General features: G+C 72.6%; 114 protein-coding genes and 1 tRNA gene (1 of these 115 running past the window's edge). 66 read left to right on the forward strand and 49 right to left on the reverse strand.

Annotation, left to right across the window (positions count from 1 at the left end; all coding sequences use genetic code 11):
• Nucleotides 1-1,038: hypothetical protein (locus Q9S36_RS34425; RefSeq protein ID WP_311289298.1), on the forward strand; the 1,038-nt coding region annotated here is incomplete at its 5' end.
• Nucleotides 1,039-1,371: 333 nt separating this feature from the next.
• On the opposite strand, the gene Q9S36_RS34430 is transcribed toward Q9S36_RS34425, so the two are convergent.
• The gene (locus tag Q9S36_RS34430) at nt 1,372-4,179 is read right to left on the reverse strand and encodes a DEAD/DEAH box helicase family protein (RefSeq protein WP_311289299.1); all 2,808 of its coding nucleotides are present in this window, start codon (nt 4,177-4,179) and stop codon (nt 1,372-1,374) included.
• Nucleotides 4,180-4,385: 206 nt separating this feature from the next.
• Here Q9S36_RS34430 and Q9S36_RS34435 point away from each other — a divergent pair, with 206 nt between their 5' ends.
• The 3 genes from Q9S36_RS34435 to Q9S36_RS34445 are packed head-to-tail and all read left to right on the forward strand — an operon-like array spanning nt 4,386 to nt 6,258.
• A complete protein-coding gene (locus tag Q9S36_RS34435) occupies nt 4,386-5,630 on the forward strand; it encodes a hypothetical protein (RefSeq protein WP_311289300.1) in 1,245 nt (414 codons plus the stop codon).
• 17 nt (nt 5,631-5,647) lie between these two features.
• Entirely contained in the window at nt 5,648-5,884 is a 237-nt protein-coding gene (locus tag Q9S36_RS34440; protein WP_311289301.1) for a hypothetical protein, read from the forward strand.
• Nucleotides 5,881-6,258: a PIN domain-containing protein gene (locus Q9S36_RS34445; RefSeq protein ID WP_311289302.1), complete on the forward strand. Its 378-nt coding sequence runs from the start codon at nt 5,881-5,883 to the stop codon at nt 6,256-6,258. Before Q9S36_RS34440 ends, Q9S36_RS34445 begins: the two co-directional genes overlap by 4 nt.
• Before the next feature lie 7 nt (nt 6,259-6,265).
• Here the strand turns inward: Q9S36_RS34445 and Q9S36_RS34450 are convergent, their stop codons facing one another.
• Genes Q9S36_RS34450 through Q9S36_RS34465 form a run of 4 tightly spaced genes read right to left on the reverse strand, consistent with a single transcriptional unit; the run spans nt 6,266 to nt 9,215 of the window.
• A complete protein-coding gene (locus Q9S36_RS34450) occupies nt 6,266-7,639 on the reverse strand; it encodes a plasmid pRiA4b ORF-3 family protein (RefSeq protein WP_311289303.1) in 1,374 nt (457 codons plus the stop codon).
• A gap of 3 nt (nt 7,640-7,642) precedes the next feature.
• A complete protein-coding gene (locus Q9S36_RS34455; protein WP_311289304.1) occupies nt 7,643-8,143 on the reverse strand; it encodes a hypothetical protein in 501 nt (166 codons plus the stop codon).
• Between the two features lie 39 nt (nt 8,144-8,182).
• Nucleotides 8,183-8,722 (reverse strand): Uma2 family endonuclease, encoded by a 540-nt coding sequence (locus Q9S36_RS34460; protein ID WP_311289305.1) that lies wholly within the window; start codon nt 8,720-8,722, stop codon nt 8,183-8,185.
• Between the two features lie 25 nt (nt 8,723-8,747).
• Nucleotides 8,748-9,215 (reverse strand): hypothetical protein, encoded by a 468-nt coding sequence (locus Q9S36_RS34465; RefSeq protein ID WP_311289306.1) that lies wholly within the window; start codon nt 9,213-9,215, stop codon nt 8,748-8,750.
• Between the two features lie 128 nt (nt 9,216-9,343).
• On the opposite strand from Q9S36_RS34465, the gene Q9S36_RS34470 reads away from it, so the two are divergent.
• From Q9S36_RS34470 to Q9S36_RS34490, 5 genes are all read left to right on the forward strand, one after another.
• Entirely contained in the window at nt 9,344-9,934 is a 591-nt protein-coding gene (locus tag Q9S36_RS34470) for a hypothetical protein (RefSeq protein ID WP_311289307.1), read from the forward strand.
• 274 nt (nt 9,935-10,208) lie between these two features.
• Complete coding sequence (locus Q9S36_RS34475; RefSeq protein WP_311289308.1) at nt 10,209-10,484, forward strand: hypothetical protein; 276 nt, start codon at nt 10,209-10,211, stop codon at nt 10,482-10,484.
• Between the two features lie 11 nt (nt 10,485-10,495).
• Nucleotides 10,496-11,221 (forward strand): DUF2786 domain-containing protein, encoded by a 726-nt coding sequence (locus Q9S36_RS34480; protein WP_311289309.1) that lies wholly within the window; start codon nt 10,496-10,498, stop codon nt 11,219-11,221.
• Between the two features lie 45 nt (nt 11,222-11,266).
• Entirely contained in the window at nt 11,267-11,857 is a 591-nt protein-coding gene (locus tag Q9S36_RS34485; RefSeq protein ID WP_311289310.1) for a TetR/AcrR family transcriptional regulator, read from the forward strand.
• Nucleotides 11,854-12,483 (forward strand): VC0807 family protein, encoded by a 630-nt coding sequence (locus Q9S36_RS34490; protein WP_311289311.1) that lies wholly within the window; start codon nt 11,854-11,856, stop codon nt 12,481-12,483. Before Q9S36_RS34485 ends, Q9S36_RS34490 begins: the two co-directional genes overlap by 4 nt.
• A 4-nt stretch (nt 12,484-12,487) precedes the next feature.
• On the opposite strand, the gene Q9S36_RS34495 is transcribed toward Q9S36_RS34490, so the two are convergent.
• On the reverse strand, nt 12,488-12,916 hold the full coding sequence (locus Q9S36_RS34495; protein WP_311289312.1) for a hypothetical protein: 429 nt from the start codon (nt 12,914-12,916) through the stop codon (nt 12,488-12,490).
• A gap of 118 nt (nt 12,917-13,034) precedes the next feature.
• Between Q9S36_RS34495 and Q9S36_RS34500 the strand changes: the two genes are divergently transcribed.
• A complete protein-coding gene (locus tag Q9S36_RS34500) occupies nt 13,035-14,573 on the forward strand; it encodes a PQQ-binding-like beta-propeller repeat protein (protein ID WP_311289313.1) in 1,539 nt (512 codons plus the stop codon).
• Nucleotides 14,574-14,583: 10 nt separating this feature from the next.
• Here Q9S36_RS34500 and Q9S36_RS34505 read toward each other — a convergent pair whose 3' ends face one another.
• On the reverse strand, nt 14,584-14,766 hold the full coding sequence (locus tag Q9S36_RS34505; protein WP_311289314.1) for a hypothetical protein: 183 nt from the start codon (nt 14,764-14,766) through the stop codon (nt 14,584-14,586).
• A gap of 203 nt (nt 14,767-14,969) precedes the next feature.
• On the opposite strand from Q9S36_RS34505, the gene Q9S36_RS34510 reads away from it, so the two are divergent.
• Both Q9S36_RS34510 and Q9S36_RS34515 read left to right on the forward strand, forming a co-directional pair.
• The gene (locus tag Q9S36_RS34510) at nt 14,970-15,947 is read left to right on the forward strand and encodes an SPFH domain-containing protein (RefSeq protein ID WP_311289315.1); all 978 of its coding nucleotides are present in this window, start codon (nt 14,970-14,972) and stop codon (nt 15,945-15,947) included.
• Between the two features lie 2 nt (nt 15,948-15,949).
• Nucleotides 15,950-16,186, forward strand: coding sequence for a hypothetical protein (locus Q9S36_RS34515; protein WP_311289316.1), 237 nt, complete (start codon nt 15,950-15,952; stop codon nt 16,184-16,186).
• An 82-nt stretch (nt 16,187-16,268) separates the two neighbouring features.
• Here the strand turns inward: Q9S36_RS34515 and Q9S36_RS34520 are convergent, their stop codons facing one another.
• Nucleotides 16,269-16,907 (reverse strand): nucleoside/nucleotide kinase family protein, encoded by a 639-nt coding sequence (locus tag Q9S36_RS34520; RefSeq protein WP_311289317.1) that lies wholly within the window; start codon nt 16,905-16,907, stop codon nt 16,269-16,271.
• Nucleotides 16,908-16,998: 91 nt separating this feature from the next.
• Here Q9S36_RS34520 and Q9S36_RS34525 point away from each other — a divergent pair, with 91 nt between their 5' ends.
• The 4 genes from Q9S36_RS34525 (at nt 16,999) to Q9S36_RS34540 (ending at nt 19,571) form a co-directional block, all read left to right on the forward strand.
• Entirely contained in the window at nt 16,999-17,187 is a 189-nt protein-coding gene (locus Q9S36_RS34525) for a DUF1918 domain-containing protein (RefSeq protein WP_311289318.1), read from the forward strand.
• A 219-nt stretch (nt 17,188-17,406) separates the two neighbouring features.
• Nucleotides 17,407-18,684, forward strand: a complete 1,278-nt coding sequence (locus Q9S36_RS34530; protein WP_311289319.1) for a DUF222 domain-containing protein — start codon at nt 17,407-17,409, stop codon at nt 18,682-18,684.
• Between the two features lie 63 nt (nt 18,685-18,747).
• Complete coding sequence (locus tag Q9S36_RS34535; protein ID WP_311289320.1) at nt 18,748-19,284, forward strand: DUF488 domain-containing protein; 537 nt, start codon at nt 18,748-18,750, stop codon at nt 19,282-19,284.
• A 5-nt stretch (nt 19,285-19,289) separates the two neighbouring features.
• The gene (locus Q9S36_RS34540; protein ID WP_311289410.1) at nt 19,290-19,571 is read left to right on the forward strand and encodes an MGMT family protein; all 282 of its coding nucleotides are present in this window, start codon (nt 19,290-19,292) and stop codon (nt 19,569-19,571) included.
• A 51-nt stretch (nt 19,572-19,622) separates the two neighbouring features.
• On the opposite strand, the gene Q9S36_RS34545 is transcribed toward Q9S36_RS34540, so the two are convergent.
• A complete protein-coding gene (locus Q9S36_RS34545) occupies nt 19,623-20,810 on the reverse strand; it encodes a zinc-dependent alcohol dehydrogenase (protein ID WP_311289321.1) in 1,188 nt (395 codons plus the stop codon).
• A 128-nt stretch (nt 20,811-20,938) separates the two neighbouring features.
• Here Q9S36_RS34545 and Q9S36_RS34550 point away from each other — a divergent pair, with 128 nt between their 5' ends.
• The 4 genes from Q9S36_RS34550 to Q9S36_RS34565 are packed head-to-tail and all read left to right on the forward strand — an operon-like array spanning nt 20,939 to nt 24,507.
• Nucleotides 20,939-21,880 carry an ABC transporter ATP-binding protein gene (locus tag Q9S36_RS34550; protein WP_311289322.1) on the forward strand — a complete coding sequence of 314 codons (942 nt, stop codon included), beginning with the start codon at nt 20,939-20,941 and terminating at the stop codon, nt 21,878-21,880.
• A gap of 8 nt (nt 21,881-21,888) precedes the next feature.
• Nucleotides 21,889-23,061: an ABC transporter permease gene (locus tag Q9S36_RS34555; RefSeq protein ID WP_311289323.1), complete on the forward strand. Its 1,173-nt coding sequence runs from the start codon at nt 21,889-21,891 to the stop codon at nt 23,059-23,061.
• Nucleotides 23,058-24,215 carry an ABC transporter permease gene (locus Q9S36_RS34560; protein WP_311289324.1) on the forward strand — a complete coding sequence of 386 codons (1,158 nt, stop codon included), beginning with the start codon at nt 23,058-23,060 and terminating at the stop codon, nt 24,213-24,215. The genes Q9S36_RS34555 and Q9S36_RS34560 overlap by 4 nt, the downstream gene beginning before the upstream one ends.
• Nucleotides 24,216-24,267: 52 nt before the next feature.
• Complete coding sequence (locus tag Q9S36_RS34565) at nt 24,268-24,507, forward strand: hypothetical protein (protein ID WP_311289325.1); 240 nt, start codon at nt 24,268-24,270, stop codon at nt 24,505-24,507.
• Nucleotides 24,508-24,513: 6 nt separating this feature from the next.
• Here the strand turns inward: Q9S36_RS34565 and Q9S36_RS34570 are convergent, their stop codons facing one another.
• Nucleotides 24,514-25,368: a matrixin family metalloprotease gene (locus tag Q9S36_RS34570; protein ID WP_311289326.1), complete on the reverse strand. Its 855-nt coding sequence runs from the start codon at nt 25,366-25,368 to the stop codon at nt 24,514-24,516.
• 114 nt (nt 25,369-25,482) lie between these two features.
• Here Q9S36_RS34570 and Q9S36_RS34575 point away from each other — a divergent pair, with 114 nt between their 5' ends.
• The 4 genes from Q9S36_RS34575 to Q9S36_RS34590 all read left to right on the forward strand — a co-directional run bounded on the left by Q9S36_RS34575 (nt 25,483) and on the right by Q9S36_RS34590 (nt 27,705).
• Nucleotides 25,483-25,980 (forward strand): mycothiol transferase, encoded by a 498-nt coding sequence (locus Q9S36_RS34575; RefSeq protein WP_311289327.1) that lies wholly within the window; start codon nt 25,483-25,485, stop codon nt 25,978-25,980.
• Nucleotides 25,981-26,086: 106 nt separating this feature from the next.
• Nucleotides 26,087-26,659 (forward strand): PepSY domain-containing protein, encoded by a 573-nt coding sequence (locus tag Q9S36_RS34580; protein WP_311289328.1) that lies wholly within the window; start codon nt 26,087-26,089, stop codon nt 26,657-26,659.
• Between the two features lie 50 nt (nt 26,660-26,709).
• On the forward strand, nt 26,710-27,465 hold the full coding sequence (locus Q9S36_RS34585; protein ID WP_311289329.1) for an MOSC domain-containing protein: 756 nt from the start codon (nt 26,710-26,712) through the stop codon (nt 27,463-27,465).
• Between the two features lie 18 nt (nt 27,466-27,483).
• A complete protein-coding gene (locus tag Q9S36_RS34590) occupies nt 27,484-27,705 on the forward strand; it encodes a hypothetical protein (protein WP_311289330.1) in 222 nt (73 codons plus the stop codon).
• Nucleotides 27,706-27,738: 33 nt separating this feature from the next.
• On the opposite strand, the gene Q9S36_RS34595 is transcribed toward Q9S36_RS34590, so the two are convergent.
• Complete coding sequence (locus Q9S36_RS34595; protein ID WP_311289331.1) at nt 27,739-28,128, reverse strand: DUF2237 domain-containing protein; 390 nt, start codon at nt 28,126-28,128, stop codon at nt 27,739-27,741.
• Nucleotides 28,129-28,348: 220 nt separating this feature from the next.
• On the opposite strand from Q9S36_RS34595, the gene Q9S36_RS34600 reads away from it, so the two are divergent.
• The 4 genes from Q9S36_RS34600 (at nt 28,349) to Q9S36_RS34615 (ending at nt 32,280) form a co-directional block, all read left to right on the forward strand.
• A complete protein-coding gene (locus Q9S36_RS34600) occupies nt 28,349-29,950 on the forward strand; it encodes a beta-1,3-glucanase family protein (RefSeq protein ID WP_311289332.1) in 1,602 nt (533 codons plus the stop codon).
• A gap of 65 nt (nt 29,951-30,015) precedes the next feature.
• Nucleotides 30,016-31,152, forward strand: a complete 1,137-nt coding sequence (locus tag Q9S36_RS34605) for a serine hydrolase domain-containing protein (protein WP_311289333.1) — start codon at nt 30,016-30,018, stop codon at nt 31,150-31,152.
• A gap of 40 nt (nt 31,153-31,192) precedes the next feature.
• A complete protein-coding gene (locus Q9S36_RS34610) occupies nt 31,193-31,666 on the forward strand; it encodes a hypothetical protein (RefSeq protein WP_311289334.1) in 474 nt (157 codons plus the stop codon).
• Between the two features lie 89 nt (nt 31,667-31,755).
• Nucleotides 31,756-32,280, forward strand: a complete 525-nt coding sequence (locus Q9S36_RS34615; protein ID WP_311289335.1) for a DNA starvation/stationary phase protection protein — start codon at nt 31,756-31,758, stop codon at nt 32,278-32,280.
• Between the two features lie 6 nt (nt 32,281-32,286).
• Here Q9S36_RS34615 and Q9S36_RS34620 read toward each other — a convergent pair whose 3' ends face one another.
• From Q9S36_RS34620 to Q9S36_RS34655, 8 genes are all read right to left on the reverse strand, one after another.
• Nucleotides 32,287-32,424: a hypothetical protein gene (locus Q9S36_RS34620; protein ID WP_311289336.1), complete on the reverse strand. Its 138-nt coding sequence runs from the start codon at nt 32,422-32,424 to the stop codon at nt 32,287-32,289.
• Nucleotides 32,421-32,771 (reverse strand): hypothetical protein, encoded by a 351-nt coding sequence (locus tag Q9S36_RS34625; RefSeq protein ID WP_311289337.1) that lies wholly within the window; start codon nt 32,769-32,771, stop codon nt 32,421-32,423. Before Q9S36_RS34625 ends, Q9S36_RS34620 begins: the two co-directional genes overlap by 4 nt.
• The gene (locus tag Q9S36_RS34630) at nt 32,768-34,066 is read right to left on the reverse strand and encodes a hypothetical protein (RefSeq protein ID WP_311289338.1); all 1,299 of its coding nucleotides are present in this window, start codon (nt 34,064-34,066) and stop codon (nt 32,768-32,770) included. Before Q9S36_RS34630 ends, Q9S36_RS34625 begins: the two co-directional genes overlap by 4 nt.
• Nucleotides 34,063-34,362 carry a WXG100 family type VII secretion target gene (locus Q9S36_RS34635; RefSeq protein ID WP_311289339.1) on the reverse strand — a complete coding sequence of 100 codons (300 nt, stop codon included), beginning with the start codon at nt 34,360-34,362 and terminating at the stop codon, nt 34,063-34,065. The genes Q9S36_RS34630 and Q9S36_RS34635 overlap by 4 nt, the downstream gene beginning before the upstream one ends.
• Nucleotides 34,359-34,676: a WXG100 family type VII secretion target gene (locus Q9S36_RS34640; protein ID WP_311289340.1), complete on the reverse strand. Its 318-nt coding sequence runs from the start codon at nt 34,674-34,676 to the stop codon at nt 34,359-34,361. Before Q9S36_RS34640 ends, Q9S36_RS34635 begins: the two co-directional genes overlap by 4 nt.
• Nucleotides 34,677-34,747: 71 nt before the next feature.
• Complete coding sequence (locus tag Q9S36_RS34645) at nt 34,748-35,401, reverse strand: TetR/AcrR family transcriptional regulator (protein ID WP_311289341.1); 654 nt, start codon at nt 35,399-35,401, stop codon at nt 34,748-34,750.
• Between the two features lie 104 nt (nt 35,402-35,505).
• Nucleotides 35,506-35,994 carry a TspO/MBR family protein gene (locus Q9S36_RS34650; protein WP_311289342.1) on the reverse strand — a complete coding sequence of 163 codons (489 nt, stop codon included), beginning with the start codon at nt 35,992-35,994 and terminating at the stop codon, nt 35,506-35,508.
• 31 nt (nt 35,995-36,025) lie between these two features.
• Entirely contained in the window at nt 36,026-37,594 is a 1,569-nt protein-coding gene (locus Q9S36_RS34655; RefSeq protein ID WP_311289343.1) for a bifunctional NAD(P)/FAD-dependent oxidoreductase/class I SAM-dependent methyltransferase, read from the reverse strand.
• Nucleotides 37,595-37,660: 66 nt separating this feature from the next.
• Between Q9S36_RS34655 and Q9S36_RS34660 the strand changes: the two genes are divergently transcribed.
• The 3 genes from Q9S36_RS34660 to Q9S36_RS34670 are packed head-to-tail and all read left to right on the forward strand — an operon-like array spanning nt 37,661 to nt 39,949.
• Entirely contained in the window at nt 37,661-38,218 is a 558-nt protein-coding gene (locus Q9S36_RS34660; protein ID WP_311289344.1) for an XRE family transcriptional regulator, read from the forward strand.
• Between the two features lie 41 nt (nt 38,219-38,259).
• Entirely contained in the window at nt 38,260-38,472 is a 213-nt protein-coding gene (locus Q9S36_RS34665; protein WP_311289345.1) for a DUF2945 domain-containing protein, read from the forward strand.
• Nucleotides 38,473-38,476: 4 nt separating this feature from the next.
• Complete coding sequence (locus Q9S36_RS34670) at nt 38,477-39,949, forward strand: cryptochrome/photolyase family protein (protein ID WP_311289346.1); 1,473 nt, start codon at nt 38,477-38,479, stop codon at nt 39,947-39,949.
• Between the two features lie 200 nt (nt 39,950-40,149).
• Here the strand turns inward: Q9S36_RS34670 and Q9S36_RS34675 are convergent, their stop codons facing one another.
• Complete coding sequence (locus tag Q9S36_RS34675; RefSeq protein WP_311289347.1) at nt 40,150-41,331, reverse strand: endonuclease; 1,182 nt, start codon at nt 41,329-41,331, stop codon at nt 40,150-40,152.
• 362 nt (nt 41,332-41,693) lie between these two features.
• Here Q9S36_RS34675 and Q9S36_RS34680 point away from each other — a divergent pair, with 362 nt between their 5' ends.
• The 5 genes from Q9S36_RS34680 to Q9S36_RS34700 are packed head-to-tail and all read left to right on the forward strand — an operon-like array spanning nt 41,694 to nt 47,227.
• Nucleotides 41,694-45,014, forward strand: a complete 3,321-nt coding sequence (locus Q9S36_RS34680; protein WP_311289348.1) for an ATP-binding protein — start codon at nt 41,694-41,696, stop codon at nt 45,012-45,014.
• On the forward strand, nt 45,011-45,448 hold the full coding sequence (locus Q9S36_RS34685) for a roadblock/LC7 domain-containing protein (protein WP_311289349.1): 438 nt from the start codon (nt 45,011-45,013) through the stop codon (nt 45,446-45,448). The genes Q9S36_RS34680 and Q9S36_RS34685 overlap by 4 nt, the downstream gene beginning before the upstream one ends.
• 14 nt (nt 45,449-45,462) lie before the next feature.
• Nucleotides 45,463-45,831: a DUF742 domain-containing protein gene (locus Q9S36_RS34690; RefSeq protein WP_235563501.1), complete on the forward strand. Its 369-nt coding sequence runs from the start codon at nt 45,463-45,465 to the stop codon at nt 45,829-45,831.
• A complete protein-coding gene (locus Q9S36_RS34695; protein ID WP_056906137.1) occupies nt 45,812-46,408 on the forward strand; it encodes an ATP/GTP-binding protein in 597 nt (198 codons plus the stop codon). Before Q9S36_RS34690 ends, Q9S36_RS34695 begins: the two co-directional genes overlap by 20 nt.
• Before the next feature lie 3 nt (nt 46,409-46,411).
• Nucleotides 46,412-47,227, forward strand: coding sequence for an ABC transporter substrate-binding protein (locus tag Q9S36_RS34700; protein WP_311289350.1), 816 nt, complete (start codon nt 46,412-46,414; stop codon nt 47,225-47,227).
• Nucleotides 47,228-47,283: 56 nt separating this feature from the next.
• On the opposite strand, the gene Q9S36_RS34705 is transcribed toward Q9S36_RS34700, so the two are convergent.
• Nucleotides 47,284-48,441, reverse strand: coding sequence for an ionic transporter y4hA (locus tag Q9S36_RS34705; protein ID WP_311289351.1), 1,158 nt, complete (start codon nt 48,439-48,441; stop codon nt 47,284-47,286).
• A 35-nt stretch (nt 48,442-48,476) separates the two neighbouring features.
• Nucleotides 48,477-49,487 carry a GTP pyrophosphokinase gene (locus tag Q9S36_RS34710; RefSeq protein WP_311289352.1) on the reverse strand — a complete coding sequence of 337 codons (1,011 nt, stop codon included), beginning with the start codon at nt 49,485-49,487 and terminating at the stop codon, nt 48,477-48,479.
• A 94-nt stretch (nt 49,488-49,581) separates the two neighbouring features.
• Between Q9S36_RS34710 and Q9S36_RS34715 the strand changes: the two genes are divergently transcribed.
• A complete protein-coding gene (locus Q9S36_RS34715; RefSeq protein WP_311289353.1) occupies nt 49,582-50,202 on the forward strand; it encodes a hypothetical protein in 621 nt (206 codons plus the stop codon).
• A 22-nt stretch (nt 50,203-50,224) separates the two neighbouring features.
• On the opposite strand, the gene Q9S36_RS34720 is transcribed toward Q9S36_RS34715, so the two are convergent.
• Nucleotides 50,225-51,637, reverse strand: a complete 1,413-nt coding sequence (locus Q9S36_RS34720) for a phosphodiester glycosidase family protein (protein WP_311289354.1) — start codon at nt 51,635-51,637, stop codon at nt 50,225-50,227.
• 80 nt (nt 51,638-51,717) lie between these two features.
• Between Q9S36_RS34720 and Q9S36_RS34725 the strand changes: the two genes are divergently transcribed.
• Together Q9S36_RS34725 and Q9S36_RS34730 are read left to right on the forward strand one after the other, a co-directional pair.
• Nucleotides 51,718-52,944: a site-specific DNA-methyltransferase gene (locus Q9S36_RS34725; RefSeq protein WP_311289355.1), complete on the forward strand. Its 1,227-nt coding sequence runs from the start codon at nt 51,718-51,720 to the stop codon at nt 52,942-52,944.
• Nucleotides 52,945-53,072: 128 nt separating this feature from the next.
• Nucleotides 53,073-53,375 carry a GIY-YIG nuclease family protein gene (locus tag Q9S36_RS34730; RefSeq protein WP_311289356.1) on the forward strand — a complete coding sequence of 101 codons (303 nt, stop codon included), beginning with the start codon at nt 53,073-53,075 and terminating at the stop codon, nt 53,373-53,375.
• A 126-nt stretch (nt 53,376-53,501) separates the two neighbouring features.
• Here Q9S36_RS34730 and Q9S36_RS34735 read toward each other — a convergent pair whose 3' ends face one another.
• Both Q9S36_RS34735 and Q9S36_RS34740 read right to left on the reverse strand, forming a co-directional pair.
• Nucleotides 53,502-54,914: a wax ester/triacylglycerol synthase family O-acyltransferase gene (locus tag Q9S36_RS34735; RefSeq protein WP_311289357.1), complete on the reverse strand. Its 1,413-nt coding sequence runs from the start codon at nt 54,912-54,914 to the stop codon at nt 53,502-53,504.
• Nucleotides 54,915-55,010: 96 nt separating this feature from the next.
• Nucleotides 55,011-56,144, reverse strand: coding sequence for a glutamate--cysteine ligase (locus Q9S36_RS34740; RefSeq protein ID WP_311289358.1), 1,134 nt, complete (start codon nt 56,142-56,144; stop codon nt 55,011-55,013).
• 76 nt (nt 56,145-56,220) lie between these two features.
• Here Q9S36_RS34740 and Q9S36_RS34745 point away from each other — a divergent pair, with 76 nt between their 5' ends.
• Nucleotides 56,221-57,681 (forward strand): threonine/serine exporter family protein, encoded by a 1,461-nt coding sequence (locus tag Q9S36_RS34745; RefSeq protein WP_311289359.1) that lies wholly within the window; start codon nt 56,221-56,223, stop codon nt 57,679-57,681.
• On the opposite strand, the gene Q9S36_RS34750 is transcribed toward Q9S36_RS34745, so the two are convergent.
• From Q9S36_RS34750 to Q9S36_RS34775, 6 genes are all read right to left on the reverse strand, one after another.
• A complete protein-coding gene (locus tag Q9S36_RS34750; RefSeq protein ID WP_311289360.1) occupies nt 57,659-58,225 on the reverse strand; it encodes a DUF402 domain-containing protein in 567 nt (188 codons plus the stop codon). The genes Q9S36_RS34745 and Q9S36_RS34750 overlap by 23 nt on opposite strands.
• A 22-nt stretch (nt 58,226-58,247) precedes the next feature.
• Nucleotides 58,248-59,081, reverse strand: a complete 834-nt coding sequence (locus Q9S36_RS34755; protein WP_311289361.1) for an SDR family NAD(P)-dependent oxidoreductase — start codon at nt 59,079-59,081, stop codon at nt 58,248-58,250.
• A 21-nt stretch (nt 59,082-59,102) separates the two neighbouring features.
• The gene (locus Q9S36_RS34760) at nt 59,103-60,479 is read right to left on the reverse strand and encodes a HAMP domain-containing sensor histidine kinase (protein ID WP_311289362.1); all 1,377 of its coding nucleotides are present in this window, start codon (nt 60,477-60,479) and stop codon (nt 59,103-59,105) included.
• A complete protein-coding gene (locus Q9S36_RS34765) occupies nt 60,476-61,189 on the reverse strand; it encodes a response regulator transcription factor (RefSeq protein WP_311289363.1) in 714 nt (237 codons plus the stop codon). Before Q9S36_RS34765 ends, Q9S36_RS34760 begins: the two co-directional genes overlap by 4 nt.
• Nucleotides 61,190-61,256: 67 nt before the next feature.
• Nucleotides 61,257-62,402 carry a DUF6596 domain-containing protein gene (locus Q9S36_RS34770; RefSeq protein ID WP_311289364.1) on the reverse strand — a complete coding sequence of 382 codons (1,146 nt, stop codon included), beginning with the start codon at nt 62,400-62,402 and terminating at the stop codon, nt 61,257-61,259.
• Between the two features lie 8 nt (nt 62,403-62,410).
• Complete coding sequence (locus Q9S36_RS34775; RefSeq protein ID WP_311289365.1) at nt 62,411-62,818, reverse strand: YciI family protein; 408 nt, start codon at nt 62,816-62,818, stop codon at nt 62,411-62,413.
• A 178-nt stretch (nt 62,819-62,996) separates the two neighbouring features.
• Here Q9S36_RS34775 and Q9S36_RS34780 point away from each other — a divergent pair, with 178 nt between their 5' ends.
• The 7 genes from Q9S36_RS34780 to Q9S36_RS34810 all read left to right on the forward strand — a co-directional run bounded on the left by Q9S36_RS34780 (nt 62,997) and on the right by Q9S36_RS34810 (nt 71,648).
• Nucleotides 62,997-63,455 carry a hypothetical protein gene (locus Q9S36_RS34780; protein WP_311289366.1) on the forward strand — a complete coding sequence of 153 codons (459 nt, stop codon included), beginning with the start codon at nt 62,997-62,999 and terminating at the stop codon, nt 63,453-63,455.
• Nucleotides 63,456-63,574: 119 nt separating this feature from the next.
• Nucleotides 63,575-67,537 carry an ATP-dependent RNA helicase HrpA gene (gene hrpA, locus Q9S36_RS34785; protein WP_311289367.1) on the forward strand — a complete coding sequence of 1,321 codons (3,963 nt, stop codon included), beginning with the start codon at nt 63,575-63,577 and terminating at the stop codon, nt 67,535-67,537.
• A gap of 67 nt (nt 67,538-67,604) precedes the next feature.
• A complete protein-coding gene (locus Q9S36_RS34790; RefSeq protein WP_311289368.1) occupies nt 67,605-68,594 on the forward strand; it encodes an RNA polymerase subunit sigma-70 in 990 nt (329 codons plus the stop codon).
• Entirely contained in the window at nt 68,587-69,039 is a 453-nt protein-coding gene (locus Q9S36_RS34795) for a DUF6069 family protein (RefSeq protein WP_311289369.1), read from the forward strand. The genes Q9S36_RS34790 and Q9S36_RS34795 overlap by 8 nt, the downstream gene beginning before the upstream one ends.
• Nucleotides 69,040-69,048: 9 nt before the next feature.
• The gene (locus Q9S36_RS34800) at nt 69,049-69,645 is read left to right on the forward strand and encodes a hypothetical protein (protein WP_311289370.1); all 597 of its coding nucleotides are present in this window, start codon (nt 69,049-69,051) and stop codon (nt 69,643-69,645) included.
• Nucleotides 69,646-69,789: 144 nt separating this feature from the next.
• Complete coding sequence (locus tag Q9S36_RS34805) at nt 69,790-70,164, forward strand: type II toxin-antitoxin system PemK/MazF family toxin (protein ID WP_311289371.1); 375 nt, start codon at nt 69,790-69,792, stop codon at nt 70,162-70,164.
• Between the two features lie 74 nt (nt 70,165-70,238).
• Complete coding sequence (locus Q9S36_RS34810; RefSeq protein WP_311289373.1) at nt 70,239-71,648, forward strand: extracellular solute-binding protein; 1,410 nt, start codon at nt 70,239-70,241, stop codon at nt 71,646-71,648.
• Between the two features lie 16 nt (nt 71,649-71,664).
• Here the strand turns inward: Q9S36_RS34810 and Q9S36_RS34815 are convergent, their stop codons facing one another.
• Complete coding sequence (locus tag Q9S36_RS34815) at nt 71,665-72,930, reverse strand: HRDC domain-containing protein (protein ID WP_311289374.1); 1,266 nt, start codon at nt 72,928-72,930, stop codon at nt 71,665-71,667.
• A gap of 3 nt (nt 72,931-72,933) precedes the next feature.
• The gene (locus tag Q9S36_RS34820) at nt 72,934-73,554 is read right to left on the reverse strand and encodes a DUF3000 domain-containing protein (RefSeq protein ID WP_311289375.1); all 621 of its coding nucleotides are present in this window, start codon (nt 73,552-73,554) and stop codon (nt 72,934-72,936) included.
• Nucleotides 73,555-73,625: 71 nt separating this feature from the next.
• On the opposite strand from Q9S36_RS34820, the gene hemE reads away from it, so the two are divergent.
• The gene (gene hemE, locus Q9S36_RS34825) at nt 73,626-74,672 is read left to right on the forward strand and encodes a uroporphyrinogen decarboxylase (protein WP_396653901.1); all 1,047 of its coding nucleotides are present in this window, start codon (nt 73,626-73,628) and stop codon (nt 74,670-74,672) included.
• On the opposite strand, the gene Q9S36_RS34830 is transcribed toward hemE, so the two are convergent.
• On the reverse strand, nt 74,638-75,633 hold the full coding sequence (locus tag Q9S36_RS34830; protein ID WP_311289376.1) for a LysR family transcriptional regulator: 996 nt from the start codon (nt 75,631-75,633) through the stop codon (nt 74,638-74,640). The two genes, hemE and Q9S36_RS34830, sit on opposite strands and share 35 nt — an antisense overlap.
• Before the next feature lie 204 nt (nt 75,634-75,837).
• Here Q9S36_RS34830 and Q9S36_RS34835 point away from each other — a divergent pair, with 204 nt between their 5' ends.
• From Q9S36_RS34835 to Q9S36_RS34855, 5 genes are read left to right on the forward strand one after another with little or no spacing between them, the layout of a single operon-like run.
• A complete protein-coding gene (locus Q9S36_RS34835) occupies nt 75,838-76,980 on the forward strand; it encodes an LLM class flavin-dependent oxidoreductase (protein WP_311289377.1) in 1,143 nt (380 codons plus the stop codon).
• Nucleotides 76,977-77,504, forward strand: a complete 528-nt coding sequence (locus Q9S36_RS34840) for an NAD(P)H-dependent oxidoreductase (RefSeq protein ID WP_311289378.1) — start codon at nt 76,977-76,979, stop codon at nt 77,502-77,504. The genes Q9S36_RS34835 and Q9S36_RS34840 overlap by 4 nt, the downstream gene beginning before the upstream one ends.
• A complete protein-coding gene (locus Q9S36_RS34845; protein WP_311289379.1) occupies nt 77,501-78,109 on the forward strand; it encodes a flavin reductase family protein in 609 nt (202 codons plus the stop codon). The genes Q9S36_RS34840 and Q9S36_RS34845 overlap by 4 nt, the downstream gene beginning before the upstream one ends.
• Entirely contained in the window at nt 78,106-79,227 is a 1,122-nt protein-coding gene (locus Q9S36_RS34850; protein ID WP_311289380.1) for an MFS transporter, read from the forward strand. The genes Q9S36_RS34845 and Q9S36_RS34850 overlap by 4 nt, the downstream gene beginning before the upstream one ends.
• 15 nt (nt 79,228-79,242) lie before the next feature.
• Complete coding sequence (locus tag Q9S36_RS34855) at nt 79,243-79,446, forward strand: hypothetical protein (RefSeq protein ID WP_311289381.1); 204 nt, start codon at nt 79,243-79,245, stop codon at nt 79,444-79,446.
• A 141-nt stretch (nt 79,447-79,587) separates the two neighbouring features.
• Here Q9S36_RS34855 and Q9S36_RS34860 read toward each other — a convergent pair whose 3' ends face one another.
• Both Q9S36_RS34860 and Q9S36_RS34865 read right to left on the reverse strand, forming a co-directional pair.
• On the reverse strand, nt 79,588-80,547 hold the full coding sequence (locus Q9S36_RS34860; protein ID WP_311289382.1) for a DUF4349 domain-containing protein: 960 nt from the start codon (nt 80,545-80,547) through the stop codon (nt 79,588-79,590).
• Between the two features lie 68 nt (nt 80,548-80,615).
• Nucleotides 80,616-81,560 carry an NYN domain-containing protein gene (locus Q9S36_RS34865; RefSeq protein WP_311289383.1) on the reverse strand — a complete coding sequence of 315 codons (945 nt, stop codon included), beginning with the start codon at nt 81,558-81,560 and terminating at the stop codon, nt 80,616-80,618.
• Between the two features lie 23 nt (nt 81,561-81,583).
• Between Q9S36_RS34865 and hemG the strand changes: the two genes are divergently transcribed.
• The 5 genes from hemG to Q9S36_RS34890 all read left to right on the forward strand — a co-directional run bounded on the left by hemG (nt 81,584) and on the right by Q9S36_RS34890 (nt 85,553).
• Nucleotides 81,584-82,939, forward strand: coding sequence for a protoporphyrinogen oxidase (gene hemG, locus Q9S36_RS34870; RefSeq protein ID WP_311289384.1), 1,356 nt, complete (start codon nt 81,584-81,586; stop codon nt 82,937-82,939).
• 5 nt (nt 82,940-82,944) lie between these two features.
• Nucleotides 82,945-83,664 (forward strand): hydrogen peroxide-dependent heme synthase, encoded by a 720-nt coding sequence (gene hemQ, locus Q9S36_RS34875; protein ID WP_311289385.1) that lies wholly within the window; start codon nt 82,945-82,947, stop codon nt 83,662-83,664.
• 91 nt (nt 83,665-83,755) lie between these two features.
• The gene (locus Q9S36_RS34880) at nt 83,756-84,253 is read left to right on the forward strand and encodes a cysteine dioxygenase family protein (RefSeq protein ID WP_311289386.1); all 498 of its coding nucleotides are present in this window, start codon (nt 83,756-83,758) and stop codon (nt 84,251-84,253) included.
• Entirely contained in the window at nt 84,250-84,663 is a 414-nt protein-coding gene (locus Q9S36_RS34885) for a rhodanese-like domain-containing protein (RefSeq protein ID WP_396653902.1), read from the forward strand. The genes Q9S36_RS34880 and Q9S36_RS34885 overlap by 4 nt, the downstream gene beginning before the upstream one ends.
• 38 nt (nt 84,664-84,701) lie before the next feature.
• Nucleotides 84,702-85,553: a hypothetical protein gene (locus Q9S36_RS34890; RefSeq protein WP_311289388.1), complete on the forward strand. Its 852-nt coding sequence runs from the start codon at nt 84,702-84,704 to the stop codon at nt 85,551-85,553.
• Between the two features lie 34 nt (nt 85,554-85,587).
• Here the strand turns inward: Q9S36_RS34890 and Q9S36_RS34895 are convergent, their stop codons facing one another.
• Nucleotides 85,588-86,973: an FAD-binding oxidoreductase gene (locus Q9S36_RS34895; protein ID WP_311289389.1), complete on the reverse strand. Its 1,386-nt coding sequence runs from the start codon at nt 86,971-86,973 to the stop codon at nt 85,588-85,590.
• A 168-nt stretch (nt 86,974-87,141) separates the two neighbouring features.
• On the opposite strand from Q9S36_RS34895, the gene Q9S36_RS34900 reads away from it, so the two are divergent.
• Entirely contained in the window at nt 87,142-88,314 is a 1,173-nt protein-coding gene (locus tag Q9S36_RS34900; protein WP_311289390.1) for a LuxR C-terminal-related transcriptional regulator, read from the forward strand.
• Here Q9S36_RS34900 and msrB read toward each other — a convergent pair.
• Entirely contained in the window at nt 88,298-88,696 is a 399-nt protein-coding gene (gene msrB / locus Q9S36_RS34905) for a peptide-methionine (R)-S-oxide reductase MsrB (RefSeq protein ID WP_311289391.1), read from the reverse strand. The genes Q9S36_RS34900 and msrB overlap by 17 nt on opposite strands.
• Before the next feature lie 51 nt (nt 88,697-88,747).
• Here msrB and Q9S36_RS34910 point away from each other — a divergent pair, with 51 nt between their 5' ends.
• A complete protein-coding gene (locus tag Q9S36_RS34910) occupies nt 88,748-89,830 on the forward strand; it encodes a DNA polymerase domain-containing protein (protein ID WP_311289392.1) in 1,083 nt (360 codons plus the stop codon).
• Between the two features lie 219 nt (nt 89,831-90,049).
• Here the strand turns inward: Q9S36_RS34910 and Q9S36_RS34915 are convergent, their stop codons facing one another.
• Nucleotides 90,050-92,803, reverse strand: coding sequence for a stealth conserved region 3 domain-containing protein (locus Q9S36_RS34915; RefSeq protein ID WP_311289393.1), 2,754 nt, complete (start codon nt 92,801-92,803; stop codon nt 90,050-90,052).
• 78 nt (nt 92,804-92,881) lie between these two features.
• Between Q9S36_RS34915 and Q9S36_RS34920 the strand changes: the two genes are divergently transcribed.
• Entirely contained in the window at nt 92,882-93,961 is a 1,080-nt protein-coding gene (locus Q9S36_RS34920; protein WP_311289394.1) for a hypothetical protein, read from the forward strand.
• A 110-nt stretch (nt 93,962-94,071) separates the two neighbouring features.
• Here Q9S36_RS34920 and Q9S36_RS34925 read toward each other — a convergent pair whose 3' ends face one another.
• Genes Q9S36_RS34925 through Q9S36_RS34950 form a run of 6 tightly spaced genes read right to left on the reverse strand, consistent with a single transcriptional unit; the run spans nt 94,072 to nt 99,300 of the window.
• Nucleotides 94,072-94,701: a hypothetical protein gene (locus tag Q9S36_RS34925; protein WP_311289395.1), complete on the reverse strand. Its 630-nt coding sequence runs from the start codon at nt 94,699-94,701 to the stop codon at nt 94,072-94,074.
• Nucleotides 94,698-95,819, reverse strand: coding sequence for an ATP-dependent DNA ligase (locus Q9S36_RS34930; protein WP_311289396.1), 1,122 nt, complete (start codon nt 95,817-95,819; stop codon nt 94,698-94,700). The genes Q9S36_RS34925 and Q9S36_RS34930 overlap by 4 nt, the downstream gene beginning before the upstream one ends.
• Before the next feature lie 35 nt (nt 95,820-95,854).
• Nucleotides 95,855-96,556 (reverse strand): ABC transporter permease subunit, encoded by a 702-nt coding sequence (locus Q9S36_RS34935; protein ID WP_311289397.1) that lies wholly within the window; start codon nt 96,554-96,556, stop codon nt 95,855-95,857.
• Nucleotides 96,553-97,464 carry an ABC transporter ATP-binding protein gene (locus tag Q9S36_RS34940; RefSeq protein ID WP_311289398.1) on the reverse strand — a complete coding sequence of 304 codons (912 nt, stop codon included), beginning with the start codon at nt 97,462-97,464 and terminating at the stop codon, nt 96,553-96,555. Before Q9S36_RS34940 ends, Q9S36_RS34935 begins: the two co-directional genes overlap by 4 nt.
• Complete coding sequence (locus Q9S36_RS34945) at nt 97,461-98,336, reverse strand: hypothetical protein (protein ID WP_311289399.1); 876 nt, start codon at nt 98,334-98,336, stop codon at nt 97,461-97,463. Before Q9S36_RS34945 ends, Q9S36_RS34940 begins: the two co-directional genes overlap by 4 nt.
• The gene (locus Q9S36_RS34950; RefSeq protein WP_311289400.1) at nt 98,329-99,300 is read right to left on the reverse strand and encodes an ABC transporter ATP-binding protein; all 972 of its coding nucleotides are present in this window, start codon (nt 99,298-99,300) and stop codon (nt 98,329-98,331) included. The genes Q9S36_RS34945 and Q9S36_RS34950 overlap by 8 nt, the downstream gene beginning before the upstream one ends.
• A 246-nt stretch (nt 99,301-99,546) precedes the next feature.
• Between Q9S36_RS34950 and Q9S36_RS34955 the strand changes: the two genes are divergently transcribed.
• A tRNA-Gln gene (locus Q9S36_RS34955) sits at nt 99,547-99,625 on the forward strand.
• On the opposite strand, the gene Q9S36_RS34960 is transcribed toward Q9S36_RS34955, so the two are convergent.
• Complete coding sequence (locus tag Q9S36_RS34960; protein WP_311289401.1) at nt 99,626-100,633, reverse strand: zinc-dependent alcohol dehydrogenase; 1,008 nt, start codon at nt 100,631-100,633, stop codon at nt 99,626-99,628.
• Nucleotides 100,630-102,063: a DUF4389 domain-containing protein gene (locus tag Q9S36_RS51690; protein WP_396653903.1), complete on the reverse strand. Its 1,434-nt coding sequence runs from the start codon at nt 102,061-102,063 to the stop codon at nt 100,630-100,632. The genes Q9S36_RS34960 and Q9S36_RS51690 overlap by 4 nt, the downstream gene beginning before the upstream one ends.
• A 221-nt stretch (nt 102,064-102,284) precedes the next feature.
• On the opposite strand from Q9S36_RS51690, the gene Q9S36_RS34970 reads away from it, so the two are divergent.
• Nucleotides 102,285-102,569 (forward strand): hypothetical protein, encoded by a 285-nt coding sequence (locus tag Q9S36_RS34970; RefSeq protein WP_311289402.1) that lies wholly within the window; start codon nt 102,285-102,287, stop codon nt 102,567-102,569.
• A complete protein-coding gene (locus tag Q9S36_RS34975) occupies nt 102,566-103,918 on the forward strand; it encodes a glycosyltransferase (protein WP_311289403.1) in 1,353 nt (450 codons plus the stop codon). Before Q9S36_RS34970 ends, Q9S36_RS34975 begins: the two co-directional genes overlap by 4 nt.
• A 4-nt stretch (nt 103,919-103,922) precedes the next feature.
• Here Q9S36_RS34975 and Q9S36_RS34980 read toward each other — a convergent pair whose 3' ends face one another.
• A complete protein-coding gene (locus Q9S36_RS34980; RefSeq protein ID WP_311289404.1) occupies nt 103,923-105,584 on the reverse strand; it encodes a SulP family inorganic anion transporter in 1,662 nt (553 codons plus the stop codon).
• Nucleotides 105,585-105,686: 102 nt separating this feature from the next.
• Between Q9S36_RS34980 and glmU the strand changes: the two genes are divergently transcribed.
• Nucleotides 105,687-107,147, forward strand: coding sequence for a bifunctional UDP-N-acetylglucosamine diphosphorylase/glucosamine-1-phosphate N-acetyltransferase GlmU (gene glmU / locus Q9S36_RS34985; RefSeq protein ID WP_311289405.1), 1,461 nt, complete (start codon nt 105,687-105,689; stop codon nt 107,145-107,147).
• Nucleotides 107,148-107,256: 109 nt separating this feature from the next.
• Entirely contained in the window at nt 107,257-108,228 is a 972-nt protein-coding gene (locus tag Q9S36_RS34990; RefSeq protein ID WP_396653904.1) for a ribose-phosphate diphosphokinase, read from the forward strand.
• A 110-nt stretch (nt 108,229-108,338) separates the two neighbouring features.
• Here the strand turns inward: Q9S36_RS34990 and pepN are convergent, their stop codons facing one another.
• Nucleotides 108,339-109,697 carry the 3' portion of an aminopeptidase N gene (gene pepN, locus Q9S36_RS34995; protein WP_311289407.1) on the reverse strand. The gene runs 1,065 nt beyond the window's last position, so only the last 1,359 of its 2,424 coding nucleotides appear in the window; its start codon lies off the right edge, out of view; the stop codon is at nt 108,339-108,341.

Consider the following 109,697-nt stretch of genomic DNA (forward strand, 5'->3'; position numbering starts at 1 on the left):
CTCCACGGATTGAGTCAGGTCCTAGGGGAGGAGTTTCCCAGACTGTTCTCCAAGAAGGGCGCCGCGCGAGGGGCGCTCTCCAGCGCCTTTCCGTTGGCGACCCTGATGTTTGGCAAGTCCTTGGACCAGATGCCTCAGCTCGACGAACTCTTCCCGGTGCTGCCGGACGGATCACTCGATGTGCAGGAATTCGAAAAGGCCCTGTTCGCGTCGACCAAGTTCGTCGACGACTGCCTCTCGCGTTATCTCGCATTTGAATTCGTGAGTGACGGCGATTCGCTAGCCCATGGCGAACTGCAAATCGTTTCAATGATCGCGGCTGCTGCAGCTCACGCCTATGATTTCCGAAGCAACTTCTCATTGCGCGGAACATCTGCGAGCAGAAAGAAGGCGCAGGGCCTTCTGAAGGTTGCGCTTCCTCAGCATTACATCTACGACATCTTGCGGAGCCACTGGCGCGGCTCGCTCTACACTTATGCGTTCCAGCGTGTTTGGGACGGGGTCAAGCCGTCTAAGGCGTATTTGGAAGCCATCGACGCCGGTTCATTCGACAGCGCCCTTAAGACGTTGTTTAGCGAGCAGATGACCGATGTTAGCCACAAGCGAAAGAACATAACGGCCGCCGATCGTGCCTTTCTCAAGTTCCTATATTCTTCGAAAGTCAAGGTGGCAGACCAGAAGTCGAACAAGTTCGACGTCGAGCACCTGATTCCAGTCGCACGCATTCAGAAAATGACTTCGGGCAAGGAGCCTTGGGCACTGGGCGCTCTTGGCAACTTGGCAGTATTGCCGGCAGGACCAAACCGTATCAAGCGTGACGAGACTGTTGCACAGTATCTCGCTCGTTCAGGAAAGAGCGCGCCGACGCGTGAGGTCGCCACGCTTGTCAAGAGTCTCCTGTTCGTCCCGGTGTCTGACGTCGCCATTCCGCAGCGTGGAAAAGTGGATATTATGACACAAGCGCAGTACGACGCATTCGTGCGTAAGAACTGGAACGCGATGCGCGCTCAGCTGAAGAAATCGGTGGGCATCAAGTAGGCGATCGGGTCGGGGGGCCAAGTTTCTGCAACGGCGCAGGTCGTAGGAGACGCGGCCCGCTTCATCGTGTTTGCGGGGTTGAGCGGCCATCACATGGCTCTCCGATGTGACCGGGCAGCGCGCCCTATCGGGTCATAAGTCCGTCACAGCACCAGCCGATCGCTCCCCGATGTCTCGAGTGGGGAGGGCCTCTGCTGACCGCCCGGCGGGTCCTACCTGGTACGTCCGCGTTCCCGTTCGGGGCTGCTCCGATCCCGGACCGGTCTGGCCCCGCATGCCGGCGTGTTTCTGCGGAGACAAGTCGGTGGCGCGACAGCGCGCGCCGGTTCCGGCTCAGGACCAGGTGCGCCGCATGACGGTGGTGGCTGCGAAAGGACTGTCACCTGAGACCGCCGCCACGATCCCAGCACCCTCGGGCTTCGCGGCTGCCAACAGCCGGCCCTCGCCGACCCAGGTGCACCAGGCGGCGAGGTAGTGACCGGCGAGGGTGGCGTTGCGGCCGAGGACGGTGGGGACCGGGTGCCAGACCTCGCCCGTCGCACGAGCCGCACGTAGCGCAGCACGCGCGCCACGTCGCGTACGGATCGGACCGTCGGGCAGCGACGCGTCTGTGTAGCGGGAGACGACGTAGCGCGAGGCGCCGACCGGCCCGATCGCCTCGTCGAACGCGCTCGCGTAGACCTCGGCGTCGGCTTCGGTGCCCACGAGTCGGAAGCGGTACTCGCCGCCCGGGTGCACGTCGACCGCCAGCGCGGACGCACCGACCGAGGTCAGCCCGCCGGCCAGGAGCCCGTCAGCGACAGCGGCGGCCACCGCCTCCAACGCCGGGGTGCCGGAGGTGAGGGCGACCTGCGAACGGACCCACGAAGTGAGGACGGACGTGTGGTCGCTACCGGTGACCACCGCCTGGCCGAGGGTCGCCAGCACGCCGAGGCCCCCGGCGGCCAGGAGCGCCCACGGCCCCGCCACGGTTGCCGCCGCGGAGGCGCCGGCCGTGCCTGCGGCCAGCGCCATCGGCGTACGCCAGCTCGTGTCCGGCACCGGGACAGACGTGGTCAGGCCGTCCGTTTCCAGCCGCCACGTCGGCGCGACGGGAGCGATCGTCACGACCTCCTCGGCCGGCACGAGTGCGGGAGACGCAGGTCGGACGCGCAGCGACGCGAGCGTGACGTCGTCGTACGGCTCACCAACGCGCCAGGCGTCGCGGATCGCGTCGCGGTCGGCGGCGGTGACGAGCATCCGGGCGTTGAGCGCGTCGAACGACGCGACCGGGGGAGGGGCGAAGGGGGAGAAGGAGGCGTCGATGTGCGCGACGCCGTCGACGATGTCGCCGTCGGCGTCGATGCCGTGGAAGCCCTGGTGCTTGCGCACCAACCGCATCCAGTCGTTGTCGCCCTTGGGGTGCGCCTCGGAGACGCACACGACCGTCCAGTTGGTGGCGACCTTGTCGGGCCACGTCGGGTCGGTCCGCAGCGCCCGCCCGCGCGTCTGGACGACGGCGGTCAGCGTGGTCGCGGTGGTGAGGTCGATCAGCGTGGAGACGCCGCGGGCGTTCCAGCCCTCGCCGAGCAGGCTGCGGGTGCCGACGAGGACCTGGGTGCGGCCGGCCTCGAGGTACGCCGTGACATGGGCGACCCAGGTCCGCGAGGTCCAGCCCGAGGAGCAGGTGGCGACCGGTGAGCCGGCCTCGACGCGCAACCGCGCGGCCAGCTCGGGATCCCGGGCGGCGACGAAGGCGATCAGGTCCTGCAGCGTCTCCTTTGACCCCGCGACGACGGAACCCGTGACCAGCATCGGGTTGAGGACGGCGGTGCTCGGGTCGGACAGCAGCACCTCGAGCGCCGCGAGTGCCGAGCCCGCCTCCGCGTCCTGCACCCCGTCAAGCGTCACCGGCACGGTCGCCGACGCCCGCTCGTGGTCGCACAGCACCAGCACCCGCGCGCGGTCGCCGAGGACGGCGTGCTCGGCGGCGATGATCTGTGCGGCGGCGCCGGGCTTGGCGTACGACCGGGCGAGCACGCGATCGACGGTGGAGCGCCCACGGCGTACGCCGCGCCGCGTCCACTGGTAGCCGACCGACGGCAGCGCCGCCCTGACCGTGGCGAGGACCTCGGCGTCGGCCGGGTCGTCGGACTCGGCCACGTGGCGGAGCAGCCAGTCGCCGAGCAGCCGCACCCAGTCGTCGGCTGACGGGGCGTGGCGGTGCTCCTCACGCAGCCGGGCGCCGGCGGGCAGGGCGAGCAGACCTGCGTGGTGCATGCGCAGCGCGGCGTCGCACAGCTCGGGCTCGCGCTCGGCGAGCGACGCCCAGGTGGTGGTCGCGGGGACGGGCTCGACGAAGCGCGCGGTGAGCCAGGCGTAGAAGCCGACGGTGCCGAAGCCCGGCGTGGTGAGCAGCGTGGTGAGCTCGGTGAACCGGACGGCCTCGGTGGTGAGCCAGTCCTCCTCGGTCGGCGTCGGCGTGGTCAGCCAGACGAGCTCGTCGAACGGCGCGAGGTGCCCCTCCTTGACGACCGCCGGCACCGAGACGCGGTAGCGGATGGTCCCGAAGAGTCGGTCCACGAGCGCTCGCTGCTCGCCGACGAGGCTCTCGGGCGGGGTCGCGGTGAGCGCCAGGACGTGGGCACGGTCGACGGCCTCGAGCAGCTCGGCGAGCAGCTGCCCCCACACCTCGAGCAGGTGGTGGCACTCGTCGAGGACCAGCACCAGCCGCGGCTGCGACCGGATCCGCTCGAACAGCTCGACGCCGTTGGGGTGCAGCCGGTCGACGACCGACTGCACCGAGTCGTCGTCGTCCGCGGCCTCGGAGTCGAAGACGGCGAGGGACTGGTACGTCAGGCAGGTGAGGTCGCTCGTCAGCGCCTTGTCGTCGCTCGCGTCCAGGCCCATCGCCCGCGCCTCGGCGATCCACTGCGACTGGATGGCGGTGTTGGGCGCGAGCACCACGGCGCGGGTGTCGGGGTGCTCTCGGATCTCGGCGGCGACGGCCTCAATGCCGACACGGGTCTTGCCCGCGCCGGGCGGCAGCACCACCCACGCGCGTGGCTGGTGATCATCCCGCCACGCGTCCGCAAGGGCCTCGAGTGCCTCGCGCTGGTGGACCCGCAGAGGCGGTACGACGGACGCGTCCGGGTCGGGCACCGTCGTACGCCTCCTGGTCGGCTCGGGGGGACCCACCTGGCGAGCCGCGGTGGGCCGCAGGTGGGTCGGTGCATGGTGTCACGGCCCGGGCACGCCGACGACGTACGCGGTGCACGAGGACCGGGTGGCGCGGAGGACGGTGGGTTCTCCACAGATCGTCTTGACGGTCTGGTGGCGCCGCCCAGCCGTGGCGTTGAGTGGCGTACATGCCTCGATCACGCCACCGCCGCAAGGGACGCACCCGACGGACGCCGCGGGCTCCGCAGCCGGCCGCCGGGATGGGAAGCCGGAGCCGACGAGACGTCGTCCTCGACGCCAACCGGCCGTGGTTGAGGCGGATGCTGGCGGTCGACGCGGCGGAGACCCAGGGCGACGCCGAGGGCGCACTGGCCCTCATCGAAGACATGCCCTTGGGCCCCGACGGGCGTCCGTGGTGGCGACCCGAGCGTGTCCGACGCCTGCGCCAGCTCGCCATCCTCGGCGGCGACGCACCGGAGTGGGTGATCCGGCGCTGGGTGGTGGCGCAGGCTGCACAGGCGACACCGGGGCGGCCGCTGGAAGCGGTGGACGTCGCCGTCCACACCCGGGGCGGTGGCAGCACCCTCTGGGGAGTCGACCACGACGATGCGAGGTCGAAGGTCATCGACCATGACTGGGTCTTCCGCCAGCTCGTCCTGCACGAGCACGGCGGGCTGGCCGCGTTCGTCGACCGGGTCGCAACACCCGCGCTGCTCGGCCGCGCGGGCGACATGAGGTCGTGGATCGGCGTACCGATGGGTGGGTTCGAGCTCCTGGCAGAGACGAGTGACCGCATCGTGTGGCGCGACCTCGCGAGCACGCAGACCGTCGAGACGGTCAACCTCGGAGGGGCCGCCATGATGGCGATCGGTGAGGCGGCGCTCGGGCGGGTGGTCAGTGCGGGCGACGTGCACCTGTTCGAGAGCGCACCGCTGTGCGTCCCGATCGACGTGGCGCGTGAGGTCGCGGCGAGACCGTCCGGGTGGGTGGACGCGCTGGGCCGGGCCAGCCGCGGCGTGCACGGGGAGGCCCTGTCCGCCCTGGTCGCGAGGATGCACCACTTCGACCTGCTCTTCGACATTCCCGCCACGCTGCGTCGGCATCTCATCGAGCCGCCGGATCCGGAGCTGCGCTCCGACCAGGTCGGGAGCGGGGGCAACGGCGTCGAGTACGACGTCGCGCTCGTGCTCGCGGCGATGTCCGGGGAGCTGCAGCCGGACGACGTCGAGTGCACGTGTGGTGAATGCGACGACCCTCGTCCGGTCGGGTCGCTCGTCGCGGCTGCGTTGCTGGAGCCGGGGACGCTCGACGCCCTCACGTCGCTTCTCGTGTCGTCCGATGCCGCGGTTCTGCGGGCCCTCGAGCAGACGCTGGTGGCGCCGGCCGACGTGGTGTGCCGTCGGATCCGCGCGAGGCTCGATGTCGCCGCGTGACTCGGTATGATCGTGGTATGACCACGAAGATCGCCGTGAGCCTGCCCGACCACCTGGTCGACGAAGCTCGCACGGCTGTCGCGGAGGGAAGGGCTGCGTCCGTGTCCGCCTACGTGGCCGAAGCGATGTCGGAGAAGTCGAGACGTCGCACCCTCACCGAGGTCCTCGACGAGATGGACGCCGAGCTCGGCGCACCGGGACCAGAGGCTCGGGCCCGAGCCTCCCGAGTGCTCGACGCCCTCGCTCACGGATGAGCGGGATCAGCCTCGACGCAAGTGCGCTCATCGCCCTCGAGCGCGGCAATGTCGACGTACGTGTCCTGCTGCGCGAGGCGGTCGAGCGAGGTCTGGAGGTGCACGTCGTGCCCGAGGTCGTCGCCCAGGTGTGGCGCGGCGGACCGCGACAGGCGCGGCTCGCCGCGGTGCTCTCGGCGCGGGGGGTCGACACACCCGACTACGACCTGCACGCCGCTCGCGAGGTGGGGCGTCTGTGTAGTGCCACCGGTGGATCGGACGTCGTCGACGCACACGTGGTGTGGCACGCCAGGAGCCGCGGTCATCTGGTGGTGACGTCGGACCCCGACGGCCTGGCTGCCCTCGATCCCACGCTCCCGCTCGTACGTGTCTGAGGGTCGGCTACTCGACCACTTGGAGACGGGAGCGTCGAAGCGCGGCGCGGGCGAGCTGGCGGAGCTCTTCGGGCACGCGCTTCCGGCTCAGCGGGTCATCGTCGCTGACGACGCGCAGAGCGTTCCAGGTGGGGCGCGCGTACTCGAGCACGGCCCCGTGCGACGGCGGCAGGTGATCGGCCCTCGTCGCCCAGCCGGCCGACCACAGAAGGTCACTCCCCCATCGGCGGATGAGGTCCGGAGGGTCCTCTCCGGACGCCACGGCGAGCAGGGCGAGGGCTCCGGCGTGCGTCTCGACCGGCGTACGCCCGAGCGGGAGGGACGCCACCACGTGGTGCCACATGCCCTCGGGATCACCGGCGAGACGTCGTCCGACCGCCGACGGCAACAGCTCGCCCTTCCGCTTGCGCAGCAGACCGAGGTCCATCGCCGTCAAGCGCAGCAGCTTGACCGGCGGGAAGTTCTGCTCCCGATTGCCCTTGCCCATCCAGGGTTCGTGCAGGTCGAGGTCGGTCGCCAGCCGGCTGACGACGGCGGGTGGTAGCCACCCAGCCGAGGTCAGCGCGATCCCGTCACCCACGACGTCCAGCAGGTGCAGCCACGGGTGCATCAGTCGCTGTCGGGTGGCGGGATCAGGGACGTCGAGCAGGTCGAGCTCAGCGGCGGCGACCAGCTTCGCCAGGAGCTGGGGCGCGCGGCGGCTCTGGTCGACGAGGTCGGTCAGCACGTCGGAGAACCCGGTGCCGACCGCACGCAGGGAGGCGGCCACGCCAGCGCTGCCTCCCATGCTCGTCAAGGTGAGTCGGAGCAGCTCGTCGGTCTCCTCGACCGAGAACGCCTCCGGGTCCCAGTCGCCCGCCCATGCCAGCAGGTCGCGCTCGTCCGCCGTGCGGGGTCCGGGGGCCACGGCGTCGACGAGGTCGGCATAGCCGCCCGGACCGCCGCAGTCCTCGGGCGGACACGCCCGCGCGCCGGCAAGGAGACGCGCCCGCGGCAGCGAGTCGTCGTACGCCAGCACCTCCTCGAGGCGGATCGCGTGCTCCCAGCCGTCGCCGAAGTCGTAGGCGTAGTAGAACTCGTCACCGACCTCCTGCAGCACCTGGTCGAGCCGGACGTCACGTTCGTTGATGCCCTGGTCTCCCTCCTCCTCGTCGAAGTCGGTCAGGATCGGGGGCACGCGGCGGTCGCGGGTGGCGAAGAAGTTGTGGAGATGCGAGTCGGTCCAGCCCATCGCGGTCTGGAGGACCTCGTGGAGCTCGGCGAGGTCGAGGTCGCCAGCCACGTCCAGGCGACGCCAGACCGGCGGCTCGACCTCGTTGAGCGCGATGCGCACCCGAAGCCGGTGGACGGTGGGTGGGGGTGGCGGAAGCGTGAGCGACACGGGTCAGCGGCTCCAGCTCCGGTGGAGTGCGCGCGGGAGGCCCCACACGCCGCGCTCGGTGAAGCGCTCATCCTCGTCGAGCACGCCGAGCTCCTGCCACGCAGGGGTCAGGACTATGAAGGCCGTCGACAGCACCTGTCGGGTGCCCTCGGGGTCCTCGATCTCGCCCTCCACGTCGTCCAGGCCGTTGATGTCGTCGAGCACGCGCGAGGCGTCCAGCGTCGAGCCGGCACCGCGGGCGAGGGTGCCGAGGGCGAGCCCCGACCAGTCGGCGTGCTGGAGCGCCATCACCGATGAGAAGAGCTCGGGGTCGGTGTCGGGCTCGTCGGTCGGGTCAATGGTCTCCACGAGGGCGTCGAGCCACCGCGACTCGTCGTCGCTGACCGGATCGGTCAGCCCCGGCACCCGCTCCTCGAGGTAGTCGGCAGCCGCGCGGTCGACTGCCCGCCACTCCGCGAGCAGGGCTTCGTCCTCCTCGTCGGAGAAGGCCCAGTCATCGTCCATGGAACGACTGTAGAAGACGGCGAGCGGCCGGCTGGCCGATCAGTCGACGAGGTCGCGGGGCGCGAAGGTGACCGGGAACGGACGTGCAGCGGCGAAGGGCTCGCCGCCCGCCACGGAGGCCACCTCGGCGTAGACCCCGTCGCGCAGCTCCCACGCAGTGATCGTGGGTGCCTCCGGGTCGACGACCCAGTAGGACGGGCATCCTGCCGCTTCGTAGCGGGCGCGCTTGAGGTTGAGGTCGACGAGGCGCGTGGACGGGGAGAGCACTTCGACAGCGAGGAGCGGCGCCGCGGGCAGGTTGCGCTGCGTCAGGTCGGTCACGCGACAGACGAGCACGTCGGGCTGGAGGACCGTGTCGTCGGCCAGGCGTACGTCGAAGGGCGCGGCCAACACCTCGAGATCGTCAGCAGCTGCATCCATCAGTGCCCTCAGGAGCCTGGACACCGCCCGCTGGTGCCGCCAGGACGGGGCGGGCGTCACGATGAGCGTGCCGTCGATGAGCTCGTAGCGGTGCCCGTCATCGGGGATGGCGGCGAGGTCGTCCGCGGTCAGCGGCCGGCTCTGCGGCAGGACGGTCACGCTCACAAGGGTGCCCCATCCGTGCTCACCCGGCCACCATCGCGGGCTCGTGCCCGCCTTCGTGGGACCAGAGCGAGCACCAGCCGTGCTCGGTGACCACCATCAGGTCGCGGTCGAAGGCGTCGGAGTTGTGGTTGCTGTAGCGCCATCCGTGCGCCCAGCGCTTCTCCTCCTGCCCCCACCCGTTGATCCCGGAGCGCACGATCACAGTCACGAGGATCGAGGCCGAGTCGTCCGCGCGAGTCGGGATAGCGAGCTTCCAGACCCGGTCGTAGAGCAGGTCCGACCGGCCGCGGTGCACCTCGTCGATGTCGACTGGCAGGGGCGTGAGCTCCTCGAGCGCGAGGAGCTCCTGCGTCGTGGCGGGTTGATGCACGAGCGCGAGGTACACCCGTCCCTCGATGAGGGGGACTGCCGCGGCGATCTCGTCGAGCAGCCGCTGAGGGTCGCGCAGCTCGTAGCGGGCGAGGACGTCATGGATGTCTGTGGTCATGGGTTGAGCGTCGCGTGCCGCCCTGTTGGGGGCACCTGGTCCTCCCCAGGAGTCCTCAGGAGGCCGTTCTCCACAGGCTGGGTCAGTCGCCGTGGTGCCTGATCACACGCTCGGCCTTTGCTGTGGGCATGGGATACACGACGGACTTCCTCGGGCACATCGACATCACCCCGAGCCTCAACGAGGCGGAGCAGGCCTACCTGTCGGCCTTCAGCCTGACGAGGCGCTACGACAGGAAGGAGGGGCCGTACTACGTCCCTCCCAACCCCTACGCCGACCAGGTCTCGGACGACATCGAGCGCACCAACCGTCCAGCGCCCGGGCAGCCGCAGCTCTGGTGCCGATGGGTGCCGTGCTGGGACGGCTGCTGCCTCGCGCTCGACGGCGAGGAGAAGATCTACCAACCCACACGCTGGCTCGACTACCTCATCCAGCACTTCCTGGCACCCGGCGCGGAGGCGTCGGGGTCAGGACTCGAGGTCTTCGAGGCCTTCAGCTTCGATCACCACCTCGACGGCCTGGTGGTCGGTTGCCGACGCGACAACAAGGAGATCTTCGCGATCAGGGTCGAGGACAACGTCATCACCGAGGAGGTCCTGAAGAAGGCGGACCCCCGCTACCTCGACTACCCGCCGCTGCCGTACGAGGAGGTCATCGACCGCGACCGCCGGCGGTCGCCAAGACGACGATCGTCCAGCCGCTCGCTCCGGGTCGTGTGAGTCGAGCAGGGAGCCGACGGGGATGGGAGCGGACAGCCGGAGACGCAAGGCCGCGAGGCAGAGGAAGCGGCCTCACGACCATGCGGGTGACGAGACGTCCGCGAGGGCCAACGCAGGTGACAGATCGGCGTGGGACGCCACGCATGCCTTTGAGCTCGTCGAGGCCAAGGTCCACGGTGCCGTACGCCGACTCGGCGCGGGCACCATCAACGAGCATGACCTCACGATTGCCGCTGGGCACCTCGTGCGCTCGGTCTCTCCGTACCCCGCGCACGTGGTCGACGTGGTGGTGCTCGACCTGCTGGTCCGCGTGGTCCACCACGTGACCGAGGCGGGCTGGCCGCCTGCAGACCTGGCCGAGCTCGTCCGGCGGCAGCTCGACGAGCGGCACCTGGTGACGCTGTGCGCCGCACTGCACGACGAGGGGCGCGAGCACCGTCGGCGGGACCACGCCTGGGTGGAGGCAGTCAACACCATCGGCGCGGAGCGGCCCCTCGTCGTGGGCACCGCGGACGATCTCGCATCCGCCCTCGGCTGGCCGCACTGCTGACCCATGCGCCGGTGCTCGCAGAGGGTGCCGTCACCGGCAGCCGTGGCGCGCCGGGAGCCGAGCACCCCAAGCTCGCACAGGTCCGCGCGCTGCTGGCCAAGGCCGAGTCCACCGACTTCGAGTACGAGGCGGAGGCGCTCTACGCCAAGGCTCAGGAGCTGATCACCCGATACGCACTGGGACGACTGCTGGGTGGTCAGGACGTGCCGACGGACGCCCGTTCGCCGCGCGTCCGCCGGATCTGGCTGGACGCTCCGTACGTCGCCGCGAAGGCGAGCCTCGTGGCTGCCGTGGCGTCCGCCAACCGCTGCCGCACGGCCTTCGCCCAGCGGCACGCCTTCATCGTCGTGGTGGGGGCGAGCGGCGACCTCGACGCAGTCGAGCTGCTGGCCACATCGCTCCTGGTCCAGGCCGACATCGCGATGGCACGACACGGCAGCCGCAACACAACGGGCGGAGTGTCCCGGACCAGGTCCTTCCGGCAGTCCTTCCTCACCTCCTACGCGTCCCGCATCGGTGAGCGATTGCGCGAGGCCAGCGAGTCGGCAGCCCGCGCCGACGGACACCTGCCCGTGCTGCGCTCGCAGGAGGAGCGGGTGGCGGAGGAGTTCGACCGGCTCGTGCCCCACACCCGGGGGAGGGCAAGGAGCGTGAGCAATCGCGGGGGCTGGCGTGCCGGACGAGCTGCCGCAGATCTCGCACGGCTCGACGTCCACCGAGGACTAAGCAGAGGATGACGCGGACGCGCTGCGCTACTTACTCAGCCGACGTACTCTTTACTCATGCAGGTAACAACGCGATCGGTCGCGTCGACAGTACGACGCGCACAGATCCTCGACGCGACGATCGAGGTGGTCGCGTCCGAAGGCTTCGCCAGCGCGTCGTTCAAGCGGATCGCCGAGCGTGCGGGCCTCTCGAGCACGCGCCTCATCAGCTATCACTTCGCCGGCAAGGACGAGTTGGTGTCGGCGCTCGTGGAGCACGTCGTCGAGGGCATCGGCGAGCACGTCGGAGCGCTGGTCATGGCGGAGAAGAGCCCGCAAGGACGGCTCAAGGCGTACATCGAGGGAGTCGTCGAGTACGCCGACACCCACCGCGCGCCGATGGCGGCGCTGCTGCAGGTCGTGATGTCCGGAGCCTGGAGCGAGGGCAAGCCAGCGTCGAGCGACGTGAGCCACCTCGAGCGGATCCTGAAGGACGGCCAGGAGCGGGGCGAGATGCGTGCCTTCGACCTGCGCGTCATGGCGGCCACGATCCAACGAGCCGTGGAGACCGTGCCGTTCCAGCTGCAGACCGATCCCGATCTCGACTGCGCGGCGTACGCGCGAGAGCTGGTCGAGCTGTTCGACCGCGCGACGAGGGTCGACCTGTGACCCTGCTGCGGCCGCTCCTCGGGATCGTCGGTTCGACCGCGCTCTACTACCTGATGCGCCACTTCGGCGTCAGCGTCTACGCCGCCCTCGTGGTCGGCGCCGTGGTCTCTCTCGTGCCGGCGTGCGTCTCGCTGCTGCGCGGCAGCCGGCCGAGTGGGCTGGAGGCGTTCTTCACCGTGCTGCTGTTCGCGAGCTTCGCGATCGCGCTGCTGCCCGGCGACGAGCGGTTCCTGCTGGCCAAGGACTCGCTGGTCACAGGCGGCATCGGCTTCTGGTTCCTCGCCAGCCTCTGGTGGGCCGACCGGCCGCTGGCCTACCAGTTCGCCAAGCCGATGGTCGAGGGCCGCCTCGGCTGGGTGGGCGACTGGGAGCGTCGCTGGCGGGAGGACGAGACGTTCCGCCGGATGTGGCGTACGTCGAGCACGCTCTGGGCAGCCGGCACGTTGCTCGACGCGGTCGCGCGGGTGGTGATGGCATACACGCTGCCGGCCGACGTGGTGCCGGGGCTCAACCTGGCGATGTACGTCGCCACGGCGGTCGTGCTCAACGTCGTGACGACCGTCGTCTACGTACGCGCCGGCGCGATCCGCGGTCGACGCCGGGCGCGGGTGACGAGTAGGGCGTAGCGGCTCACGCCGTGGGTGCCAGGACCTCCAGCTCGTCCGGCGGGATCGGACGGATCACGCCCTTGGTGGCGAGGTGCACCACCTCGCAGGGCACGGCGGCCGCGCGCGCCGCGTCGTACAGCGCCGACGCCCACCGCCGGTCGAGCGCGGTGACGAACCCCGAGCCGGGACGGGAGAGCAGGAACGCGAAGCGCGCTCCGGGCGCGACGTCGTCCTGGAGCATCCGCAGGAGGGTCGCCAGGTTCGCGGTGACCCGGACGTCGGGCTCGTCGGCCTCGGTGATCTCGGTCAGCTGGAGCAGCGGGACGTCGTCGACGATGAGCATCATCCAGACGGACCGCCCGCCGAAGGACGACGGTCCGATGAGGCGACGCCACGCGTCCTCGAGGTCGGCCTGGGATCGGATGGTGGGTTCGAAGCGTTCTCTGGTCATGCCCCGACCTTGATCCCAGATGGGCGCTCTGGCGAACGGCCTTCCACAGGCGTGGCGGTCATCCACAGATTGCTCGTCGGGGGCTGTGCGGAGCGGCTCGCATCCCTAGCGTCGAAGCGTGAGAGCTCTCGGGATTCTGGTCGTGCTCGTCCTGCTGTCCGGCTGCTCTGGTGCCGCCACCGATCGCGGTGACGGCGCGCCTACGCCGGCGGATGGCACGTCCGCCACCGCGCCCGCCACCGTGCTCGACGCGGCGCCGACCACCGCGACCCCAGCCTGGTCGACGCGCCTCGACGTCCTGCAGGCGCCCGTCGCCGCGGGTGACGTCCTGGTCGTCGCCGTCGCGGCGCGGGGCGACGAGATCGATGTCGTCGCGCTCGACCGCGAGGACGGCGCGATCCTGTGGCGCCGGCCGCTCATGGTGGTGGGGGCCAGCATCGGGGCGTACCTCGGCGACCTCGTCCACGAGTCCGCGGACGGCGAGACCTACGTCGTCATGCAGCAGGCTCGGACGGGTCGCGCGCTGCGACCCGAGGCAGCGCTGCCGTACCTCGCCCTCGACCCGAGGACGGGCAAGGTGCTCGCCCGCACCCGCCCGGTGGTCGCCCAGTTCGGCGCGCCGGCCTGCGACGACGGGCTCGACGTGTGCCTGCGGATCTCCCAGGACGACCGGTTCGAGGAGACGCGGTGGGTCCTGGGGTCGTGGAGGCTGCGGCCCGAGAAGGAGCGCCTCCCGGCCGGCACCAACGCCCTTGTCGCGGGGTCCGACGTCTACACGGTCGATGGCCCGGTGCGGCAGTACGCCGTGGCGAAGGCGGTCGGCCGGGTCGGAAGGTCGTCCTGGCGGGTGCCGCACGGCCGCATCACGGGGAGCCGCCGGTGGCTGGTCGACGACCAGACGGGCTTCGTGGACGACGAGGCAGGTGTTGCGGTCGTCCAGCTCCTCCCGACCACCGAGGACGCCGTCGTGCGCCGCTACCAACGCGGTGCCGTGGTCCGCTTCGACCTCGCCCAGCGGCGTACCGCCGGGCTCGACCTCGAGACCGGCAAGGTCCTGTGGCGCCACCGCGGCGCCGACATCCGCTGCCTCGAGCTGACTCGCACTGAGCTGCCTGTGCGCTGCGCGTTCTCCGGCCAGCGCTCCTACCAGCAGGATCGCGACCCGCGGCTGGTGTCGGCGCGCGGGTGGCTCGAGGGCTACGACCCGCGCACCGGCGAGACCACGTGGCGCCAGGAGCTGGGCGTCCACGCCGTGCGCACGCTCGTGCTCGACATCCTCCGCATGGACGCCCGGGGCGACCGTGTGGTCGACGCCGACGACGTCGCCGTGATCCCGACAGCTGACGGCCCGAAGCTGCTGTCGCTCGTCGACGGTTCGGCCCTACCTCTCGCGGCCCGTGAGCCTGTGGTCTGCTCGGTGACTGTGCCCTTCCGCCACCGGTTCGACACCGACGGCACCGGGGTCGTCCTCGGTTTCCGCGAGACGCGCGAGCGGCGCTTCGTTGAGCCGTGCCCCGCCACCGGGAAGGCGCTGGACCGATCCGCGATGGACCGGCTCGGTGCGGCCGCGCTGCTCACCGGTGCTGTCGACGCCAGGGACGGCATGCGGGTCCTGGCGAGCCGGCACGCGGTCCACGCGTACCGGCTCGCGTCGTGACCCCGCGGCGTCAGGCGCCGAGCGCGTCGAGGCCGTGGTAGACGGCGAACGCCGGCCACACGATGCCCTCGAGGATCGCGAGGACGTGCTGCCAGAAGCCGTCGGCCTGCATCCAGAAGTAGACCCAGGCGCCGAAGATGCCGAGCCCGTAGATGGCGTTGCCGGCCTGGTTGGTGCTGGTCCCAGTGCTCATGGTGGTGCTCCCTTCGTCTCCACGCTAGGACCGCGAGCGGTGCGAGGGCAGGGTCGTTCGGGCACGTCTGGTGGGAGGTTCGGCGGGGTCTCGGCTGAGTGGTTTCAAGGCTCGCTGCGCTCGCACCTCAACCACCGGGGAGCGGATCGACCGGAGAATGTGATATCTATTTGTCATCACATTCTGACGAGGGGTTGGGGAACATGGACGGGGAGCGGGACGTGCAGCACGGGGAGATCGGCGAGTCGGAGGGCGGCGCGCCGGCGGGACATCCGGTCGGGCACGAGGGCACGCGCGTGGACGTCACTGAGCGGGTGGCGTGGTCGGTCGACGGCTTCGCCGGGCTGGCCGTGGCGCTGCTGCTGCTCGGCCTCGGCGGCTGGCTGACGGTCCTCGGGATCATCGCCGCGGACGCCGGTGAGGGCGGCATCGGCCGCATCGTCGGTGGCCTGGCCATCGGGGTGCTGGGCCTGCTGCTCTCCGCGTCGCTGGCGGTCGTGGCGCCGGGGCAGACGCGCGTCGTCCAGTTCTTCGGCCGCTACGTCGGCACCGTCCGCAAGCAGGGGCTGCGGATGGTCGTCCCGCTCTCGACCCGCAGCAACGTCTCCGTGCGCGTGCACAACTTCGAGACCAACGAGCTCAAGGTCAACGACGCCGACGGCAACCCGGTCAACATCGCGGCGATCGTCGTCTGGCAGGTCGCCGACACCGCCCGGGCGAAGTTCGCCGTCGAGGACTACGAGGACTTCGTCGCCGTCCAGGCCGAGTCCGCCCTGCGGCACGTCGCGATGAGCCACCCCTACGACAACGCCGTCACCGAGGTCACCCTGCGCGGCGACACCGAGGTGATCTCGGGCGAGCTTGCCGCGGAGGTCGCCGAGCGGATCGCGCTTGCCGGCCTCGAGGTCATCGAGGTGCGGATCTCGGCGCTGGCGTACGCCCCCGAGATCGCCCAGGCGATGCTGCAGCGCCAGCAGGCCTCGGCCGTCGTCGCCGCGCGCGAGACGATCGTCGAGGGTGCCGTCGGCATGGTCGAGAGCGCGCTCGCGCAGCTCGAGCAGAAGGACATCGTCGAGCTCGACGCCGAGCGCAAGGCGGCGATGGTGTCCAACCTGCTCACCGTGCTCTGCTCCGAACGGGGTACGACGCCCGTCGTCAACACCGGCTCGCTCTACACCTGATCGTGGGCGAGCAGGCGGGGGACCCGGCCCCCAGGCGAGGCACGGAGCGCAAGTCCGTGCTCCTGCGCCTCGACCCTGCCGTCCACTCCGCCCTCCAGCGCTGGGCCGCCGACGACCTGCGCAGCGTCAACGCCCAGATCGAGCTGCTGCTGCGCGACGCGCTCCGGGCAGCCGGACGCGCGCCGCGCGATGCGGGTCCGGTGCCGAAGCGGGGGCGGCCGCCGAAGGGTGACGACTGATCGTCGGAGCTGGGGTCTCGATACGCCCGCCCGTTCCTCGCGGGCTACTCGACCACCTGCGAAGGGCGAGCTGCTCGACGATTCAGGACAGGCGTACGACGAGGTCGGCGCGGTCGCGGGTGGCGCTGACCAGTACGGCGTTGGGCTCGTCGACCGCCTCGACCCACGAGCGGGCGACGGCGGGCGGCTTGCCGAACTGCTCGTGGCGACGCACGAGGCGCTCGCGGCGTACGTCGTCGTCGACCTCGACGAACCAGGACTCGGTCAGGAGAGGCCGGATGCGCTCCCAGCCTCCGTCGGGAAGCAGGAGGTAGTTGCCCTCTGTGACGACGAGCCGCGCGGAGGGCAGGATCTCGATCGCGGCGGCGATCGGCTGCTCGAGGTCGCGCTCGAAGCAGGGGACGTAGAGCGTGCGGTCGGGCTCGTCGTGGAGCCGCGCGAGGGCGGCGACGTACCCGGCGACGTCGAACGTCTCGGGTGCGCCCTTGCGGTCGTGCAACCCCAGGCGGTCGAGCTGGACGTCGGCGAGGTGGAAGCCGTCCATCGGCAGGTGGCCGACGGCGTCGTCACCGAGGCTGTCGCGCAGCGCCGCGATCAGCGTCTCGGCAAGCGTGGACTTGCCGGCGCCGGGCGCGCCGGTGATGCCGAGCACGACGCGCTCCTGCCCGGCGAGCATCGACTCGGCCCGCTCGACGAGCGTGGGCAGCGACGGGACGCGCATGCCGCGAGCGTACGGCCCGTGGTCCCTTGCTGCCGGGCGGCCTGAGGCGCATCGTGGGAGGACGAGCCACGATGGAGGAAGGTGAGCGGCCATGCAGGCGCACGTCGGCGATCGGCTGGTGACGGAGAGCAACAAGGTCGACACGCCCAGGCGGGAGGGCGAGATCGTCGAGGTACGCGGTGCGGACGGTGGCCCGCCGTACGTCGTGCGCTGGGCCGACGGCCACGAGGGTCTCGTCTACCCCGGGGACGACGCGCACGTGGTGGCTGCGGACAACTAGGTCGAACACACTTGCGAATAGAGTCCAAGGTTGGGGTAGGGTGGTACCCACGTTCCGCCAGATCAGGGCCACCAGGACAAGACACCAGTGCGCCAAACCTTGGCTCGTGGAGCGAGTTGCGAGGGTGAGTAATAGCCCCCCTCTGGGGGCCTCCAGGAGCGACGACCGTTGATCAGCCGCGCGTGCGCGGCGGACCCGTCGTCGAGGGGAGGCCCGATCGTGACCCACCCGATCATCGCCGTTGCCTCCGACGTCCGATCCGCTCTGAAGGTCGTCGCCGACACGAACCCCACCTTCATGTCGACTGACGAGAAGGCGGTCGCGTTGCGCGAACTCGCCGCGGCGGAGGGGCAGCTCGCCGAGCTCCGGCTGCGCATCCTCGCCGACGCGGGTGACCTCGCCGCCGCGACGGCCGCCAAGGACGCAGCGGGTTGGCTGGCGCACCACACCCGCACCCGGTACGCCGATGCGCGAGCGGACCTGCGGCTCGCCGAGGCCCTCGACAGGAAGCGACCGGTGCTGGCCGTCGCGATGCGTGAGGGAGGTGCGACCCTGGCGCAGGCTCGGGTGATCGACCGTGCGTTGTCCGCGCTCCCCGCGGAGGTCGACGCCGAGACGGTCGGCCGAGCCGAGGCACACCTCGTCGACCGGACCGGCGAGTTCGGACCAGCGGAGCTCGGGCGGATCGGGCGCCGCATCCTCGAGGTCGTCGCCCCTGAGATCGCCGAGGCGGCTGAGGGCGCTCGGCTCGCCGAGCTCGAGGCGCACGCGGCCCAGCGGACGCGCCTGACCATGCGACGGCTCGGCGATGGCACGACCCGCATCTCCTCGATCGTCCCCGACGCGTCCGCGACCCGGTTCGCCACTTACCTCGAGGCCTACGCCAACCCGCGCCGTACGCCCGCCGGCACCGACCCGGGGGCCGACGCGACGGCACACGACCCCGTCGCGCGGCTGGCGTACCCGAGACGAATGGGTGAGGCGTTCGTCGCCTTCCTGGAGGCCGTCGACCCCGCGCGGCTGCCGCTCCACGGCGGCGACGCGACGAGCGTCGTCGTCACGGTCCCGCTCGCCGCGCTGCGGGCCGAGCTGGCCGCGGCCGGGGTCATCGGCGCCGGTCTCGTTCCCGGTGACGATTTCGCCGGTGACCGGATCTCCGCGGCGGAGGCCCGCAGGCTCGCGTGCGCCGCGAAGATCATCCCGGCCGTCCTGGGCGCCGACGGCCGCCCGCTCGACCTCGGACGTTCACGCCGGTTGTTCAGCTCCGCCCAGCGCAAGGCGATGGCCGTCCGCGACCGGACGTGCCGCGCCGAGGGCTGTGACATCCCGGCCACTTGGTGCGAGGCGCACCACCTCGATCCGTGGGCGACGGGTGGCCGCACCGACCTCGACGCCGGGGTCCTGCTCTGCAGCCACCACCACCATCGGATCCACGACGTGAGCTACCGCGCCGAACGCATGCCCAGCGGCGACGTCCGCTTCCATCGACGCAGATAGACGCCAAGGATCGACCGCCCCAGGGGCTGTACTCCTGCCGGGAGCACCGGGTTGGCTGGGGACATGGGACGGCTGCTCACCGTCGGGCACGGGACGCTCGACCGAGAGGCCCTGGCCGCGCTGCTGACGACGGCCGGGACAGGCCTGCTCATCGACGTCCGGCGGTTCCCGGGCAGCAGACACAACCCGGACGTGGGCAGGGACGCGCTCGAGCAGTGGCTGCCCGCAGCGGGCATCGGCTACCACTGGGAGGAGCGGCTCGGTGGCCGCCGGCGACGCGACAAGGACGCCGACCCCGAGGCCGACGGCTGGTGGCGGGTCGAGGCGTTCCGCGCGTACGCCGCCCACACCCGAACTCCTGACTTCCTCGCGGCGCTGCACGACCTGGGCGAGCAGGTGGCGACGAACGACACCGCCGTCGTGATGTGCAGCGAGGCGGTCTGGTGGCGCTGTCACCGCCGCCTGGTCGCCGACGCCGCGGTGCTGCTGCGTGACCTCGACGTCGCCCACCTGGCGCACAGCGGCCGGACGACACTGCACGAGCCGTCCGCCGGCGCGCGGGTGGTCGACGGCCTGCTGCGCTACGACGTCGCGGAGTGAGCAGGATGGACGAGGAGTACGTCGAGGCGGTGCTGGCGCTCGTCGAGCAGGTGCCGGCGGGACGGGTGACGACGTACGGCGCACTGGCCCGGGCGGTCGGCACGGGTGGCCCGCGGCAGGTCGGGCGGGTGATGGCGCTGCACGGTGACGCCGTGCCGTGGTGGCGCGTCGTGCACGCCGACGGCCGCCCCGCCACGTGTCATGGCGGGACGGCCGTCGAGCGGCTGCGGGAGGACGGGGTGCCGCTCACGCCGCGGGGGTGGGTGGAGAGGTCGGCGGTGGGGTAGTGGTTTCGAGGCTCGTCGCTGGCGCTCCTCGCACCTCAACCACCAGATGAGCTACGGCTGGAAGACCACCTTGACCATGCCCTCCTCCTTCTTCTGGAAGTGCTCGTAGGCGTCGGGGGCCTCGGCGAGGGGGAGGTGGTGGGTGGCGAAGGCGTCGACGCCGAACGGGTCGTCCTCGACCAGCATGGCCAGCAGCTCGTCGGTCCAGCGGCGGACGTTGGCCTGGCCCATCCGGATCTGCACCTGCTTGTCGAACAGCTGCATCATCGGCATCGGGTCGGCCATGCCGCCGTACACGCCGGAGATCGAGATGGTGCCGCCGCGGCGCACCGCGTCGATGGCGGTGTGCAGGGCGGCGAGGCGGTCGAGGCCGGCCTTCTTCATCATCGGCTCGGAGACCGCGTCGGGCAGCAGGCCGGTCATCTTCTGCACGACCTGCGCACCGGTGGAGCCGTGGGCCTCCATGCCGACGGCGTCGATGACGGCGTCCGGGCCGCGCCCGCCGGTGGCCTCGCGGATGATGTCGCCGACGCTGCCGACCTCGTTGGCGTCGTCGAGGTCCAACGGCTCCGCCCCGAAGGCCTTCACGCGCTCGAGCCGCTCGGGCACCCGGTCGACGGAGAAGACGCGGTGGCCGGCGCGGACGCCCATCCGCGCGGCCATGTCACCGATCGGGCCGGCGCCGAGGACGAGGAGCGTGCCGCCCTCGGGGACGTCGGCGTACTGCAGCGCCTGCCACGCGGTGGGCAGCACGTCGGAGAGGAAGAGGAAGCGGTCGTCGGCGTGCTCGTGCGGCACCTTGACGGGCAGGAAGTTCGCGAAGGGGACGCGGAGGTACTCCGCCTGTCCGCCGGGGACCTGGCCGTAGAGCTTGCTGTAGCCGAAGAAGCTGGCGCCGGTGCCGTGCTCGTGGTTCTGGGTCGTCTCACACTGGCTGTAGAGACCCTGCCCGCACATCCAGCACGAGCCGCAGCAGACGTTGAACGGGACGACGACGCGGTCGCCGACCGCCAGGTTGGTGACCGCCGAGCCGACCTCCTCGACGATGCCCATCGGCTCGTGGCCGACGACGTCGCCGGGCTCCATGAACGGGGCGAGGGTCTCGTAGAGGTGCAGGTCGGAGCCGCACAGGCCGGTGGAGGTGATCTTGATGATCGCGTCCGTCGGCTCCTCGATCCGCGGGTCGGGTACGTCGGTGACCTGCATGTCGTGGACGCCTTGCCAGGTGACTGCCTTCATCGGACTGTTCCGCCTTCGGGGTCGAGGTCGTCGAGCGACCTCCGTACCCGGCGCGGCCGAAGTCATGACTTTCGTCCCTCCCGCACCCCACGGCGCTCTGGGAGCGTGGAGGTGACGGGAGGGGTGGCATGACAGGCGACGTGCTGGTGGTGGACTCGCTGGTCCGGAGGTTCGGGGACCTGACGGCGGTGGACGGGGTGTCGTTCCGCATCGCGGAGGGCGAGACGTACGGCCTGCTGGGACCCAACGGGGCGGGGAAGACGACCACCATCTCGATGGTCGCCGGGCTGATCGCCGCCGACGCGGGGTCGGTGACGATCGCGGGGCAGCCGATGACGCCGCGCACCACCGAGCCGAAGCGCCACGTCGGGCTGGTGCCGCAGGAGCTGGCGATCTACCCCGACCTCAGCGGCCGCGAGAACCTCGCCCTCTTCGGTCGGCTCCAGGGCCTCCGGGGCGACCGGCTCAGGGGCCGGGTCGAGGAGGTGCTGGAGCTGATCGGGCTCGCCGATCGCGCGAAGGACCGCAGCAAGGAGTACTCCGGCGGCATGAAGCGCCGGCTCAACATCGGCATCGGGCTGCTCAACCGGCCGACCCTGCTGATCCTCGACGAGCCGACCGTCGGGGTCGACCCGCAGTCGCGCCACGCCATCCTCGAGTCGGTCGAGGCGCTGTCGGGGGAGGGCATGGCGGTGCTCTACACGACGCACTACATGGAGGAGGCCGAGCGGCTCTGCGACCGCATCGCCATCATCGACTCGGGCCGGTTGCAGGCCGAGGGCACCCGCGACGAGCTGGTCCGGCTGACCGGCGGGGTCGACACGATCCGGCTCGGCGGCACCGGTGACCTCGCCGGCGCGGCGGAGGAGCTGCGGCAGGTCCCGGGCGTGGTCCGCGTCGACACCGAGCGCCGGTCCGTGACGCTGACCGTCAAGGACGCGCCCGCCCTCGTCGCGCAGGTGGTGGGCACGGCGACGGCGCACGGCGTCACGCTGGCCGATGTCGAGATCGCGCGGCCCGACCTCGAGTCGGTCTTCCTGCACCTCACCGGCAAGGGACTCAGGGACTAGGCACCCCGATGCGCCAGCTCCTCGCCCTCACCGCCGCCGACCTGCTCCAGCGGGTCCGCGACAAGTCGGTCATCATCTTCGCGCTCGTCGTGCCGATGGCGCTGATGACGGTGTTCAACCTGGTCTTCAGCGCCACCGAGGATCTCGAGATCGAGCCGGTGACCGTTGCGGTCAGCGCCCCCGCCGGCGACGACATGGCCCAGGTGCTCACCTCGGTCGTGCGCGACCTCGACGGCACGGACGAGCTCGACGTCACGGTGCACGAGGTCGGCGCCGCCGCCGGACGCGCGGAGGTCGAGGACGGCGACGCGGCGATCGCGCTTCTGGTGCCGGACGGGTTCGGCCGGTCCGCGCAGATGGGCGAGCCGGTGACCGTCGAGGCGGTCCGCGGCGACGAGGCGGGCATCGGCGCCGACATCGTGCTGTCGGTCGTCGACGGCCTGCTCGGCCAGATCGGCTCCGGCGCCCTCACCGCTCGGGCTGCACTGGCCGAGGGCGTCGCGCCGGACGAGCTCGAGGCGCTCGTCGAGGAGGCGACCTCCGGTCCGGCGTACGACCTCGTCCAGGGACGCGCGGCGGACGAGCAGCTCGACTCGGGTGCGGCGCTGGTCGCCGGACAGGCGGGGCTGTTCCTGCTGTTCACGGTCAGCTTCGGCGTCACCGGCCTGCTCGTCGACCGGGAGTCCGGCACGCTCGCCCGGCTGCGCTCGATGCCGATCCCGGGGTGGGTGGTCGTCGCGTCCAAGGCGCTGGTGAGCTTCGTGCTTGGGGTGGTGGCGACGGGGGTGCTGCTCACGCTGGGCGGCTACCTCTTCGACGCCGACTTCGGCTCGCTCCCCGCCGTCGCCGCGTTGGTGGTGTGCGCGGCGGCGGCCGGGACGTCGGTGATGTTCCTCATCGTCCGGGTCGCCCGGACCAGCGAGCAGGCCGGCATCGCGACCTCGATCGTCGCGCTCGTGCTCGGCATCGGCGGCGGCGCGTTCTTCCCGGTGAGTGCCACCGGTCCGCTGTCGGGCGTGCTCGACCTCAACCCGGTCGCGGCGCTGCTGCGCGGACTGGGTACGACGTCCGGCGGTGGCGGGCTGGGCGACATCGGCGTCCCCGTCGCGATCATGCTGGGCTTCGGCGCGGTGATGCTGGCGGTCTCGCGCCTGGTCCCGGACCGGGGGGTGCTGTCATGAGGAACGTCCTCGCCGTCGCCGGGGTGGAGCTCCGCCTCTTCGTCCGTGACCGCTCGAACCTCTTCTTCGTCTTCGTCTTCCCACTGCTGCTGGTGCTGATGATCGGACTCCAGTTCGGCGAGGGGGCCCGCGCCGGGCGGGTCGCGGTGAGCGGCTCTGGCTCCGCGCTCCAGTCGGCGCTGGTTCAGCAGCTCGAGCGCGACGACGTCGTGGTGTCCGACCCGGCATGGTCCGACGCGCTCGACCTGCTCGCCCGCGGACGCCTGGACGTCGCGGTCCGCGTCGACGGCGCGGCCGCGACGGCGTACGACGACGGGGAGGCGGTGGCGCTCGAGCTGGTGCGCGGGTCGGCGGCCGACGCCCAGGTCGTCGAGCAGGACGTCCGGGTGGCGGTGGACGCGGTGCGCGCCGACCGCAACCGGGTCGTGGCCCTGACCGACCACGGCGTCCGCGACGCCGAGGCCGCGCTGGCGGCCGCCCAGCACCGGGTCGTGGCGCCGCGGCTGGAGGTGACCAACGTCGACGCGCTGAGCCAGGAGTTCGCCGGGCTCGGCCAGTTCGACTTCGGCGCGTCGGGCCAGCTGCTGCTGTTCGTCTTCCTCAGCTGCCTGGCCGGGTCGGCCACGCTCATCCAGGCGCGGCGGCTCGGCGTGGTGGCGCGGATGCTCGCGGGCCCGATGACGGCGGGCGAGCTGGTCGCGGGGCAGGTCGTCGGACGGTGGGCGATCGGGCTCTTCCAGGGCGGCTACATCATGCTCGCCAGCAGCCTGCTCTTCGGCGTGCGGTGGGGGAACCTGGCGCTCGCGCTGCTGGTCCTGCTGCTGTTCAGCCTGGTGGCCTCGGGCACGGCGATCCTGCTCGGCACGGTGCTGGGCAACGAGGGAGCAGCGAGCGGTGCGGGCGTCGGGCTCGGCCTGGTGCTCGCCGCGCTGGGCGGCTCGATGCTGCCGCTCGAGCTGTTCCCCGACGCGATCCGGCGGGTCGCCGACCTCACGCCGCACGCCTGGGCCTACACCGCGCTCGCCGAGGTGCAGCGGCGCGGCGGCACCCTCGTCGACGTGCTGCCCAACCTCGCCGTGCTGGGCGGGATGGCGGTCGGCGCGGCGACGCTCGGCGCATGGGCGCTCCGGCGCAGCCTGTCACGGGCGATGTAGCCCCACCCTGATGGGCGGTTGTGAGGTGTCGCGCGCTGGCTACGTTGGGGGCATGAGCGACGAGGTGAACCAGGCAGCGACCGAGGCAGCGCAGCGGGTGGTCGACGAGGTGAGCTCGTGGCAGTACAGCGCGGAGGACCGTGTCATCTCCGACGAGCTCGACAACGGCCTGCGCCAGGCCGGCGTACGCCTCGACGACGACGAGCGCTCGCGGGTCCTGGCCGAGATCGACGGGATGAAGGACGAGCACTCGAGCGCGCCGCAGGTGCGCTCGGCGACGCCGGTCGAGTAGGTCGCCTCAGCGGCAGGGGATCGAGGTGAGCACCTCGAGGCCCTCGCGGTCACCGGGCCCCCACCCGTCCTGGCGGCTGTGCCGCTCGGCCATCAGCTCGTCCGGGTCGTCGACGTGGCCGAGCCCGACGACGTGGCCGAGCTCGTGCAGCACGATCGCCTCCAGCGCCACCGGCCGGCGCGCGATGGTGGCCGCGGTGAAGACGTCGGTGTCGAGGACGATGTTGCCGGTGTAGAGGTAGCTGCGACCCGCCGCGCCGTCGCTCCTCGCGCCGCCGAGCCCGGCGATGGAGCCCTCCAGTCCCGGGAAGTCCTCCTCGGAGCCCCAGCCGATCACGACCGGCCGCGCCCCGTGCACGGGCGTCGCACCGGCGAACGGGACGTGCGCGGTATCGCCCGCCGCCTGGAGGTCGAGGCCGGTGGAGGCGGCCAGCCGCTCGACGGCGTTCTCCACGACCTCCCGTCCGCCCACGGGCTCGTCGGTCGGGTTGATCGCCCACCGGATGGGCCGGCAGGGGTCCCAGCCCACCGGCTCCAGGCTGCCCGGCTGGGTCAGCAGGAAGGCGTGCGCGCCGCCGACGTCCTCGGTGTCGAGCGAGCCGGCGATGCCGAGCGTCCGGCGCAGCGACTGCATCTGCTCCGAGGGGTGCAGCATCACCACCGCGCCGACCATCGCGGCGGTCAGCACCAGCGACAGCACGAGGGAGAGCTGCGGCGGTGTACGCCGGCGCCGCCGCCGCGCCGCGGACGGCATGGCTCCGAGGCCGACCTCGCGGTCGAGCCGGTCGAGCTCGCGCATGGCCGCCTCGAGCTCGCGGGCGCGGCGCCTGCGCTCGCGCGCGCTCGGCTCGTGGTCGGACACAGCCGGGAGTATCTCCCGGTGCATCCTCGTGCGCACCCGAACCGCCGAGCTCGGCCCCCCGGCTCCACCCGGACGGACGTGGTGCGGTCCGGAGCCCCGGTTACGTTGGGACGCATGGACGTTCGCGGACTGCTGACCGAGGGCTTCGGCCGCATCACGGAGCTGTACGACGACCTCGCGGAGGGTCTCGACGAGGAGGCCCTGCGCCACCGGCCGGGCGGCACCGGCAACCCGATCGGCTGGCTGCTGTGGCACCTGGCGCGGGTGCAGGACGACCACGTCGCCGACCTCGCCGGCACGACCCAGGTGTGGGAGGGGTTCCAGGAGCGCTTCGGGCTGCCGAACGGCACCGACGACATCGGGTTCGGCCACACCAGCGAGCAGGTCGACGCGGTGCGCATCACCGATCCCGGCCTGCTGGTCGAGTACCACCACGAGGTCACCCTCGCGACCGCGCGCTACCTGCAGACCGTCGACGAGCAGGAGCTCGAGCGGGAGGTCGACCAGCGCTGGGACCCGCCTGTCACGGCCGGCGCGCGCCTCGTCAGCATCCAGGGTGACTGCCTCCAGCACCTCGGCCAGGCGGCGTACGTCAAGGGGCTGCTGGCGTGAGCCGTCCGGCTTAACCGCACCTTGAGGGTCCGGAGAGGTCGCCTTGTGCGGCCGCCGGGCACGGTGGGTGGCGTACTGACCACCACGACCTCAGGGAGTCGTCGCCATGATCCGCACCACCCGCCGTACCCGTCTCGCCGTCGCCGCCGTGCTCGCCCCGCTCGCCCTCGGGCTGGCCGCCTGCGGAGGTGACGACGACAGCCCGGAGCAGACGTCCACGGCCTCGGACGCCTCGTCCGCCGGCTCCGGGCAGGCACTGCAGGGCGACGTTGAGACCGCGGTCGAGACCGCGCTCGGCGAGGTCGACGGCACCGTCTTCTCGGTCGACGGCGACAGCCGCGGCTGGGAGGTCACGGTCGTCACGGCCGACGGCGTCGAGAACGACCTCGACCTGTCCGCCGACGCCACGACGGTGGAGCGGGGGCCGGTCGAGGACACCGACACGGACCAGGACGACGCTGCCGAGACCGAGCGACTGCTCGGCGTCTCCATCGACCACGCGGCCGCGATCGAGGCGGCCCTCGGCGAGGTCGACGGCACCGTCACCGGGGTCGACCTCTCGGAGGAGGACGGCACCGCCGTCTGGGAGGTCACGCTCGGGGAGGACACCCCTGACGAGACGACGGTCGAGGTCGACGCCGAGTCCGGCGAGGTCCTGCGCACCGAGCGCGGCGACTGACGCGGGCGACGGCGCCGGCCGGCCACGCGTGCTCGTGGAAGCATGGCCGCATGCCGCGCGCCCTCGACGTCCGCTCATTGGGCTTCGCGCCGGTCAAGGGCATGCGGCACCTCCCGATGCCGTCGGTCCGGCTCGACGAGCAGGGACCGGTCGGCGACCGGGCGTGGTGCCTGGTCGACGTGGCCGCCCGGCAGGTGCTGCGCACGGTCCAGCACCCCTCGCTCCTGGGTGTGCTCGCGCGGGTCGAGGGAGACGAGCTCTCCATGACCTTCCCGTCGGGTGAGTCGGTGTCCGCGCCCGCGCGTGGGTCCGAGGAGACCGTGGCCTGCGACTACTGGGGGCGCCAGGTGGCGCTGTCGCTGGTCGGGGGCCCGCACGACGCCCTCGTCTCCGACCTCCTCGGCCGCGACGTACGGCTCGCGGCCGCGCCGCGCGGTGGCGTGGTGTTCGCAGCGTCGGTCACGGTGGTGGCCACCGCCTCGCTCGAGGCCGTCGGCGCCGAGGCGGCCCGCTTCCGCGCGACCCTCGTCGTCGAGACCGACGAGCCGTGGGACGAGGACTCGTGGCCCGGCACCTCGTTCGCGGTCGGCAGCGCCGAAGTCCGCGTCGGCGGCCCGGTCCCGCGCTGCGCGGTGGTCGACCACGACCCGTCGACCGGGGTGAAGGACCGACGGCTCCTCAAGGAGCTCGTCGCCACTCGACCGACCAACGACGCCGGCGAGCCGGTGTTCGGCGTCTACGCGGAGGTCGTGCGGCCGGGCACCGTCACCGCTCAGGGCGCGAAGATGCCCCGATCCCACCCATGAGGGTGCATACTCGAGGTGATGACCACCTCGCGCGGCCCCGGGCCGAAGCACCTCCCCAGCAGTCCTTTCAAGCCGAAGGTCGAGCCGGTGGTCGAGGTGTTCGAGGTCGACGACCGCGTCACCCACGACCTCCACGGCCTGGGCCGGGTCGTCGCGGTGGACAACCACGCCGTCACCGTCGACTTCGGAGCGCAGGTGCTGCGGGTCGCCCACCCGTACCCGAAGCTGCACCACCTGTAGGCCCCTTGCCGGGTCCCTCTTCAGGTCGGGCCGTCACTCCCAGGCGCTGAGGTCCGGCGGCACGTCGACCGAGAGCGAGCGCAGCACCTCGAGCGGTACGACGTCCAGCGCGCGCTCCGACGTGGCCGCCAGCACGACCGGGGCCGCGACCCCGGCGTCGTACGCCTGCAGCCAGCGCGCGGCGACGACGCACCAGCGGTCGCCCGGCACCAGGCCGGGGAAGGCCCACTCCGGGCGCGGGGTGGAGAGGTCGTTGCCGACCGCGGCCTGGTGCGCGAGGAACTCCTCGGTCATCACCGCGCAGACGGCGTGCAGCCCGACGTCGTGCGGGCCGACGGTGCACGTGCCGTCACGGTGGAAGCCGGTCACCGGGTCGGTGCCGCACGGCTCCAGCTCCCCGCCCAGGACGTTGCGCTCGGTCATGGCTCGATCATGCCGGGTCGGTCCTCGACAGCGGTCCTCGACAGCGGTCCTCGACAGCGGTCCTCGACAGCGGTCCTTGGCTGGGGTCCGAGCCGACCGGACCACCGCCCGAAGTGGTCCGCAGACCACCGCCCCGGAGGCCCGACCGGCCCCTTGACAACACGTGGAAGCGCTCTCATAACGTGACCGCCGTCACACTCTCTCGGGAAGAAGGTCCACCATGCGCCTGCGTCGCGCTCTCGTCGCCCTGGCCGCCCTCGCGGCCACCCTCACCCTCGCCAGTCCACCGCCGGCCGCCGTCGCGATCGGACCGGACCGGCTGCCGTTCACCGTCACCAACCAGTCCCAGCGCGGCGAGGAGGTCTTCCTCTACGTCGTGGGGGTCAACCTCGCGACGGGCCGGCTCGGCTACGTCAATCAGGCCGGGACGTTCAGCCCGTGGCCGGCGGGCAGCAACCCGCCGAGCCCGGCGCCCGACGTGTCGATCCGGATGGGCGGGACCGGCTCGAGCTCCACGGTCCACGTACCGCGCGGCTTCTCCGGCCGGATCTACATGTCCTTCGGCGAGCGGCTGCCCTTCCGGCTCACGCCCGACGGGCTCGTGCAGCCGGCGCCCTGGGCACCCGGCGACCCCAGCGAGAACATCCTGTTCGACTGGAGCGAGCTCACCTACAACGACGCCGGGCTCTGGCTGAACAGCTCGCAGGTCGACATGTTCGCGGTGCCGCACGCCGTCTCGGTGACGGGCGCCGACGGCGCGACCCGCACGACCGGCCGGCTCGTCGACGACGGCCGCAACCGGATCATCAACGGCGTGCGCAACCAGGCCGGGTGGGCCGGGCTGGTCCGCACCCGCGCCGACGGCACGGTGCTGCGGGTCCTCGCCCCGGGCAAGGCGGCGGACGCCGGCTACTTCGACCGCAACTACCTCGACCCCTACATCGCCAGTGCGTGGAACGCCTACACCTCCAAGACGCTCACCGTCGTGCCGTTCGGGGACCGGCCCGACGTGCGCTACTACGGCCGCACGTCCGGCACCACGATGACCTTCACCAACGGCTCCGGCCAGCAGGTCGCGTCGTTCCAGCGCCCGAGCACCGGCAACGTCTGGGGCTGCGACGGTGCCCTCGGGGCGCCCAACGACCAGGTCGTCGGCCCGATCGCCCGGACGCTGTGCGCGGCACTGCACCGCTCCACCCTCGGCCGGCTCGACACCCAGCCGAGCGGGACGGCGGCGGACTTCTACCAGGGTGCGATCACCAACCACTACTCACGGCTGGTGCACCAGAACATGGTCGACGGCCGGGCCTACGGGTTCGCCTTCGACGACGTCCAGGCCCAGGAGTCGCTGGTCCACAGCGGCGACCCGCGCTCGGCGGGGATCACGCTCACGCCCTTTGGTCCGGGAGGTACGACGACCACCCCGCCGCCGACCGGCGCCGGCAACACCTTCGTCAGCCGGCTCAACGACAAGTGCATCGACGTGCCCAACTGGAACTTCGCCGATGGGCAGCGGCTGATCATGTGGGACTGCCACGGCGGCACCAACCAGCGCTGGGAGCGGGTCAGCGGCACGCTGCGCACGCAGAACGGGATGTGCATGGACGTCGCCGGCGGCGGGACGGCCGACGGTACGCCGATCCAGATCGCCCGCTGCAGCGGCAACCCGGCCCAGCAGTTCGTGCTGAGCGGCGCGGGCGACCTGGTCAACCCGCAGGCGAACAAGTGCGTGGACATCAAGGACGTCAACGCCGCCAACGGTGCCGCGCTGCAGCTCTGGACCTGCGCAGGGACCGCCAACCAGAAGTGGCGCCTGGGGTGAGCCGGCCCGGGGAGGCGGTCCCGGGACCGCCTCCCCTGTCGGTCCGCACGGGTAGGTTGCCGGGCATGGACCTGCGCGCTGCGCTGTCGCCGTACGTCGACTCGGGTGAGATCCCGGGCCTGGTCGCGCTCGTCACGCGGGGTGACGAGGTGGTTGTCGAGGCGCTCGGCGTGCAGGGCACGAGCGGGGTGCCGATGGCCCGCGACTCGATCGTCCGCGGTGCCTCGATCACCAAGCCGCTGACCGCGGCGCTCGTGATGGTGCTGGTCGAGGAGGGCGTGCTGTCGCTCGACGAGCCGGTGTCCGGTCTGCTGCCGGAGCTGTCGTCGCCGCGCGTCCTGCGCACGCTCGGCAGCGGGCTGGACGACACGGTGCCGGCCGACCGGCCGATCACGCTGCGCCACCTGCTGACGTCGACGGCCGGCCACGGCTTCGCCACGTGGGACTCGCCGGTCGTGCCGCTGCTCATGGAGGAGCTGCGGCAGGCGTCCGACGACATCCACGAGGTGCCGGCACCCGATGAGTGGATGCGTCGCCTCTCCGCGATCCCGCTCATGCACCAGCCGGGGGAGGGCTGGACCTACAACGCCGCCTACGACGTGCTCGGCGTGCTCATCAGCCGCGCGGCGGGGCACGACCTCGCCGACGTGATGGCCGAGCGCCTGCTCGCGCCGCTGGGGATGCACGACACCGGCTTCCACGTGCCTGCTGCCGACCGCGGTCGCTTCACGACCCTCTACGGCGGCGGCGAGCGTGGGCTCGAGGTCCGTGACGAGCCCGACGGGGTGTTCACCCGACGGCCGGCATTCGCGTCCGGTTCCGGCGGCCTGGTCACCACCGTCGACGACTGGCTCGCCTTCGGGCGGATGCTGCTCGCGGACGGCGGCTCGCTGCTCAGCCCTGGCTCGGTGCGGCTCATGACGACCGACCAGATCACCGCGCAGCACCGCGAGATGGGCGGCTTCTTCCTCGACGGCCAGGGCTGGGGATTCGGCGGCGGCGTCGACACCGCGCTGATCGACCCCTGGAACGAGCTCGGCCGCTACGGCTGGGTCGGCGGCACCGGCACGTCCGCCTACGTCCATCCCGCGAGCGGCACCGTCGCCGTCCTGCTCACCCAGGTCGAGCTCGGTGCTCCCGGGATCGAGGACCTGCTGAAGGCGTTCTGGACCGCGACGGTCGGGCTGTCCACAGATTCGTAGGTCCCGGTTTCCGGCGTTCCTGCCCGGGCACATCGTCCGCATGCACGAGCTCACCGGCTGCCTCCGGATCCGCCCCGCCCTGAACGAGGCCGAGCGCTCCCACCTCGCCGACCTCGCCGCCTCCGCCGGGACGCTGCGCGGCACGCCGACCGGCCGGGGTGATCGCGACGTGCCGTTCGCCCGGCTGGCATGGGAGCCGTGCCCGCGTGGCTGCTGCCTCACCTGGGACCCGGCGGCGGAGAAGGCGTCGATGATGCTGCCGTCGCTGCGGTTCCTCATCGACCACCTGCTCCGCGACGGCGCGAAGGGAGAGGGCAGCCCGCAGCTCGCCGGGTTCACCTTCGACCACGTCCTCGACGGCGTCGTGATCGGTGCTGGACGGGTGGTGGAGGTCGACGCCAACCGGATGTCCGAGCGGACGCTCACCCGGTCGTGCCCCCTCGTCGTGCCGTCGCTCGGGCGACGCCGCCCGCTGCCGGCCAACGTGGTCGAGCTCCGGCCGCGCCGGGCATGAGGCGAGGCTCGCCTTACTGGAATCATTCAAGAAAAGGGTGTTAGGTGGACGTGTTCGAGCGACCCGAGGAAGAAGAGAGGACCAGTGCGATGACCCAGACCACCTCCCGCACCACCCACACGGCCCACCCCGCGTTCCAGGCCTCCGAGCGCCTCGCCGCCCACCTGCAGCAGCTGCTCGTGGACCTCACCGACCTCCACCTCCAGGGCAAGCAGGCCCACTGGAACGTCGTCGGCAAGAACTTCCGCGACATGCACCTCGTCCTCGACGAGGTCGTCGACGCCGCCCGGGGCTTCTCCGACGACGTCGCCGAGCGGATGCGCGCCGTCTACGTCACCCCCGACGCCCGCGCCGCGTCCGTCGCCGCGCAGTCCTCCCTGCCGGCGTTCCCGGCCGACGAGGTCAACAGCGGTGACTGCGTCGACCTGATCGTCGCGGCGCTCTACGCCGTCGCCGGAACCGGTCGCCGGATCCACGACGAGGTGGACGAGGAGGACCCCACCTCGGCCGACATGATCCACGCCATCCTCGAGCGCCTCGAGCAGCTCGCCTGGATGATCGACGCGGAGAACCGCGTCGCCAACAGCAGCCTGCCGCGCTCCTGGAGCGAGTGACCGGGCTCAGCCGTCGACGAGCACGAGGATCGGCGCGTCCCCGTGGGTGTCCGAGTCGAGGATGAAGTCGAGCTCGGTCTCCGGGGCGGCGCGCCGGGCCAGCTCGACGTCCTCGATGAGCTGGGTCAGCCAGTCTGTGGTCACGGCGTGGCCCCTCCACGGTCGGCCAGCTCGTCAGGATGCACGAGCAGGAGCATCGGCCTGCCGTGGCCCGACCTCGTGTCGAAGTCGAGGTCGACGTCGACGTCCTCGCCTGCCCGGGTGGCCGATCCCAGGAGGTCGGGCCAGCTGCCGTGCGCCAGCACGAGGTCCGGGTGCTCCGCGCGGAACCTGGCGTAGGCCTCGCGGGCGAGTGGTGCGAAGGTCGGGTTGCTGCGGTCGAGGCCGAGGCCCGCCAGGGTCCAGCTCACCTCGTAGAGCGCGAGGAATCCTCCGGTGGCGTACTCCTCGTCGAGATCGGCCAGGAGGAGCTCGAGCAGCTCGGTGTTCACAGGAGCGGGTTCCCTTCGAGCGGGATCTTGACGGCTTGGTGGCCCTGGGAGACGACAACATACGGACCATGGGTGAGGGCGTCAGGCCGGTTGCCGGGGTAACCGTCCATGACGCGGATCTTCCGGGACTCGATCAGCGGATCAGTGAACCGCAGTCCCTCGCCGGAGCGGACCGGCGAGACGTCCCAGTGCGCCAGCATCCGGCGGAGCTCGGCGGGGACCATGCCGCGGAGGTCCTGCGGGTCGAACAGCTCGGGGTCGTCGATCGTGCGGCGGACCCGGGTGTAGCGCGGACCCCACCAGCCGCCCGGGTGGCGCATCTCGCCCCGCTCGTCGCGGACCGCCACCTTGGCGTAGCGGTCGAGGCGGGCCCGGACGCCGCGGAGCGACTCGCCCGCGCTCCGCAGCCGGGCGCCGCCCGCCGTGGCGGTCGCGCGGAGCGCGACGAGCAGGCCGTGGAAGCGAGGCGCCTGGGCGCGGACCCGTGCGGCCGCGGCTGCCGCAGCGGCGGACCCGCCGAGGCCTCCGGTCAGGCCCGCCGCGATCGCGGAGACCGCGGCACCCTCCACGACCATCTGCGCGATGTCGGACAGCAGGGCGCGGGTGCGGGCCCGCACGTCCTCCACCGTCGCGGCGTAGTCCTCGCAGGCGGCGCCCAGCGCGCCCAGCTCCGCCGCGGTGTCGCCCACCAGCGCGCGCACGTCGGCCAGGCAGGCCAGCGCGGTCGGGATCTCAGGAGAGCGCTGGCTGCCGACGAGGTCGCGAGCCACGTCGAGGTGGTCGGCCAGCGCCGCCACCGAGGACGCCGTACGGGACCAGGCGTGCGCCGCCTCCCGCAGCAGCGCGACGTCGGCGCCCGGCCACACGTGGCCCTCGACGTGGTCGAGGATCCAGCGGTCGACCGCGCCCAGCGACGGCTCCTGCGCGCCGAGGCTGGAGGGCGGCGGCGACGGCGCGACCCGGACGAACGCGTCGGCGAGCGAGGCGCCGTCGTAGGCCGCCACCCGTCCGGCCGCGCCGGCCTCCGCGCGCTCGTGGTGGACGCCGGTGGCCGTGAGCAGTCGCCCGAGGCCGATGAAGGAGTGGGTCAGGTCGGCGAGCGAGCCGACCGCCTCGCGCGCCGCCACGTCATAGGCCGCCGCGAAGTCCGCGCTCGCGCTGTCGTCGCCGGCCATGCCGCCGAGGCCGGCGAGCTTGCCCGAGAGCGACTCGGTCAGGAGCGCAGCGGTCTGGTTGGCCGTGCGGCAGGTGCCGGCGGCGGAGGCGATCGCGCCGCACTCGACGCTGATCCTCATGGCGCGACCTGCCGCCAGAGCTCGACGTTGGCGGCCAGCGCCCCGGAGTAGTGGGCGTCCGCTGCCACCGCCACGCCCCGCAGCGCCGCGAGCGCGGTGACCATCTCGGCGCACTCGTCGCGCCAGGCGTCGTACGACGTCACCGCGGCGTCGCTCGCCCGCCCGGACCAGTCGTCCCGGAGCCGGCCCTGCGCCGCCTCGACGTCGCCGGCCAGGCTGATCAGGTCGCGCTGGCAGCCGGCGAGGTCGGCCAGCACCGCCCGCACCTCGTCGAGGTCGACGTCGTAGGCCGTCATCCCAGCCGCCCGGCGAGCCGGACCGGTCGCTCGGCGCACGCCCCGTCGGTGGCCACCACGTCGGCGCGGACCCGGTCGAGCGCGGAGATGCCGGCGGCGAGCTGCTCCACGACGCGCACGGCGCCGCGGTCCCACTCCTCCCACCGCGACCTGAAGTGCTCGGCCGCGTCGCCGTGCCACGTCTCCAGCACCCGCTCGACCGCGTGGCCCGTGGACCGGCGCCGCCGCTCGAGGTCGGCCAGCCGGGCCCGGAGGGTGTCGGTGCAGGCGGCGTGGAGGGCGGGGTCGAGGGCGAGCGTTCCCGAGAAGATCATGGGTCGATGCTCGGCCGCCCGAGGGTCTCGGCGACACCCGTCCGCGGCAATCTGTGGAGAACCGGCCCCGGTCAGCGGGCGAGGAGGGTGGGCATCAACGCGTCGACCCGCTCGCTGAACACCTCGAGCGCCTCGTCGCGCTCCTCCTCGGGGCCGGTCGCCCAGGCGAGCAGCGCCTGGTGGAACAGCCCGTCGAGCATGCCGTAGCAGGAGGTGGAGTCGATCGCGGGGTCGAGGCCGGCGAGCTCGGCGTAGCGGGTGACCACGCGCCAGACCATCTGCTCGAGCTGGCCGTCGATGTCGAGGATGACGTCGTGGAGCGCGGGCTCGAACATCGACTGGTTGCGCAGGTCGTACCAGAGCTGGTGCATCGGAGCCTCCTCGCGGATGGTCTCGGCCAGCTTGTCGGCGAACGCCTCGCGCAGCCCCGACGCCGACGTGGCCTCCTCGACCACGGCGTCGTACCGGGTGACGCAGGTGCGCTTGTAGTAGCGCACGCAGTAGATGATCAGCTCCTCCTTGCTGGAGAAGTAGTAGTGCACGACGCCGTGCGAGAAAGGCGAGCGCTGGGCGATGTCGCGCAACGACGTCCGGGCGTAGCCCTGCTCGCCGAGGGTCACCAGCGCCGACTCGGCCAGCTGGTCGCGGCGGCTGTCGTGCTTGCTCGGGCGCGCCACACCAGAGGCGACGACGTCGCTCACGTAGGCCGGGCTCGGCGCTGCCATGTCCCGACAGTACGCCGGGTCGGCCTGTAAGGAAGTCCTTTACGTCAACCCGTGATCAACATTTCATGCACTCCCGGACACATGTCCACACCTGTGTCCGGTGCTCAGTTGAGGACGACGATCCCGGCGTTCAGGGCGGTCGCGAAGCAGACCCACGCGAGGTAGGGGAGCAGCAGCCATGCCGCGATCCGGGTGCCGCGCCACGCCCAGGCGACCAGCACGGCGACCGCGGCGGCGAGCACCACGATCTCCACCAGCGCCACGGTGTAGAGGTCGGCGGCGAAGAAGAGCGGCGTCCACGCCAGGTTCAGCACGAGCTGCGCGCTCCACAGCCACAGGGTGCGGTCCCAGCCCCGGTCGCGCCACAGCAGCCAGCCGGCGATGCCGATGAGGAGGTAGAGCACCGACCAGACCGGGCCGAACAGCCACGACGGCGGTGCGTAGGGCGGCAGCTTGAGGGCGCGGTAGGTCTGCTGCGACCCGGCGGCCGCGAGCCCGCCGAGCCCGGCCACGGCGGTGACCGCCACCAGGAACGGCAGCAGGGTCCACCACAGACGGGCGGACGGACGGAGGTGCAGCTCCCGAGTGCTCATCGGTCCATCCTGCCCACCCGTCCCCAATGGCTCACCCCTTGCGCCGGGCCCGGAGCACCGCGTCGGCGACTGAGACGTCCGCACCTGTCTCGGGGTGCTTCTGGGTGCGCGGCCGCGCCTCGCAGACCTCGACCACGAAGTCGTCGGGCAGCGAGGGCACGAGCTGGTCGGCGGTGAACATGAAGCTGTCGTGCCCGTGCCGCAGCCCGGTCGCGAGGTCCTCCGGGTGGTGGCCGACGACGAGGAGCGTCCCGCCGGGCGCGACCGCCGAGGCGAGTCGGCGTACGACGTCGGGCATGCCGCCGTCGGGCAGGTGGAAGAAGTGGGACGTCACGAGGTCCCACGTCTCGCCGGCGGGGTCGAAGGAGCGTACGTCGACGCGGCGGGTCTCGACCCGCTCGGCCACCCCGGCCTCCGCGGCGTGGGCCTGCGTGCGGGCGAGGGCGGCGTCGGCGAAGTCGACGGCCGTCACCTCCCAGCCCCGGGAGGCCAGCCAGATCGCGTCGCCGCCCTCCCCGCAGCCGATGTCGAGCGCGCGGCCGGGCGCCAGGGCGGCCGCCTCGGCCTCGAGCTGCGCGTTGACCCGGCCGCTCCAGACCTTCTCGCCGGAGTAGCGCTCCTCCCAGGCCGGGCGCTCGAAGAACGCGTCGCGCCGGGCCTGCCCCGCGCGGGCCGCGTCGCCGTTCGCGATCTCGGCGTTGATCCACGCGCCGACCCGCAGGCCGTGGGCCGCCGAGGCGATGAGCACCATGGAGATGTCGGTCGCGTTGCCCGCTGCGAAGATCCCCGGCACCGAGGTCGCACCGGTGGGCTCGACCGCGATGACCGACCCGAGGACGGCGCCGTTCATCTCGAACGGGGTCGGCTCGATCCCGAGGGGGGCGAGGAAGTCGGCGCGCACGCGCGGCTGCGACGCCACGACGATCGCCTGCCGCTCCAGCACCGAGCCGTCCGCGAGCCGCAGCCCGACCAGGGTGTCGCCGTCGGTCACCACCTCCTGCGGGGTCCCGTGCACGAAGCGGACGCCGATCGCGCCCAGCTTCTCCTCCTCCTCGGCGGGGATCTCGACCCCGTCGTGGACCACAACGACGACGTCCTCGGAGAGCTGGCGGAACAGCAGCGCCTGGTGGGCGGCCATCGGCGTGGTGGCGAGCACCGCGATCGCCTGGTCGCGGACCTCCCAGCCGTGGCAGTAGGGGCAGTGCAGCACGTCGCGGCCCCACCGGTCGGCCAGCCCGGGCACGTCGGGCAGCTCGTCGACCACGCCGCCGGTGACCAGGACCCGCCGGGCCCGCACCCGCCGTCCGCCGGCGGTGGTCACGAGGAAGTCGTCGACCTCCCCGGACAGGCCCACCACCCGGTCGGCCAGCACCTCGACGCCGTACTGCGCCACCTCGGCCCGGCCGACCTCGAGCAGCTCGAGCGGGTTCACGCCCTCGCGGCCGAGGTAGTTGTGGGCGTGCTCGGCCGGGGCGTTGCGCGGCTCTCCCGCGTCGACGACCAGCACCGACCGCCGTGACCTGCCCAGTGCCATCGCCCCGCTCAGGCCGGCGGCACCGCCGCCGACGACCACCACGTCGTACGTCTTCATCTCGTCCATGTCGTCGAGGATGCGCCACTCCGCGCCAGTTGACAAACATCCTTGCCGAAATGGCAAACTGGCACCATGGACGACGAGGGAGTGCTGCGTGCCGTGGGCCCGCGGCTGCGCCAGCTGCGGCTGGAGCGCGAGGCGACGCTCACCGACCTCGCGGAGGAGACCGGCATCTCGGTCAGCACGCTCTCGCGGCTCGAGTCGGGGCAGCGCAAGCCGACCCTCGAGCTGCTGCTGCCGCTGGCGCGCGCCCACCGGGTCGCCCTCGACGAGCTCGTCGACGCGCCGGAGACCGGGGACCCGCGGGTGCGGTCCAAGCCCGTCGTGCGGCACGGGCGCACCTTCATCTCGCTGACCCGGCGCCCGGGCGGGCTGCAGTCGTTCAAGATGATCCTGCCGGTCGACCGCGAGGAGCCGTCGCTGAAGACCCACGAGGGCTACGAGTGGCTCTACGTCCTCAGCGGCGGGGTCCGGCTCGTGCTCGGCAGCCGCGACCTGACCCTCGGCCCCGGCGAGGTGGTCGAGTTCGACACCCGCACGCCCCACTGGATCGGCAACCCCGGCCCGACGCCCGCCGAGGTGCTGGCGATCTTCGGTCCCCAGGGGGAGCGGATGCACGTCCGGTCCTAGGGGTGTCCTGCTCCGGCGTGGCGCGTGGCACGGTGGAGCGCATGGCGATCCGGACCGGCACGACCGTGAAGTGGAAGTGGGGCTCGTCGTGGGCCGAGGGCAAGGTCACCGAGGTGCACCACGACGACGTCACCCGCACCACCAAGGGCGAGAAGATCACCCGCCACGGCAGCGACGACGACCCGGCGTACGTCATCGAGCAGGAGGACGGCACGGTCGTGCTCAAGCTCGCCAGCGAGGTCGAGCGGGCCTGACCGCATGACCACGCGGTGGCTCTTCGGCGACCAGCTGGGGCCGCACTTCAGCGACGACCACCGCGGCCCGCTGCTCATGGTCGAGTCGCGTGCCGTGCTGCAGCGACGACGGTTCCACCGGGCCAAGGCGCACCTCGTGCTCAGCGCCATGCGGCACCGCGCCGCGGCGTTCGGCGACCGGATGACCTACGTGCAGGCCGGGACGTACGCCGAGGTGGCGGGCGAGGTCGCGGACCTCGAGGTCGTGCACCCGACGTCGTACGCCGCGCTGCGTCTGGTCGAGCGGCTCGGGGCGACGGTGCTTCCGCCCCGCGGCTTCGCCACCGCCCGTGAGGACTTCGAGCGGTGGGCCGATGGGCGGGGAGCGAAACGGCTGCTGATGGAGGACTTCTACCGTCGAGCCCGCCTGGCCCACGGCGTGCTCGTCGACGGCGCGGAGCCGGCGGGTGGCCGGTGGAACTTCGACCACGACAACCGGGAGCCTCCGCCCAAGGGCGCCGAGACGCTCGGCGTCAGCGAGCCGTGGTGGCCCCGGGAGGACGAGATCGACGCCGAGGTCCGCGCCGACCTCGACCGCTGGGAGCGCGACGGGGTCGTGACGACGATCGGCCGCGACGGTCCACGCCGGTTCCCCGTCACCCGGCGCGAGGCGCTGGCGGCGCTCGACCACTTCGTCGAGCACCGGCTGCCCCACTTCGGCGCGCACGAGGACGCGATCCTCGAGGGCGACCCGTGGATGGCGCACAGCCTGGTGAGCGCCCCGCTCAACCTCGGGCTGCTCGACCCGCTGGAGGTCGTCGAGCGGGCCGAGGCGGCGTACCGCTCCGGCGCGGCGCCGGTCGCGAGCGTCGAGGGCTTCGTCCGCCAGGTCATCGGCTGGCGCGACTACGTCTGGCACCTCTACTGGCACCAGGGCGAGGGCTACCGGCGCGCGAACGAGCTGCGTGCCACCGAGCGGCTGCCGCGGTGGTTCGCCGAGCTCGACGCCGGCGCCACCGACGCCCGCTGCCTCTCGCACACCCTCGACCAGGTCGCCGAGCACGGGTGGGTGCACCACATCCCGCGGCTGATGGTGCTCGGCTCGTACGCCCTCCAGCGCGGCTGGGCGCCGGCCCAGGTCACCGACTGGTTCCACCGCGCGTTCGTCGACGGCTACGACTGGGTGATGGTGCCCAACGTGGTGGGGATGTCCCAGCACGCCGACGGCGGGGTGATGGCGACGAAGCCCTACACGTCAGGCGGCGCCTACATCGACCGGATGTCCGACCACTGCGGCTCGTGCCGCTTCGACCCGAAGGTGCGCGTCGGGGAGGACGCGTGCCCGTTCAGCGCCGGCTACTGGTGGTTCCTCGACCGCCACCGCGAGCGGTTCGCGGACAACCAGCGGATGGCGCGCGCCGTGTACGGCCTCGACCGGCTCAAGGACCTGCCCGAGCTGGTCGAGCAGGAGACCGCCCGGGGCAACCGGGCGCCCTGACGCACCCGATGGTCGAGGTGCGAGCGGATGTCCGGTGGTTGAGGTGCGATCGGTTGTCCGGTGGTTGAGGTGCGAGCGGCGCCCGCCGGCTCGCTGGTTGAGGTGCGAGGAGCCCCAGCGGCGAGCCTCGAAACCTGCGATCGGGGTTTCGAGGCTCGCTCCGCTCGCACCTCAACCACCGAGTGCGAGGCCGGCAGCCCTCAGTTCCAGATCGCCGTCGCCCACTCCGGGTGGTCGATGAACGGGTTGCGGTTGCCCTGCCAGGTGGAGTGGATGCGGTCGTTGCGCCGCATCTCGAACGCGTCGACCGGGTCGGCGCTGTTCCAGGCGAGCAGCGTCTCGAGGTCCCCGAGCCGCGACGACGAGGTGCCGACGGTGGAGCTCATCTCGAGGTCGTTGAAGCCGTCACCGCCCTCGTAGCGGATCGCCATGTAGAACAGCATCCGCGCCACGTCGCCCTTGACCGCGTCGCGCGGCTCGAAGGAGTCGCCGTCGGTCCAGCAGTCGGTGCAGCCGGAGACGGCCGAGCCGCCGTTGTCGAAGTCCTTGTTGCCTCGCGTCGAGTTCACCGTGACGTCCTCGGGCCGGATGTGGTGCAGGTCGGTGCCCGGTCCGGCGCTGGTGGTGAACCCGCCCCTCGACTGTGCCCACACGTGCTCGCGGTTCCAGTTGCCGGTGCTCCCGCCGTTGCTGCTCTTCGCGATGGAGCGGCCGGTGTAGAGCTCGATGACGTTGCTGCTGTTGCCCGGGTCCTGGTCGGTGTCCTTGAGCGCGGTCCAGACCTGGTCGTAGGAGAGCCGCGTGTTGTCGTCGATGATGTCGTGCAGCGCGGTGCGCAGCGCCGTACCGCTCTTGCCGATCGCCGGCGCGTAGTAGGTGCCGTCCCACGGCCCGGTCCCGCCGGTCGGCGGTGGGTCGGTGGGCGTGCCGCCGCCCGCCAGCGCGAAGGCGGACGTGCCGGTCATGCCGGGGTGGGAGAAGTACGCGGCCAGCGCCCCCGTGACGTCGATCTGCTTGCCCATCAGCGACGGGTTCGTGCGCAGGCCCCACTGCGACCGGAACGCCGAGGGGATCTGGACGTAGAGCATGGAGGAGGTGCTGGTCTGCGACGCCGAGTCGGCGATGGCGAGCGCGTAGTCGTTGGGGAATCCGGACCGTACGACGGTGCTGGTGGCGGTGGGCTGCCCCACGACGTAGCCGCGCACGGTCTGCGTGGCGCCGCTCTGCTGGCCGATGGCCTGGCTGACGGTCAGCGGTGCCGCCGCTCGCGCCGGCGAGGCGGTGGTCGGCAGGGCGACCAGCGACAGGGACAGGAGGGAGACGAGCAGTGGGGACGTGAGGGCGGACGCGAGCGTCCGGCCCTTCCCGAGATGAAGGGTCATGGCAGGGGAGCCTGCCCGAACACCGGCCCCCGGGGAAGGGGTGTCGCGGTGCCGTCGTCGTCGCGTCAGGGGGTGTTCACCGGCCGTCGGGACGCCGTCGCGCCCTCCAGGTGGTCTGGACCGGCTGGGAGCGAAGGGGTGGTGGTGCGGGTGGTACGGGTGGGACACTCCTGCGGGCTCACGCCCCGGCCCGGTCCCGCTGCACCCCGTGCGCGAGGCCGGTCGCCCACGCCCCATACACCCCCACTCAACAGTTCTGCGAAAACGCCACGGAATGTCGAACGACTCTTTAAGTTGAGTCTGCTCCGGTCCACCCGGGGACTCGTTTCGTCGTCGTATCGCTCACCTATCGCGAGGCACACATGACTCAGGATGCAGCCCAGACCCGCCGGGAGGCGGGCCTCTCGGTCGCCGGATGGCCGCTGAGCCGCAAGATGGCTCTCGCGCTGGCGATCCCGCTGCTGCTCGCCGCCACCCTGGGTGGCCTTCGGGTGCAGAACGACGTCGCCGACTCCCGCAGCGCCGGCCGCAGCGCCGACCAGGTCACGATCATCCAGCCCGCGGTCGACTACCTGACCGCGTCCGAGTCCGCGATGGTGGCCGCCCAGTCCGACAGCGCCGCCAGCCAGGGCGACCTGATCGACGCCATCGACGACATCACCACCAGCGCCGAGACGCTGGTCCAGGCGCGTGACGACGCCAACCTCGACGACCTCCAGTCCGCCCACGTCAACGCCCTGCTCGACCTGAGCCAGGCGATGCGCGGCGAGGGCGCGGAGAACCTCGGCCCCGCCACCTGGATCGCCCTGGTCCGCCAGCTCGAGTCGAGCGTCTCGCAGCTGATCACCAGCGTGAACGCGGCGCAGGAGACGCCCGAGCCCCGCCTCGAGCAGCTGTCGCAGGCCATGAGCGGGCGCCTCTCGCTCGCCATGCAGCAGGGCTTCGTCGCCACCGCGCTCGCCCAGTCCAGCTCCCAGGAGCTCTTCTCGGAGATCGGCGTGGAGGCCGCGGCCATCGACCGTCTCGCCGGATCCGTCGAGGGTGCCGAGGAGCAGACCGCCGCCCTCCGTACGGCGAACACCCGCCACGCCGGCCAGATCCGCGACGACTCCGCCACCAACCTCGACGGCCGCGACGCCTACGCGCCCTACGACGAGATCACCCAGAAGCTGATCTCGGGCGTCACCACGTCCCTCAACGAGGCCGCCTCCGACGCCCGCCGCAACGCGCTGGTCGGTGCCGCCCTCACGCTGCTCGCCCTCGCCGCGGCGATCTTCATCGCCTTCGCCATCGCGCGCAGCCTCCTCCAGCCGATCAACCGGGTGCGCGAGGGCGCGCTCGCGGTCGCCCGCCACCGCCTGCCCGACGCGGTCGCCCGGATCCGTGCGGGCCAGGAGCCCGAGCCGATCAAGCCGATCGACGTCACCACCAACGAGGAGATCGGCCAGGTCGCGCGCGCGGTCGACGACCTCCACCGCCAGGCCATCCACCTCGCCTCCGGCGAGGCCCAGCTCCGCCAGACCGTCAACGCGATGTTCGTGACGCTCTCGCGCCGGTCCAACTCGCTGGTCAACCAGCAGCTGGCCCAGATCGAGCGCCTCGAGCACGACGAAGAGGACCCCAAGCGCCTCGAGTCGCTCTTCCGTCTCGACCACCTCGCCTCGCGCATGCGTCGTACGGCCGACTCGCTGCTGATCCTGGCCGACGCGCCCAACCGTGCCGCCGGGCAGTTCAGCCTCACGGTCGGCGAGGCGCTGCAGGCCGCGACCTCCGGCGTGCAGGACTACCAGCGCGTGCAGATCCTGTCCCACCTCGGCACCCGCGTCGGCGACGACGCCGCGGCCGACGTGGTCCACCTGCTCACCGAGCTGGTCGACAACGCCCTGACCTACTCGCCGCCGGCCGAGCCCGTCCGCCTCGCGGCCAAGCTCGGCGCCGACGGCGTGACGATCACCATCACCGACTCCGGTCTCGGCGTGCCGCCGGCCGAGCTCGAGCAGCTCAACAAGGACCTGCAGCACGGTGCCGAGGCCACGCCCGACACCGCCCGCCGGATGGGCCTGTTCGTGGTCTCGCGCCTCGCCGAGCGCCACGGCATCGTGGCCTCGCTGGCGCGCAACCCCGGCGGCGGCATGACGGCCACCGTGGTCCTGCCCCCGTCGGTCCTGCCCGAGCTGCCGCAGACCACTCCGGCCGTTCCGGCCGCCGCGGCGCCGACGGCGTACGACGCCAGTCCGGCCGCCGCGTCCACGGGCGTCGCCGCCGCCGCGGTCGCCGCCGACAGCGAGCACAAGCGCGAGTCGCGCAAGCTGTCGCGGGCCGAGAAGGCCGAGGCCAAGGCCGCCGAGAAGGCCGCCCAGGCCGAGGCGAAGGCCGCGCGCCGCGAGGCCCGCAAGGAGGCCGAGCTCGAGCCGCTGCCGGCTCCGGCCGCTGCGAGGCCCGCCGCTGCCGCTGCCGCTGCCGCTGCCGAGCCGGCCGCCACGCCCGACCGCCCGTCCCTCGATAGCCTGCTGCCGCGTCGCGAGCCCGGTGCCAACATGCCGCGCACGGGTGCCGAGGCCTTCCTGCCGCCGGAGACCTCGGGCGCCACCGGCCCGCTGTTCGGCAAGCGCGCCGAAACCCCGGCCGCACCCGCGGCCCCTGCCGAGTCCGGCCAGCCGGCCGCGGCGGCGCCGGCAGCCCCCGAGGCACCTGCCGCCGCGACGACGCCAGACGTCGCCGAGGCGCCCGCCGCGCCGGTGGCCCCGGCCGAGCCGACCGTCGCCGAGAAGGTCGCGCCGGTCGTCCCGATCACCGCCCTGGCCTCCCGCCAGCGCGCCCAGGCCGAGGAGGCGCGTGCCGCTGAGGTCGCGCCCGTCGCCCAGGACCCGCTGAGCGACCCCCTCGACGCGCCGCTCAGCGACCCGCTGGGCGACCCGCTCAGCGACCCGCTGCCGGCCCAGGACGAGGCCCCCGCGGCCGAGGTGGTGGCCGAGCCGGTCTCCGAGCCGGTCCAGGAGCCCGTTGCGCAGGAGCCCGAGCCCGAGGCGCCGGTGGCGCACCGGACCGACGAGGTCGAGGTCGACGTCGACGACCCGCTGGGCCTGGGCACCCCCGCCCGCACGCCCGAGCCCGAGGCGCCCGTCGCCTCGCCCGCTGCCGAGTCGTTCCCGGTTGAAGACCCGTTCCTCGAGGAGCCCGCCGCTGCCGAGCCCGCTGCCGAGGCGTTCCCGGTCCGCGACCCCTTCGTCGAGGAGCCCATCGCCGAGCCCGTCGCCGAGCCCGTCGCCGAGACCGTCCCCGAGGCGCCGGCGGCCGAGCTGCCGAGCCTGAGCGGCCTGCCGACCCGCGGAGCCGAGCCGGCGCGTGCCGGTGGGGACTCGCCGATCTTCAAGTCCATGCGCTCCGGCTGGCTCGCCAGCGCCGGCGAGGGCGAGTGGCACCAGACCGAGGTCGACCGCGGCTGGGAGATCGCCGAGCACGTGGCCGAGGAGGCTCCGGCCGTCCAGTCCACCCCCACCGGACTCCCGCGACGCGCCCCCGGCGAGCGTCTCGTTCCCGGTAGCGTTACCCCGCCCACGGCAGCCAAGACGCGTGACCCCGAGGCCATCCGTCGCCGGCTCCAGGCACACACCGCGGGAGTCTCCCGCGGCCGACGAGCAGCCCAAAGTTCCTCACAGCACACGGAAGCAGGCCCCGCATGACGTACGAATCCTCCGCAGCCGCCCCCAGCGTCCCTGCTGGCGACGACCGTGACCTCGACTGGGTGATGTCGCGCTTCGTCGAGGAGGTCCCCGACGCGGCCCACGCCATCCTCGTCTCCGCCGACGGCCTCCTCATGGCGTCGAGCACCAGCATCCCGGGCGAGCGCGCCGAGCAGGTGGCGGCCGTCTCCTCCGGCCTGGCCAGCCTCGCGGTGGGCGCCGCCCGCCTCTTCGAGGGCGGCTCGGTCATGCAGACCATCGTCGAGATGGAGATGGGCTTCCTCATGCTGATGAGCGTCGGTGACGGGTCGAACCTCACCGTGCTCACCACCGAGGAGGCCGACATCGGCCAGGTGGGCTACGAGATGGCGCTGCTGGTCGACCGCGTGGGACGTACCGTCGAGGCCCAGGCCCGCGTCGGTACGGGCGGCTGAGTCGGTCCAGCGCCGTGACGCCGCCCATCGAGCCGGAGGAAGAGGAATACCGTCCTCGCCTTATCCGGTCGTACACCATCACCGCTGGTCGGACGGCAGCCACTGTCGATCTGGCCATGGAGGCCACGCTGCGCCTCCAGGCTGGTGCGGAGGCGCCCGTCCTCACCCCCTCTGCTGCACAGGTTCTCGAGGTCTGTGACAGACGTTCCGTTGCCGAGGTCTCGGCACTGACCAAGATGCCGATCGGCGTCACCCGGGTGCTGCTGGGTGACCTGATCGAGCAGGGTCTCGTCCGAATCCAGGCAACCATCACCGAGAAGACGTCGACAGATGAGCGTCTCGAGCTCATCGAAAGGACCCTCCGTGGACTTCGAAACTACTAAGGCCCAGCGCGCGGCTGCGTCGACGAAGATCGTCATCGCCGGCGGCTTCGGCGTCGGCAAGTCGACGCTCGTCGGCGCCGTCTCGGAGATCGACCCGCTGCGCACCGAGGCGCTCGTCACCAACGAGTCCGAGGGCGTCGACGATCTCGCCGCCGTGCCGACCAAGGCCACCACCACGGTCGCCATGGACTTCGGCCGCCTCACCCTGGCCGAGGACCTGGTCCTCTACCTCTTCGGCACGCCCGGCCAGCGGCGCTTCTGGTTCATGTGGGACGACCTGTGCCGCGGCGCCATCGGCGCCATCGTGCTGGTCGACGTGGCCCGGCTGGACGAGTCGTTCTCGCCGCTGGACTACTTCGAGTCCAAGGGCATCCCGTTCATCGTCGCGGTCAACGAGTTCGACGGCGTGCCGCGCTACCCCGCCGAGGAGATCGCCGCGGCGCTGGCCCTGCCCGCCGACGTGCCGATCATCAGCCTGGACGCTCGCGACCGCGAGCAGGCCAAGGGTGCCCTCGTCAAGATCACCGAATACGCCCTCATGCGACTTCGTGAGTCGCTCACCGTGAATGCGAACTGACCCATGACCCGCTCGATCCGCCGGCTCAGCCCTGCCCGCACCGCTGCGGCCGCCCTGTCCTCCGTGGCCCTGATGGCCGCGCTGAGCGCCTGCGGCGGCTCCGCCAACGGTGAGTCGGGCGACGCGCTCAGCGACGTCGACCTGGTCTTCGACGGCGCGCTGACGGTGTGCACCGACACGCCCTACGCCCCGTTCGAGTACGAGGAGAAGGGCAAGCCCACGGGCTTCGACATCGACCTGGTGCGCAAGGTCGCCGACAAGCTCGAGGTGGACCTCGACGTGATCGACTCGTCCTTCGACGACATCACCTCGGGCCAGTCGCTCAACGCCGGCGTCTGCGACGTGGCGATCTCCGCGATGACCATCACCGGTGAGCGGGCGCGTGTGCTCGACTTCTCCAGCCCGTACTTCGACGCCAAGCAGGCGCTCATCACGCCGCGCGGCTCGGGCCTCGACACCCTCGAGGAGCTCGCCGGCAAGCGCGTCGGGGTGCAGAAGGACACGACCGGTGAGACCTACCTGAGCGACTTCGCCCCGGACTCCACCCAGGTCGTCACCTTCCCCGACGCGGCCGGTCTCCAGCAGGCCCTCGACTCCGGTGACCTCGACGCGGCGATGCTCGACAACACGGTGTCGGGCGAGTTCGTCTCCGGCAACTCCAAGCTCAAGCTCGCCAAGGAGTTCGACACCGGCGAGCAGTACGGCATGGCGGTGAAGAAGGACGGCAACATCCCGCTGCTGCGCGAGATCAACGGCGTGCTGGCCGACCTCCGCGAGGACGGCTCCTACGACGAGATCTACGCGACGTACTTCGGCTGACCCACTCGCACGCGCGGCCCGGCAGGACTCCTGCCGGGCCGCGCTGCATGTCGGGGCTAGGGCGCCACGGTGAGGAACAGGAAGGCGGCCAGCAGCACGAGGTGCACGCCACCCTGGAGCGGCTTGGCCCGGCCGGGTACGACGGTGAGGATCGCGACCGCGGCGGTCAGGACCAGCAGCACGGTCTGGAGCTGGTCGAGCCCGAGCTCCAGCGGCCCGTCGAGCCAGATCGAGGCGACGGCGATGGCCGGGATGGTGAGGCCGATCGAGGCCATGGCCGAGCCGAGGGCGAGGTTGAGGCTCACCTGCACCCGGTTGCGGGCGGCGGCGCGCACGGCGGCGATGGTCTCCGGGGCGAGGACGAGCAGCGCGATCACCACGCCGACCACCGCGTTGGGGAACCCGAGCGCGGCCACCCCCGCCTCGATGGCGGGTGACTCGATCTTGGCGAGCCCGACCACGGAGACGAGGGACAGCACCAGCAGCCCGAGGCTGGTGAGCGCCGCCCGGTTGGTCGGCGGGTCGGCGTGGCCGTCCTCGTCGAGGTCGACCGGGTCGTGCTCGTAGCCGGCGGCGGACGGCGTACCTGCGACGGCGGGGGCACCCGCGACGAGGGGGGAGTGCTGGGCGGACGTCACCGGCAGGAAGAAGTCGCGGTGCCGGATGGTCTGGGTGAAGACGAACATGCCGTAGAGCGCGAGCGAGGCGATGGCCGCGAACGTCAGCTGCGCGCCGGTGAACTCCGGGCCGGGCTGCGAGGTGGTCACCGAGGGGAGGACGAGGCACACCACGGCCAGCGCGATGACGGTCGCCAGCGCGGAGCCGGTGCCCTCGGGGTTGAAGACCGCGAGGTGGTGCTTGAGCGCGCCGACCAGGAGCGAGATGCCGACGATGCCGTTGACGGTGATCATCACCGCCGCGAAGACCGTGTCGCGGGCCAGGCCGGCGGTGTCCTTGTCCGTGGTCACCATCAGCGTGACGATGAGACCGACCTCGATGATGGTCACGGCGACGGCGAGCACCAGCGAGCCGTAGGGCTCTCCGACGCGGTGGGCGACGACCTCCGCGTGGTGCACGGCCGCGAGGACGGCGGCGACGAGCAGGACGGCGAGGAGGGTCAGCGGGATCGCGCCCTCCGGGTGCGCGAACCAGGCGGGCACGAGGGCGACGGCCGCGAGGATCGGAGTGACAGTCGTCCAGGAAGGGCGGCTCATGGTGGAACCCTATGGGGCGAACCTGAGGGGCCCTCTCAGTTCTCGGGGGTGGTCAGCCTCTCCAGCCGGGCCCGCAGCTTGGGGACCCGGTGGCTGTTGCCCTCCAGGGCGACGTACTGCTCGCCGAAGATCGCGAGGAGCGCGTCGTCGAGGCGGCGCACGGCGCCGGCGGGGTAGCGGTAGCCCATCCGGCGGATCACCGCGTCGGCGTCGACCGAGGTGAGCAGGTCGTCGAGGTCGTCGATGGTGTCGATGCCGAGCTGGGTGAGCAGGTCGGCGATCCAGTCGTAGTGGTCGGTGTGCGACCAGCCGGCGTCGCTGTAGTGGCCGGCGAGGAAGGTGGCGAGCTCCTGGCCGACGATGTGGTCGGCGTCGGCCTCGGCCTGGCTGCCGGGCGCGGCGGCCTGGATCCGCTCGCGGATCGTCGCGAACTCGCGGTCGGCGAGCTCGATCAGCCCCGCGGCCAGCGTGAAGCGACGGTCGAGGTCGGCGGCGGCGTCCTCGGGGACGTTGCCCTTGTAGCGGATGTCGTGCTCGAACTCCGCCCACGCGTGCTGCAGGACGGTGCGCACCTGGACGCTCGCGCGGTGGCCGGCGAGCTCGTCGTGCTGGCCGTCGTCGTGGACCTGCACCAGCAGGTGCCGGCTGGCGTAGCCGAACCGTCCCGACCGTGCGGTCTCCTCGCCGAGGTCGCGGTCGTCGAGGAGGGTGAGCTCCTCGGCGAGCAGCTCGGCCACCGCGGCCACGTCGCTGTGGACGTAGGTGATCACCCGGACGCCGATCTGGTCGGTGATCTGCTCCAGCGGGTCGGGGTAGAGCGGACCCTCGCCCTCGGTGCGGTTGGCCTTGGCCGAGAACGACGCGACGCTCTTGGTGCGCCCGGTGACGCTGAGGTAGTCGATGCCCGCGTCGTCGAGCAGCGTGCGGATGAGGGTGACGTAGCCGGCGGTGGCCGCGGTCAGCTGCGGCTGGCGGGCGGCGTACTCGCGCACGGCCTCCCGCACCGGTTCCTGCACCGGCTCCGGCACGCGCTCCTGCTGGGTCATGGCGCCAGCCTGCCAGTGCCGTACGACGTCGGCCACCTGCGTCCCACCGCGCCTCACCGGGGAGCCGCCCGCGGTTGGCTATCGTCCAACCACCATGACTGCCTCGCTGCCGACGTCCCCGCGCCGCCTCCTCGTACGCTCCCGTGCCCGCTCCCGGTCCCTCGCCGCGCTCGTCACCGGTCTCGCGCTCGCCACGACGCTGACCGCCTGCGGCGACGACGGTGGTGACGACACCGCGTCGGACCCCGCCGCGTCCACAGGTGCCCCGAGCGAGTCCAGCCCGACGCCCAGCACGACCCCGACGCCCAGCGAGTCGCCGGAGCCCGACAGCGGCTCGGCCTCGGGGGAGTCGATCCCGGCGACCGGGTCGGCGGGCGTGACCGAGGCGGTCGTGGTGAGCAGCACCGAGGGAGGCGGGTCCGTCTCGGAGATGGCCTTCGCCGTCGACACCGAGCAGGCCGCGGCCGACTTCGGCTCGCAGTTCGAGCGTGGGTTCGGCGACGTGGTCGCCCAGACCGCGTCCGACCTGGCGGAGCAGGCGCCGGACGCGACGCCGTACGCCGCCACGGTGGCGATCGGCTGCGAGGGACCGGAGTCGGTCGCGATCGACGCCGGCGAGGCGGGCTTCCAGGTGGTCGCCCAGGTGCCGAAGACCACCAAGCAGTGCCTGGCGCCGATCACCTACGTCGTCGTCTTCGCCGCCCCGAACGCCTGAGCCGGTCGTCTCCGGCAGCCGCTCAGGGGGCCGGCGGGGTGGTCGGCGGAACCGTCGGCGTCGGAGTGGGCGCGACCGTCGGCGTCGGAGCGGGGGTGGGGAGGATCGGCACGACGGGCGGCAGCGTGCCGGTGTAGACCACGCCGAAGCCGTTGGGGACGAGCCGCTCGCTGCCGTCGGACGGCTCGTTGACGATCCCCATCACGCCCGCGCCGTTGCGGGTGTACATCGCCGAGGAGCCGCCACCGTCGAGGTTGATCGCGTTCTCCGCTCCCAGCGCGGTCATCATGTCGGCGAGCTCGACCATCGTGTAGCCCCGGCTCACCGACGAGCGGCCGTCGACCACGAGGATGAGCAGCTTGCGGCCGTCGGCGTCGATGCCGACCGCCGTACGCGGGTGGGCGATGGTGTTGTTGACGACGCTGCGCAGGCCGTTGACCAGCAGGGGCCGGTCGCCGCTGATCGCGACGGTCGGGTTGCCGCCCTCGATCCGCTGGGCCAGCGTGATCTTCTTGCCCTTGCGGAGCGTCGCCAGCTTGCCGGCCGCGCTGCCGGTGCCGATCAGCACCCGGTCCTTCTTGCCGATCTTCTTGCCGTCGGAGAGCTTGGGCCGGTTGGAGATGACCCGGTTCTTGCGGAGGATCACCTCGCGGGCGCGCTTCTTGCCCGAGGTGACCTTGTAGCCCTCGGTCCGGTGCCAGTCGGAGGTGAAGACGCCGATCTGGCCGGGCGGGATGACGGGGTGGTTGATGCCGCTGACGGTCCAGGCCTTCCGCTGCCGGATCGTGTACTGCACGCTCAGCGGGCTGACGTGGGGGCCGGAGCCGTCGAACCACAGGGTCGAGTTCACCCCCGGGATCCACCCCTCGCGCGAGCCGCCGAGGAGGCCGCGGGTGCGGTTGACGGTGACCCCCAGAGGAGCGTCGGTGTCGCCGATGTCGAAGAAGTCGCCGTTGACCGCGGTCAGCGCGCCGTTCCAGCCGCCGAGCTGGCTGACCTTCTTGCGGCTGGTGACGTAGGTGGGGGAGAGCTCCTCGAAGGAGATGTTCGGGGCGTCGAGGCTGACGGTGACGAGGTTCATCCGGACCTGCCCGACCGGCTGGCGGCCGTCGACCTGGTCCCACTCGCGCAACACGACGCCGGGGGCGATCTCGTAGCTGACGTCGTTCTTCACCTGGGCCTTGCCGCGGAGGTCCACCTCCGGGCCGACGACGATGCCGGGCTTGCCGTCGGAGGTCTGGTTGCGGCCGCGGTAGCCGCCGGTCGCCTGGCCCGCGGACGCCTTCCCGGCCGCGCCGGGTCCGCGGCTGTCGCCGTCGTCGGCGACCGACGGACCGACACCGAGGCCGGCGACCAGCACGCCCGCGGTCGCGACCGTGAGGAGGCGGCTGCGGGTCAGCTTGGCGGACGAGGAGCGGCAGGCGTTGTCAGGCACGCACTCCACAGTAAGGGACGGTGTGGTGCTGGTGGGAAAATTGGGATCAGCGGGTCGGGCCACCGCCTAGGCTTCGGGTCGTGCCCGCCGCGCCCGACGCCCCCGCCTGGAACACCTTCCACGCCGGAGACAACCTCGACGTGCTGCCCCTGCTGGCACCCGGATCGGTCGACCTGGTCTACGCCGATCCGCCGTACAACACCGGCAACGACTTCGCGTACGCCGACCGCTTCCGCGACGGCTCGCACACCGATCCCTACCTCCGCCGGCACGCCGCCTGGGCCGCCATGATGCGGCCGCGGCTGGAGGCGGTGCGCGAGGTCCTCGCGCCGCACGGCGCGGTCTTCGTGTCCATCGACGACAACGAGGCCGCGCACCTGCGGCTGCTGATGGACGAGGTCTTCGGCGAGGCCAACTTCCTCGCCCAGGTCGTGGTCAACCTCAACCCGAAGGGACGCCAGCTCGGGCGGGGCTTCGCCACCAGCCACGAGTACGTCCTGGCGTACGCCCGCGACCTCGCCGCCTGCGCCGTCGACGCGAGCACCACGGAGTCGGTCGACGAGGCGGACTTCCCGCTGAGCACCGAGGACGGCCGACGCTTCCGCTACCTCCCGCTGCGCAACACCAACAAGAAGTTCAACCCGGTGACCGCGCCGACGCTGCACTTCGCGCTGCACGGCGACCCGGCGACCGGCCGCGTCGCGACGGCGGAGTTCCCGGGCAGCCGGCCGATCACGCCGGTGTTCGGCGACGGGCGCCCGGCGGTGTGGCGCTGGTCGCGGCCCCGGGTGGACGAGCGTCCCGACGACCTGGAGTGCCGGGTGATCCGCGGCCGCGGCGGGGAGCGGGCCGACATCTTCCAGCGCGACTGGCTGCACCGCGAGGGCGGCCGCCGCAAGAAGCTGCGCACCATCTGGCTGTCGGAGGAGATCGGGTCGACCGACACCGCCGTCGCCGAGCTGAAGGCGCTCGTCGGTCACGTCTTCGAGTCGCCCAAGCCCACCGGGCTCGTCCGCCGGATCCTCGCCACCCTGCCCGACGACGTCGTCGTGCTCGACCCGTTCGCCGGCAGCGGCACCACCGGTCACGCCGTCGCGCTGGCCAACCTCGCCGACGGCGGCACCCGCCGCTGCATCAGCATCAACTCCACCGAGCCCACCCGCGAGGGCTCCAACGCCCGGCTGGCCGGGCTCGCGACGGTCGCGGACATCACCCGCGCCCGCCTCCAGGCCGTCGCCGACCAGCTCGGCGGCGGTCTAGAGGTGGTCGACCACGCCTCCTCGGCGGTCGAGGTGCACGCGCGTTGACCGGTGGTGGAGGTGCGAGCGGGTCTCTCGGTGGTTGAGGTGCGAGCGGAGCGAGCCTCGAAACCACGTCGTCCACAGGCGGCCGAGCGCCACTCGCGGGCCACGGCGAGGTCGGTGACGATCGAGGCATGCCCTTCGTCTACATGCTGCGATGCTCGGACGGCTCCTACTACGTCGGCAGCACGCGGGACCTCGAGAAGCGGGTCTTCCAGCACAACCACGCGGTCGACGATGCGTGCCTCTACACGCGTTCACGTCGTCCGGTCGAGCTGGTCTGGGCTGAGGAGGTCGAGCACGTCGGCCTCGCCTACGGCCTCGAGAAGCAGATCCAGGGGTGGGGCCGCAGGAAGCGCGAAGCACTGATCCGCGGGGACCTCGAGGTGTTGCCCGGGCTGTCCTCGAGGCGGGCCGGTCGTCCGCGGCCCCAGTGATCGCAGGTTTCGAGGCTCGTCGCTGGCGCTCCTCGCACCTCAACCAGCAAGGGCAACCGGTGGTTGAGGTGCGAGCGGAGCGAGCCTCGAAACCACGCTGGTGGAGCCTTGCGCTGCCTCGGACGGCTACGGGTGGCCGGCGGCCTTCTCCAGGGCCTTCAGCTCGTCGTCGAGGTACTGGAGCAGCACCTGGAGGTGGGGGACGGTGCGGCGGCAGCCGGTGAGGCCGAAGCACATCTTCCCGTCGTACGACGTGCAGGTGATGTTGAGCGCCATCCCGTTGATCGGGATCGAGAGGGGATAGGTGCCGACGAGCCTGGCGCCGTTCCAGTAGTGCGTCGTGCGCGGGCCGGGCACGTTGCTGACGATGAGGTTGTACGGCGGTCGCACGATGCCCTGCATCCGGAAGAGTGGGCCGAGGATGGCCGGCGCCTGCCCGAGCGCGCTCATGGCCAGGATCTGGGCGGGCGTCATCGCCGAGAGGCTGTCCTTGCCGTCCTTCATGGAGCGGTGGATCGCGTCGAGGCGGTCGGCCGGGTCGGGCAGGTGCGTGCCGAGCTGGACCATCACCGAGCCGACCGCGTTGCCTCCGTCGGACGAGGCGAGCTGCGACTGCTTGGCGTTGAGTCCCACCGGCACCATCGAGATGAGCGTGGTCTCGGGCAGCGCGTCCATCTCGGCGAGGTAGGTGCGCATCGCGCCGGAGACCATCGCGAGCACCACGTCGTTGATGGTCGTGCCGGTGGCCCTGCCGACGACACGCAGCCGCTCGACCGGCCAGTCCTGCGCGGCGAAGCGGCGCGAGCCGGTGATGTTCTGGTTGAGCATGGTGCGCGGGGCGTAGAGCGAGAGCGCGGAGGTCTCGTTGCGCACGCTCTTGTTGAGGGTGCGGATCAGCGCACCGGGCATCCCGGCCGCCTCGGACGCCAGCGCGAGCGCCGTACGCACCGTGGTGGCGGAGACGTCGGCGAGAGAGGCGCCGCCGTCGGTGGGCTCGGGCTCGGGGTCGGCGACCCGGCGTGGCCGCTTGGCCCACGGGGCCGGCATGTTGCGCTCGTCGGGATCGGTCGACAGCACGCTCGCCAGCAGCCGCATCGCGGAGACGCCGTCGACGAGCGCGTGGTGGGTCTTGGTGTACATCGCGACGCGACCGTCACGCAGGCCCTCGATGACGGTGGCCTCCCACAGCGGCCGCTCCCACGCCAGCCTCGTGCTGTGCAGGCGCGAGCAGAGCTCGAGGAGCTCGCGGACCCGGCCCGGCTTGGGCAGCGCGCTGTGCCGGACGTGGTGCTCGATGTCGAACTGCTCGTCGGGCCGCCACACCAGCTGGCCGGCGGTGCGCGCCGAGCGGTAGGGGTGCTTGAGGAAGAGCGGGGCGACCTCCTCGACGTCGCGCATCTGCTCGTACATCTCGCGGACGTAGCTGCGACCCGCACCCTCGGGCTTCTCGAAGAGCTGCAGGCCGCCGACGTGCATCGGCATGTTGCGGTTCTCGGCGAGCAGGAATCCCGTTGCGGTGGGATCGATCGGGTCGACCACGCGCCCTCCTCAAGAGGCTCGGAGCAGTGGGCCGATCCAACACCCCGGCGACAAGCGCCACAACCCCGACAGTGGCGAGACGAGTGCGCCTGCGGGTCAGCGCCCGAGCGAGCCGCGCAGCTCCGTGACGATCGAGTCGACGACGGCGACCAGGTCGCCGTGGTGGGCCGCGGCCACGCGGCGCTGCCGCTCCGACGACGCGCCCCGGCCCGGGATGTCGGCCACCGATCGCAGCTCGTCCTCGCAGCCGAGCCTGCGCGCGACCGGGGTGAGGCGCTCGAGCAGGTCGTCGAGGTCCTCGGTGACCAGGCGCTCCCGGTTGCGGTCGTCGAGGATCACGATCGCGTCGAGGCCGTAGCGCGCGGCACGCCACTTGTTCTCCTGCACCTGCCAGGGCGGCAGCGTCGGCAGCCGCTCGCCGGCCACGAGCCGGGCGTCGAGGTCGACCACGAGGCAGTGGACGAGCGCGGTCAGCGCGGCGAGCTCGCGCACGTCCGAGACGCCGTCGCAGACGCGGTGCTCGAGCGTGCCGAGGTGGGGTGCGGGCCGCAGGTCCCACCGCACGTCGGCCATCGACTCGATGATCCCGGTCGTCGTCTGGTCGGCGATGCAGCGCTCGAAGGCCTCCCACGTGTCGAAGGCGAACGGCAGGCCCGCCGTCGGGAGCTGCTGGAACATCAGCGCCCGGTTGGAGGCGTACCCGGTGTCCTGGCCGGCCCAGTACGGCGAGCTGGCGGAGAGGGCGAGCAGGTGCGGGTAGGTCGTCAGCAGCCCGGACAGCACCGGCATCACCCGGTCGCGCTCGGGCATGCCGACGTGGACGTGGACACCCCAGATCAGCATCTGCCGGCCCCACCACTGCGTGCGGTTGATGAGCTCCTCGTAGCGGTGGCCCTCGGTGAGCTGCTGGTGGGACCAGTCCGCGAACGGGTGCGCGCCGGCCCCCATGAGGTCGACGCCGAGCTCGTCGGCGGCCTCCATCACCGTGGCGAGGGTGCCGGTGAGGTCGTCGACGGCCTCTCCGACGGTGTGGCAGATCCCGGAGACGACCTCGACGGTGTTGCGCAGCAGCTCCTTGTGCAGCCGCTCGGGCTGCTCGAGCCGCGGGGCCGCGAGGTCCGCGAGGTCGGCCGCCCGGTTGACGAGGTCGCGAGTGTGGGGGTCGACCAGCGCGAGCTCCCACTCGACGCCGAGCGTGGGCTCCGGCGAGGCATGGAAGTCGATGCGCATGCCTCAACTCTAGGGAGGGCCCGGGGCGGACGGACCACCCTGCCGGGGCGGCTGCGCCGGGTGCCACCATGTCCGCGTGGACGAGATCGAGCACTCGGACCGGGCCGCCGAGACGTTCCGGGCGGCCGAGGAGGCGGCGCAGGAGGCGGCACAGGAGCAGGCCCGCGAGGACGCCGAGCGGGCCCGCGAGATCCACCTGACGATGGACCTCTGCCTGCGCATCGGGGAGATGCTGCTGTCCTCAGGCGCCGGCGCGGCCGACGTCACGGCCACGATGCGCTCGGTCGCCGACCACCTCGGCCTGCGGCAGGCCGAGATCGACGTGACGTTCACGGCGCTGTCGATGACGTACCAGCGCTCGGCCGACGACCTGCCCACGGTGATGCTGCGGCACGTCCAGCAGCGTGACATCGACTACGAGGACCTCACCGCCGTCGACCACCTCGTCCGCGACGTGCTCACCGACCGGGCCGACCTCTACCTCGCCCGGTCGCGGATGGCCACGATCGTCTCGCTCGGCCACGTCCTGCCCCGGTGGGCGGTGACGGTGGCGTGGGCGGTGATGGCGGCGGGCGTCGGCGTGTTCCTCGGCGGTGGACTCGTGGTGTCCGCGGTGGCGGCGCTGGCGGCCGTGTGCATCGACCGCGTGCAGCTCGTCATGGCGCGGCGCCGGCTGCCGTTCTTCTACCTCCAGGTCGCGGGCGGGGTGATCGCCACGCTCCTCGCGGCCGGCGTGGCGGCCAGTCCGATCGAGGTCGACGAGTCGCTGGTCGTCACGGCGAACATCATCATGCTGCTCGCCGGGATCGGCCTGATGGGCGCCGTGCAGGACGCGCTGACCGGCTTCTACCTCACCTCCGGCGCGCGGCTGATCGAGGCGATGATGGCCACGGCCGGCATCATCGCGGGAGTGGCCATCGGCATCTCGCTGGCCGACGGCCTCGGCATCCCCCTCGGCAGCCTCGTCCCCGGGCAGCTCGGGCGGCTCGACGACTCCTCGCCGCTCGCGGCGGTGGCCCTCCTCGCCGGCGCCGCGGTCTCGGCGGCGGCCTTCTCCGTCGCCTGCTATGCCCCCCGCCGGGCGGTGATGCCAGTCGCGGTGATCACCGCGGCGGCCGCGCTCATCTCCCAGGCGGTCGAGCTCGGGGGCTTCGACCGGACCATGGGCGCCGCGGCAGCGGCGTTCTTCATCGGCCTCGTCGCCTACTCGGTCGCGGGACGCGTCCACGTGCCGCCGCTGGTGGTGGCCGTGCCGGCGATCGTGCCCTTCCTGCCCGGCCTGTCGATCTACCGCGGGCTGACGTTCCTGGCCGACGGCGGCTACCTCGTCTCGCAGGGCATCCTCGCGCTGATGACCGCGATCTCCGTCGCCATCGCGCTGGCCTCCGGCGTGATCCTCGGCGAGTACGTCGCCCAGCCGCTCAAGCGCGAGGCCCGCAAGCTCGAGAGCCGGCTCGCCGGTCCACGCCTCGTCGGTCCGTACCGGGCGATGACGCGCGCCGAGCGCCGCGAGCTCAGGAAGCAGCGAGCCGACTGAGCTCGGCGAGCCAGCGCTCGTGCGTGCCGTCGTACGGCGGCACGCCGGCGCGCACGGCCGCCTTGAGCTCCTGGCAGCTGGCCTGCGCCGCGGCGACGACGCCCTCGGGATAGTTGAGGGCGACCCGGTGCTCCTCGAACTCGTCCTCGTCGTCGACGAAGGTCTCGCCCGGCGCGGCCATCCACTCCAGCGGGTCGGAGAGGTGCTCCGACGACATCTTGATCACGTCGAGGTCGAGGTCGACGGCTCGCAGCACGTCACCGTCCCACGTCGCCGGCGTGGTGACGTCGACGTAGATCGCGCACCAGATGCCGGGGGCGTGGAAGGTGGCGGCGTACCACCCGCCGGGCGGCACCAGCGTCACCGCGTCGACCTCCGAGTGGAACTCGAAGCCGGGGCGGTGGTTGTGCGTGCCCGCCGGGAAGCCCAGCCACTCGCCGTGCTCGTCCGAGCCGAGGTAGACGCCCGCGAACTGCCAGTGCGGCCGGTCCCCCCACTTCGTCATCTCGCAGCGGATCGGGGTTCCCGAGGGGTGCGTCGTCACGTGTCCCAACCTAGGTGCTGCGTCACCGGACGGGCATGCGGGAGGTGACCCGGGCGACGACGTCCTGGTAGCGGGAGCCGGCGAGCCTGGCGAAGTGGTGGAGCACGTGGGCGTCGAGGCCGACGAGCACGCGGGCCTTCCCCGAGAGCGCGCCGTCGAGGATGATCTCGGCCGCTCGGTCCGGCGACATCCTCGCGAGCTTCTTCTCGAAGAGCGCGTCGATCGCGGAGGCGTCGAGGCCCGCCGCCTTGCGGCCGTGGCGGCTGATGCCGGTGCGGATGCCGCCGGGGTGGACGCACGTGACGGTGACCGGGTGGTTGCCGACGAGCATCTCCTCCCGGATCGCCTCGGTGAGCCCCCGGACGGCGTACTTCGTGGCGTTGTAGGCCGACTGGCCGGGCACCGACATCAGCCCGAAGAGCGACGACACGTTGACCAGCGCGCCGTCGCCGGAGGCGATGAGGTGGGGGAGGAACTCCTTCGACCCGTGGACCACGCCCCAGAAGTTGATGCCCACGATCCACTCCAGGTCGTCGTAGGTCAGGTCGGCGAAGTCGCCGGTGGCGGTGACGCCGGCGTTGTTGACGACCAGGTTCACCCGGCCGAAGTCCTCGACGACCCACCCCGCCCAGTGGCGTACGGCGTCGCGGTCGGACACGTCGACCACGTCCGGGCGCACCCTCGGGGCGCCGGCGGCCTCCGCCAGCCGCACCGTCTCGGCGAGGCCGTCGGCGTCCCGGTCGGATATCGCGAGCAGCGCGCCTGCGCGGGCGGCGCGGAGCGCCAGGGAGCGGCCGATGCCGGAGCCGGCGCCGGTGATGACGACGACGCGACCAGCGAGCGTGGTGAGTGCCATGCGAGCCACTGTAACTCGCGTTTACGCCGAGGTGGACGCGAGCCGGACGGTGACCGTCGTGTCACCCGGGCTGCTCGCCAGGGCGACCGACCCGCCGTGCGCGGCGACGATCGCCTCGACGAGGGACAGGCCGAGGCCGGCCCCTCCCCGCGTGCGCGCGGCGTCGCCACGGGTGAATCGCTCGAAGGCGTGCGGGACCAGCTCGGGGGCGAAGCCCGGCCCGTCGTCGTGCACGCTGAAGCCCTCCGGTGTGCCGGTCACGGTGATCGTGCTGCCGGGCGGTGTGTGCTTGCGGGCGTTGGCGAGCAGGTTGCTCACGACCTGGTGCAGCCGGGCCTCGTCCCCGGCCACCACGAGCGGCTCGTCGGGCAGTGCCAGGCGCCACGACCGGTCGCGGTCCACCACCCGCGCGTCGTCGACCGCCTCCAGGAGGAGCCGCGAGAGGTCGACGGTGTCCCGCTCGAGCGGACGCCCGGCGTCGAGTCGGGCGAGCAGCAGGAGGTCCTCGACGAGGCCGGTCATCCGCGCCGACTCGGTCTCGACCTTGTCGAGCGCGGTCCCGCTGGTCTCCGGGCGGCGACGGGCGAGCTCGGTGTAGCCGGCGATCGTCGCCAGCGGCGTGCGCAGCTCGTGGGACGCGTCGGCCACGAACTGCCGCACCTGGAGCTCGCTGCGGTGGCGTTGGGCGAGGGAGTCCTCGACGTGGTCGAGCATCGCGTTCAGCGCCGAGCCGACCTGACCGACCTCGCTGCGCTCGTCGGTGAGTCGCCCGGGCACCCGCTCGGTCATCTCGATCTCGCCGGCCGCCAGCGGCAGCTCCGCGACCCGGTGGGCGGTCGCCGCGACCTCGCGCAGCGGCGCGAGCTGGCGTCGGACGACGACGAGACCGGCGACGCCGGCGCACGCGATCCCACCCAGGGCGAGAAGCACCACCACGGTGAGCAGCTGCTGCACCGAGTCGTCGACGTCGGCTGCTGGGAGGCCGACGATCCCGCGGCCCTCGCCCGCGCCGATGGAGCGCACGCGAAACGTTCCGTGACCGCTCACCTCGAGCGAGCGAGCGTCGTCGTCGGACGCGAGGATCTGCTGCACCTGCGCGGACGACAGCGGCTCGGGGTCGGCGAACCCCTCGCGGAGCACGAACCCCACGCGCTCGCCGTTCTGGAAGCCAACGATGAGGGCGCCCGGGCCGAGGTTGCCGAACTGCGGACCGGGGCCGGGGCGCTGGCTGTCGTGCTCGAGCGACTCCGCGGCCGAGGCGACCCGGTCGTCGAGCTGGGCGGTGAGGTAGGCGCGCATGGCCAGGACGGTCGCTCCGGCGATCAGGATCGAGACGAGCGCGACCAGCGCCACGGCGACGAGCACCAGGCGCGCGGTCAGGGACCGGAGACGGCTCACGACGCCGGCTTCAGCACGTAGCCGGCCCCGCGCATGGTGTGGATCATCGGCTCGCGACCGGCGTCGACCTTCTTGCGGAGGTAGGAGATGTAGAGCTCCACGACGTTGGCCTGGCCGCCGAAGTCGTACTGCCAGACCCGGTCGAGGATCTGCGCCTTGCTCAGCACCCTCCGGGGGTTGCGCATCAGGAACCGCAGCAGCTCGAACTCGGTCGCGGTCAGGGTGATCTCCTCGCCCCCACGGTGCACCTCGTGGCTGTCCTCGTCGAGGGTCAGGTCCCCGACGACGAGCACGTTGCCGGCGTCGGCCAGGGCAGCGGTGCCACCGCGACGGATCAGCCCGCGCAGCCGCGCCACGACCTCCTCCAGCGAGAACGGCTTGGTGACGTAGTCGTCGCCACCCGCGGTCAGCCCGGCGATCCGGTCCTCGACCGCGTCCTTGGCGGTGAGGAACAGCACCGGTACGTCACTGCCGTCGGCGCGCATCCGGCGCAGCACCTCGAGGCCGTCGAAGTCCGGGAGCATGATGTCGAGCACCACCGCGTCGGGCCGGAAGTCCCGGGCCGCGGCGACGGCGCCGGTGCCGGTGTGCGCCACCTGCAGGTCCCACCCCTCGTAGCGCAACGCCATCGCGAGCAGCTCGGCGATGTTGACCTCGTCGTCGACGACCAGGACGCGCACGGGGGAGCCGTCGGGGCGGGTGAGCTGCATGGGCAGCATCCTGCCGCGGCTTGCTGTGCGTTTCCTGTGTGCCGGCTGTCGGTTGGTCGGCCCTTCCTCAACCGGCGGACTGCTGGTGGAGGCGCGCCGCCTGCTTGGTCAGGTGGGTCCGCTCCGCGACGTCGAGGGCCAGCTCGGCGGCCTCGGCGTAGAGGCGGGCGGCGAGGTCGAGGTCGCCGGCCTTCTCGTGGAGGTACGCCGCCGCGGCGCGGTGGCGCGGCAGCGCGGGGTCGACCTCGGCCAGAGCTGCCAGCCCGGCGCGGGCCCCGTCGGCCTCGCCCACCGCGACGGCCCGGTTGAGCCGCACGACCGGGCTGTCGGTCAGCGCCAGCAGCTCGTCGTACCACTGCACGATCTGGACCCAATCGGTCTCCTCGGCCGTGCGAGCGTCGGCGTGCAGGGCGGCGACGGCCGCCTGGAGCTGGAGCTCGCCGCGGCGATCCTGCGCGAGCGCCGCCTGCAGCACGGCGACGCCCTCGGTGATGAGGGCGGAGTCCCACAGGCTCCGGTCCTGCTCGGCCAGCGGGACGAGCGAGCCGTCGACGCGGGTGCGGGCCGGCCGGCGGGCGTGGTGCAGCAGCATCAGTGCCAGCAACCCGTCGGTCTCCGGGTCCTGCGCGAGCGCGGCCAGCTGCCGGGTGAGCCGGATCGCTTCCGCGGCGAGGTCCACGTCGCCGGTGTAGCCCTCGTTGAACACGAGGTAGAGCACCCGGCGCACGGTGGCGAGGTCGCCCGGCCGGTCGAACGACTCGGTCGAGACCGTCCGCTTCGCCCGGCTGATCCGCTGCGCCATCGTCGCCTCCGGCACGAGGTACGCCGCAGCGATCTGGCGGGTCGTCAGCCCCGCCACCGCGCGCAGCGTCAGCGCGACCGCGGAGGCCGGGGTGAGCGCGGGGTGCGCGCAGTGGAAGAACACCCGGAGGGTGTCGTCGACGGTCTCGGTCGGCCCCGGCGCCGGCTCGCCGTCGACGGCGACCTCGCGACGCTGGCGCGCGGCGTCGGAGCGTACGACGTCGAGGAAGCGCCGCCACGCGACCGTCACCAGCCACCCCTTCGGGTCGCGGGGCGGGTCGTCGGGCCACGACCTGAGCGCCTCGACGAGGGCGTCCTGCACGGCGTCCTCGGCCGCCGCGAAGTCGGCTCCGCGGCGGACGAGGACCGCGATCACCTGCGGCACCACCCCGCGCAGGACGGCCTCGTCCATGGCCCGGCTCACTCGATGGTCTCGGAGTGGTGCCGCAGGAACGGGCGCACCTCGAGCCACTCGTGGATCGGCTTCCCGCCGTGACCGGGGGCGGCCGAGAGCTCACCGGCGAGCTCGATCGCGCGGTCCTGGGTGTCCACGTCGATCACCATCCACCCGGCGATCAGGTCCTTGGTCTCGGCGAACGGACCGTCCACGACCGGCGGCCTGCCGGGGCCGTCGTGGCGCACCCACATGCCCTCGGGCGCGAGGGCCTGGCCGTCCACGAACTCGCCCGTCTCGCGCAGCCGGTTGGCGAAGTCGTCCATGTAGCGGATGTGGTCGTCGACCTCCGCGGGCGTCCACTGGTCCATCGGGACGTCGTTCACGGCGGCGGGGTTGCCGCGGTAGTGCTTGAGGAGCAGGTACTTCGGCATCGGGTTCTCCTTGGTCAGGTGCGGCCCATTCTGGCCGCGTCCACCCCGGGGACGGAGCCGGCACGGCGTTCTCGACATCGGCCTCGGCGTCCTTTCCAGGACGGATCCGACACAGGTCCGCGGCGCCCTCACGGCTCCCGCACAGGTGGCCCACAGGTCGCGGGCGCACGCTCGTGCCATGAGCGAGAACGACAAGCCCGCCGACCAGACGCAGCCCGTGCGCACCGAGGGGGCGGCACCGCCGGCCGCACCGGAGCCGGAGGCCCCGCCCGGCGTGGACCCGGTCGCTGCCGCCCCCGCCGCGCCGACGGCGTACGCCGCTCCCGTCGAGCGCCGTGGCCTCCGCGAGCGGTTCCGCCGGGCGCGCAGCGCGGACGGGAGCCGGGCCTTCAGCCTCGGTGCCCTGGTCGCCTCCGCGCTGGCCGGCGTCATCGTGGGCGGTCTCGGCACGGCCGTCTTCCACGCCGTCACCGACGACCACGACCGGATCGGCTGGGTCGAGCGACGCGGGCCGGTGGGGCGCGACCTCGACGACGACGACGACCGCGGCCCGATGTTCGGCGGCCCCCGTGGCGTGCCCGGCGAGCTCCAGCCGACCACTCCGCCCGAGGACGACGACTCCGGCACCAGCTCCTAGCGCCACTTGTCAGGGGTTCGCTGAACTTGTCGGCCCGTGCACGGCCTGACAAGTTCAGTGATCCCCGGCTGACCGGGGATCACTGAACAGGGGTAATCCGGTTGCCGCCGTGGGCGAGAATGGCGCCCGTTGTGAAGATCTCCTACCCGCCCGAGCTCCCGGTCTCCGCGCGCCGCGACGACATCGCCGCCGCCATCCGTGACCACCAGGTCGTGATCGTCGCGGGCGAGACCGGCTCCGGCAAGACCACCCAGCTGCCGAAGATCTGCCTCGAGCTCGGCCGCGGGCAGGACAAACTGATCGGGCACACCCAGCCGCGCCGGATCGCCGCGCGGTCGGTGGCCGAGCGGATCGCCGAGGAGCTCGGCACGGAGCTCGGCGACGTCGTCGGCTACCAGGTCAGGTTCACCGACCGCACCTCCCGCGCGAGTCGGGTCAAGCTGATGACCGACGGCATCCTGCTCGCCGAGCTCCAGCGCGACCGCGACCTGCGCAGGTACGACACGATCATCATCGACGAGGCCCACGAGCGCAGCCTCAACATCGACTTCCTGCTCGGCTACCTCAAGCGGCTGCTGCCGCGCCGGCCCGACCTCAAGGTGATCATCACCAGCGCCACGATCGACGTCGAGCGCTTCGCCGCGCACTTCCGGGCGCCGGTCGTCGAGGTGTCGGGGCGGACGTATCCCGTCGAGATCCGCTACCGCCCGCTGCTGGAGCTGCCGGAGAACGACGGGGAGGGGGAGCCGGTCCAGCGCGACCAGACCGAGGCCATCGTCGACGCCGTGCGCGAGCTGTCGGCCGAGGGACCCGGCGACGTGCTGGTGTTCCTGCCGGGCGAGCGGGAGATCCGCGACACCGCCGACGCCTTCGACGCCCTGCGAGGCCAGCAGGGAGGTGCGAACCGCCTCGAGATCGTCCCCCTCTACTCCCGCCTCAGCGCCGCCGACCAGCACAAGGTCTTCTCCAGCCACCCCTCGACCGTGCGCCGCGTGGTGCTCGCCACCAACGTCGCCGAGACCTCGCTGACGGTGCCCGGCATCCGCTACGTCGTCGACACCGGCGTCGCGCGGATCAGCCGCTACTCCGTGCGCACGAAGGTGCAGCGGCTGCCGATCGAGCCGATCAGCCAGGCCTCCGCCAACCAGCGCTCCGGCCGCTGCGGACGTGTGTCGGAGGGCATCGCGATCCGGCTCTACTCCGAGGAGGACTTCGAGGCGCGGCCGGAGTTCACCGACCCGGAGATCCTGCGCACCAACCTCGCCAGCGTCATCTTGCAGATGGCCTCGCTCCGCCTCGGCGACATCGCGCGCTTCCCCTTCGTGGAGCCGCCCGACCGCCGCAACGTCAAGGCCGGCACCGACCTGCTCGAGGAGCTCGGCGCGGTGACGGCAGGGCCGGCCTCCGGGTCCTCGTCGGTTGAGGTGCGAGCGCAGCCTTCGGAGGTTGAGGTGCGAGCGCAGCGAGCCTCGAAACCCGCGGGTCTCGACCGACGGGGGAGCGCGCCGCCGCGCCTGACGAACATCGGCCGCCGGCTCGCCCGGCTGCCCATCGACCCGCGGCTCGGACGGATGATCCTCGAGGCCGAGCGCCTCGGCTGCCTGCGCGACGTCCTGGTCATCGCTGCCGCCCTGTCCATCCAGGACCCGCGCGAGCGGCCGGAGGAGCAACGCGCCCAGGCCGACCAGCTGCACGCCCGCTTCACCCACGAGTCCAGCGACTTCCTCACCTGGCTCAACCTCTGGCGCCACGTCAGGCAGCAGCAGAAGGAGCTGTCGTCGAGCGCGTTCCGCCGCATGTGCAGGCGCGAGCACCTGAACTACATGCGCATCCGCGAGTGGCAGGACTACGAGTCCCAGCTGCGGCAGGTCTGCAAGGAGCTCAAGCTCGACCTGGGCAAGGGCAGGGGCTCCGAGGCTGGCTCCGCTCGCACCTCGACCACCGATGGCGGAGAGGGCGGGGCGGCGTACGACGAGGACGGCATCCACCAGGCGCTGCTGTCCGGGCTGCTGAGCCACATCGGCGCCCTGGAGGAGCGCGAGAAGGGCAAGCCGGGGGAGCGGCGGCCGATGCGGGAGTACCTCGGCGCCCGCAACGCCCGCTTCGCGATCTTCCCCGGCAGCGTGCTGAAGGGGCGCAACCCCGACTTCCTGATGAGCGCCGAGCTGGTCGAGACGTCGCGGCTCTGGGCGCGGCAGAACGCCGCCATCAAGCCCGAGTGGGCCGAGCGCCTCGGCGCGCACCTCGTGAAGCGGACCTGGTCGGAGCCCCACTGGTCGCGCAAGCGGGCCGCGGTGATGGCCCGCGAGCGCGTCACCCTGTACGGCGTCCCGCTGGTCGCCGACCGCCTCGTGCAGTACGGCAAGGTCGACCCGCCGCTGGCTCGCGAGCTGTTCATCCGCCACGCGCTCGTGCAGCGCGAGTGGGACTCCCGCCACCGCTTCCTCGCCGAGAACACCCGGCTGCTCGAGGAGGCCGAGGAGCTCGAGCACCGGGCCCGGCGCCGCGACATCGTCGTGGACGAGGAGACGCTGTTCGAGTTCTACGACCAGCGCGTCGGCGCCGACGTGGTGAGCGGCCCGCACTTCGACCAGTGGTGGAAGCGTGCCCGCCAGAAGCGCCCCGACCTCCTCACCTTCGACCCCGCGATGCTCACCCACGACACCGCCGGCGAGGTGCGCGAGCGTGACTTCCCGACCGAGTGGCACGACTCCGACGAGGCCGGGCTGACCTTCCCGATCAGCTACCACTTCGAGCCCGGCGCGGCCGACGACGGGCTCACCATCGACGTACCCGTGGCGACCCTCAACCGCATCGACGCCGACGACTTCTCCTGGCTGGTGCCCGGCCTGCGCGAGGAGCTGGTCACCGAGCTGATCCGCTCGCTGCCCAAGAACCTCCGCGTCGCGATGGTGCCCGCACCCAACACCGCGCGGGAGTTCCTCGCGGCCACGCCACCCGGTGCCGAGCCGCTGCTCGACGCCCTCGAGCGCTTCGCGCGCAGCACCCGCAGCCTCGTCATCGAGCGCGACGCGTGGGACTGGTCCAAGGTGCCCGACCACCTGCGGCCGACCTACCGCGTGCTCACCGAGGAGGGCGCCGAGGCCGGTCGCGGCAAGGACCTCGACGCGCTCAAGGAGCCGTTGCGGCCCACCTTCGAGCAGGCGATGGCCGACGTCGCCGCCGACTCCGGCGTCACCGCCAGCGGCCAGACCACGTGGACCTTCGGCACCATCGACGAGTCCTTCGTCCAGCGGCGCGCCGGCCACGAGGTGCGCGGGTTCCCGGCGCTGGTCGACGAGGGCGCGAGCGTCGGGCTGCAGGTGCTGGCCACCGCCGACGAGGCGTCCGCCCACCACCGCCTCGGCGTGCGCCGCCTGGTGCTGCTCGCGCTCGGCCCGGGGCCGTCGGTCGACGACGTGCTGGCCGCGGCGGGGCTCGACCAGCGGGCCCGGCTCGCCCTCGTCGGGTCGCCGTACCCCTCCGTCGGCGACCTCGTCGAGGACGTCCGGGCCGCGATCGTCGGCGAGGTGGTCGACGCGCGGCCGGCCGTGCGCGACGAGGCGTCGTACGACGCCGTGGTGGTCGCGGCGCGCGACGCCGTGACGAGCGGGACCAGCGCCGCGGTGCACGACGTCATGCGCGTGCTCGAGACCTGGCGCACCACCGACCGGGCCCTCTCGGGCCGCGCCGACCTGATGACGCTCCCGGCGCTGACCGACATGCGCGCCCAGGTCGCCCGCCTGATGGCGCCCGGCTTCATCGGCGAGGCCGGCGTCTCCCGGCTGCGCGACCTGTCGCGCTACCTCGCCGCGGTGACCCACCGGCGCGAGCGGCTCGACGGCCAGGTGGCCCGCGACCGCCAGCTGATGGACCAGCTCTCGGGCCTGCAGGAGGCGTGGCTGCACGCCGTCGCTGCGCTGCCCGAGGGCCAGCCGCTGCCCCAGCACCTGCGTGACGCACGCTGGCTGCTGGAGGAGTACCGGGTCTCGCTCTTCGCGCAGCAGCTCGGCACCCGGGAGAAGGTCAGCGACCAGCGCATCCGGAAGGTGATGGGCACGGCCGTCGGGCACCGCGCCTGAGCGATGAGTTTCCGGGCCCGCGCCCGTCATACGTGTGTCAGGACATGACGCACGGAGAGGATGGACGATGGGCGCACAGCTGGAGGAGCGGGACGTGACGGACCTGGAGGGGATCGACGAGCCGGCGTTCTGGGCGCTGGCCGACCGGCACCGGCGCGAGCTGCACGTGCACTGCTACCGGATGCTCGGGTCCTTCGAGGACGCCGAGGACGCCGTGCAGGAGACCTTCCTGCGGGCCTGGCGGCGGCGGGAGACCTACGAGGGCCGCTCGACGTTCCGCGCCTGGCTCTACCGGATCGCCACCAACGCCTGCCTGGACCTGCTGGCCAAGCGGCGCCCGGAGCCGGCGACCGGGGGCGAGGTGCTGTGGCTGCAGCCCTATCCCGACCGGCTCCTCGACGAGCTGCCGGCGAGCGACGCCGACGAGCCCGAGGCGCTCGCCGTGGCCCGCGAGACCATCGAGCTGGCGTACGTCGTCGCGGTGCAGCACCTCGCGCCGCGGGCCCGGGCCGCGCTGATCCTGCGCGACGTGCTCGGCTGGCCCGCCAAGGACGTCGCCGAGCTGCTGGGCGACAGCGTCGCGTCGGTCAACAGCGCGCTCCAGCGGGCCCGCGCCGGCATGCGCGAGCACCTGCCCGCCGAGCGGCAGGAGTGGACGGGCGGCGAGGACGACGCGGACAACCGCGAGCTCGTACGCCGCTTCACCGAGGCGAGCGTGGCGACCGACATGGACGCCATCGCCACCCTGCTCCGCGACGACGTGCGGTTCGCGATGCCCCCCACGCAGGGTCTGGTCGTGGGGCGGGACGCCGTGCTCGCCGACTGGACCGCCGGCGGCTACCCGGGGATGACGGGGCTGCGCCCGGTCCCCACCGCCGTCAACCGCCAGCCCGCGGTGGCCTACTACCTGTGGCGCGAGCAGGCGGCGGCGTACCTGCCGCTCACCATCGACGTGCTGCGTCTCAGTGGAGGGCAGGTCACCGAGGTGACCATCTTCGACGCCGACCAGTTCGCCCGGCTCGGGCTCCCGGAGCGGCTGGAGGCCGGCGATGAGTGACACCACGCTGGACGCGCGCCGCGCGACGACCCGGGGGGTCGGCCGGCTGGTCGGCACGGGCCTGCTCGGCACGGTCGGGGCGATGGCAGCCACGGCGGCGGGCGCCGCGATCGCCCGGGTCGCGGGCGTGGGCTTCGAGGTCCCCGACGGAGGTGAGACGATCCCGGTCTCCGGGGTGGCGTTCGTGACCGGGGTCTTCTCGCTGGTCGGCGTCGGCCTGGCGCTCGCCCTGCTGCGGTGGAGCGCGCGCCCGGCGGAGCGGTTCGTGACGACGGCGGTCGTGCTGACGGCCGCGTCGCTCGTCCCGCCGTTCGTGGTCGGGGCGAGCCTCGGCACGAGCCTCGCGCTGGTGGCGCTGCACCTCGTCGCGGCAGCGGTGATGATCCCCGCGCTGGCGCGCGGACTGCGCACGAGTTCCGCACACCGGTCGGTGGGGTCCGCCTAGTCTGGAGCGATGACCGGTCGCACCCACCACCGCCCGATGACGCCCGGCGACGGCTTCTTCGCCGAGATCGCAGGGGGCACCGACCCCGCCCGGGTGCGGGAGGCGGGCGACCTGGCCGCGACCATCCTGGTCCGCGGGGCGCGGGAGTCCGACGACCCCGCCCTCGCGGAGCGGGTGGTCCACCTCGCGGAGAGCGAGGGCCTCGAGACCCTCGCCGAGGTCTGGTCCGGTGCCCCGGCCGACACCCTCGCCGGCAGCCTGTGGCGGCTGTTCGTGCTCCGCGCCTGGGTGCACGCCGACCCCGAGCGGGTCGCCGAGGAGTACGACGCCGGTCAGCGCCGCGCCGACGTCGCCCGGGTCGTCGCCGGCGTGGCCGACCCGCCCGGTCCCGACGAGCTGCGGTCGATGGTCGACGAGGTGCTGCGCGGGATCGCGCGCGGCGACTTCGCGGTGACGCTGTTGCGCGCTGCGGCCTTCGCGCGCGTGGTGGCGGCCGGGCGGGCGACCCTCGGCGCCTCGAGCCACGACGACATCGCCCGGATGCTCGTGCTGTCGGAGCAGCTCGAGGCCGCCGGACACGGGGAAATCGCCAACACACTGGCCTAGCGGATTAAAATGGTCCTCGAGTGCGTCGGGCTGTGGCAGCCCCGGGTCCCACAATGAGCCGCTACGAGCGGCCACGCGCCGTGAGGCGCTCCCGGTCCGGCGCACTCACACGTCTCCCGCCGCGCGTCGCCTAGTCTCGCGACCATGACGACCTACGAGCCCGAGATCGACGGCGAGCCGGATCCCGGCGAGGTCGTCTGGGCATGGGTGCCCTACGAGGACGACCCCAGCCAGGGCAAGGACCGTCCGGTGCTGGTCCTGGGCGTCGAGGGCGACGGCTGGACCGGGCTGATGCTCAGCAGCCAGGACCACGACCGCGACGCCGAGGACGAGGCCCGCCACGGCCGCTACTGGATGGACGTCGGCACCGGCGGGTGGGACTCCCAGGGCCGCCCCAGCGAGGTCCGGCTGGACCGCACCATCCACCTCGACCCCACCGGCGTACGACGTGAGGGCGCGGCGCTGGACCGGGCGGTCTTCGACGCGGTGGTCGCCGCGGTCCGGGCCCTGCCCCGCTGAGGCGCAGGTCTCACTCCCGCGGGGCGCCCGGCGCGCGCCGACCGGGGATTGGGCTGATGCCCTAGGGTTTCGGCGTGCTGCTGCGACGTCTCTCCCTGGTCGGCTGCGCCCTGACGGTGGCGCTCGCCACGGCTGCGTGCACCGATGACGCCGAGCCCGCGACCGAGCCGTCGGCGTCCCCGACGAAGACCGGCAAGCCGACGGCGAAGCCGCGCGAGGTGACCTTCGGCGCCTACGGCAGCGAGGAGGAGGTCGCGGCCTTCCAGAGCGTCGTCGACTCCTTCAACGCCGCGTCCAGCACCCGCAAGGTCACCCTGAAGTCGTGGCCCGACCACGAGTCGGCCCTCGAGGACGTGCTCGCCGGCAACGCGCCCGACGCCTTCCTCACCTCCCGCATCGACCTCGACCAGCTCGTCGACGCCGAGGTGCTCCAGCCCGTGAGCCTGCTGCTCGACGAGCGCGGCGTCGACTTCGGCGACCGCTTCTCGCTGGACGCCGTCGACGCCTTCGCGATGGACGACGAGCTGCAGTGCATGGCGTACTCCGTCTCGCCGATGGTCATCTACTACAACACCGAGATGGTCGACTTCGACAAGATGGAGCGCCGCGACTACGACGTGCCCACGGCCGACGCGGAGGGCAACCGCGAGCGCTGGACGCTGGCGGAGTTCGGGGCCGCCGCCCAGTTCGCCTCGCGCCGCGGCGACAAGCGCGGGGTGTGGATCGACCCCACCCTGCAGGGCCTGGCGCCGTTCATCTACTCCGGTGACGGCGAGGTCTTCGACGACGACCGCGAGCCCACCTCGCTCGCCTTCTCCGACGACAACACCCGCGAGGCGCTCAGCGAGACGCTCGCGATCCTGCGCGACCCCACGGTCACCCCGACCAACGCGCAGCTGGCGAGGGCGACCCCGGTCCAGCTGTTCAAGCGCGGCGAGCTGGCGATGATCGCCGGCTTCCGCAACCTCGTGCCCGAGCTCCGCGAGGCCGACGACCTCGACTTCGACGTGCTGCCCATGCCGACGATCGACACGCGCGCGACCGTCGGCGACGTCAGCGGCCTGTGCCTGTCCAGCGACTCCACGGTGCAGGGCGACGCGGCCGACTTCATCGCCTACGCCGTGTCCGACGCCGCGATCGCCACCGTCGCCTCGACCGGCTACATCGTCCCGGCCAACACCGAGGTCGCCTCCTCGGAGGAGTTCCTCGCCCCGACGCTCGAGCCCGAGCACGCCGGCGTCTTCAACGCGAGCATCCGCTACATGGAGGTCCCGCCCTTCATCGACCGGCGCGAGGAGCTCGTCGAGGCGGTCACGCCGCTGCTCGAGCGCCTGGTCACCGCGCCGGGCGTGCTCGACCTCGACCTGGTCACCGAGCAGATCGACCAGGCCTCGCAGGCCGTCCTCTCGCCCGAGGAGCCCGAGGAGACCGAGTCCCCGTCCGAGTCCCCGTCCGAGTCCCCGTCCGAGTCGCCGTCGGAGTGACGAGGGGCAGCGGCGGCTACTCCGCCTCGGCCCCCAGGATCGCGCCGACGAGCGCTCCGGTGATCACCTCGGCCTGCCAGGGCCGGGCGCCGTACGACGCCAGCTGGGCGCGGACGGCGTCGGCCAGCGCGGCGGGCTCGCGGGTCGACGGCGGCGCCCACATCAGCCGCCGGAGGTAGTCGGGGGTCAGCAGGTTCTCCACCGGGAGGTGGTGGGCCTCGGCGAGGTTGAGCATCGCCTCGCGGGCCGCCTTGAAGCGGCGGTCGGCAACGGGATCGCGGTCGGCCCAGGTGCGGGGGTGCGGCGGCCCGTCGCCCCGCGGGGCCCGGGTCGGCAGCTCGTCCTCGGACATGGCACGGACCCGCTGCAGCGCCTCCACCCAGCTCGCGGCGTAGCGGCTGGCGCCGCGGCCGTGGAAGCCCTGCGTGGACAGCAGCGTGCGGCGGTCGGTGGGCATCGCGGTGGCGGCGACGACGATGGCCGAGTCGGGCAGGATCCGGCCGGGTGTGACGTCACGCTCGGCGGCGATCGCGTCGCGGGCCTCCCACAGCGCCCGGGCCGCTCCGAGGGCCCGTCGTCCACGCAGCCGGTGCACGCCCGACGTACGGCGCCAGGCCTCGTTGCGCACCGCGGGCTCGAAGCCGAGCAGATGGTCGAACTCCTGGCGGGCCCACTCGGCCTTGCCGGTCTCCTCGAGCTCCTCGGCGAGGTGGGCCCGCAGCTCGATGAGCACCTCGACGTCGAGGGCGGCGTACTCCAGCCAGGGCTTCGGCAGCGGTCGGGTCGACCAGTCGGCGGCGGAGTGCTCCTTGCGCATCCGCTGGCCCAGCACGGTCTCCACGAGCGTGGCCAGCCCGACGCGCGGGTAGCCGAGGAGGCGGCCGGCGAGCTCGGTGTCGAACAGGCTGGTGGGGGTCAGGCCGATCTCGCGCAGGCACGGGAGGTCCTGGGTGGCGGCGTGCAGGATCCACTCGGCACCGTCGAGGGCCTCCTGCAGCGGCGCCATCGACGACATCGGGATCGGGTCGATGAGCCACGTGCCCGCGCCCTCGCGGCGCAGCTGGATGAGGTAGGCGCGGTTGGAGTAGCGGTAGCCGGAGGCGCGCTCGGCGTCGATCGCCACCGGTCCGGTCGCGGCGGCGAGCGCGGCGCACGCCTCGGCGAGCCCGGCGTCGGTGTCCACGACCTCGGGCAGGCCGTCGCGGAGCTCGAGCAGGGGAGCCGGGGGAGCCTCGGCCTCCTCGTGCGGGGGAGCGGGGTCGGTCTCTGCGGGGTCAGCCATCGCTCAGGTGCCGCGCTGTCCGCGCCGGCTGGGGATGGCGGTGACGCCCTCGGGCACGGGTGGCAGCCCGACTGCCGTGCACATCAGCTCGCCCCAGGCCTCGACGTGGGGTGTCATGTCGAGGGCGCCGTCCTCGTCGACCGCCGGGGTCCAGGAGGCGCGGATCTCGACCTGGGCGGTGCCGGGCTCCTCGGCCATCCCGCCGAAGCTCTCGGTGGTGACGCAGGTGACCGTCCCCGAGGCGGCGTGGAAGCCGGCGCCGTGGGCCTCGAGGGCCTCGGTCAGCCAGGACCACCCGACCGCTGCCAGCATCGGGTCGGCGCCGAGCTCGGGGTCGATCTCGGCGCGGGCGTAGGCGACGCAGCGGAAGGTGCCGTCCCAGGCGTCGTTGCCGGCGGGGTCGTGCAGCAGGATCAGCCGTCCGGTGCCGAGGTCCTCGTCGTCGACCGTGACGTCCCCGCTCAGGGCCGAGGACCAGGGGGCGATGCGCTGCGGCGCGGGCATCTCCTCGCAGAGCACCTCCGGGCGCAGCGAGGCCCGGCGCATCGACTCCACAGCCGCGCGGAACTCCGCAGGCCCAGCCCCGGCAGCACTGCTCGGGTGGGTCTCGTGACGGGCCACCATTGCTCCAGAGTAGGCCAGCCCTGCGCGCTGCCGATGTGCCGCCACGCCGCCTGACCTGCGAAGATTCGGGCGTGACCGACCCCGCCCAGACGCCCCATCCCGGCCTCGCCGACAGCCCGTTCCTCGCCGCCGCCCGCGGTGAGCGGCCGTCCCGGACGCCGGTCTGGTACATGCGGCAGGCCGGGCGCTCGCTCCCGGAGTACCTCAAGGTGCGCGAGGGCATCGGGATGCTGGAGTCCTGCATGGACGCCGACCTGGTCACCGAGATCACCCTCCAGCCGGTCCGCAGGTACGGCGTGGACGCGGCGATCTTCTTCTCCGACATCGTGCTGCCGCTCAAGGCGGTCGGCGTCGACCTGGACATCAAGCCGGGCGTCGGCCCGGTCGTGGCCGCGCCGGTGCGCACGCTCGCCGACGTCGAGGCGATCCCCGACCTCACGCCCGAGCACGTCCCCTACATCTCGCAGGCCGTGCGCCAGCTGGTGGCCGAGCTCGGCGCCACGCCGCTGATCGGCTTCGCCGGCGCGCCGTTCACGGTGGCGTCGTACCTCGTCGAGGGCGGGCCGTCGAAGGAGCACGCCCGGACCAAGGCGATGATGTTCGGCGCCCCCGACGTCTGGGACGCACTGATGCGCAAGATCGCGGGCATCGCGGCGGCGTACCTCCGGATCCAGGTCGAGGCGGGCGCGTCGGCGGTGCAGCTCTTCGACTCGTGGGCGGGGGCGCTGACCCCGGCCGACTACCGCGCCTCGGTCATGCCGCACTCCTCGCGGGTGCTGGCGTCGGCGGGCGAGCTCGGTGTGCCGCGCATCCACTTCGGCGTCGGCACCACCAACCTGCTCGGCCTGATGGGCGAGGCCGGCGCGGACGTGGTCGGCGTCGACTGGCGCACGCCCCTCGACCAGGCGATCCCGCTGGTCGGCGACCGCGCCGTGCAGGGCAACCTCGACCCGACGCTCGTCTTCGCGCCCACCGAGGTGATGACCGCCCGCGCGGCCGAGGTCATCGAGGCGGGCCGCGCTGCGAAGGGCCACATCTTCAACCTCGGCCACGGGGTGATCCCCTCGACCGACCCGGGTCAGCTCACGGCGCTGACCGAGTTCGTGCACGAGCACTGATCGACGTCACCGGGGCGACGTCCGGCTCCGGTTCCGAGCCGGTGGGCGGCAGCGTCAGCGAGGCGAGGTAGGCGCGCGCCTGCCGGACCAGCGCGGCCTGCAGGTCGCGCAACGGCTCGGGGACCCGATCGGCCCGCCGGCGCAGCATCAGCAGCGTCACGGTCGTCTGGTCGGTCTGGATCGGCCTGGTGGTGAGCACGCCCGCCCGCACGAGGGCGTCGTGGGTGATGGAGAAGTCGGGCAGCACGGAGATGCCCAGGCCGGCGGCGACCATCGACTTGCCCATCTCCGCCCCGTCGGTGGAGTACGTCGTCCCCGGCAGCGCCCCGGCGAACAGCCGGTGCGCGTAGCGGTGCATCACGAAGCCGGGCCGCATCAGCACGTGCGGCTCCGCGCGGAGGTCGTCGACGGTGACCCGCTCCTGGGCGGCCAGTGGGTGGTCGGCGCGCAGGCACGCGACCGGCGTGCCCTCGATGAGCCGGTCCGCGACGAGCGACGGCGGCACCTCGTCGCCGGGGAGCACGTTGACCAGCCCGAGGTCGAGGGCGCCCTCGGCCAGGCCCTGCTGGATGTCGGACTGCCGCCCGTTGACGACCTCGACGCCGCCGGAGCCGTGACGCGCGTGCAGGTCGCGCAGCGCGGGCGCGAGCAGGCTCGACGAGGCGGTGTTGACGGTGCCGATGCGCAGGTCGCGGCGCCGCGCGGACTGCTGGCCCGCTGCCTCCCGCAACCGGTCCACGGCCTCGAGGACCTCGGTCATGAACTGCTGGAGGTCCAGGCCCTGACGGCTGATCCGGGATCCGGTGCGCCGGCGGTCCAGCAGGGTCGCGCCGAGCTCCTTCTCGAGCTTGGTCACGGCCTCGCTGAGGGCCGGCTGGGAGATGTGCATCGCCTCGCTCGCCCGGCGCAGCGACCCGTGCTCGGTCACCGCCGCGAGGTACTCCAGCTGTTCGATCCGCACGCTGTCTCCTGCTCTCGCATCGTCGTGCCCGGTCCGTCATGGACCGGGGTCGGCCTCGGGGGTGATCGGCAGAACCTGTCGCCGTGGTCGCCCGGTTCCAGGGCCGAGTCCTTAAAGTGTACTAAGTAACTGTACAAAAGCGCGTCGACGCGCGGCCTCCGCGTCCGGGGGTCCGCAGATCCCCACCCAGGAGAGACAGCACCCATGAAGTTCCACTGGTTCCTGCCCACCAACGGAGGCGACGGCCGCCACGTCGTCAGCGGCGGCCACGGCGTCGAGCACGGCGCGGCCGGTCGACCCGCCAGCGTGCCGTACCTCGGCCAGATCGCCCGGAGCGCCGAGCAGCTCGGCTTCGAGGCCGCGCTGACGCCCACCGGCGCCTGGTGCGAGGACGCCTGGCTGACCACCGCGATGCTGGCCCCGCTGTCCGAGCGGCTGAAGTTCCTCGTCGCGTTCCGCCCCGGGATGACGTCGCCGACCCTGGCCGCGCAGATGGCCGCGACCTTCCAGAACCTCAGCGGCGGTCGCCTGCTCCTCAACGTCGTCACCGGCGGCGAGTCGCACGAGCAGCGCGCCTACGGCGACTTCCTCGACAAGGACGAGCGCTACGAGCGCTGCGGCGAGTTCCTCTCGATCGTGCGCCGGCTCTGGACCGGCGAGGAGGTCACCTTCGCCGGCCGGCACCTGCGCGTGGAGAACGCCCGCCTGCAGCAGCTGCCCGACCCGGTCCCGGCCATCTACTTCGGTGGCTCCTCACCGGCGGCCGGCCGCGTCGCCGCCGAGCACGCGGACGTCTACCTGACGTGGGGCGAGCCGCCCGCCGCGGTCGCGAGGAAGATCGCGTGGATCCGCGAGCTCGCCGAGCAGCAGGGGCGCACCCTGACCTACGGCCTCCGCGTCCACGCCATCACCCGCGACACCTCGGAAGAGGCGTGGGCCGAGGCCGACCGCCTGCTCGCCGGCATCTCCGACGACGACATCGCCCGGGTGCAGGAGGGCCTGCGGCGCTCGGAGTCGGTCGGCCAGCAGAACATGCTCTCGCTCAACAACGGCAGCCGCGACGGGCTCGAGATCCACCCCAACCTCTGGGCCGGGGTCGGCCTGGTCCGCGGCGGCGCCGGCACGGCGCTCGTCGGCAGCCACGAGGAGGTGGCCGACCTGATCGAGGAGTACGCCGCGGTGGGCATCGAGGAGCTCGTCCTCTCCGCCTACCCCCACCTCGAGGGCGCCTACCACTTCGGCGAGGGCGTGCTGCCGGTGCTGGAGAAGCGCGGACTGTGGACCCACCCGGCCCCGGTCACCGCGCGCGCATCCGTGCCGTTCGGTGCTCAGAAGGCGGCGTCATGACCAGCGGCACGAGCCCCCGCGTCGCCGTCGTCGTCGGCAACCCCAAGCCCGTCTCGCGGACCTACGAGGCCGCACTGGCCCTCGCCGACCGGCTGGGGGGGGCCGACCTCGTGGTCGACCTCGCCGACCACGCCGGCGAGCTCTTAGACTGGTCGTCGCAGACGGTCACCGAGCTCGTCGAGCAGGTGTCCGGCAGCCTCGTGGTGATCGTCGCCAGCCCGACCTACAAGGCGACCTACACCGGCCTGCTCAAGGCGTTCCTCGACCGCTTCCCGCACCAGGGCCTCGGCGGGGTCACCGCGGTCCCGCTGATGCTCGGCGCGTCCGACGCCCACGCGCTCGCCCCGGAGCACGGCCTGCGCCAGGTGCTCGTGGAGCTCGGCGCGTCCGTGCCGACCCGCGGCCTCTACGTCCTCGACCGCGAGCACGAGCAGCCGGAGCCGTACGACCAGTGGCTCGCCGCCGCAGCGCCGTACCTGCCCGCCCTCCCCTCCGAACAGTCCGAACAGGTGGTGTCCGCATGACCGTCCCGTCCACGACCTCCCCGACCCTCGACCAGCGCACCCTGCGCGATGCCTTCGGCGCCTTCCCCTCCGGGGTCGTCGCCGTGGCGGCGTCGGTGAAGGGCCAGCTGACCGGCATCGCCGCCTCGTCGTTCACCTCGGTGAGCATCGAGCCGCCCCTGGTCTCGTTCTCGATCTCCACCAGCAGCTCGACGTGGCCCCAGCTGCGCGAGGCCGACCGCGTCGGCATCAGCGTGCTCGCCGACCACCACGACGTGGTGTGCCGCCAGCTCGCCGGGCCGCGCGAGGAGCGCTTCGCCGGGCTGCCGTTCAAGGTGACCGGCAACGGCTCGGTGCTGCTCGACGAGGCCGTCGCGACCTACGACTGCTCGATCCGCGAGGAGATCGGGGCCGGCGACCACGTCATCGTGCTGCTCGAGGTCCACGAGGTCGGGGGAGGGGACGGCGAGCACCCGCTCGTCTTCCACCGCTCGGCCTTCGCCAAGCTGCACCGCGACGACCTCGACCCCGCCCGCCTCGACGGCCGGATCAACGGCGCCGAGGTCGACGGTGGCTCGTCCGACTCTCCCGCTCAGGACCACCACGACGCGGAGGACGCCGCGTGAGCGCCCACGCCGCACAGGCCGCCCCCACCCCCCGTCGCGTCGCGCTCGCCTCGGCGGTGGGCGCCACGATCGAGTGGTACGACTTCTTCCTCTACGGCACCGCCGCGGCGGTCGTCTTCGACAAGCTCTACTTCAACGGGCTCGACGGACCGGCCGCCCAGTTCGCGGCCTTCGCCACCTTCGCGGTCGGCTTCTTCGCCCGACCGGTCGGCGGGTTGGTCTTCGGCCACTTCGGCGACCGCATCGGCCGCAAGCAGATGCTGCTGCTGACGCTGGTCATCATGGGCATCGGCACGGCCCTGATCGGGCTGCTGCCGACGTACGACCAGATCGGCGTGCTCGCGCCGATCGCGCTCGTCGTGCTCCGGGTGCTGCAGGGCATCGGCGTCGGCGGTGAGTACGGCGGTGCGGTGCTGCTGGCGGTGGAGTACGCCCCGGCCGAGCGCCGCGGCTTCTTCGGAAGCTTCGCCCACATCGGCGTGCCGGGTGGGCTGGTGCTCGCCGCGGGCGCGTTCTCACTGGCCGGGCTGCTGCCGGAGGAGGCGTTCCTGGCGTGGGGCTGGCGCGCCTGCTTCCTGGTCAGCATCGTGCTGCTCGGCATCGGCGCCTACATCCGGCTCTCGGTGATGGAGACGCCGGAGTTCGCCAAGGTGCAGGAGCGCAAGGAGATCTCCCGGCTCCCGCTGCGCGACCTCCTCGCCGAGCAGCCGCGACCGCTGCTGCTCGGGATGGGCACGCGCTTCATCGAGGGCTTCACGTTCAACCTGTTCTCGGTCTACCTGCTGGCCTACGTCGCCACCAACCTCGAGCTGCCGCGCGAGTGGGCGCTCGACGCCATCCTCGTCGGTGCGGCCGTCGGCGTCGTGCTGGTGCCGGTCGCCGGCGCGCTGTCGGACAGGGTCGGCCGCAAGCCGGTCTACCGCGTCGGCGCGTGGCTCGGCCTGCTGTTCGCCTTCCCCGCCGCCTTCCTCGTGCAGACGGAGGACCGCTGGGCGATCTCGCTGGTCTTCGTCGTCGGCCTCGGCCTCGTCTACGGCACGGTCTACGGCCCGCTCGCGGCCTTCTGGTCCGAGCAGTTCGACACCCGCTACCGCTACACCGCCCTCAGCGCCCTCTAGCAGGTCTCCGGGATCTTGGCCTCCGGGCTGACGCCGCTCATCGCGGCGTGGCTGGTGACCCGCGGTGACGGGACGCTGTGGTGGGTCGCCGGCTACAACGTGCTGGTGGCGGGCATCTCGCTGGTCTCTGCCCGCTTCCTGCCGGAGACGGTCGGTGCCGACCTCGACCGGGTCGACGTACATGCCGAGGGCCGCCCGCGAGAGGTCGTCACCGTCTGAGGGTGGCGGCACATCGCAGCTGCGAGGCGGCTGGGGGTGCGATCTGCCGCCACCCTTGGTGGTGGCCCCGTCGGGGTGGCGGCACATTGCCGTCGTACGGCCGGCGGAGCTGCGATCTGCCGCCACCCCGGCAGCGAGCGATCACGCTTTCGGCGCCGCCGGCTGCGGGGAGCCTCGGCGGCGGCGGCGGAGGAGGAGCCACGCCGGCACCCCGAGGACCAGCAGCACCACGGCGAAGGGCAGGAGTGCGCCGACGACGGTCGCGACCACGAGGGCCGTGCCGGCGAGCGCGTCGAGTCCGCCCTCGAGGCCGGTGAGGAAGCCGGCCTCCTCGTCGTCGGGCTCCTCGGCCTTCGCGTCGTGCTTCGCGGTGATGTCGACCGTGATCGTGGACAGCGACGTCTGGTCCTGCAGCCAGGTCTGCTGCGACTTCAGCGAGTCGAGCTCGGCCTGGCGGTTGGTCAGCTGGGACTCGATCCAGATGATGTCCTTCAGCGTCTTCGCCCGCGCGAGCAGCAGCTCGACCCGCTTCAGGCTGGCCTCCTGGGCGCGGACCCGGACGCCGGTGTCGATCACCTGCGTCGTGACGTCCTCCGAGCCGCGGTTGGAGGATCGCAGCACCGCGACGTCCTCGAGCGCCTGCATCGCCTCGTCGAACGCCGAGCTCGGCACCCGGAGCACCATCCGGGCGTACGACGTCTCGCCCTCGTCGTCGGTCTCGGTGTCCTCCTCGGTGACCTCGCCGCGCTGCGCGTCGACGATGCGCTGGACGTCCCGCCGTGCGGCGCCGACGTCCTTGCTGGTCAGGGAGACCGTCCCGGAGGACACGATGGCGCGCTCGGTGGCCAGCGTGCCGGGTGCGCTGTCGGAGCCGGCGTCCTCGCCCGACTGCCCGGAGAACGTCCGGCTCGTCGCACGGTCCTCGGCCGCCCCGCCGGCCTCCGAGCCCGAGCCGGAGCCGTTGTCCTGGGACGACGGCTCAGCGAGCCCCATGTCCGCACCACTGTCGCTGTCGGAGGAGCAGGCGGCCAGCACGGCCGTCGTGGTGATCGCGGCGAGGATCCCGGCGGCGCGGGTCCGGGTGGTCCGGAGAGTCGTCATGGCCCTCCGACGGGCGTCGCGACCGCTGCGGTTCCGCCGTCGCCGGACCCGTGACCGAACCGTGATGGTCAGTCCTGCGAGGCCGGCTTCCGGGTGGTGGTGCGCCGGACCGTCTTCTTCACGACCGGCTTGTCCGGCGCCTCGGTCGGCGCATCCGCGGCGGCCGCCTTGGCAGGTGCCTTGGCAGGTGCCTTGGCCGCGGACTTCTGCGCCGTCGACTTCGGAGCGGTCGACTTCTGGGCCGGCTGTCGGCCCTTCGCCTGCTGTCGGGGCGCAGAGCCCTTGAGGCGGACCCGCATCGCGTTCCCGGACCCCGAGGTCTCCAGGTAGGGCTGCGCGGACACAAGGGTGCTGAGCCGCGCCCCCGGGCCGGCGAAGTTGCGGGCGTCGAAGGAGGGATGCGTGCGGATCAGCTGGTTGCCGAGCGCGGGCAGGCTGGCCCAGCCCTCGTCGTCGGAGACGGCGTTGACCGCCCGGGTGAGCGCGCTCTGGAGGTTGATCGCCACCGACGGCGTCTCCCGCGGGTCGGTGTCGTCGGCGTCGTCCTCGGCGTCGTCCTCGTCGTGCGTCTCGGCCACCACCGCGAGGTCGATGAACTTGTCGCACGCGTTGCGCAGGGACTCCGGCGCCTTGTTCTCCCCGAGCACGTAGACGGTCTTGCCCGACTCGCGCAGCCGGTGGGCGAGGCTGGTGAAGTCGCTGTCGCTCGTGACCAGCGCGAACGCCTCGACGTTGCCGTCGTACAGCAGGTCCATCGCATCGATGACGAGCGCGAGGTCGGTGGAGTTCTTCCCGCTCGTGTAGGCGTTCTGGTGCATCGCGCGCAGGCCGAGGCTGTTGAGGATCCGCGCCCAGCGGCTCAGGTGGGGGTTGGTCCAGTCGCCGTAGACCCGCCTGATAGTGGGGTTGCCGTACTTCGCGACCTCGCTCAGCACCTCGTTGGCGTAGGCCGCCCTCGTGTTGTCGGCATCGATCATCACCGCGATCCGGTCGGCACCCCCACTGGTCTCCATGACGCTCACCCTAGGGTGACGGTGTGGCGCAGGACAGGGACGTGGTGGTCGTCGGAGGTGGTGTCGCGGGTCTGGTGGTCGCACGGGACCTGGCGGCGGCAGGACGTGACGTGCTGCTGCTGGAGGGCTCGCCCCACATCGGCGGCAAGCTCCGCAGCGGCGAGGTCGCCGGGCTCACCGTCGACGTCGGCGCCGAGGCGATGCTCGCCCGCCGGCCCGAGGGCGTCGGGCTGGCCGCCGAGATCGGCGCCGAGGTGGTGCACCCCACCTCCGCGACGTCCGGCGTCTGGTCGCGCGGGGCGCTGCGCACCATGCCGCGGTCGTTGATGGGGGTGCCGTTCGACGTCGAACAGCTGGCCGCGAGCGGGGTGCTCAGCCCCGAGGGGCTGGCCCGCGCGCGACAGGAGCAGCCCAGCGAGGTCGGCGACGACGTCTCCGTCGGCGACCTGGTGGCCGCCCGCCTCGGCGACGAGCTCGTCGACCGGCTGGTCGAGCCGCTGCTCGGCGGCGTGTACGCCGGCCACGCCCGGCGGATCTCGGCTGCCGCGGCCGTGCCCCAGCTGCTGGCGATGGCCCGGCGGGGGAGCCTGCTCGATGAGGCCGCCGCCGTCCCGTCGTCCACGACCCCGGTCTTCGCGGCCCTCCCGGGCGGGATGGGTCGCCTCCCCGGCCTCCTCGCCGACGGCGGAGGCTTCGAGGTGCGGACCTCGGCGACGGTCCGCGCGCTGCGTCGTACGCCGTCGGGCTGGGCCGTCACGGTCGGCCCCACCACCCACCCCGAGACCGTCGAGGCGCCAGCGGTCGTGCTGGCCACGCAGGCGGCCGCGACCGCTCGGCTGCTGGGTGAGCTGGCGCCGGCCGCGGCGGCCGAGCTCGCCGGCATCGAGACCGCGAGCGTCGCCGTGGTGACGCTGGCCTTCCGCGCCCGCGACGTGCCGGACGCCCTCCTGGAGCGATCGGGGTTCCTCGTCCCACCCGTCGAGCAGCGCGCCATCAAGGCGTCCACGTTCTCCTTCGCGAAGTGGGGCTGGGTGCGCGACCTCGACCCCGGCGTCGTGGTGCTGCGCACCTCGCTCGGCCGGCACGGCGAGGAGTCGACGCTCCAGGCCGACGACGAAGGCCTCGTCCGGGTCTCCCTGGCCGACCTCGCCGGCATGGCCGGCATCACCGCCCGCCCCGTCGACACGCACGTCCAGCGGTGGGGCGGCGCGCTGCCGCAGTACGCCGTCGGCCACGTCGCCCGTGTGGCGCGGATCCGCGCAGCGGTCGACGCGCTGCCCGGGCTCGCCGTCTGCGGGGCGGCCTACGACGGCGTCGGCATCCCGGCGGTCATCGGGTCGGCCCGCCGCGCTGTGGCCTCGGTCACCCGGGCAGAATGAACCCCATGAGCACGGACTCCAGCCCTGAGCAGACCAACGCGGCGCGGACCAAGGAGCTCAACGACACGATCCGCTACACGATGTGGTCGGTCTTCAGGCTCCGCGACGTCCTCGGGGAGGCCGACCGCGACGCCGAGGCGACCGACGTCGAGGCCCTCTTCGAGGTGCTCGCCGAGGAGGACGTCGTCGTGCGCGGCCTCTACGACGTCAGCGGCCTGCGCGCGGACGCCGACCTGATGGTCTGGTGGCACGCGCCGGACTCCCAGCAGCTCCAGGCGGCCTACAACGCCTTCCGGCGCACCGCCTTCGGCGCCCGGCTCGAGCCGGTCTGGTCGCAGATGGCGCTGCACCGCCCCGCCGAGTTCAACAAGTCGCACATCCCGGCGTTCCTCGCCGACGAGCAGCCGCGCGCCCACGTGTGCGTCTACCCCTTCGTGCGCTCCTACGAGTGGTACCTCCTCGAGGACTCCGAGCGCCGCCGGATGCTCGCCGAGCACGGGCAGCAGGCGCGCGGCTACGCCGACGTCCGCGCCAACACGGTCGCGTCGTTCGCCCTCGGCGACTACGAGTGGATGCTGGCCTTCGAGGCCGACGAGCTGCACCGCATCGTCGACCTGATGCGCGACCTGCGGGCCTCGGACGCTCGCCGCCACGTGCGCGAGGAGGTGCCGTTCTACACCGGCGCCCGCGTCTCGCCCGCGGAGCTGCTCGCGCGACTGCCCTGACGCCGACACGCCCTGCGTGGGACGGGCGCGCAGGTCGTCGCCAGCAATGTAGAGTAAGTTACTCAACATTGTTCTAGCGAGGAGTCATGCCATGACCGCCACCTTCCCCACTCCCTCGTCGACGGCGCCGTCGCGCCCCACCTCCTTCGACGCGCGCGACGCCCTCGCGGCTCGCCTGCTCGAGGACGACCTGCTTGCGCGTGTCGACCTGACCATCCCCGAGCGGACCTGGGTGCGCCTCGGGACTCGGACCGAGGACGGCCCGGGCGCCGAGCTGTGGCTGATCACGTGGCCGGTCGGCAGCAGCACCGGCTGGCACGACCACGGGTCCGCCAGCGGCGCCTTCACCGTGCTGCGGGGCACCCTCACCGAGTACACCTGGGCCGGCGTCGCCACCGCCCGCTCGCTCGCAACGGGCCAGCTGCGGCAGTTCGAGGGCAACCACATCCACGACGTGGTCAACCACGGGAGCGGCACGGCCGTGTCGCTCCACGCCTACGCCCCCTCGCTCGCGGCCATGACCCGCTACGAGTTGGTGCGTGGTCGCCTGCAGGTGACCGGCGTCGAGCAGCGCGGGGAGCTGTGGTGACCGCCGTGACCGGCAGCCGGTACGCCGGCGTCGACGCGATGCTCGACGACGCCCGCTCCCGCCTGGTGCGGGTGGACGCCGAGACCGCCTACCGCGAGACGCTGGCGGGGGCCCTCCTGGTCGACATCCGCCCGGCCGCCCAGCGTGCCGCGGAGGGCGAGGTCCACCCGGCCGTGGGGCCGCTGGTCATCGAGCGCAACGTGCTCGAGTGGCGGCTGGACCCGCGCTCGGACGCGCGCCTGCCCGAGGCGTCGTACGACGCGCGGGTGCTGGTGCTCTGCCAGGAGGGCTACACCTCCAGCCTGGCCGCGGACTCCCTGCGCAGTCTCGGGCTGGACGCCACCGACGTCGTCGGCGGGTTCGCGGCCTGGCGCGCGGCGTTCCTCCCGGTGGCGTGCCGCGTCGCGTGACCGCGGAACCCGTGCCCGGGCGGTAACGTCCCACAGGCATGAGGACACCTCTGCTGACGCTGGCCCTCGCCACTGCGGTCTCGCTCGCCGCCTGCTCGACCGAGGGGGAGATGCGCGCCGTCGACCCCGCCGCGGGCGGCGGGCCCTCGACCGCCACGACCGCGCCGGCCGACGAGGCACCTGCTCCGGTGCCGGACGGCCCCGTCACCACGCACGGGCTGGTGACCGTGCTCGACGACGGCTCCGGTCCCGAGATGTGCTTGGGCGCGGTCGCGGAGTCGTACCCGCCCCAGTGCGGCGGGCCCGCGCTGGACGGCTTCGACTTCGGCGACGTCGGCGCCGAGAGCGCCTCCGGTGTCACGTGGGGCTCCTACGCCCTCGTCGGCACCTTCGACGGCACCACCTTCACCGTCACCGACTCGACCCCCGCCGCGCTGTACGACCCGATGGCCGAGGAGCCGGTCGACGGGCTGGAGGCGGCCTGCTCCGCACCGGGCGGGTCCGGGGGCGGCAAGACCTCGCCGGAGGACATGGACGCCACCCTGGCAGCCGCGTCGGCGCTGCCCGGCTACGCCTCGGTGTGGCTGACCGGTGACACCATCAACGTCGCCGTCACCCAGGACGCCGACGGCGCCGAGGCGACGCTGCGCGAGACCTGGGACGGCGGCCTGTGCGTGACGACGGTCGAGAAGACCGACGCCGACCTCAACGCGATCAACCAGGAGCTGCAGACCGCGCTGGGCGACCAGCTGCTCACCAGTGGCTCCACCACCCCCGACGCGCTCGACGCCCGCGTCGTCTTCGACGACGGGTCGATCCAGGACTGGGCCGACGCGACCTTCGGGGACGGACTGGTCCGGGTCACCTCGGCGCTCGTCCCCGCGTCCTGACGCGCCTACCCCCGGGCCCAGGGCGTGCCGGGCGTCAGATGACGTGGCCGGCCCGCATCCGACCACCGGGGTCGACCTGGGCGCGCAGCGTGCGCAGCCGCTCCCAGTCCGCGTCGGAGTAGCAGTGCCGGGCGCTGTCCGCGCGCTCCGCGAAGGTGGGCAGCTCGCGCCGCGCGGACCACGGCTCGAGGGCGGCGAGCACCCGGGCGGCGTCGGCCTTGACCGCGGCGACCGCCTCCGGGTCGGGTGCGATGCCCACGAGGAACGCGGCGAACCCGGCGTCGACCGCGCCGATGGCGCCACCGCCGTGGGTACGCCGTGCCAGTGCGCCGCCGAGCTGGCGGAGCTCGGCCCCGAGGAGCGACGTGCTCGTCCCCGGCCCGACCTGGGCGAGGAAGGCCTCGATCGCCTCCTCCGGGAGCTCGGCGAGCAGGGTGTGGTCGGCGGCAGCCGGTGCCGCGCCCTCGGGGTCCATGTGGATGCGGGTGACGGCGGTGACCGGCACGCGCCCGAAGGTGTCCATCTCCGGGCCCAGGGCACGCAGCGGCGCGAGGAGCTCCTCCGCGGTCGCGTCGTCGGCCAGGACGGCACCGTCGATCACGACCAGCTGCCGCCCGCTGAGGAACGGCGGCAGCTCGGGCAGCGGCGGGAAGGACAGCACGCGGAACGCGGTGGTGACCTCGTCCGGTGCGTCCTTCGTCCACGACGCCCACGCGCGCAGCACCTCAGGGGCAGCGGCGCGATCCCACAGCAGCATGCCGGCGTAGGCGTCGGCGTACGGCAGCAGGCGGATCTCCAGGGCCGTGACGACGCCGAAGTTGCCCCCGCCGCCGCGCAGCGCCCAGAACAGGTCGGCGTGGTGGTCGGCGTCGGCGCGCAGCAGCTCGCCGTTGGGCGTCACCAGCTCCACGGCCACGACGCCGTCGGCGGCGAAGCCGTGCTTGCGGGCGTACCAGCCGATTCCGCCGCCCAGGCAGTAGCCGGCGACGGCGACGTCGGGGGAGCTGCCGTGCAGCGCGGCCAGGCCGTGCGCGGCGGCCGCCTCGACGACGTCCTGCCACAGGGTGCCGCCCTCGACGCGCGCGGTACGGGAGGCGGGGTCGACGGTGACGCCGGTCAGTCCGGACATCCGGACCACGACGACGTCCGCGAGGTCGTCCGTGGTGAGCAGTGCGGCGCCGTGGCCGGTGCTCATCGGAGCGACCCGCAACCCGGCGTCGAGCGCAGCGTGCATCACGTCGGCCACGTCGGAGGCGTCCCGGGGGACGGCCACGGCGGCCGGGTGGAGGTCGGCGGCGACGTTCCAGGGCGTGCGGGCCGCGTCGTACCCCGGGTCGCCGGGCAGGTGGACGGCGCCCCCGCAGAGGCCGCGCAGGCTGTCGGCGCGGCCGGTGTGGGTGCTCAGGTCGATGCTGTTCATCTGGTCCTTCTTCGATCGGGTGGTGCTGACCCGACGAGCGTGGGGCCGCCGGCCCACCCGGTGCGATCCCAGTCGGCAGGGGACTTCGCGACCCACTGATCTGGACCACTGGACTTCCCAGAGATATGGGAGTGCGCCCGACGGGCCGCGTCCCCGACACTCGTGTGCATGCCTGCCACTGCTGTGCTCGCCGAGCGCGTACGCCGCGACGTCGACGTGCTCTCGCGTGCCGGGCTCGACCTCGAGACCTTCCTCGCCGAGGCCGTCGACTCGGTCGGCCGTGCGGTCCCGTCGGTCGGGGTGTGCCTGGGCACGCACGACCCGGCGACCTTCCTGCTCACCAGCGCCCGCAAGTACGGCGCGCTGGCCGACACCAACACCTACGACCACGAGTTCGGCCTCATCGAGTACGGCACCGTGGAGCCCACCGCGTTCGGCGAGCTGGCCCGCGCCGCGGTCCCGGCGGCGGGGGTGCACGCCGTCACCGGCGGCGACGTCGAGCGGTCCGGCCGGATGAGCCGCTTCATGAAGCCCAACTTCGGCTTCGCCGACGAGCTCCGCCTCGTCTTCCGCGAGGCGGGCGCCGCGTGGGGCGCGATGGCGCTGTTCCGCGGTCCGGACGACGTGCCCTTCGGCACCGCCGAGATCGAGTTCATGGCCTCGCTGACCGAGGTGTTCGCGCGGGGCGTGCGCACCGGCATGCTGTGCCGGCTCTCCGCGACCGAGGTCGTCCCGGTGGCCGGCGGGCCGGCCGTGCTCATCGTGGGCGCCGACGACACCGTGCGCCAGATGAGCCTGGGGGCCGAGGCCCGGCTGGCCGAGCTCGGGTCGGGCGACGTCCACGGCGACCCGGCAGGGATGGTGTCCGCGCTCGTCGGCGCCGCCCGGAGGCTCGCCCGTGGCGAGACCTCGGTGCAGCCGCGCTCGCGGATCCGCACCACCGGTGGCACCTGGCTGGTGCTGCACGCCGCTCCGCTGTCGGGTGCTGGTGGCGACGTGGTCGTGACCGTCGAGGAGGCGCGACCGCCGGAGATCGTGCCGATGGTCGTCGCGGCGTTCGACCTCACGCCGCGCGAGCGCGACGTGACCCAGCTCGTGCTGCAGGGGCTCGACACGAAGGAGATCGCAGCCAGCCTGCACGTGTCGCCGTGGACCGTGCAGGACCACCTCAAGACGGTGTTCCTCAAGGCCGACGTGCGCAGCCGGCGCGAGCTGATCTCCCGGGTCTACTTCGAGCAGTACGTCCCGCGGATGGGCGGCGAGCTCAGCCCGTCGGGCTGGTTCACGCCCGGCGCGCCGGCCGTGCCCGAGCCCCGGGCCGAGCTCACTTCTTCTCGTTGAGCGTGATGCTGATCGAGTTGATGCAGTAGCGGTCGCCGGTGGGGGTGCCGAAGCCGTCGGGGAAGACGTGGCCGAGGTGCGAGCCGCACGTCGCGCACCGGACCTCGACGCGCTTCATGCCGTGGGAGTTGTCCTCGATGTACTCCACCGTGTCGGTCATCGGCTGGTAGAAGCTCGGCCAGCCGCAGCCGGAGTGGAACTTGGTGTCGCTGGTGAACAGCTCCGACCCGCAGGCCTTGCACGAGTAGGTGCCCTCGGTCTCGGTGTCGGTGTACTCGCCGGTGAAGGCGCGCTCCGTGCCGGCCTGCCGGAGCACGGCGTACTCCTCGGGGCTGAGCTGCTCGCGCCACTCCTCGTCGGTCTTCTGCACGTCGTAGGCCATGCCCCCAGTTTACGGAGGCGCTCCAGCGGGCTCGGCCGCTAGGTTGGGGGAATGGCGAAGGCGTCGGAGGCGTACGTCCGGGCGGGGGAGCGCGAGGTCAGGATCTCGTCCCCCGAGCGGGTCATCTACGAGGCGACGGACACGACGCCCGAGGTCACCAAGCTGATGGTCGCGGAGTACTTCGCGAGCGTCGAGGACGGGCTGATGCGCGCGCTGCGCGACCGGCCGACCGCCCTCGAGCGCTGGACCTCCGGCGTGCGCGAGGGCATGAAGCTGGCCACCGGCCCGCAGGACCGCAACGCCGACGCGTTCTACCAGAAGCGCGTGCCGAAGGGTGCTCCCGACTACCTCGAGACCGCGACGATCACCTTCCCGTCCGGTCGCACCGCCGACGAGATCTGCCCGACCGAGATCGCCGTCCCGGTGTGGTGCGCGCACATGGGCACGCTCACCTTCCACCCGTGGCCGGTCCGGCGTGCCGACGTCGACCACCCCGACGAGCTGCGGATCGACCTCGACCCCCAGCCCGGTACGACGTTCGCGGACGCCGTGCGGGTCGCCGGGGTCGCGCGCGAGGTGCTCGACGAGATGGGGCTGGTCCCCTTCGTGAAGACCTCGGGCAACCGCGGGGTGCACATCTACGTGCGGATCCGGCCCGAATGGGACTTCGCGGCGGTCCGGCACGCGGCCATCGCCATCGGCCGTGAGCTGGAGAAGCGCGACGACGGCGTGACCACCGCGTGGTGGAAGGAGGAGCGCGGGGAGCGCATCTTCGTCGACTTCAACCAGAACACGCGCGACCGCACCATCGCGTCGGCGTACTCCCTGCGCCCGATCGCCGGTGCGCCGGTGTCGACCCCGGTGACGTGGGACGAGCTGGCGAGCCTCGACTCGCCCGCGGCCTTCAACCTGTTCACCGTGCCCGAGCGCCTGGCCGCCGACGGCGACCCGTGGGCCGCGATCGACGACGTGCACGGCAGCCTCGAGGTGCCGCTCGCCCTGTGGGAGGAGCACCCGGTGGAGCTCAACTTCCCGCCGGACCATCCCAAGATGCCGGGCGAGCCGCCCCGAGTCCAGCCGTCCAAGAAGGTCGAGTCCCACTGGGACGCCGAGGGGAACCGCATCGCCGACTGAGCTGCATCGGTGGTTGAGGTGCGAGCGGAGCGAGCCTCGAAACCATGGTGGTCGCGGGTTTCGAGGCTCGTCGCTGGCGCTCCTCGCACCTCAACCAGCGACCGTCTCGCGTGACGTTTCATCAAGGTATGTACGTGAATGGGCACTTCCCACAGTCAGTTCACGCCGGGAAGTGCGGTTTCATCGACATCCCTTGGTGAACCGTCACCGGCTGGAGGGCTACTTCTCCCAGGGGGCGGGGATCGGGAAGTAGTCCTCGAGGAACTCGTGGAGCAGCGTGTCGGCGCGCTCCTCGTCGAAGGCGGCGAGCATGTTGTCGGCGATGCAGAAGAAGTCGCGGGTGCGGTGGCTCATCTGCTTGAGCTGGACGGGCAGCTGCTGGTGGCCGAGGTCGACGTAGCCGTGGTGGGCGGTCGCGCGGAAGGCCCGGCCGGTGATGAGCCCGTAGTTCTGGGCGAAGGACGACAGCATCGACACGTCGCTCGCCGAGCGGAACGGCGCGAGCGTGGTGGCCTCGACCTCTGCGGGGAAGCGGGCCGCGATCTCCTCCAGCGTCGTACGCCGCTGCGGGTGCGGGCTGTGCATCATCGTCTGGGTGAGGTTCACGCCGAACGCCTCGGCGAGGATCCGGCGGTTGTTGAGGGCGGCGGTGAGGTAGGGGCGGTCGTCGGTGCCGGGCAGGCCGACCGCGCGGTGGTCGGCGACGAAGGCGGCGTACTGGCCGCCGGGTGAGAAGAAGTGCTCGGGTCGCCGGGGCCGGCCCAGGAAGACGTCGTCGTTGACGTAGACGAAGTGGTCGGCGAGGTCGGGCACGGCGTGGAGGCGGGTCTCGATCGCGTGCGAGCTGAAGGTCGGCAGCGCCGCCTCGGGGAGGATCTCGCGGTGGTCGACGACCCGGACCCGGTCGTGCGAGGTGTCCAGCCAGGACGGCACCTGGCCGGCGGTGACGAGGTGGATCCGGCGCACCCACGGCGCGAACAGGTGCAGGCTGCGCATCGAGTAGCGCAGCTCGTCGCGGCTGCGGTAGCGCTGGGCGCCGCCCGCACGGGCGCTGGGCGTGCCGCCGAGCTGCACGATCCGCTCGTCGCGCGCGGCCAGCCAGGCCTCGTCGTCCCCGTCGACCCAGGTGTAGACGACGTCGACGTCGAAGCGGCAGTCGTCGACCGTCGGCAGCGCCATCGTCTCGAGGGTGGGCACCGACACGCCCTCGACCTCGATCGTGGTCCGCGGGGTGCCGGCCGGGACGCGGTCGCCGAAGCGGTTCAGGCTCGGCGCGAACAGCTCGCCCTCCGGCGACTCCTCCCAGAACTGCACGCCCACCTCGACGCCCTCGCCGAGCACGCCGTCGTGGCCGCCGCGCATCGGCCACGGCTCGAGGAACAGCGTCGCGGTGCGGTTGCGGGCGAGCTCGGACGTCATCGCCGCGACGGTCCCGCGCCGCTCGGGCCAGCCACGCTCGGCCGGCTCGCGCACCGACAGCCAGTCCGGCACGCGGCCGGCGTCGAGCGCCGCGAGGAAGTCCGCCCGCCGCGAGGACGGGACGACGACGAACGGGTGCGGGTCGAGGCCGCGCGCGGGCACCACGAACCAGCCGTCCCCGGTCGCCGCGGCAGCGGAGGTGAGCGCCTGCAGGGCCGTCGTACGTGCCTGGGCGGGGGTGACGCCGCGGGCGCCGGTGGTCTCGGGCAGGTCGCCGATCGGTCCGGGCCGCAGGCCGTGCAGGACGCGCCGCGGCGCGAGCGGGTCGGCCCGCCGGGCCATGGCGCCGCGGAAGACGTCGACCCACTGCCGGGCCAGCGTCGCGCCGTCCCAGCGCGCCGACCGCTCCAGTGCAGCGGCGCCGAGACGGGTGCGGAGGTCGTCGTCGGTGGCGACGCGCAGCATCGCGGCGGCCAGCGCCGCCTTGGACGCCGGCGGCACGAGCAGGCCGTCGACGTCGTGGGTGATGATCTCGCGCGGCCCGGAGGGGCAGTCGTACGACACCGGCGGGACGCCGGCCGACATCGCCTCCTGCAGCACGAGCGGGTAGCCCTCGGCCCGCGAGGCGAGCACGGCGACGCTGGCGCGGGACCACTCGGCGGTCATGTCGTCGGTGGTGCCGGGCAGCTCGACGCGGCCCTCGAGACCGAGCTTGCGGACCTGCGCGGCGAGGTTGTCGGCACGGGGCCCGTCGCCCCAGATCCGCAGCGTCCAGCCCGGGATGTCCTCGTGGATGCGCCAGAACGCGTCGACGAGGTGCTCGAACTGCTTCTCCGGCGCAAGTCGCCCGGCGGTGACGAAGGTCCGCTGGTCGAGCGCGGACCGCGGCTGCGGCTCGGCCGGCAGCGGGTTGGGGATGACGAGCAGCTCGGGTGCGGCGCCGCCGAGCCGGCCGGCCAGCCAGCGCGACATCGACTCGGTCAGCGAGACCACGACGTCGGCGCGCGGGGCGAACTCGAGCAGGGCGCCGAGGTCGTTGACCCGGCTGGACGAGGCGCGGTGCTCCTGGTGCACCAGCGCGACGTCGGCGGGCGCGAGCTGGGCGACCACCGCGAGCAGCTCGGGCGTCGTGGTCACCAGCACGTCGGCGTCCAGCGCGGGAAGCGCCTGGCGCAGCGTGGCGTCGGTCAGCGCGTTGAAGGTCGCGTCCCAGGAGCGGGGCACGATCACCGACTCGCGCTCGGCCAGCTCGGCCGGGTGGCGGCCGTCGACCGCGCTCGCGCGCCCTCCTCGTACGTCGACGAGGTAGGTGACCTCGACCCCCTCGGCCAGCGGGTAGTGGGTCGACGCGCCGCTGCGGGTGACGCTGAGGATGCGCACCCGGTGACCCTCGCCGAGGCCGGCCAGGGCGTTGGCCTGCGCGATGCCGGAGCGGGCGGTGCCGCCCATGCCGTCGGCGTTGAACAGCACGTAGACGACGTCGAGCGGGCCGTCGCGGCGCACGCGGCGTACTGCCGTTCGCACCTTCGCGCCCAGGCGGTCGGAGAGTGCCACGTGTCCGGTGTCCTGTCCTCGTCGGGTGCGGTCGCCATGATCCTAGGAGGTGGGCCGGCGGCCGATAGGGTGACCCGCATGCCGACGTCCCCCACCCCGCTGGTCCTCGTCTCCGGGTCCGGCCGCAGTGGCACCAGCTCGCTGGCGGGCACGCTCAAGCGGCTCGGCCTGCACGTGCCCCAGCCCGAGGTCGAGGCGTCCGAGACCAACCCGCGCGGCTTCTACGAGCCCCAGTGGGTGATCGACTTCCACAAGCGCCACCTCCGCGAGCTCGCGCTGTTCAACATCGACAGCCGCCCCGCCGCGGTGGGCCTGGTCGCCGACTACCTCGCGTCGGGCGAGCCCACCGCCGAGCTGCGCGACTGGCTCGCGGGCCAGCTCGCGGCCGACCAGGTCGTCGTGAAGGACCCGCACGCCTTCTGGTTCGCCCGGGCGTGGGAGGACGCGAGCCGCGACGTCGGCGCCGACCTGCGCTGGCTGACCGCGCTGCGGCACCCGGCCGAGGTGGTCGGCTCGCGCGACATCGCCTACCTCTCCAGCCAGTCCGACGAGCTCCGGCTGACCAAGGAGACCTCCAACGTCGCCGGCTGGGTCCACGCCGCGCTCCTCACCGAGCAGGCGGGTCGCGGCCACAAGCGCGCGTTCGTGAAGTACGTCGACCTGCTCGCCGACTGGCGCGCCGCGCTGACGCCGGTCCAGCAGCAGCTCGAGCTCCACCTCGACACCGACCTCTCGTCCACCGAGCACCACGCGGTCGACGACTTCATCGAGCCCTCGATGCGCAAGTCCCAGCTCACGTGGGACGACGTCCGCACCCCGGTCTGGTTGCGCGACATGGCCGAGGAGGTCTGGCAGCTCCTCGGCGTGCTGACCACCTCGCCCGCCGACGAGGGGACACAGGCGCGCCTCGACGTCATCCACGCCGAGTACGACGCCCGCTACGCCGACGCCGTGGCGCTCACCTTCGACCACACCAAGGCCGAGTCGACCCTCGCCGCCCGCGAGGCGCGCGACACCCAGCGCGCGACGGTCCAGCAGCTGCGCCGCGAGCTCGACCAGGCGCGCCGGGCCGGCCGGCCGCAGACCGTCGGGGGGCGCGAGGCGGCCTCCATCCTCGGGCGCGCCGTCGTACGCCGGGTGCGCCGCCCGCGCGGCTGAACGTCGACTGCGCCGTTTTCGTGATCCCCGGCTGACCGGGGATCGCTGAACTTGTCGGCCCGTGCACGGCCTGACAAGTTCAGCGAGAGCCTGACAACCCCAGGGACCGTCTAGAGGCCGGTGACGCCCTCGCCGGACCCGGAGGCCTGCTCGTCGAAGTTCTCGTGCTCGATCAGGTGGAGCACGGGCACGCCGAGCTTGCGGCGCGCGCGCGAGGTCCAGTCGACGTGGAAGAACTCCGCGACGACGTGGGGACGGGTGAGGATGATCGCCTCGCGCGCGTCGACGGCGGCGACCATCGCGGCCAGCGCGTCGACCGGCGGCTCGGAGGTGACCTTGCCGTGGCAGGTGCCGCCGGCGTTCTTGAGCGCGACGAGCGTCTGCTCGAGCTCCGCGGAGGAGTTCTCCGCGCACTCCCGGCGCAGCGCCTCGATGTCGACGTCGTTCATCGCCAGCGCGGGGGCGGCCATGAGGTCGCCGGCGCCGAGGGTGCCGAGGGAGGCCTCGATGCGAGCCGCGGCATCCTCGAGGGGGAGCAGCACGTGGTAGACGACCGGGTCCTCGATCTCGTCGTGGAGCGAGCGCACCTGCTTGGCGTCGGCCGAGGAGAGCGCCTGCTCGACGAGCAGCACCACGTCGTAGGTGCCCTGCCCGTCGTGGATGGTCCCGTCGTGGCTGGTCCCCGTGTGGCTGGTCCCCGTGTGGCTGGTCCCCGTGTGGGTGGTGCCGTCGTCGCTCATGACTCGCCTCCGGTGTCGGTGCTCAGGATTCTAGTGAGGTCGTAGCCTGCGGGCTCGTCCAGCTGGGCGTACCCGCAGCTCTCGGGATCGCGGTCGGTGCGCCACCGCCTGAAGTGCGCGGTGTGCCGGAACCGTCGACCTTCCATGTGGTCGTACTTCACCTCCAGCACCCGTTCGGGTCGCAGCGCGGTGAAGCCGAGGTCCTTGCCCTGGCTCCACCGGCTCTGGGTGCCGGGGACGCGGTCGGGGTTGGCGGTGAGGAACTCGTTCCACCGGCCCCAGGGGTGGTCGGCGATGTCGCAGACCAGCGGCTGCAGCTCGTGCCAGAGCTCCGCGCGTCGCTTCGCCGTGAAGCTGGCCGAGACGCCGATGTGCTGGAGCTCGCCGTCGTCGTCGTACAGGCCGAGCAGGAGGGAGCCGACCAGCGGCTCCTCCGGCGTCGACGTCTTGTGCTCGCGGTAGCCGGCGAGGACGACGTCGGCGGTGCGCTCGTGCTTGATCTTGAGCATGGTGCGCTTGTTGGGCTCGTACGCCGCCCCCAGCGGCTTGGCGACGACGCCGTCGAGGCCGGCGCCCTCGAACTCCTCGAACCACCGCTCGGCCTCGGCCGGGTCCTCGGTGGTGCGGGTCAGGAAGCACGGCCCGGAGCCGTCGAGCCCGGCCAGCGCCTCGACCAGGGCAGCGCGGCGCTCGGAGAACGGCCGGTCCATGAAGGACTCGTCGCCGAGGGCGAGGAGGTCGAAGGCGACGAACCCGGCCGGCGTCTCGACCGCGAGCTTGTCCACACGGCTCGCCGCCGGGTGGATCCGCTCCTGCAGCGTCTCGAACTCGAGCCGCCAGCCCTCGGGCCCCTGGAGCCCGACGAAGATCTCGCCGTCGAGCACGACGCGGTCGGGCAGCTGGCGGCGGCAGGCGTCGACGACCTCCGGGAAGTAGCGGGTCAGCGGCTTGGTGTTGCGGCTCGCGAGCTCGACCTCGTCGCCGTCCTTGAAGACCAGGCAGCGGAAGCCGTCCCACTTGGGCTCGAAGCTCAGCCCCCCGTGCCTGGTCGGGACCGGCACGCCGCTCACGCTCTTGGCCAGCATGGGCTGGACGGGCGGCATCACGGGAAGGTCCACAGGTCGAGCCTAGTGCGGAATCCGTCGTCGGGCGGTCAGTCCTCGCCGCGCAGGGAGAACGAGCGCAGCCGGTCGCCGGCGAACCAGACGCCGCCCACCGTCACCACGATGCTGGCCAGGATCGCCCACGTCAGGTTGGCGGGGTCGGGCAGCTTGCTGGAGACCTCGTGGCCCACCCGGAGGCCCCACTGCCCGATGCTCAGCCATGCGACGCCGGTGAACAGGTTGCCCAGCAGGCTCTCCCAGATCAGCACGAACATCAGCGAGGCGATGACGGCGTGGCGGGTCACCGACGAGATGGCCAGGAACAGCGCGGAGTACGCCGTCCCCGCGACCATGGCGCCGACGAACATCGCCACCGCCCGGGTGGTGTCGCCGGTGATCAGCGAGGCGATGAGGATCGCCACCGAGCCGGACACCAGCGTCGCCGCGAGCGCCACCAGCCACTTGCTGATCGCCACGCCGTAGCGGCTGACGGGCTTGGAGAGGAGGTAGACGATCGAGCCGTCGTCCACCTCGGGGCCGAGCACCGACGACGCCGCGAGGATCGCGACGAGCGGCAGCACGAGCGGGTAGCCCAGACCGGGCACGATGTCGAAGGCCGCGTCGCCGTCGGTGAGCGCGGTGATCAGGGCGACCAGCGCGATCAGCAGGACGGGGAAGGCCAGGAGCAGGAAGAAGCGGCGTCGGCCCAGGAGCGCCTGCAGGGCGAGCCGGGCGATGGTTGCGTTGATCATCGGGCCACCAGGTAGGCGAAGACGCTCTCCAGCGACTCGTCGCTGGGGGAGAGCTCGAACAGGGTCACGTCGTGCTGCCTCGCCCAGCCGGGGAGGCCGACGGCGAAGCTGCCCAGGTCGTCGACCTGGACGTCGAGCTGGTCGGTGCGCAGGCTCACCGCGCGGACCGCCGGCTGGGCGATGAGCACCGCGGCCAGCGTGCGGTTGTCGCTGGACTGCACGGCGTACTGCACCGGGCGGTCGGTCATCAGCCGGCGGATGGCGCCGAAGTCGCCGGACGCCGCGTGGCGGCCGGAGACGACCACCTCGATGTGGCGCGCCAGCCGCTCGACCTCCTCGAGGATGTGCGAGCTGAAGAGCACCGTGCGGCCCTCGTCGCCGAGGCGGCGCAGCAGGTCCATCAGGTGCATCCGCTGGCGCGGGTCGACCCCGTTGAAGGGCTCGTCGAGCAGCAGCACCGCCGGGTCGTGCACCAGCGCTGCGGCGATCTTGATGCGCTGGCGCATGCCCTTGGAGTAGGTGTCGAGCCGGCGCCCGGCCGGCTCGACCATGTCGACCTCCTCGAGGATCCGCTCGGTGGCGGCGGCTGCGTCGGGGAGGCGGTGGAGGTCGGCGTTCGCGCGGACGAACTGCCGCCCGGTGAGGTAGCCGAAGCTGAGCTCGCGCTCGGGGACCAGGCCGATCTGCCGGTAGATGTCGGTGTTGCGCCACACCGGCTGGCCGTCGAGGGTGACGTGGCCGGCTGATGGCGCGAGGAAGCCCGACATCATCGCCATCAGCGTGGTCTTGCCGGCGCCGTTCGGGCCGAGGAGGCCGGTGACGCCGGGGCCGATCGACAGCGACACGTCGTTGACGGCGACCACGTTGCCGAACCAGCGCGAGGCCGAGTCGAGGACCAGGGTGCTCATCGCGAACCCACCTTCCGGAAGCGGGCCACCAGCCCGAGCACGCACAGCGCGGTCAGCACCACCGCGACGAGGACGTACGCCAGTGCCCAGGCGCTGCCCGGCGGCGTGAACGTGACGACCCCGGCCCGCCAGGTGTCGGCGAGGCCGCTGTAGATCGACCACGGCGAGAGCAGGCCGGTCGCCACGCCGATGGTGTCGGCGTCCTGGGCGCTGGCGATGGCCTGGACGGAGGTGACCACGCCCGAGACCACGATCAGCGCGACCACCGAGCCCACGACGGCGAAGCCGCGGCGCAGGGAGACCGAGGAGATCAGGCCGGTGAGGCCGGCGACGAGCGCTGCCAGCAGGATCTGGAGCGCCACCGCCTTCAGCAGGTCCTCGACCTGGTCGCTCTTGTCGAGGCCGGCGAGCAGGGCGCCGGCGAACAGCAGGAACGTCGGGACCCACATGAAGAACAGGAGCGACGTGGTCAGCGACAGCCACCTGGTCAGCGCGAACACCGAGGAGGCGAGCGGCCGGGCGAGGTAGAGCACGATCGAGCGGTGCCGGAGGTCGCGGGAGAACAGGACGGGTGCCTGGGCTGCCGCGAAGAGGCTCACGACGAGCTGGACCTGGTTGGTGTAGTCGGCGTAGCTGACGGGCAGCTCGCCGAGGCCGGTCAGCACCACCACGCCCACCACGATGGCGGCCGGGAGCGTGGCCATCGCCAGCAGGATGAACGGCAGGATCTTCGACTTGCCCGAGCGACCCAGGCCGTACGTGTGGCGCAGCCCGGTGACGTACAGGGTGCGGGCGATGGTGCCGGTGCCGTCGCGCACCCCCTCGTAGCGACGGTAGCCGAGGTCGTGGATGACTCCGGAGCGGTCAGACATGGGCACCTCCCTCGAGGAAGACGTCCTCCAGGTGGCCGCGGTCGGGCTCGAGGCGCATCAGCCCCAGGCCCAGCTCGGCGGCGACGTCACGGATCAGGTCCTGCACGACGCCCGCCTCGGCCAGCTGGGGCGGTGGCGGGTCGATGGCCACCATCGACCCGCGCGGACGGCAGGAGAGGCCCCGCTGGGCGAGCGCCTCGCCGAGGCGGTCGCGCTCGGTCTCGGTGCCGACGACCTCCACCAGCAGGCTGCCGGTGCGCGCCAAGAAGTCGGTGGTGGCGCTGGAGCGCAGCAGGTGGCCACCGTCGAGGACGATGACGTGGTCGCTGACCTGCTCGAGCTCGCCGAGGAGGTGGGAGGTGACGAGCACGGCGATGCCGAAGTCGCTGCCGATGCGCGCGACGAGGCGGAGCATGTCGGTGCGGGCGGCCGGGTCGAGTCCGTTGGTGGGCTCGTCGAGGAAGACCAGCTGCGGGTCGTGGACGAGGGCCTGGGCGAGCTTGGCACGCTGCTTCATGCCCGTGGAGTAGCCGCCCATCGGCCGGTAGCGCTCCTCGTCGAGCCCGACGTGCCGCAGCACGTCGGCCGCCCGCTCGCGCGCCGGCGAGGCGCCGAGCCCCGACATCCGCGCCATGTGGACCACGAAGTCGCTGGCGCTGACGTCAGGCGGCAGGCAGTCGTGCTCGGGCATGTAGCCCACCAGCCTCCGGATCTCCTGGCTGGCGTGCTCGATGTCGTGGCCGAGCACGCTGGCGGTGCCACCGGTCGGCTCGAGGAGCCCGAGCAGGATCTTGATGAGCGTCGACTTGCCCGCGCCGTTGGCGCCGACCAGGCCGGTCACCCCCGGGCCGACGTCGACCGTGAGGTCGGTCAGCGCGTGCACGGTGCCGTAGTGCTTGGTGAGGCCCGCGGTCGAGATGACCGACTGGTTCGTGGGCAGCAGCCCGGTGAGTTCCCCCGTCACGCCCGCCACGCTAGCGGCCCGGGGCGCCGGGTCGCATCAGGGATCGCCCGTACCGGTGTGGAGGTGTCGTGAAGATCCCGGTCCTTCTCCCGGCCTCGGACGTGTTGCGATGCGGTCGCCCGGACGGCCGCATCGCAGCACGTTCCACGTCCCTCAGCCTTCCGGGGCGGATCCGTCATCCGAACCCCGACCCATGGGTCTGGCTTCGTATGACGGATCCTCGGACCCCTAGGCTTGGGCGCACATTCCCCGGTTGGTCTGCCGGCAGGGCCCGCCTGACTTTGAATCAGGACTAGCGACGTAGGTTCGACTCCTACCCGGGGAGCTACATTTCGAACACCAGCCGCGCGGGCACCTCCCCGGCGAGGACCTCCTCGAAGCACGCGTTGACGTCCTCGAGGCGCCGGCCCTCGGTCACGACGCGGGTCAGGCCGCGCGCGTGCAGGTCGAAGCACTCGGCGAGGTCGTTGCGGGTGCCGACGAGCGAGCCGATCACCGAGATGCCCTTGAGCACGGTCTCGAAGACGGGGAGCTCCAGCCGGTTGTCCGCCGGCAGCCCCACGAGGACGAGGCGGCCGTTGGGGTTGAGGGCGGCGTGCGCAGCACGCATCGCAGCCGGCGACGGCACCGTCACGAGGGCGACGTCGACGCCGCCGATCGCCTCGAGCTCGGCCTGCTGGTCGCCGCGGGCGTCGACGACGTGGTCGGCGCCGAGGTCCTTGGCCAGCTGCAGCTTCTCGTCGTGCACGTCGACCGCCACGGTGCGCGAGCCGAAGACCCGCGCGTACTGCAGGCCGAGGTGACCGAGGCCACCGATGCCGACCACCATCGCGGTCTCACCGGGCTGCGGGTGGGCCACCTTGAGCCCCTTGTACGTCGTCACGCCCGCGCAGGTCAGCGGCGAGGCGTCGCGCGGGGTCACCGCGTCGGGCACCGGCACGACGTGGCTGGCCCAGGCGACGGCGTACTCCGCGTAGCCGCCGTCCATCGTGTAGCCCATGTAGGAGGGGCTGGTGCAGTAGGTCTCCCAGCCGGCGACGCAGTAGCGGCAGTGTCCGCAGGCGTGGCCGAGCCACGGTAGTGCGACGCGCTGCCCGACGGCGACGGGCAGGTCGCCCTCGCCGACGGCCTCGATCGTCCCGACGCCCTCGTGGCCGGGGATGAGGAGGTCCTTGGGCTTGACGGGCCACTCGCCGCGGGCGGCGTGGATGTCGGTGTGGCACAGCCCGCAGGTCTCGATCCTCACCAGCACCTGACCGGGGCCGGGCTCGGGGACGGGGACGTCGCGGACCTCCAGCGGTGCGCCGAGGGTGGGGACTACTGCTGCCTTCATGGTTCTCTCCTTGCAACGGTGCGGACGGGTACGGCGATGAGCAGGGCGCCGGCGAGCACGGTCAGGCCGGCGAGGACGAGCAGGACGGCGACCACCGCGTCCAGGACGGGGAGCTCGGCGCCGGTGGCGACGTCGGCGGCCACGCCCGGGGAGGCGTCGGCGCGCATCAGCACGAAGGTCCAGCTGCCCTCCTCCGGCTCCCAGTCGAGTGTCGCGTCGGGTCCGGTGGCGCGGGCGACCCAGAAGGTCTGCTCGTCAGGGGCGGAGGCCGGAGCGCCTCCCGTCGTCCCCTCGAGCACGGCCTCGCCGTGACGGACCTCGCGGAAGGTGTCGCGGCCGACGCCGTCGAGCCAGGCGGCCACGTCCGCGGACCGTGCGACGCCGAGGAACAGGGCGTCGCCGGAGCCGGACTCCGCAGTGACGCGCACGTCCCCGAGGACCCGGTCGGGCACCCAGTCCGGGGCGCCCTCGGTGGTGATCCGCGCGTCCTCGGAGGTGATGGCCCAGGCGTCGCTGTCCATGCCGATCGCGGGGCTCATCACGAAGCCGTCGTCCCGGTCGGTCGCGCCGACGAGCGCGAGCGTCCCGCCCGCGCCGGCGAAGCCGAGGCCGGCGAGCACCAGCACCGCGCCGGCCACCACGGAGACGATGCGCCCGGCGGTCCAGCCCTCCGGGCGGCTGTGCGGCCCGGTGGCGGGTGCGGGCGGCGGGTCCGCGGGCACCCGGGTCGGCGTGTGCGTCTCGTGGCCGCCCATGTCGAGGCGGAACGGCGGGTACTCGTCCGTCATCAGCGCGACGTAGCCGGCGACGCGCAGCACCCACCGGTTGAGGCCGAGGACCAGGTCGAAGACCTGCTGCGGGTAGCGGCCGGTGAACAGCAGCACGACCGCGGCGACGAGCACCAGGACGCCGATCAGGCTGATGGTGATCCAGCCCTCGTCGTCGGCCCCGCTGACGCCGTACGCCACCCCGCCGGCGAGGAGCGCGACCACCAGGTAGTGGGGGATGGCCAGCAGCCACCACTTCACCAGCACGAGACCGCGCGAGAGGTGCTCGGGGTAGTCCACGTCGAGGTGGGCGGGGTAGTCGGGGACGTCGGCGAGGGTGAAGGGCGGGTAGCGGTCGGTGCCGAGGACGGCGTAGGAGTAGTAGGAGACGCGCCAGCTCCAGCGCATCACGCCGACGTTGAAGTCGAAGATCGCGCGGGGGTAGCGGCCGGTGAACAGGATGGCGAGGAAGGCCACGACGCTCAGCACGGCGAAGGCGGCCCAGAGGAACGCCAGGACGAGGTAGTGCGGGATGGCGAGCAGCCACTTGACGAGCCAGAGGCCCCGGCTCAGGCCGGGGTCGAGGTCGGCGTCGACGTGCACCGGGTAGTCCGGGTGCGCAACGGGGGCAGGAGGTGCAGGGGGAGGTGCTGAGGTGGTCATCGGTGGGGCCCTTCCGTCGGCGGCCCCCGGCCGGTGCGTGACACGACCAGGAGCCGCTCCTTCCCTTCGATCGTCCCGCCTGCGACGGTGGTCGGGCAGGGCCGAAGGGCACGACCTGCCCGGTCAGGCTGGGGACCAAGGACCCTGTCCTCCCCCAGGTGGGGGAGCGAGACTCGACCCACCCCAGGGCCCGCGACAGCTCGCGACAGGAGGACGACGGCATGGCCCACGCACCCGCACCACGCCCGCCCGACACCGTCCGGCTGGTCGTCGACGACGTGTCCGGGCTGGCACGCCTCGTGGCGGACGCCGCTCGGCGCGCCCGTGAGTCCGACCGCGCGCTCGAGCTGGTCGAGCCGGCCGTGCCCGCCTGCGACCACGCGGCGCGGGCGCGGGCGATCCGCCGCATGGACGAGGCCCTCGACGTCGCCCGGCGCGCCGCACCGGGCGTCCAGGTGCGGGTGGGCTCTCCCATCGAGCTGCCCGCGCCCCGGCACCCGTCGTGACCGGCGTCCAGGTCGTCCCGGTCGAACCGGTGGCGCTGCAGCGGCTCGCGCCGCTGCTGACGCCCGAGCGCGTCGAGCGGCTCGAGGCCCACGTCGCCGAGGCGCGTCGGTTGCTGGCGACGCGCAGCGTCTGGAACGTCAACTCGACCGCGCGGGGCGGCGGCGTCGCGGAGATGCTGCACACCCTCGTCGCCTACGCGGCCGGGACCGGGGTCGACGTCCGCTGGCTCGTGGTGGGCGGTGAGAGCGACTTCTTCGCCGTCACCAAGCGCCTGCACAACCGGCTGCACGGCGTCCCGGGGGACGCGGGCGCGCTCGACGCGGCTGCGCGGGCGACGTACGACGCCACCCTGGCGCGGCAGCGCGACCAGGTCCTCGAGCTCGTGCGGCCGGGCGACCTGGTGCTGCTCCACGACCCGCAGACCGCCGGGCTGGCCCAGCCGCTGCGCGACCGGGGTGCCCTCGTGGCGTGGCGCTGCCACGTCGGGCTCGACGAGCACGACGAGTGGACGCGCGAGGCGTGGGGCTTCCTGCGCCCGCTCGTCGAGCCGGCGCACGCCTGCATCTTCTCGCGGGAGTCCTTCGCCCCCGACTGGGTCGACCGCCGGTGGCTGCGGGTGATCCCGCCGTCGCTCGACCCGTTCAGCCCCAAGAACACCGACCTCGACGACCGCGAGGTCGCCCGGCTGGTCCACCGCGAGGGGCTCGTGGTCGAGGGAGCGCCCCTGCCGGTGGACGGGAAGGTCGTGCTGCAGGTCAGCAGGTGGGACCGGCTCAAGGACATGGCCGGTGTCCTCGAGGCGTTCGCCGACCACCTCGACGAGCTCCCCTCCGACACCCACCTGGTGCTCGCGGGGCCGGAGGCGTCGGGAGTGGCGGACGACCCGGAGGCGGCCGAGGTGCTCGCCGAGTGCCGGGAGCGGTGGCGGTCCCTCCCCGCCGCGGCGCGCGAGCGCAGCCACCTGCTGTCGGTGCCGATGGACGACCTCGAGGCGAACGCCCGCACCGTGAACGCGCTGCAGCGCTGGTCCACCGTCGTGGTGCAGAAGAGCCTGGCCGAGGGGTTCGGCCTCACCGTGACCGAGCCGATGTGGAAGGCCCGGCCGGTGGTGGCGTCCGCCGTCGGCGGCATCCGCGACCAGGTCGAGGACGGCGTCAGCGGCGTGCTGCTGCGCGACCCGCGCGACGGCGCCGGGCTGGCGCGTGCGCTGTCGTCCCTGCTCGGCGACGCCGGGCGTCGCGAGGCGATGGGCCGTGCGGCCCACCTGCGCGTCCGCGACCACTACCTCGCCGACCGCCACCTCATCCAGTACGTCGAGCTCTTCGCGCAGCTGCTGGGCGAGGCGTAGCGCCTCACTCCCGTCCGGTCGCGGCGCGGAACGCCTCGAGCGCCGTCGGGAGCGTCGGGAAGACGTGGTCGGCACCGATCCGGTCGAGCACGCCGCTGGGCGCCAGCGCGTCCCGGGGGTCCTGCTTGAGCCGGGCGAGGGCCAGCACGACGCCGCGCTCGGCGAGCTCGGCGCGCAGCGTCTCGAGCGCGTCCGCCCCGGTGAGGTCCACCTCGCCCATCGCCTCCGCGTTGAGCAGCACCCACTCGGGGTCGTAGGCCGCCACCGACTCCCGCACGCGGGCGAGGAAGTTCTCGGCGTTGGCGAAGAACAGGGGAGCGTCGTAGCGGTAGACGAGCAGCCCGGGGACGGGCGTGGCGTCGTCGTAGTCGTCGACGTCGTGCATGCCGGCCACGTCGGGGACGAGGCCCTCGACGGCGTCGTGCGGGCGGGCGACGCGGCGGAAGACGTCGACGAGGGACAGGCTGACCGCGACCAGCACACCCTCCAGGACGCCCAGCACGAGGACGCCGAGCGTCGTCGCGAGCGCGATGGCCAGCTCCGTGCGCCGGTAGCGGGCGATCCGGACGAACTCGTCGACGTCGACCAGCCGCAGTCCGGCGTAGACGACCACGGCGGCGAGCGCCGCGTCGGGGAAGCGGGCGAGCACGGGTCGCAGCGCGACGACCAGGACGAGGGCGGCGCCCAGGGTGGACAGCCCGGCCCAGCGGGACCTACCGCCGACGGCGTCCACGATCGCGGTCCGGCTGCCCGAGCTGCTCACCGGGAAGCCGTGGACCACGCCGGCGGCGACGTTGGCCGCGCCGAGGGCCAGGAGCTCGCGCCGCGCGTCGACCCGGTCGCCGTGGCGAGCCGCGAAGGCGCGCGCGGTGAGGACGTTGTCGGTGAAGCCCACGACGGCGATGGCGAGCGCCGTGGTCAGCAGCGCCCACGACCCGAGCGAGGCCACCGACGGCAGCCCGACCTCCGGCAGCGCGAAGGGCAGCGTGCCCACCACGGCCACGCCGTCGTCGGAGAGCCGGGCGACGGCCACCACGACCGTCGCGACCAGCATGCCGGCGAGGGGCACCGGCCCGGTCGGCCACACGCGGGCCCCCAGCAGCAGCACGGCGAGCGTGCCGAGGCACACCGCGAGGGTCGGGCCGTGGACCGCCCACGGGTGCTGCAGCAACCACCACGCCTCCGCGAGCGGGTCCCCGTCGGGGATCTGCGCGGCGGTCGCGCGTGCGGCCTGCGAGAGCACCATCAGGCCCGCGATGCCCGCCATGTAACCCACCAGCACCGGCTTGGAGAGCAGGTCGGAGAGGAAGCCGAGCCCGCCGACCCAGGCCAGCAGGCACACGGCGCCGACCGCCAGCGCGAGCAGCGCGGCGGTGTCCTGCGGTGACTCGCCCGGCACGGTGATGGCGGCGAGGGCTGCCCCCGTCATCAGTGCCGTCGTCGACTCGGGGCCCACCGAGAGCTGCGGCGAGGACCCGAGCAGGAAGTAGACCGCCAGCGCGACGAAGGCGGCCCAGAGCCCGGCGACGGGCGGCACCCGCGCCAGCCCGGCGTACGCCAGCACCTGGGGCACGAGGTACGCCGCCACGGTCACGCCCGCGGCGACGTCACCGCGCAGCACCCGGCCCGCGGGCGGCCGCAGGGTGTGGCGCCAGGACGCGGTCATCGCACCTCCTCGGCGCCAGTCGACCCCGCGCGGAGCACGGACCGCTAGGGCCCAACGTCCCGCGCTGTCAGCGGCCGGCGGGACCTTTGACAGACTGCGACCATGGACAACCTCACCGTCATCGTCCTCGCCGCAGGCGGCGGCACCCGCATGAAGTCGAAGACCATGAAGGTGATGCACCCCGTCGCCGGGCGCTCCATGATCGGGCACGTGCTCCGGGCCGTGCAGGCCGTCGAGCCCACCCGGGTAGTCGCCGTCGTCGGCCACCAGCGCGAGCAGGTCGGTCCGCACATCACCGAGCTGATGCCCGACGCCGTGCTCGCCGTGCAGGAGACGCAGGAGGGCACCGGGCACGCCGTGCGCATCGCGATGGACGCCGCCGGCACCACCACCGGCACGGTGATCGTGGCGGCCGGCGACACCCCGCTGCTGGAGGGGGAGTCGCTGCGGGCGTTCGCCGCCGAGCACGAGGCGGCCCAGCGCGCGGTGAGCATCCTCAGCGGGCGCGTGCCGAACCCGTTCGGCTACGGCCGGATCCTGCGCAACCACGAGGGCGACGTCGAGGCGATCGTCGAGGAGAAGGACGCGACGCCCGAGCAGCGCGAGATCGACGAGATCAACTCCGGGATCCTCGCCTTCGACGCCGAGTTCCTCGTCAGCGCGCTGCCGCGGATCAGCAACGACAACGCCAAGGGCGAGTACTACCTCACCGACACCGTCCACCTCGCCCGCGAGGACGGCCTCACGGTCGGCGCCCACCTCATCGAGGACGTCGACCAGACCGAGGGGGCCAACGACCGCGCCCAGCTCGCCGAGCTCGGGCGCCGGCTCAACAGCCGGATCGTGACCCGCTGGATGAAGGAGGGCGTCACGGTCATGGACCCGGCGACCACCTGGATCGAGGCCGACGTGGTCCTCGAGCGCGACGCCACGATCCTGCCCGGCACCCAGCTGCTCGGCGCGACGGTCGTGCGCGAGGACGCGGTCGTGGGCCCCGACACCACGCTCAAGGACTGCGAGGTCGGCGCGGGTGCCCGCGTCGTCCGCACGCACGGCGAGCTCGCGGTCGTCGGCGACGGCGCCACGGTGGGCCCGTTCGCCTACCTGCGCCCCGGCACCCGGCTCGGCGCCGACGGCAAGATCGGCACCTTCGTGGAGACCAAGAACGCCGAGATCGGCGCGGGCGCCAAGGTGCCACACCTGTCCTACGTCGGCGACGCCGAGATCGGCGAGGGCACCAACATCGGCGCCGGCACGATCTTCGCCAACTACGACGGGGTGGCCAAGCACCGCACCGTCATCGGCCGCCACGCCAAGACCGGCTCGAACAACACCTTCGTCGCCCCGGTCGAGGTCGGGGACGGCGCCGGCACCGCCGGGGGCACCGTCGTACGCCGCAACGTCCCGGCGGGTGCGCTCGCCGTGAGCTCCTCGCCGCAGCGCAACCTCGAGGGCTGGACTGAGTCCAAGCGGGCCGGCACCGCGCAGGCGGAGGCCGCGCGAACGGCGCGTGAACAGCAGGAGAAGGGCGCCGCGGGGCCTGGCCCGGGATCCGCTGGGTGACCCGGGGTTGGGGATGCCCGGGTCGGTGGGTGAGAATCGTGCCAGCACCTCCGAACGAGCCACCCCCGAGGCTGACCAGCACAGCGAGGAGTCGCGTCGCGTGACCGGAATGAAGCGGACGACCGAGAAGAACCTGATGGTCTTCAGCGGACGGGCCTATCCCGAGCTCGCCGGAGAGGTCGCCGATCTCCTCGAGTGCGGACTGGTCCCCCAGGACGCGCGGGCCTTCGCCAACGGCGAGCTCTACGTCCGCTACGAGGAGTCCGTGCGCGGGTGCGACGCCTTCGTGATCCAGAGCCACACCGCTCCGATCAACGAGTGGATCATGGAGCACCTGATCATGGTCGACGCCCTCAAGCGTGCCTCGGCCAAGCGGATCACGGTGGTCATGCCCTTCTACGGCTACGCCCGCCAGGACAAGAAGCACCGCGGCCGCGAGCCGATCTCGGCGCGCCTGATGGCCGACCTGTTCAAGACCGCCGGCGCCGACCGGCTGATCACCGTCGACCTGCACGCCGACCAGATCCAGGGCTTCTTCGACGGCCCCGTCGACCACCTGATGGCGCTGCCGATCCTCACCGACTACGTCAAGCAGAAGTACGGCGACCAGCAGCTCGCCGTCGTCTCCCCGGACGCCGGCCGGATCAAGGTCGCCGAGCGCTGGTCGGCCCGCCTCGGCGGCGTACCCCTCGCGTTCATCCACAAGACCCGCCGCATCGACGTGGCCAACGAGGTCGTCGCCAACCGCGTCGTCGGTGAGGTCGCCGGCAAGATCTGCATCCTGACCGACGACATGATCGACACCGGCGGCACGATCGTGAAGGCCGCCGAGGCGTGCATGGCCGACGGCGCCGCGGGCGTGATCATCGCCGCGACCCACCCGATCCTCTCCGACCCCGCGGTCGACCGGCTGAAGAACTCCTCCGCCATGGAGGTCGTGGTCACCAACACCTTGCCCGTCCCGCAGGACAAGCAGTTCGACAAGCTGACCACCCTCTCGATCGCGCCGCTGATCTCCCGCGCGATCCGTGAGGTCTTCGAGGACGGCTCGGTCACCTCGATGTTCGACGGCCACGCCTGACGGACGACTTCTGGATCCCCGGTCAGCCGGGGATTCCTGAACTTGTCGGCCCGTGCAACGCCTGACAAGTTCAGTGATCCCCGGTCAGCCGGGGATCACTGGAGCAGGAGTCAGAGCGTGCGGTCGAGGTCGTCCAGCGCGTCGTTCCAGGCGCGGGCGAGCACGGTGGGCACGTCGCCCGCCTCGAGGGCGGCGGCGACCGCGTCGCGGAGCTCACGTCGTACGTCGACCGGGAGCGGCAGGCGCGGGAAGGCGTCGCCGATGACGTCGCCCATCGCCTGGCCCGAGCGGCGGGCGAGGTCGAGGCCGTCGGTGACGTAGCGGGTGAGGTAGGGGCGGACCAGGTCGGCCTGCTCCCAGCCCCAGAAGCCCGCGCCGACGGCGTCGAACTCGTGGCTGCCGAGGTCGCCGCTCATCAGCCGCGCCCACGCCTCGGCCTTGGCCTCCGCGGTGGGGATCGCGGCCCGGGCACCGAGGGCCGCGTGGTGGCCGGCGACCGACCGGTCCCGTGCCTCCTCGACCTCGACGTGGGACGGGTCACCCAGCTCGGCGAGCCGGTGCACGGCGTTCCAGCGCACGGTCTGGTCGACGTCGTCCTGCGCCAGCCAGCCGGCCAGGAAGTCGCGGTCGGCGCTGATCCGGGCCAGCACGCGCGAGGCGCCGGGCGCCAGCGCGGGGTCGCCGCCCTCGACGGCGCCGCGGGCGATGTCGGCGATCGCGGCGAGGTGCCCGGCGACCTCGGCGGGCTCGTCGTAGCGGCGGGTCACCAGCTGCAGGGCGCGCATCACGCCCTCGAAGACCAGCGGGTGCGTCTCGGGGCGCAGGTGGGTGTCGGCGAGGGCGACGAAGTCGGCCACCGGGATCACCTTCGACTCCGTCAGGTCGACCGCGGTCCACCACAGCATCGCCCGGGTCAGCGGCGACTCCACCGACGACAGCCCGGCCGTGATCGCGGCCCACGACTGCTCGTCGGGACGGATCACCGCGAAGGTCTCGTCGCCCGAGTTGGGCACCACGACCTGCCCGGCGAACTCCTCCAGCCGCACCGGCTCGTCGCCGAGCAGCACGTCGCGGGAGCCGACGAGCCCCATCGAGGAGTCGTACGCCGACACCGTGAGGCGGTGCGACCGGGTGCCCTCGCGGGTCAGGACGGGGACGCCCTGCCCGTCGTCGGAGGCCTCGCGCGTCACGACCAGGGTGTCGAACCCCGTCGAGCGCAGCCAGGCCTCGGCCCAGCCGCGGACGTCCTTGTCGGTGGCCGCGTCGAGGGAGTCGAGGAAGTCGGCGAGGTCGGCGTTGCCGAAGGCGTGGGAGGTGAGGTGCTTGTTGACGCCGGCGAGGAAGTCCTCCTCGCCGAGCCAGTGGCCGAGCTGCGCGAGCGCCGCGTTGCCCTTGGCGTAGGTGATCATGTCGAAGTTCGCGAAGGCGGTGTCGACGTCGACGATCTTCTCGGTGTCCTCGGCGATCGG

Source organism: Microbacterium sp. ARD31 (assembly GCF_031844425.1).

Excerpts from the sequence above, each read along its gene's own strand:
- Q9S36_RS34435 (WP_311289300.1), top strand. The coding sequence starts at position 4,386 with ATGCCTCGATCACGCCACCGCCGCAAGGGACGCACCCGACGGACGCCG.
- Q9S36_RS34440 (WP_311289301.1), top strand. The coding sequence starts at position 5,648 with ATGACCACGAAGATCGCCGTGAGCCTGCCCGACCACCTGGTCGACGAA.
- Q9S36_RS34445 (WP_311289302.1), top strand. The coding sequence starts at position 5,881 with ATGAGCGGGATCAGCCTCGACGCAAGTGCGCTCATCGCCCTCGAGCGC.
- Q9S36_RS34455 (WP_311289304.1), bottom strand. The coding sequence starts at position 8,143 with ATGGACGATGACTGGGCCTTCTCCGACGAGGAGGACGAAGCCCTGCTC.
- Q9S36_RS34465 (WP_311289306.1), bottom strand. The coding sequence starts at position 9,215 with ATGACCACAGACATCCATGACGTCCTCGCCCGCTACGAGCTGCGCGAC.
- Q9S36_RS34470 (WP_311289307.1), top strand. The coding sequence starts at position 9,344 with ATGGGATACACGACGGACTTCCTCGGGCACATCGACATCACCCCGAGC.
- Q9S36_RS34485 (WP_311289310.1), top strand. The coding sequence starts at position 11,267 with ATGCAGGTAACAACGCGATCGGTCGCGTCGACAGTACGACGCGCACAG.
- Q9S36_RS34495 (WP_311289312.1), bottom strand. The coding sequence starts at position 12,916 with ATGACCAGAGAACGCTTCGAACCCACCATCCGATCCCAGGCCGACCTC.
- Q9S36_RS34505 (WP_311289314.1), bottom strand. The coding sequence starts at position 14,766 with ATGAGCACTGGGACCAGCACCAACCAGGCCGGCAACGCCATCTACGGG.
- Q9S36_RS34510 (WP_311289315.1), top strand. The coding sequence starts at position 14,970 with ATGGACGGGGAGCGGGACGTGCAGCACGGGGAGATCGGCGAGTCGGAG.
- Q9S36_RS34520 (WP_311289317.1), bottom strand. The coding sequence starts at position 16,907 with ATGCGCGTCCCGTCGCTGCCCACGCTCGTCGAGCGGGCCGAGTCGATG.
- Q9S36_RS34525 (WP_311289318.1), top strand. The coding sequence starts at position 16,999 with ATGCAGGCGCACGTCGGCGATCGGCTGGTGACGGAGAGCAACAAGGTC.
- Q9S36_RS34535 (WP_311289320.1), top strand. The coding sequence starts at position 18,748 with ATGGGACGGCTGCTCACCGTCGGGCACGGGACGCTCGACCGAGAGGCC.
- Q9S36_RS34540 (WP_311289410.1), top strand. The coding sequence starts at position 19,290 with ATGGACGAGGAGTACGTCGAGGCGGTGCTGGCGCTCGTCGAGCAGGTG.
- Q9S36_RS34545 (WP_311289321.1), bottom strand. The coding sequence starts at position 20,810 with ATGAAGGCAGTCACCTGGCAAGGCGTCCACGACATGCAGGTCACCGAC.
- Q9S36_RS34550 (WP_311289322.1), top strand. The coding sequence starts at position 20,939 with ATGACAGGCGACGTGCTGGTGGTGGACTCGCTGGTCCGGAGGTTCGGG.
- Q9S36_RS34555 (WP_311289323.1), top strand. The coding sequence starts at position 21,889 with ATGCGCCAGCTCCTCGCCCTCACCGCCGCCGACCTGCTCCAGCGGGTC.
- Q9S36_RS34560 (WP_311289324.1), top strand. The coding sequence starts at position 23,058 with ATGAGGAACGTCCTCGCCGTCGCCGGGGTGGAGCTCCGCCTCTTCGTC.
- Q9S36_RS34565 (WP_311289325.1), top strand. The coding sequence starts at position 24,268 with ATGAGCGACGAGGTGAACCAGGCAGCGACCGAGGCAGCGCAGCGGGTG.
- Q9S36_RS34575 (WP_311289327.1), top strand. The coding sequence starts at position 25,483 with ATGGACGTTCGCGGACTGCTGACCGAGGGCTTCGGCCGCATCACGGAG.
- Q9S36_RS34580 (WP_311289328.1), top strand. The coding sequence starts at position 26,087 with ATGATCCGCACCACCCGCCGTACCCGTCTCGCCGTCGCCGCCGTGCTC.
- Q9S36_RS34585 (WP_311289329.1), top strand. The coding sequence starts at position 26,710 with ATGCCGCGCGCCCTCGACGTCCGCTCATTGGGCTTCGCGCCGGTCAAG.
- Q9S36_RS34590 (WP_311289330.1), top strand. The coding sequence starts at position 27,484 with ATGACCACCTCGCGCGGCCCCGGGCCGAAGCACCTCCCCAGCAGTCCT.
- Q9S36_RS34595 (WP_311289331.1), bottom strand. The coding sequence starts at position 28,128 with ATGACCGAGCGCAACGTCCTGGGCGGGGAGCTGGAGCCGTGCGGCACC.
- Q9S36_RS34600 (WP_311289332.1), top strand. The coding sequence starts at position 28,349 with ATGCGCCTGCGTCGCGCTCTCGTCGCCCTGGCCGCCCTCGCGGCCACC.
- Q9S36_RS34605 (WP_311289333.1), top strand. The coding sequence starts at position 30,016 with ATGGACCTGCGCGCTGCGCTGTCGCCGTACGTCGACTCGGGTGAGATC.
- Q9S36_RS34610 (WP_311289334.1), top strand. The coding sequence starts at position 31,193 with ATGCACGAGCTCACCGGCTGCCTCCGGATCCGCCCCGCCCTGAACGAG.
- Q9S36_RS34615 (WP_311289335.1), top strand. The coding sequence starts at position 31,756 with ATGACCCAGACCACCTCCCGCACCACCCACACGGCCCACCCCGCGTTC.
- Q9S36_RS34630 (WP_311289338.1), bottom strand. The coding sequence starts at position 34,066 with ATGAGGATCAGCGTCGAGTGCGGCGCGATCGCCTCCGCCGCCGGCACC.
- Q9S36_RS34635 (WP_311289339.1), bottom strand. The coding sequence starts at position 34,362 with ATGACGGCCTACGACGTCGACCTCGACGAGGTGCGGGCGGTGCTGGCC.
- Q9S36_RS34640 (WP_311289340.1), bottom strand. The coding sequence starts at position 34,676 with ATGATCTTCTCGGGAACGCTCGCCCTCGACCCCGCCCTCCACGCCGCC.
- Q9S36_RS34645 (WP_311289341.1), bottom strand. The coding sequence starts at position 35,401 with ATGGCAGCGCCGAGCCCGGCCTACGTGAGCGACGTCGTCGCCTCTGGT.
- Q9S36_RS34650 (WP_311289342.1), bottom strand. The coding sequence starts at position 35,994 with ATGAGCACTCGGGAGCTGCACCTCCGTCCGTCCGCCCGTCTGTGGTGG.
- Q9S36_RS34655 (WP_311289343.1), bottom strand. The coding sequence starts at position 37,594 with ATGGACGAGATGAAGACGTACGACGTGGTGGTCGTCGGCGGCGGTGCC.
- Q9S36_RS34660 (WP_311289344.1), top strand. The coding sequence starts at position 37,661 with ATGGACGACGAGGGAGTGCTGCGTGCCGTGGGCCCGCGGCTGCGCCAG.
- Q9S36_RS34665 (WP_311289345.1), top strand. The coding sequence starts at position 38,260 with ATGGCGATCCGGACCGGCACGACCGTGAAGTGGAAGTGGGGCTCGTCG.
- Q9S36_RS34670 (WP_311289346.1), top strand. The coding sequence starts at position 38,477 with ATGACCACGCGGTGGCTCTTCGGCGACCAGCTGGGGCCGCACTTCAGC.
- Q9S36_RS34675 (WP_311289347.1), bottom strand. The coding sequence starts at position 41,331 with ATGACCCTTCATCTCGGGAAGGGCCGGACGCTCGCGTCCGCCCTCACG.
- Q9S36_RS34680 (WP_311289348.1), top strand. The coding sequence starts at position 41,694 with ATGACTCAGGATGCAGCCCAGACCCGCCGGGAGGCGGGCCTCTCGGTC.
- Q9S36_RS34685 (WP_311289349.1), top strand. The coding sequence starts at position 45,011 with ATGACGTACGAATCCTCCGCAGCCGCCCCCAGCGTCCCTGCTGGCGAC.
- Q9S36_RS34700 (WP_311289350.1), top strand. The coding sequence starts at position 46,412 with ATGACCCGCTCGATCCGCCGGCTCAGCCCTGCCCGCACCGCTGCGGCC.
- Q9S36_RS34705 (WP_311289351.1), bottom strand. The coding sequence starts at position 48,441 with ATGAGCCGCCCTTCCTGGACGACTGTCACTCCGATCCTCGCGGCCGTC.
- Q9S36_RS34710 (WP_311289352.1), bottom strand. The coding sequence starts at position 49,487 with ATGACCCAGCAGGAGCGCGTGCCGGAGCCGGTGCAGGAACCGGTGCGG.
- Q9S36_RS34715 (WP_311289353.1), top strand. The coding sequence starts at position 49,582 with ATGACTGCCTCGCTGCCGACGTCCCCGCGCCGCCTCCTCGTACGCTCC.
- Q9S36_RS34730 (WP_311289356.1), top strand. The coding sequence starts at position 53,073 with ATGCCCTTCGTCTACATGCTGCGATGCTCGGACGGCTCCTACTACGTC.
- Q9S36_RS34740 (WP_311289358.1), bottom strand. The coding sequence starts at position 56,144 with ATGCGCATCGACTTCCATGCCTCGCCGGAGCCCACGCTCGGCGTCGAG.
- Q9S36_RS34755 (WP_311289361.1), bottom strand. The coding sequence starts at position 59,081 with ATGGCACTCACCACGCTCGCTGGTCGCGTCGTCGTCATCACCGGCGCC.
- Q9S36_RS34765 (WP_311289363.1), bottom strand. The coding sequence starts at position 61,189 with ATGCAGCTCACCCGCCCCGACGGCTCCCCCGTGCGCGTCCTGGTCGTC.
- Q9S36_RS34770 (WP_311289364.1), bottom strand. The coding sequence starts at position 62,402 with ATGGACGAGGCCGTCCTGCGCGGGGTGGTGCCGCAGGTGATCGCGGTC.
- Q9S36_RS34775 (WP_311289365.1), bottom strand. The coding sequence starts at position 62,818 with ATGCCGAAGTACCTGCTCCTCAAGCACTACCGCGGCAACCCCGCCGCC.
- Q9S36_RS34780 (WP_311289366.1), top strand. The coding sequence starts at position 62,997 with ATGAGCGAGAACGACAAGCCCGCCGACCAGACGCAGCCCGTGCGCACC.
- hrpA (WP_311289367.1), top strand. The coding sequence starts at position 63,575 with ATGGCGCCCGTTGTGAAGATCTCCTACCCGCCCGAGCTCCCGGTCTCC.
- Q9S36_RS34790 (WP_311289368.1), top strand. The coding sequence starts at position 67,605 with ATGGGCGCACAGCTGGAGGAGCGGGACGTGACGGACCTGGAGGGGATC.
- Q9S36_RS34795 (WP_311289369.1), top strand. The coding sequence starts at position 68,587 with ATGAGTGACACCACGCTGGACGCGCGCCGCGCGACGACCCGGGGGGTC.
- Q9S36_RS34800 (WP_311289370.1), top strand. The coding sequence starts at position 69,049 with ATGACCGGTCGCACCCACCACCGCCCGATGACGCCCGGCGACGGCTTC.
- Q9S36_RS34805 (WP_311289371.1), top strand. The coding sequence starts at position 69,790 with ATGACGACCTACGAGCCCGAGATCGACGGCGAGCCGGATCCCGGCGAG.
- Q9S36_RS34815 (WP_311289374.1), bottom strand. The coding sequence starts at position 72,930 with ATGGCTGACCCCGCAGAGACCGACCCCGCTCCCCCGCACGAGGAGGCC.
- Q9S36_RS34820 (WP_311289375.1), bottom strand. The coding sequence starts at position 73,554 with ATGGTGGCCCGTCACGAGACCCACCCGAGCAGTGCTGCCGGGGCTGGG.
- Q9S36_RS34835 (WP_311289377.1), top strand. The coding sequence starts at position 75,838 with ATGAAGTTCCACTGGTTCCTGCCCACCAACGGAGGCGACGGCCGCCAC.
- Q9S36_RS34840 (WP_311289378.1), top strand. The coding sequence starts at position 76,977 with ATGACCAGCGGCACGAGCCCCCGCGTCGCCGTCGTCGTCGGCAACCCC.
- Q9S36_RS34845 (WP_311289379.1), top strand. The coding sequence starts at position 77,501 with ATGACCGTCCCGTCCACGACCTCCCCGACCCTCGACCAGCGCACCCTG.
- Q9S36_RS34860 (WP_311289382.1), bottom strand. The coding sequence starts at position 80,547 with ATGACGACTCTCCGGACCACCCGGACCCGCGCCGCCGGGATCCTCGCC.
- Q9S36_RS34865 (WP_311289383.1), bottom strand. The coding sequence starts at position 81,560 with ATGGAGACCAGTGGGGGTGCCGACCGGATCGCGGTGATGATCGATGCC.
- hemQ (WP_311289385.1), top strand. The coding sequence starts at position 82,945 with ATGAGCACGGACTCCAGCCCTGAGCAGACCAACGCGGCGCGGACCAAG.
- Q9S36_RS34880 (WP_311289386.1), top strand. The coding sequence starts at position 83,756 with ATGACCGCCACCTTCCCCACTCCCTCGTCGACGGCGCCGTCGCGCCCC.
- Q9S36_RS34890 (WP_311289388.1), top strand. The coding sequence starts at position 84,702 with ATGAGGACACCTCTGCTGACGCTGGCCCTCGCCACTGCGGTCTCGCTC.
- Q9S36_RS34895 (WP_311289389.1), bottom strand. The coding sequence starts at position 86,973 with ATGAACAGCATCGACCTGAGCACCCACACCGGCCGCGCCGACAGCCTG.
- Q9S36_RS34900 (WP_311289390.1), top strand. The coding sequence starts at position 87,142 with ATGCCTGCCACTGCTGTGCTCGCCGAGCGCGTACGCCGCGACGTCGAC.
- msrB (WP_311289391.1), bottom strand. The coding sequence starts at position 88,696 with ATGGCCTACGACGTGCAGAAGACCGACGAGGAGTGGCGCGAGCAGCTC.
- Q9S36_RS34910 (WP_311289392.1), top strand. The coding sequence starts at position 88,748 with ATGGCGAAGGCGTCGGAGGCGTACGTCCGGGCGGGGGAGCGCGAGGTC.
- Q9S36_RS34920 (WP_311289394.1), top strand. The coding sequence starts at position 92,882 with ATGCCGACGTCCCCCACCCCGCTGGTCCTCGTCTCCGGGTCCGGCCGC.
- Q9S36_RS34925 (WP_311289395.1), bottom strand. The coding sequence starts at position 94,701 with ATGAGCGACGACGGCACCACCCACACGGGGACCAGCCACACGGGGACC.
- Q9S36_RS34935 (WP_311289397.1), bottom strand. The coding sequence starts at position 96,556 with ATGATCAACGCAACCATCGCCCGGCTCGCCCTGCAGGCGCTCCTGGGC.
- Q9S36_RS34940 (WP_311289398.1), bottom strand. The coding sequence starts at position 97,464 with ATGAGCACCCTGGTCCTCGACTCGGCCTCGCGCTGGTTCGGCAACGTG.
- Q9S36_RS34945 (WP_311289399.1), bottom strand. The coding sequence starts at position 98,336 with ATGTCTGACCGCTCCGGAGTCATCCACGACCTCGGCTACCGTCGCTAC.
- Q9S36_RS34960 (WP_311289401.1), bottom strand. The coding sequence starts at position 100,633 with ATGAAGGCAGCAGTAGTCCCCACCCTCGGCGCACCGCTGGAGGTCCGC.
- Q9S36_RS51690 (WP_396653903.1), bottom strand. The coding sequence starts at position 102,063 with ATGACCACCTCAGCACCTCCCCCTGCACCTCCTGCCCCCGTTGCGCAC.
- Q9S36_RS34970 (WP_311289402.1), top strand. The coding sequence starts at position 102,285 with ATGGCCCACGCACCCGCACCACGCCCGCCCGACACCGTCCGGCTGGTC.
- Q9S36_RS34980 (WP_311289404.1), bottom strand. The coding sequence starts at position 105,584 with ATGACCGCGTCCTGGCGCCACACCCTGCGGCCGCCCGCGGGCCGGGTG.
- glmU (WP_311289405.1), top strand. The coding sequence starts at position 105,687 with ATGGACAACCTCACCGTCATCGTCCTCGCCGCAGGCGGCGGCACCCGC.
- Q9S36_RS34990 (WP_396653904.1), top strand. The coding sequence starts at position 107,257 with ATGAAGCGGACGACCGAGAAGAACCTGATGGTCTTCAGCGGACGGGCC.